94 protein-coding genes (1 of these 94 running past the window's edge) are annotated in these 115,343 nt (G+C 37.5%); 40 read left to right on the forward strand and 54 right to left on the reverse strand.

Annotated elements, in window-relative coordinates; translation table 11 throughout:
- The coding region (locus H344_RS0105030) for a transposase (protein ID WP_205667127.1) at positions 1–259 on the reverse strand (259 nt) is incomplete at its 3' end.
- 201 nt (positions 260–460) lie between these two features.
- Here H344_RS0105030 and H344_RS0105035 point away from each other — a divergent pair.
- The 8 genes from H344_RS0105035 (at position 461) to H344_RS0105070 (ending at position 11,235) form a co-directional block, all read left to right on the forward strand.
- Complete coding sequence (locus tag H344_RS0105035) at positions 461–1,264, forward strand: helix-turn-helix domain-containing protein (RefSeq protein ID WP_026809306.1); 804 nt, start codon at positions 461–463, stop codon at positions 1,262–1,264.
- A gap of 81 nt (positions 1,265–1,345) precedes the next feature.
- The gene (locus H344_RS0105040; RefSeq protein ID WP_026809307.1) at positions 1,346–1,891 is read left to right on the forward strand and encodes a cupin domain-containing protein; all 546 of its coding nucleotides are present in this window, start codon (positions 1,346–1,348) and stop codon (positions 1,889–1,891) included.
- Positions 1,892–2,150: 259 nt separating this feature from the next.
- Positions 2,151–3,650: a S10 family peptidase gene (locus H344_RS0105045; protein ID WP_026809308.1), complete on the forward strand. Its 1,500-nt coding sequence runs from the start codon at positions 2,151–2,153 to the stop codon at positions 3,648–3,650.
- Positions 3,651–3,707: 57 nt separating this feature from the next.
- Entirely contained in the window at positions 3,708–3,962 is a 255-nt protein-coding gene (locus H344_RS0105050) for a hypothetical protein (protein ID WP_026809309.1), read from the forward strand.
- A gap of 285 nt (positions 3,963–4,247) precedes the next feature.
- Positions 4,248–6,422: a TonB-dependent receptor gene (locus H344_RS19725; RefSeq protein WP_051254121.1), complete on the forward strand. Its 2,175-nt coding sequence runs from the start codon at positions 4,248–4,250 to the stop codon at positions 6,420–6,422.
- Positions 6,423–6,467: 45 nt separating this feature from the next.
- Positions 6,468–6,704: a hypothetical protein gene (locus H344_RS0105060; RefSeq protein WP_026809310.1), complete on the forward strand. Its 237-nt coding sequence runs from the start codon at positions 6,468–6,470 to the stop codon at positions 6,702–6,704.
- 49 nt (positions 6,705–6,753) lie between these two features.
- Positions 6,754–9,972: a fibronectin type III domain-containing protein gene (locus H344_RS0105065; RefSeq protein ID WP_026809311.1), complete on the forward strand. Its 3,219-nt coding sequence runs from the start codon at positions 6,754–6,756 to the stop codon at positions 9,970–9,972.
- A 45-nt stretch (positions 9,973–10,017) separates the two neighbouring features.
- The gene (locus H344_RS0105070; protein ID WP_026809312.1) at positions 10,018–11,235 is read left to right on the forward strand and encodes a hypothetical protein; all 1,218 of its coding nucleotides are present in this window, start codon (positions 10,018–10,020) and stop codon (positions 11,233–11,235) included.
- A gap of 101 nt (positions 11,236–11,336) precedes the next feature.
- Here H344_RS0105070 and H344_RS0105075 read toward each other — a convergent pair whose 3' ends face one another.
- Complete coding sequence (locus tag H344_RS0105075) at positions 11,337–12,158, reverse strand: universal stress protein (RefSeq protein WP_026809313.1); 822 nt, start codon at positions 12,156–12,158, stop codon at positions 11,337–11,339.
- A 43-nt stretch (positions 12,159–12,201) separates the two neighbouring features.
- A complete protein-coding gene (gene hemN, locus H344_RS0105080) occupies positions 12,202–13,563 on the reverse strand; it encodes an oxygen-independent coproporphyrinogen III oxidase (protein WP_026809314.1) in 1,362 nt (453 codons plus the stop codon).
- A gap of 210 nt (positions 13,564–13,773) precedes the next feature.
- Between hemN and H344_RS0105085 the strand changes: the two genes are divergently transcribed.
- The gene (locus tag H344_RS0105085) at positions 13,774–14,664 is read left to right on the forward strand and encodes a nucleotidyltransferase family protein (protein WP_034256178.1); all 891 of its coding nucleotides are present in this window, start codon (positions 13,774–13,776) and stop codon (positions 14,662–14,664) included.
- A gap of 12 nt (positions 14,665–14,676) precedes the next feature.
- Complete coding sequence (locus H344_RS0105090) at positions 14,677–15,756, forward strand: phosphotransferase enzyme family protein (RefSeq protein ID WP_026809316.1); 1,080 nt, start codon at positions 14,677–14,679, stop codon at positions 15,754–15,756.
- Between the two features lie 7 nt (positions 15,757–15,763).
- Here the strand turns inward: H344_RS0105090 and H344_RS0105095 are convergent, their stop codons facing one another.
- The 16 genes from H344_RS0105095 to H344_RS19730 all read right to left on the reverse strand — a co-directional run bounded on the left by H344_RS0105095 (position 15,764) and on the right by H344_RS19730 (position 33,972).
- The gene (locus tag H344_RS0105095) at positions 15,764–16,789 is read right to left on the reverse strand and encodes a LacI family DNA-binding transcriptional regulator (RefSeq protein WP_026809317.1); all 1,026 of its coding nucleotides are present in this window, start codon (positions 16,787–16,789) and stop codon (positions 15,764–15,766) included.
- 157 nt (positions 16,790–16,946) lie between these two features.
- Complete coding sequence (gene xylA, locus H344_RS0105100) at positions 16,947–18,272, reverse strand: xylose isomerase (protein ID WP_026809318.1); 1,326 nt, start codon at positions 18,270–18,272, stop codon at positions 16,947–16,949.
- A gap of 4 nt (positions 18,273–18,276) precedes the next feature.
- Positions 18,277–19,764, reverse strand: a complete 1,488-nt coding sequence (locus H344_RS0105105; RefSeq protein WP_026809319.1) for a xylulokinase — start codon at positions 19,762–19,764, stop codon at positions 18,277–18,279.
- Positions 19,765–20,046: 282 nt separating this feature from the next.
- Positions 20,047–20,628 carry a precorrin-2 dehydrogenase/sirohydrochlorin ferrochelatase family protein gene (locus H344_RS0105110; protein WP_026809320.1) on the reverse strand — a complete coding sequence of 194 codons (582 nt, stop codon included), beginning with the start codon at positions 20,626–20,628 and terminating at the stop codon, positions 20,047–20,049.
- Between the two features lie 92 nt (positions 20,629–20,720).
- The gene (locus H344_RS0105115) at positions 20,721–21,248 is read right to left on the reverse strand and encodes a hypothetical protein (protein WP_026809321.1); all 528 of its coding nucleotides are present in this window, start codon (positions 21,246–21,248) and stop codon (positions 20,721–20,723) included.
- Positions 21,249–21,526: 278 nt separating this feature from the next.
- On the reverse strand, positions 21,527–22,726 hold the full coding sequence (locus H344_RS0105120) for a glutamate-5-semialdehyde dehydrogenase (RefSeq protein WP_026809322.1): 1,200 nt from the start codon (positions 22,724–22,726) through the stop codon (positions 21,527–21,529).
- A 40-nt stretch (positions 22,727–22,766) separates the two neighbouring features.
- On the reverse strand, positions 22,767–23,537 hold the full coding sequence (gene proB, locus H344_RS0105125) for a glutamate 5-kinase (RefSeq protein ID WP_026809323.1): 771 nt from the start codon (positions 23,535–23,537) through the stop codon (positions 22,767–22,769).
- Between the two features lie 3 nt (positions 23,538–23,540).
- Positions 23,541–24,344, reverse strand: coding sequence for a pyrroline-5-carboxylate reductase (gene proC / locus H344_RS0105130; protein WP_026809324.1), 804 nt, complete (start codon positions 24,342–24,344; stop codon positions 23,541–23,543).
- Between the two features lie 468 nt (positions 24,345–24,812).
- Positions 24,813–26,123 carry a TRAP transporter large permease gene (locus H344_RS0105135; RefSeq protein ID WP_205667128.1) on the reverse strand — a complete coding sequence of 437 codons (1,311 nt, stop codon included), beginning with the start codon at positions 26,121–26,123 and terminating at the stop codon, positions 24,813–24,815.
- Positions 26,113–26,601: a TRAP transporter small permease gene (locus tag H344_RS0105140; RefSeq protein WP_026809326.1), complete on the reverse strand. Its 489-nt coding sequence runs from the start codon at positions 26,599–26,601 to the stop codon at positions 26,113–26,115. Before H344_RS0105140 ends, H344_RS0105135 begins: the two co-directional genes overlap by 11 nt.
- Entirely contained in the window at positions 26,601–27,596 is a 996-nt protein-coding gene (locus H344_RS0105145; protein WP_051254123.1) for a TRAP transporter substrate-binding protein, read from the reverse strand. Before H344_RS0105145 ends, H344_RS0105140 begins: the two co-directional genes overlap by 1 nt.
- A gap of 137 nt (positions 27,597–27,733) precedes the next feature.
- Positions 27,734–28,942, reverse strand: coding sequence for a mannonate dehydratase (gene uxuA, locus H344_RS0105155; RefSeq protein WP_026809328.1), 1,209 nt, complete (start codon positions 28,940–28,942; stop codon positions 27,734–27,736).
- A 3-nt stretch (positions 28,943–28,945) separates the two neighbouring features.
- Positions 28,946–29,764 (reverse strand): SDR family oxidoreductase, encoded by an 819-nt coding sequence (locus tag H344_RS0105160; protein ID WP_026809329.1) that lies wholly within the window; start codon positions 29,762–29,764, stop codon positions 28,946–28,948.
- A gap of 85 nt (positions 29,765–29,849) precedes the next feature.
- The gene (locus tag H344_RS0105165; protein WP_240484945.1) at positions 29,850–31,160 is read right to left on the reverse strand and encodes a putative oxidoreductase C-terminal domain-containing protein; all 1,311 of its coding nucleotides are present in this window, start codon (positions 31,158–31,160) and stop codon (positions 29,850–29,852) included.
- Between the two features lie 196 nt (positions 31,161–31,356).
- A complete protein-coding gene (locus H344_RS0105170) occupies positions 31,357–32,733 on the reverse strand; it encodes a Gfo/Idh/MocA family protein (RefSeq protein ID WP_026809331.1) in 1,377 nt (458 codons plus the stop codon).
- Between the two features lie 6 nt (positions 32,734–32,739).
- Complete coding sequence (locus H344_RS19730) at positions 32,740–33,972, reverse strand: DUF6807 domain-containing protein (protein ID WP_034256180.1); 1,233 nt, start codon at positions 33,970–33,972, stop codon at positions 32,740–32,742.
- 282 nt (positions 33,973–34,254) lie between these two features.
- Between H344_RS19730 and H344_RS0105180 the strand changes: the two genes are divergently transcribed.
- Together H344_RS0105180 and H344_RS0105185 are read left to right on the forward strand one after the other, a co-directional pair.
- Positions 34,255–35,274 carry a LacI family DNA-binding transcriptional regulator gene (locus H344_RS0105180; RefSeq protein ID WP_026809332.1) on the forward strand — a complete coding sequence of 340 codons (1,020 nt, stop codon included), beginning with the start codon at positions 34,255–34,257 and terminating at the stop codon, positions 35,272–35,274.
- Between the two features lie 9 nt (positions 35,275–35,283).
- A complete protein-coding gene (locus H344_RS0105185) occupies positions 35,284–36,201 on the forward strand; it encodes a ThuA domain-containing protein (protein WP_026809333.1) in 918 nt (305 codons plus the stop codon).
- A gap of 105 nt (positions 36,202–36,306) precedes the next feature.
- Here H344_RS0105185 and uxaC read toward each other — a convergent pair whose 3' ends face one another.
- The 5 genes from uxaC to H344_RS0105210 form a co-directional block, all read right to left on the reverse strand.
- On the reverse strand, positions 36,307–37,713 hold the full coding sequence (uxaC, locus tag H344_RS0105190; protein WP_026809334.1) for a glucuronate isomerase: 1,407 nt from the start codon (positions 37,711–37,713) through the stop codon (positions 36,307–36,309).
- A gap of 95 nt (positions 37,714–37,808) precedes the next feature.
- Entirely contained in the window at positions 37,809–40,064 is a 2,256-nt protein-coding gene (locus tag H344_RS0105195; protein ID WP_240484946.1) for a DUF7133 domain-containing protein, read from the reverse strand.
- 275 nt (positions 40,065–40,339) lie between these two features.
- Positions 40,340–42,217 carry a CocE/NonD family hydrolase gene (locus H344_RS0105200; protein WP_026809336.1) on the reverse strand — a complete coding sequence of 626 codons (1,878 nt, stop codon included), beginning with the start codon at positions 42,215–42,217 and terminating at the stop codon, positions 40,340–40,342.
- Positions 42,218–42,469: 252 nt separating this feature from the next.
- Positions 42,470–43,801: a RagB/SusD family nutrient uptake outer membrane protein gene (locus H344_RS0105205; RefSeq protein WP_026809337.1), complete on the reverse strand. Its 1,332-nt coding sequence runs from the start codon at positions 43,799–43,801 to the stop codon at positions 42,470–42,472.
- 10 nt (positions 43,802–43,811) lie between these two features.
- The gene (locus tag H344_RS0105210; protein ID WP_026809338.1) at positions 43,812–46,760 is read right to left on the reverse strand and encodes a SusC/RagA family TonB-linked outer membrane protein; all 2,949 of its coding nucleotides are present in this window, start codon (positions 46,758–46,760) and stop codon (positions 43,812–43,814) included.
- Positions 46,761–47,152: 392 nt separating this feature from the next.
- Between H344_RS0105210 and aspS the strand changes: the two genes are divergently transcribed.
- The 3 genes from aspS to H344_RS0105225 all read left to right on the forward strand — a co-directional run bounded on the left by aspS (position 47,153) and on the right by H344_RS0105225 (position 51,146).
- Positions 47,153–48,907: an aspartate--tRNA ligase gene (gene aspS, locus H344_RS0105215; protein ID WP_026809339.1), complete on the forward strand. Its 1,755-nt coding sequence runs from the start codon at positions 47,153–47,155 to the stop codon at positions 48,905–48,907.
- Positions 48,908–49,074: 167 nt separating this feature from the next.
- Positions 49,075–50,883: a chloride channel protein gene (locus tag H344_RS0105220; protein WP_026809340.1), complete on the forward strand. Its 1,809-nt coding sequence runs from the start codon at positions 49,075–49,077 to the stop codon at positions 50,881–50,883.
- Between the two features lie 11 nt (positions 50,884–50,894).
- Positions 50,895–51,146: a hypothetical protein gene (locus H344_RS0105225; RefSeq protein ID WP_026809341.1), complete on the forward strand. Its 252-nt coding sequence runs from the start codon at positions 50,895–50,897 to the stop codon at positions 51,144–51,146.
- A 35-nt stretch (positions 51,147–51,181) separates the two neighbouring features.
- Here the strand turns inward: H344_RS0105225 and H344_RS0105230 are convergent, their stop codons facing one another.
- Positions 51,182–51,631 carry a nucleoside deaminase gene (locus H344_RS0105230; RefSeq protein ID WP_026809342.1) on the reverse strand — a complete coding sequence of 150 codons (450 nt, stop codon included), beginning with the start codon at positions 51,629–51,631 and terminating at the stop codon, positions 51,182–51,184.
- Between the two features lie 309 nt (positions 51,632–51,940).
- Between H344_RS0105230 and H344_RS0105235 the strand changes: the two genes are divergently transcribed.
- Both H344_RS0105235 and H344_RS0105240 read left to right on the forward strand, forming a co-directional pair.
- A complete protein-coding gene (locus H344_RS0105235) occupies positions 51,941–53,719 on the forward strand; it encodes a 1-deoxy-D-xylulose-5-phosphate synthase (RefSeq protein WP_026809343.1) in 1,779 nt (592 codons plus the stop codon).
- 1 nt (position 53,720) lies between these two features.
- Entirely contained in the window at positions 53,721–54,863 is a 1,143-nt protein-coding gene (locus H344_RS0105240) for a DUF3078 domain-containing protein (protein ID WP_084148737.1), read from the forward strand.
- 13 nt (positions 54,864–54,876) lie between these two features.
- Here H344_RS0105240 and dgt read toward each other — a convergent pair whose 3' ends face one another.
- Complete coding sequence (gene dgt / locus H344_RS0105245; RefSeq protein WP_026809345.1) at positions 54,877–56,220, reverse strand: dGTP triphosphohydrolase; 1,344 nt, start codon at positions 56,218–56,220, stop codon at positions 54,877–54,879.
- Between the two features lie 305 nt (positions 56,221–56,525).
- Here dgt and H344_RS0105250 point away from each other — a divergent pair, with 305 nt between their 5' ends.
- On the forward strand, positions 56,526–57,722 hold the full coding sequence (locus tag H344_RS0105250) for a porin (RefSeq protein ID WP_026809346.1): 1,197 nt from the start codon (positions 56,526–56,528) through the stop codon (positions 57,720–57,722).
- Between the two features lie 74 nt (positions 57,723–57,796).
- Positions 57,797–60,064, forward strand: coding sequence for an inorganic phosphate transporter (locus tag H344_RS0105255; protein ID WP_026809347.1), 2,268 nt, complete (start codon positions 57,797–57,799; stop codon positions 60,062–60,064).
- Positions 60,065–60,312: 248 nt separating this feature from the next.
- Here the strand turns inward: H344_RS0105255 and nadD are convergent, their stop codons facing one another.
- The 6 genes from nadD to H344_RS0105285 all read right to left on the reverse strand — a co-directional run bounded on the left by nadD (position 60,313) and on the right by H344_RS0105285 (position 65,605).
- On the reverse strand, positions 60,313–60,900 hold the full coding sequence (nadD, locus tag H344_RS0105260; protein ID WP_026809348.1) for a nicotinate (nicotinamide) nucleotide adenylyltransferase: 588 nt from the start codon (positions 60,898–60,900) through the stop codon (positions 60,313–60,315).
- 80 nt (positions 60,901–60,980) lie between these two features.
- Positions 60,981–61,565 (reverse strand): guanylate kinase, encoded by a 585-nt coding sequence (gmk, locus tag H344_RS0105265; protein WP_026809349.1) that lies wholly within the window; start codon positions 61,563–61,565, stop codon positions 60,981–60,983.
- Positions 61,565–62,422, reverse strand: coding sequence for a YicC/YloC family endoribonuclease (locus H344_RS0105270; protein WP_026809350.1), 858 nt, complete (start codon positions 62,420–62,422; stop codon positions 61,565–61,567). The genes gmk and H344_RS0105270 overlap by 1 nt, the downstream gene beginning before the upstream one ends.
- A 489-nt stretch (positions 62,423–62,911) precedes the next feature.
- On the reverse strand, positions 62,912–63,742 hold the full coding sequence (locus tag H344_RS0105275) for a 3-keto-disaccharide hydrolase (RefSeq protein WP_026809351.1): 831 nt from the start codon (positions 63,740–63,742) through the stop codon (positions 62,912–62,914).
- Positions 63,743–63,760: 18 nt separating this feature from the next.
- On the reverse strand, positions 63,761–64,534 hold the full coding sequence (locus tag H344_RS0105280; RefSeq protein ID WP_026809352.1) for a 3-keto-disaccharide hydrolase: 774 nt from the start codon (positions 64,532–64,534) through the stop codon (positions 63,761–63,763).
- Between the two features lie 18 nt (positions 64,535–64,552).
- A complete protein-coding gene (locus H344_RS0105285) occupies positions 64,553–65,605 on the reverse strand; it encodes a sugar phosphate isomerase/epimerase family protein (RefSeq protein WP_026809353.1) in 1,053 nt (350 codons plus the stop codon).
- Between the two features lie 493 nt (positions 65,606–66,098).
- On the opposite strand from H344_RS0105285, the gene H344_RS0105290 reads away from it, so the two are divergent.
- Entirely contained in the window at positions 66,099–66,554 is a 456-nt protein-coding gene (locus H344_RS0105290; RefSeq protein WP_026809354.1) for an ASCH domain-containing protein, read from the forward strand.
- A gap of 65 nt (positions 66,555–66,619) precedes the next feature.
- On the opposite strand, the gene H344_RS0105295 is transcribed toward H344_RS0105290, so the two are convergent.
- The 3 genes from H344_RS0105295 to H344_RS0105305 form a co-directional block, all read right to left on the reverse strand.
- On the reverse strand, positions 66,620–67,756 hold the full coding sequence (locus tag H344_RS0105295; protein ID WP_026809355.1) for a Gfo/Idh/MocA family protein: 1,137 nt from the start codon (positions 67,754–67,756) through the stop codon (positions 66,620–66,622).
- Positions 67,757–67,776: 20 nt separating this feature from the next.
- On the reverse strand, positions 67,777–69,006 hold the full coding sequence (locus tag H344_RS0105300; RefSeq protein ID WP_026809356.1) for a nucleoside permease: 1,230 nt from the start codon (positions 69,004–69,006) through the stop codon (positions 67,777–67,779).
- A 396-nt stretch (positions 69,007–69,402) separates the two neighbouring features.
- Positions 69,403–70,392, reverse strand: coding sequence for a sugar phosphate isomerase/epimerase family protein (locus H344_RS0105305; RefSeq protein WP_026809357.1), 990 nt, complete (start codon positions 70,390–70,392; stop codon positions 69,403–69,405).
- Positions 70,393–70,527: 135 nt separating this feature from the next.
- Between H344_RS0105305 and H344_RS0105310 the strand changes: the two genes are divergently transcribed.
- The 3 genes from H344_RS0105310 to H344_RS0105320 are packed head-to-tail and all read left to right on the forward strand — an operon-like array spanning position 70,528 to position 73,821.
- Positions 70,528–72,240, forward strand: coding sequence for a GMC oxidoreductase (locus H344_RS0105310; RefSeq protein WP_026809358.1), 1,713 nt, complete (start codon positions 70,528–70,530; stop codon positions 72,238–72,240).
- Complete coding sequence (locus H344_RS0105315) at positions 72,240–72,887, forward strand: gluconate 2-dehydrogenase subunit 3 family protein (RefSeq protein WP_026809359.1); 648 nt, start codon at positions 72,240–72,242, stop codon at positions 72,885–72,887. The genes H344_RS0105310 and H344_RS0105315 overlap by 1 nt, the downstream gene beginning before the upstream one ends.
- Before the next feature lie 19 nt (positions 72,888–72,906).
- Positions 72,907–73,821, forward strand: a complete 915-nt coding sequence (locus H344_RS0105320; RefSeq protein WP_026809360.1) for a hydroxypyruvate isomerase family protein — start codon at positions 72,907–72,909, stop codon at positions 73,819–73,821.
- Positions 73,822–74,905: 1,084 nt separating this feature from the next.
- Here H344_RS0105320 and H344_RS21640 read toward each other — a convergent pair.
- Positions 74,906–75,082, reverse strand: a complete 177-nt coding sequence (locus tag H344_RS21640; protein ID WP_157378146.1) for a hypothetical protein — start codon at positions 75,080–75,082, stop codon at positions 74,906–74,908.
- Between the two features lie 314 nt (positions 75,083–75,396).
- Here H344_RS21640 and H344_RS0105335 point away from each other — a divergent pair, with 314 nt between their 5' ends.
- Together H344_RS0105335 and H344_RS0105340 are read left to right on the forward strand one after the other, a co-directional pair.
- Positions 75,397–76,131 carry a LytR/AlgR family response regulator transcription factor gene (locus H344_RS0105335; RefSeq protein ID WP_026809361.1) on the forward strand — a complete coding sequence of 245 codons (735 nt, stop codon included), beginning with the start codon at positions 75,397–75,399 and terminating at the stop codon, positions 76,129–76,131.
- A gap of 91 nt (positions 76,132–76,222) precedes the next feature.
- A complete protein-coding gene (locus H344_RS0105340; RefSeq protein ID WP_084148738.1) occupies positions 76,223–78,124 on the forward strand; it encodes a tetratricopeptide repeat-containing sensor histidine kinase in 1,902 nt (633 codons plus the stop codon).
- On the opposite strand, the gene H344_RS0105345 is transcribed toward H344_RS0105340, so the two are convergent.
- Complete coding sequence (locus tag H344_RS0105345) at positions 78,114–78,686, reverse strand: DUF3109 family protein (RefSeq protein WP_026809363.1); 573 nt, start codon at positions 78,684–78,686, stop codon at positions 78,114–78,116. The genes H344_RS0105340 and H344_RS0105345 overlap by 11 nt on opposite strands.
- 120 nt (positions 78,687–78,806) lie before the next feature.
- Here H344_RS0105345 and H344_RS0105350 point away from each other — a divergent pair, with 120 nt between their 5' ends.
- Entirely contained in the window at positions 78,807–79,385 is a 579-nt protein-coding gene (locus H344_RS0105350; RefSeq protein WP_026809364.1) for a MarC family protein, read from the forward strand.
- A gap of 22 nt (positions 79,386–79,407) precedes the next feature.
- Positions 79,408–79,608: a hypothetical protein gene (locus tag H344_RS0105355; RefSeq protein ID WP_026809365.1), complete on the forward strand. Its 201-nt coding sequence runs from the start codon at positions 79,408–79,410 to the stop codon at positions 79,606–79,608.
- A 99-nt stretch (positions 79,609–79,707) separates the two neighbouring features.
- Here the strand turns inward: H344_RS0105355 and H344_RS0105360 are convergent, their stop codons facing one another.
- From H344_RS0105360 to H344_RS0105370, 3 genes are all read right to left on the reverse strand, one after another.
- Complete coding sequence (locus H344_RS0105360) at positions 79,708–81,333, reverse strand: S41 family peptidase (protein WP_026809366.1); 1,626 nt, start codon at positions 81,331–81,333, stop codon at positions 79,708–79,710.
- A 16-nt stretch (positions 81,334–81,349) separates the two neighbouring features.
- A complete protein-coding gene (locus H344_RS0105365; protein WP_026809367.1) occupies positions 81,350–81,787 on the reverse strand; it encodes a deoxycytidylate deaminase in 438 nt (145 codons plus the stop codon).
- 474 nt (positions 81,788–82,261) lie between these two features.
- The gene (locus H344_RS0105370; RefSeq protein ID WP_026809368.1) at positions 82,262–82,999 is read right to left on the reverse strand and encodes a TerB family tellurite resistance protein; all 738 of its coding nucleotides are present in this window, start codon (positions 82,997–82,999) and stop codon (positions 82,262–82,264) included.
- A 136-nt stretch (positions 83,000–83,135) separates the two neighbouring features.
- Between H344_RS0105370 and H344_RS0105375 the strand changes: the two genes are divergently transcribed.
- From H344_RS0105375 to H344_RS0105390, 4 genes are all read left to right on the forward strand, one after another.
- Complete coding sequence (locus tag H344_RS0105375) at positions 83,136–83,546, forward strand: BrxA/BrxB family bacilliredoxin (protein ID WP_026809369.1); 411 nt, start codon at positions 83,136–83,138, stop codon at positions 83,544–83,546.
- An 82-nt stretch (positions 83,547–83,628) separates the two neighbouring features.
- Positions 83,629–84,357, forward strand: coding sequence for a lysophospholipid acyltransferase family protein (locus H344_RS0105380; protein WP_026809370.1), 729 nt, complete (start codon positions 83,629–83,631; stop codon positions 84,355–84,357).
- Between the two features lie 5 nt (positions 84,358–84,362).
- Positions 84,363–85,019 carry an HD domain-containing protein gene (locus H344_RS0105385; RefSeq protein ID WP_026809371.1) on the forward strand — a complete coding sequence of 219 codons (657 nt, stop codon included), beginning with the start codon at positions 84,363–84,365 and terminating at the stop codon, positions 85,017–85,019.
- Between the two features lie 89 nt (positions 85,020–85,108).
- Positions 85,109–86,533, forward strand: a complete 1,425-nt coding sequence (locus H344_RS0105390; RefSeq protein WP_026809372.1) for a Gfo/Idh/MocA family protein — start codon at positions 85,109–85,111, stop codon at positions 86,531–86,533.
- 79 nt (positions 86,534–86,612) lie between these two features.
- Here H344_RS0105390 and H344_RS0105395 read toward each other — a convergent pair whose 3' ends face one another.
- Positions 86,613–87,305, reverse strand: a complete 693-nt coding sequence (locus H344_RS0105395; RefSeq protein WP_026809373.1) for a DsbA family oxidoreductase — start codon at positions 87,303–87,305, stop codon at positions 86,613–86,615.
- 208 nt (positions 87,306–87,513) lie between these two features.
- Here H344_RS0105395 and H344_RS0105400 point away from each other — a divergent pair, with 208 nt between their 5' ends.
- The 5 genes from H344_RS0105400 to H344_RS0105420 are packed head-to-tail and all read left to right on the forward strand — an operon-like array spanning position 87,514 to position 95,160.
- A complete protein-coding gene (locus tag H344_RS0105400; protein WP_026809374.1) occupies positions 87,514–88,203 on the forward strand; it encodes a response regulator transcription factor in 690 nt (229 codons plus the stop codon).
- The gene (locus H344_RS0105405; protein ID WP_026809375.1) at positions 88,193–89,590 is read left to right on the forward strand and encodes a sensor histidine kinase; all 1,398 of its coding nucleotides are present in this window, start codon (positions 88,193–88,195) and stop codon (positions 89,588–89,590) included. Before H344_RS0105400 ends, H344_RS0105405 begins: the two co-directional genes overlap by 11 nt.
- A 43-nt stretch (positions 89,591–89,633) precedes the next feature.
- Complete coding sequence (locus H344_RS0105410; protein WP_034256184.1) at positions 89,634–90,935, forward strand: TolC family protein; 1,302 nt, start codon at positions 89,634–89,636, stop codon at positions 90,933–90,935.
- Between the two features lie 16 nt (positions 90,936–90,951).
- Positions 90,952–92,064: an efflux RND transporter periplasmic adaptor subunit gene (locus tag H344_RS0105415; RefSeq protein WP_026809377.1), complete on the forward strand. Its 1,113-nt coding sequence runs from the start codon at positions 90,952–90,954 to the stop codon at positions 92,062–92,064.
- Between the two features lie 6 nt (positions 92,065–92,070).
- A complete protein-coding gene (locus tag H344_RS0105420) occupies positions 92,071–95,160 on the forward strand; it encodes an efflux RND transporter permease subunit (protein ID WP_026809378.1) in 3,090 nt (1,029 codons plus the stop codon).
- Between the two features lie 461 nt (positions 95,161–95,621).
- On the opposite strand, the gene H344_RS0105425 is transcribed toward H344_RS0105420, so the two are convergent.
- From H344_RS0105425 to hemH, 7 genes are all read right to left on the reverse strand, one after another.
- Entirely contained in the window at positions 95,622–96,701 is a 1,080-nt protein-coding gene (locus H344_RS0105425) for a PA0069 family radical SAM protein (protein WP_026809379.1), read from the reverse strand.
- Positions 96,702–96,790: 89 nt separating this feature from the next.
- On the reverse strand, positions 96,791–98,362 hold the full coding sequence (locus tag H344_RS0105430) for a hypothetical protein (RefSeq protein WP_026809380.1): 1,572 nt from the start codon (positions 98,360–98,362) through the stop codon (positions 96,791–96,793).
- Positions 98,363–98,389: 27 nt separating this feature from the next.
- Positions 98,390–99,163 (reverse strand): enoyl-CoA hydratase/isomerase family protein, encoded by a 774-nt coding sequence (locus H344_RS0105435; RefSeq protein WP_026809381.1) that lies wholly within the window; start codon positions 99,161–99,163, stop codon positions 98,390–98,392.
- Between the two features lie 109 nt (positions 99,164–99,272).
- Entirely contained in the window at positions 99,273–100,685 is a 1,413-nt protein-coding gene (locus H344_RS0105440) for a sensor histidine kinase (protein ID WP_034256189.1), read from the reverse strand.
- A 111-nt stretch (positions 100,686–100,796) separates the two neighbouring features.
- Entirely contained in the window at positions 100,797–101,348 is a 552-nt protein-coding gene (locus tag H344_RS0105445) for a CopD family protein (RefSeq protein WP_026809383.1), read from the reverse strand.
- A 75-nt stretch (positions 101,349–101,423) separates the two neighbouring features.
- Positions 101,424–102,833: an MATE family efflux transporter gene (locus H344_RS0105450; RefSeq protein ID WP_026809384.1), complete on the reverse strand. Its 1,410-nt coding sequence runs from the start codon at positions 102,831–102,833 to the stop codon at positions 101,424–101,426.
- 1 nt (position 102,834) lies between these two features.
- Positions 102,835–103,866: a ferrochelatase gene (gene hemH, locus H344_RS0105455; protein WP_026809385.1), complete on the reverse strand. Its 1,032-nt coding sequence runs from the start codon at positions 103,864–103,866 to the stop codon at positions 102,835–102,837.
- Positions 103,867–104,372: 506 nt separating this feature from the next.
- Between hemH and H344_RS0105460 the strand changes: the two genes are divergently transcribed.
- Positions 104,373–105,266, forward strand: coding sequence for an N-acetylmuramoyl-L-alanine amidase-like domain-containing protein (locus H344_RS0105460; RefSeq protein ID WP_240484947.1), 894 nt, complete (start codon positions 104,373–104,375; stop codon positions 105,264–105,266).
- Between the two features lie 89 nt (positions 105,267–105,355).
- Here H344_RS0105460 and H344_RS0105465 read toward each other — a convergent pair whose 3' ends face one another.
- The 6 genes from H344_RS0105465 to H344_RS0105495 all read right to left on the reverse strand — a co-directional run bounded on the left by H344_RS0105465 (position 105,356) and on the right by H344_RS0105495 (position 112,542).
- A complete protein-coding gene (locus H344_RS0105465; RefSeq protein WP_034256190.1) occupies positions 105,356–107,137 on the reverse strand; it encodes an SGNH/GDSL hydrolase family protein in 1,782 nt (593 codons plus the stop codon).
- Between the two features lie 324 nt (positions 107,138–107,461).
- Positions 107,462–107,914, reverse strand: coding sequence for an FKBP-type peptidyl-prolyl cis-trans isomerase (locus H344_RS0105470; RefSeq protein ID WP_026809388.1), 453 nt, complete (start codon positions 107,912–107,914; stop codon positions 107,462–107,464).
- Positions 107,915–108,056: 142 nt separating this feature from the next.
- Positions 108,057–109,523, reverse strand: coding sequence for a Gfo/Idh/MocA family protein (locus H344_RS0105475; protein ID WP_026809389.1), 1,467 nt, complete (start codon positions 109,521–109,523; stop codon positions 108,057–108,059).
- A gap of 429 nt (positions 109,524–109,952) precedes the next feature.
- Positions 109,953–110,381: a GNAT family N-acetyltransferase gene (locus tag H344_RS0105480; RefSeq protein WP_026809390.1), complete on the reverse strand. Its 429-nt coding sequence runs from the start codon at positions 110,379–110,381 to the stop codon at positions 109,953–109,955.
- A gap of 277 nt (positions 110,382–110,658) precedes the next feature.
- On the reverse strand, positions 110,659–111,480 hold the full coding sequence (locus H344_RS19735; RefSeq protein WP_034256192.1) for a ThuA domain-containing protein: 822 nt from the start codon (positions 111,478–111,480) through the stop codon (positions 110,659–110,661).
- Positions 111,481–111,651: 171 nt separating this feature from the next.
- On the reverse strand, positions 111,652–112,542 hold the full coding sequence (locus H344_RS0105495) for a helix-turn-helix transcriptional regulator (protein WP_026809392.1): 891 nt from the start codon (positions 112,540–112,542) through the stop codon (positions 111,652–111,654).
- Between the two features lie 202 nt (positions 112,543–112,744).
- On the opposite strand from H344_RS0105495, the gene hemA reads away from it, so the two are divergent.
- The 3 genes in view from hemA to H344_RS0105510 are tightly spaced (at most 26 nt apart) and all read left to right on the forward strand, a layout consistent with a single transcriptional unit that may run on beyond the window.
- Positions 112,745–114,001: a glutamyl-tRNA reductase gene (hemA, locus tag H344_RS0105500; RefSeq protein WP_026809393.1), complete on the forward strand. Its 1,257-nt coding sequence runs from the start codon at positions 112,745–112,747 to the stop codon at positions 113,999–114,001.
- The gene (gene hemC, locus H344_RS0105505; RefSeq protein ID WP_026809394.1) at positions 113,992–114,906 is read left to right on the forward strand and encodes a hydroxymethylbilane synthase; all 915 of its coding nucleotides are present in this window, start codon (positions 113,992–113,994) and stop codon (positions 114,904–114,906) included. The genes hemA and hemC overlap by 10 nt, the downstream gene beginning before the upstream one ends.
- A gap of 26 nt (positions 114,907–114,932) precedes the next feature.
- On the forward strand, positions 114,933–115,343 hold the 5' portion of the coding sequence (locus H344_RS0105510; protein ID WP_026809395.1) for a uroporphyrinogen-III synthase. It continues 294 nt past the right edge of the window; the window shows 411 of its 705 coding nt (coding positions 1–411); its start codon is at positions 114,933–114,935; its stop codon lies off the right edge, out of view.

Consider the following 115,343-nt stretch of genomic DNA (forward strand, 5'->3'; position numbering starts at 1 on the left):
GGTGAAAAACATCATTAGCATCCTCATATCCCTGCATCAGCATAAATACGCGTTGCTTTAAAAGTTTCTCTATCGTATGGGTGACTAAGATGGGATTGCGACTATCTGGAATAAATTTACTGAAATACCTGATTAACTTGTGTTCCCGCTCTATTTTCTCCAGTAAAACCAGAGAACCATCAGAACTTATTTCTTCTGCAGAAAAATCTACGGAAATTGATTTTTTACCTCGGTAGAAAACTGTATTTTTAGTACTCAAAATTGGGTGATTTTAGTGTTAGTAAAGATGCCTGTAAGCTCTTTAAATATAACACTTTACACCCAATTTTACTATATACCCATGAATTATCCGGGTTATGCTAATCAAAAATCTTTGTCCCTGATCCTGATCGGAAGAGACCTAGCCCCCGAAGCATCGAATATTGACTCGATTAAACCTAGAACAAGTACCCCTATATAAATGAGTGCGGAGACCATAAATATAGTCCCGATTACCAAAGACATAGTTTCTAATAAACATGGAGACCTCTACTGTTTTTGCTGGATTAGAAACGGAGTTTCCTCCATAGAAATCGACAACAAAGAGTACTACAATGTATCTAACTCCATATTTTTATTGAATCCTCGGCATACTTGGAAAATAAATAAACCAAATAACGAAAACTCCTCTGGCTATCTTCTTTATTTACCCCAAGAGGCATTGGATCATCCTCTTATTAACAAACTACATATCACCGAAGTACAACTCTTTGTTTCCGAGCAAATTCCAAAGATAAACTTAGCCCCAGGTATTGAAAAAAGGATAGAAGCAATTTTGGAAATGATGGACGAACTCCTAGGCTCTCATCTCAACCACAAAGAAGATGCGCTACTATCCCTACTACACACCTTTTTTGTGTACTGTGACGGACAGTGTAACATTAAATCCATTATGGCAGAAAATAATGCCAAAAAGACGCTCGTCTACAAATTTAAAAGATTGGTCAATCATAAATTCTCTGAATATCACGAAGTAACAGATTACGCTAAATCTCTAAATGTGTCTAACAAATACCTTAATCAATGTGTAAAAGAAGTCCTTGGTGTTAATGCCAAAAAAGTGATTACGGAACAACGAATAATGAGATCTAGGCACGAGTTAAAGTTTACTGATAAATCTATCAAAGAAATATGCTTTCAATTGGGATTTTCCTCCCCAGACTATTTCAGTTATTTTTTTAAAAAACACACTGGCATTACCCCCACCACATTAAGACAGGCCTAAGTTCCTAATTTCTATAGATATGCCGTAATATTCGCAGTTTTCGAAAGTGATTATTCCCTTAACTTACAGTAAAACAATATTATGGACAGAAAGAAATTTATACAGCATTCCTCTTTAGGCTTTGCATTAGCCTTGATACCAGGAACATTACAAGCGAAAGGATTCCCAACAACTAAAAATGACCCATTAAACAACAAGCCAAAAATAGTCGCTGATGAAGAAGGTGAGGTATTAAACGTTATAGGGGACATCCAGACCCACAAACTTTCAGGGAAGGACACGGGCAACCAAATTGCAGAATGGGTAAATAATGTCCCACCCGGAGTGGGCATACCACCGCATATACACACCAAGGAAGACGAAATTTTCAGGGTGGTGAAAGGACAGGTCGAAATAATGGTAGGTGGGGAAATTACCATTTTAAATGAAGGCGATATAGCCTTTGCACCAAAAAACATTCCTCATTCCTGGAAGGTTATAGGAACAAAAAATGCTCAAATGTGTACTTCAGCATTTCCTGCCGGGATCGAGGAAATGTTTATGGAATTATCCAAACTCCCCGAAGGCCCACCAGATTTTGATAAGGTAGCCGAAATTTGCGGAAAACATGGAATAAGCTTTATATAACAAAAGATTCATTGTGAAATAACGCTAGTACACTGATTAACTCAGGAATCCCCCCTTTGTTAATTACTTGCTAGTGTTCTAGTAATAGCAAACGGCATTACCCTATTCCATTTATAATTTTAGCCAATTTGTATTTACCCTCTATAGGCATATCATTCACAAAAATTTCTATGCCCCGGTTAAGCTCCATAAAACTCTTTTGAAAGAAGTTTTCATTCCCAAGGAGATTATTATCTTTAAGGCATTAAAAGGGATAATAATGAATAGAATTTACTCGATTGTATTAGTTTTTAGCGTTTTTATTTTTTCCATAAATGCCCAACAGCTTAATACTAGTATGGATACAACGGTAACCACTTCTGGACAGGTTACCATAAAAGGGGTACCAGTAAAATATAAGGCTACAACCGGAAAACAGCCGGTGTGGAATGATAAGGGAGAAATTATTGCAGGTCTCCATTACACTTTTTACGAGCGATCTGGTATTACGGACAAGTCCAAAAGACCCCTTGTTATTTCCTTTAATGGTGGTCCTGGGTCAGCATCTGTTTGGATGCATATAGCCTATACCGGACCTAAAATCCTTTCCATTGATGATGAAGGTTACCCCCTACAGCCCTACGGCATTAAAGATAATCCCCATTCTATTTTAGATGTAGCGGATATTGTCTACGTAAACCCTGTAAACACCGGATATTCCCGTGCGGTCAACACCATGGATAAAGGAGAAATGGCAAAAAACTTCTTTGGAGTAAAACAAGATATTAAATATTTAGCCAGTTGGATAGATACCTTTGTCACCCGTGAAAACCGATGGGCTTCTCCAAAATATTTAATTGGTGAGAGTTACGGTACTCCAAGGGTATCTGGACTTTCTCTAGAGTTACAGAACGCACATTGGATGTATTTAAACGGGATTATCCTAGTATCACCAACCGGTTTAGGGATAGAACGTGGCACCGCAGTTGAAGCTGCTAATCTACTTCCCTATTATGCGGCAACAGCTTGGTATTTTAAGAAACTTCCAACGGATCTTCAAGGGAAAGATTTAACCGATATGTTACCAGAAGTGGAAGAATATACGGTAAACCAATTAATTCCGGCAATGGTCAAAGGTGGCTTTTTACCCCAAACAGAAAAGCAACAAATCGCTGCCCAAATAGCTAGATATACCGGATTGTCTAAAAAAGTAATTTTAGAACATAACTTAAGAATCCCAAAAGGGTTTTTCTGGAAAGAATTGCTTCGCGATGAGGGCTTTACCGTAGGAAGGCTAGATTCTAGATATCTTGGTATAGATAAGATGGATGCAGGTGACCGTCCAGATTATTCAGCGGAGCTTAGCAGTTGGTTACATTCTTTTACCCCAGCGATTAATTACTATATGAAAAATCACCTAAAATATGAGACGGACCTAAAGTATAATATGTTTGGCCCCGTACATCCTTGGGATAGAAGCAACAATACTACCGCAGAGGATCTACGTAAAGCCATGGCACAAAACCCCTATTTAAAAGTTCTAGTACAAGCGGGATATTACGATGGAGGAACAGATTACTTTAACTCTAAATACAACCTATGGCAAATGGATCCTAGCGGAAAATTAAAGGACCGTATGAGTTGGAAAGGATATAGAAGCGGACATATGATGTACTTGAGAAGTGAGGATTTGGCAACTTCTAATGAACATATACGGGAATTTATTAAGCAAGCTACTCCTGAGGAAGGTGCGCCTGCCCAGTATACTAGGAAGAAATAGCGCTATAAAATGACTATTAATTGGTTAGCTGAAGGCTAATTGCTATTACTAAAAACTATGAGGAAATTTAAAGGTGCTTTATTACTAATTATAGCGATCTTTCTCTCCATAATGCTTGGCATAGCAATATTGGATCCAAAACCTGCATTAATAGAAATAATTTCAGTAGAAATAACCGCCTACAATCTTGGCAGGATTGTAGGTTACTTTATACCCTGGCTGCTAAGTTTTATTTTGATTTTCCTTTCCTTTAAATTTGGGGTCACATTTTTGTTTAAAAAACAACCACAGTCAAATAACGAACTAGATTAATTTCTAAGTTTTATCGGCATTTACGGTTCCACTTCATCCTGATCTACTGACGGTAATAAGAATGAAGTCCGCCTAGCGTGAGCGCTAAGATATTATTAGGTCAACTTTTCTGAAAAATGCCGAAATCCCACAACCGTTTTCCACATTTAACATTAGAAAGATTTTCAGACTAAAAGATTACCAATGCCATTTGTTTGAAAAATTTGTAATTCTAAACGGTAGTTCAGCGAACAAATTAGGAAATTATCAATTTTTTAACTTTTTTTATGATTAAAGGCTACGATATTGTCAAAATCATTAGCACCTTTCCTACTATTCTGTTCGCTTGGTTTTTCCCAGAGCATCAATTTTGACCAGCTGGATAAGGAAAAATGGTTGCGGTATAATGGTGGAGTGGCTGCAAATACAGTCTACTATGACGGTACCGCTAACAGACAAGACCTTACCTACTACCTTACTGGCAACCTAAATTTTAATGTAGCCGGACTCTATAATATTCCATTGTCCTTTACCTATTCCAATCAAAATTTCGATTTCCCCAATCCATTTAACTTTAACAGGCTAAGCTTACATCCTTCCTACAAATGGGCCACCGCGCATATTGGCGATGTAAGCATGAGTTTCTCTCCCTATACTTTAAGTGGACATCAGTTTACTGGAGGCGGATTTGAACTGAATCCCGAAGGAAAGTTCCAAATCAGTGCTATGTATGGAAGATTTCTAAAAGCTACAGAGTTCAATGAAGAAGAGTCACGGGCAATAACCGCCTACAAACGTATGGGGTATGGAGTGAAGACCGCTTATGATTTTGAGTTCATGAAACTAGGAGTTATCCTTTTTAAAGCAGAGGACGATGAAAATTCCATTGAGAATCCTTTTCCAATGGAATTAGGGCTATCACCAAAAGAAAATGCTGTGCTTTCCTTTGAGTCCGAATTCCGGTTATTAGACAAAGCCCAAATCCGAATAGAATATGCAATTTCCGGAGTTACCGAAGATACTCGCCTCACAGATGCTCCATCTTCCAACGGTATACTTGGCTTTATACTAAAGGAGAATATCACCACCAATTATTACAATGCCCTAAATGCCTCGTTTAGCTATCCCGCCGGGAACGGCACATTGGGGGTTGGGTATGAACGTATAGACCCAGAGTACAAGACTTTAGGCGCTTACTATTTTAACAACGACCTAGAAAACATTACCGTAAACGCTAGTCAGACCTTGTTTGATAATAAGGTGAGCCTTAGTGTAAATGCGGGACTACAAAAAGATAATTTAAACAATGCCAAATCATCAGACCAACAACGTGTTGTAAGTTCAGTAAACCTAAATTATACGGCATCGGAACGATTGGGGATTAATGCCGCCTATTCCAATTTTCAATCCTACACCAATATACGTGATCAGTTCGATTATATTAATCAAGTTGGGGAGTTCGATAACGTGGACACTTTAAATTACCGACAAATATCACAAAATGCCAACCTCGGTTTTAACTATATGGTGAAAAAGTCTAAAGACCAGCAACATACTGCTAGCCTAAATATGGTCTATCAAAACTCAAATAACCAACAAGAAGGACAGACTATAGAGGGCGGAAATAATGCCTTCTATAACGGCTCTGCGGCTTATACCCTAGGATACTTAGAGCGAGCTATGACGGTAACCTTGGCAGCAAACACCTCTTACAATACCATAGGTGCAACAGACAATAGTCTAACCTTGGGCCCAACTATAGCTGTGGGAAAACAGTATTTTGACAAAAAACTACGCGCTAATCTTTCTACTTCCTATAACACCTCCTTCGCCAATGGAGAGCAACAGAACAAGGTCTATAATTTTAGATTAGGCGGCAATTATGCGCTATTAAAAAAGCATAACCTCAGCCTTAATTTTATGGCACTGTTTAGGAGAACCGACTTAAATAGCTCTCGTGATATTACCATCACCCTTGGCTACACTTATTCTTTTGACAATTTTAAGTTAGAATTTCAGCAGGGAAATCGCAATACCCAAAATCGCAACAGCAGCTCCAAGGAAAGCACCCTAAATTTTCGCTATAGAAACGTCACTTATAGTGGCACCATTCCAGAAATTAATCGACAATTAACCCTCGTTTTCCAAAGTCCACAGTTTGCTAATATCCCACAATATAAAAAGGATGAATTAGGCATGTTATTGGCATGGGTAAAAGCGCAGCGAACAGTCGGGGATTATAAAGAAAAGGCTTTAGCATTTTTACAAGCCTTGTACGATTATGGGGATTTTAAAGCCCTATTTAATACCTCCCTTTTTAAGGTGATATCTAGAATTAAACTAGATATGAGAAAAATTGATTTTAAACTAGAGAAGCTTTACGTAGAGACCAAGGTTAAACGTGATGAACACCCTTTAACCAGAAACACAGACAATCTAAAATCCACTAAAAAAGAACAAAGTGATTACATCCAATTATAAGCAGATCACAAAGAGAGGAGTCAGAAATTATTTGGACATCGATGGATGGAGAAAGAATTTGCCCAATATAATTCCATAGCGGTAGTAGAAACCCCCTATGGACATCTAAAAGGATTCATGGACCGCATTACAACAAAAGCATATCGGTTATACGAGAAAAATGGAGATTTAGAAAAGCTAGAGTACTTGTTAGAAAACGAAATAATTGATTATTACTATAAAAAATCTATTGGTACGGTTAACCCAGATGCCTATGAGTTGAGATATATAAACAAGAACTAATAGGATTTTTGAAACCGATTCTATTTAGTTCAGTAACAAACGTTGGAATATGGAAAATGATGGAATTAAATTAATTAGAAAAATACTTATCATATTAATTATTTCCTTGGGTCCTTTATTAGGAGAGCAAGGGAATGCCTATTCCCAATCATTTCCTGTACAGGTTATCCTTCAGGCCACCCCTCCTCCTCCCATTTATTTCTCCGAATATGCCGATGCAAGTACCATTAACAGCCCCTTACGAGTACAACTGACCCTGAACGATTTTCAAATCGCTAATAGGGAAGTGCGACTCCGGGTCTACTTTCAGGGAAATGGCATCAAATTCCGCAGCAACGATATGGTGGTAGGGACAGGTCCACTCTTTTTAGAAGGAGGAAGTCCATTAGTCCTTACCAATGTAGACTTGGCACCCTATTTTAAATTTGAAAATATTACAGGCATTTCACCCAACGTGTATGGTAAGGCCATTCCTGAAGGAGCCTATCAATTTTGTTTTGAAGTATTGGATGCTACCACCGGTAAACAGCTTTCACAAAAAAGCTGTGCGGTCAGCGTCATTTTTCAGAACGATCCCCCGTTCCTGGTTGCACCGAGTAACGGGAGCACTGTGACCGAGACCAATCCGCAAAACATCATTTTTCAGTGGACTCCTAGGAGTATCAATGTCACCAATGTAGAGTATGAGCTAAGCCTAGTAGAGATCTGGGATAACGTAATAGACCCACAGGCAGCGTTTTTAAGCTCACCCCCAATATTCCAAACCACTACTACGGGAACCACTTACATCTACGGGCCGGGAGATCCACTATTGTTATCTGGGAAAAGGTATGCCTGGCGTGTGAAATCCAAAGCAAAACAGGGGACCGAGGAAATTGGGCTTTTTAAAAATCAGGGGCATAGCGAGATCTTCTCTTTTACGTATGCTGGCAACTGTGAACTTCCAATGGGCCTGAACCACGAAGTAAAGGGCAGTACCAACGCCAACATTATCTGGGAGGACCTTTCCACAGATGTGCCGGAATATACCGTGCGCTACCGAAAAAAAGGGAAATCCAACGCATGGTTCATTAGTAAGACCACCACCAATCAGCTCACCCTTTGGGACCTAAAGGCAGGCACCACCTACGAATACCAATTACAGAAGAAATGTGCGGTAACCGGTAGCGATTGGAGCATGGTAAAACAGTTTACCACTTTTATTGTGAACAATCAGGCCAGCATGTACGAATGTGGTATTGTGCCCAATTTTAGCCTAACAAACAAAGAGCCCCTACCCACTATCACCTCTGGGGAGCAGTTCACTGCTGGAGATTTTCCCATTACCCTTACGAAAGTAAGTGGCGAAAATGGCCGATTCTCAGGGCAAGGCTATGTCACTATTCCTTATCTGAACAGCATTAAGGTAGCCGTGAAATTCACCAACGTACTCATCAATACAGAACACCAACTAGCAGAGGGTATGGTAATCACCAAGTACGATCGAGAAATGAAGAATATCTTGGATGTTGATGCGGCAATTGATGTGGTTACCGATGCCTATGATGCCGTGGCAGATTTAGGCGATACAGTAGATAATATTTTAAGGGATGTATTTGGAGAGGAATCAGATGATACTGAGAGTAAAGTAGAGGAGGAATTTGTTAATAACAGTGAACCCAATTCCAATTATGAGGGTGGAACTACTACTATTGACAAACAAGTAGAGGCAATAATACCAGGCCAAGACAATTCTGCTATCTCTGATATAGAAACTAACAACAATTTAGATTCAACTGCGGAAAATTTAGACACATCCCATACAACATCATATGCATCTGACAATCCAATAAAAACCGATTTAAAGCAAGCCCTAATAAGTTATAAAGTTAATAGATATAAGGACGGGGACATTATTGATGTTGCATATCGTAAAAATTTAGACAATCAAAGTTTCGAAGTTTTAAATATCCCCGAAGATGCTAAAATAGTATGGAGCACACATGCTAATATAAAGGATAGTATATCCGATAATTGGGTCGGTAATGGAACCGGAATAAATCTAGACTTATTCGAATATGAAACGATCATCTTAGAAGCCAAATACTGGTCCCCAGCGAGCACCTATCCAGACGGTGAACCCAATAATATAAGGGTTGGAATTAGAGTCATAAAAAAACAGTTTGAATTAAAGGAGCTTTATGCAAGACATAGCAAAAGAAGACTTGCTAAATCAGGGCAAAAGTTATATCTGTTAAATAAAGTTGCTAACAAGGATACATCAAAAAATAAAACCATTGCATATAGTATCACAACAGATATTAAAATACGGGAAAACAATATCGGTGATTTAAGTCTCCAATGGTACTATGGGAAATCCGATTTACATCCAAAAAACAAGGCTAAGATAAATATCGAAAGAAAAATTAATTTAAATGATGATAAAACAAACACTACCGTTAGAGCAGGTTACCCAATAGGAGAAAGTAAAAGTATCGATATAGTGTGGGTTGACCCCGATTACCAGAAATTTGGACTTACTCTGAAATCAAGCTCAAATCCAATCATAAAAAAAGCATTGGAAGCTACTGAAATGACCAAGAGAGCCTCCAAGTTCTTTGATAAAATACCTTTTATAAAAAAAGCTAAAAGTAAAGGTGCTTTTCAGGAAGGGAAAATCTCTTGGTATTTTGATATTATACCATTTGAAGTTGAGAAGATAAATAAAGAAGAATCAAATAGTCGTTTTTATTATACAGAAAAGAAGGTTCGGGGTGGCTTCAAAGCCGGACTAAAAGGAGAAACCACAATATGGACATGGGGCGTACCCTACGATAAATTACCTATCCCTAAATGGGCTATTAAAGAAATAAAGGACGTCTTAACTGCTGAAATAAATGTTGTAGCTAAAGCAGACGTAACTGGTTCGCTAATTGCAGAAACCACAGAGAAGAAAACTGTAGGTAGTGAAAAATGGCAATTTGTAAGCAAAAACATAAACCCGGCATCTCTAGCCTTAAATGCAGCCTTTGGCGTAGAAGGGGAACTCAGTGCTTTTGAGGGTAGTGATTGGCTATCATTTGAAGCAAAGGCTTCAGGCCTTGCAAAAGCAGAACTCATAAGTGTTGGTTGGCATGGAGACGACTTTAACTACCACCTTCTTAGGGAGGGGATTTGGATGGATTTTAGAGCTTCCATGTATATAGTTGTAATGTCTAAAAAACTAGAGACAAAGCCATATTATAAAAAAATTCAGCTGATGGAGCCTATTAACCATACTAATGAATAAATAGTACAGTGCTATATTTTTAACCCCTCATAAAACAAACCATATATGAAAATTAGATTCATACTCCTAGCTGTTTTAATATACACCTTCCCTGGCAATGCGCAAAAAGATAATCTTGGCGTAGTGGTAGAATACAGTATTCCAATTGATGTTGCCTTTAGCGTATATGACCCACCCTTGCGAATCAATCAGGTTAATATTCAGAGCGATATTGATTATTCAAATATACAAGGGCTTTTGCAGTCGTTTTTGTCCGCATCCAATATGGAGTGGGCTTTGAGCGATTATTTAGATGTAAACGCGACTACCTCCCGTGATGAAGCACATTTTGAAGCCGTAAAGAATACAGATGTAGAAAAAAATTATATCCAACTAGAAACTGCCTATCAATTTAGGTATGAAAATAGAATGATGGCCTATATAAAATATTCATTTATTATGGACAAAGTGCCATTTCCCCTTATCGGGATGATGTCTGCAGAATTCTCCAATAATCGATGGTATATAAGTACTCTTTTAAACCAGGAAGATGTATTCACCGTACTTACCAATTTAGAGTCATCCGTCTTAAAAGAATTATTTTCGGGCGTAAGTGACGACAATTTAGTTGAGGACATTATTACAACAACACATCGCAATGGTTATTTTGATATGTTTAAGATAGGCCAAATTTATTCTGAATTAAATGCCGATTCTCCTATCAAAGAGAAGATAATGGATAAAAGGTTGCTAATAAGAGGGTATGAATTTCTAAACGCCACTACCTCCTCCGTAGCGGAAACATCAACCCACAAAATTCTTCATCCATTTGTTCTAGATCAAGCAATATTCTCGGAATATTCAAATAAAGATAAAGGGGTAAGTAACGATGAAAGTGGTCAAAATGATTATGAAAATCAGCCTGAAGCGGTCCTATTAACAGACACCCCCATAGATCTGATACATAAATTTGAGTTTATTTCCGGAGGAAAAACTTTCTATATAATTAAATACATAGATCAAGACACCAAAGCAGTTTTAATTGATAATGACAACGGGAATTTTGTAATAAATACTTCTGATCAATTTAGCGCATGGGTTAACTTTCTAGGAAAGATTAAATCTGATGTATTTATATCTCTTTTTAACAATGCACCGCAAGACGCTACCCTTCAAGAAATCATCAACTCTTTTGGCAAAGAAGATGGTGGAATTAATCTGGATTTAGTGGTAGATTACTTTGAACAAAACAGTGCGGACCTTAACAGCTATTTTGATAATTAAGAAATACTTCGCAAGTATAAAAACAATAAAAGAAATCCCGTGAATGCTATCTTCACGGGATTTTCTATGTGTTAGCTACAGAAATATTAGCCTAAAATTTCCTATAATTTAAAAGTCATTACCGGTGTCTTGGAACGATTGGCAAGATCTTCCCCAATACTTCCCATAAAAAAATGGTTAATTCCTTTTCTACCGTGGGTGGGTAGTCCAATAATATCGGCACTTCTACTTTCTCCAAACGATAATATCCCTCTTTCTACAGAATAGTCATTAAATATCTCTACCTCTAAACTTACCTTTGCCTCGTGTAAAAACTTATTTATCTTTATAAAGGCATCTTTTGTACTTAAGAAATTGTCTCCAGGAGTATTTACATACACCATTATCAATTCTGCCGCTAGCTTATCTGTCAAAGCTTTCGCTTTATGGAATGCAGGTAGGTTCTCCTCTTCAAAGTCGCAAGCAAAAACAAATCTTCTTACCTCAAAGTCTACAATTTCATCTTTAATCACTAGTACAGGAACATTGGCATTTCTTACCATTTTTTCTGCATTAGAGCCCACAAACAACCCTTTTATTCCAGACGCTCCATGAGAACCCATAATTATTAAATCTGCATTATGCTTTTCTGCAATGGCATTCACCTCACTATATACCTTATGCCGTTTTACAATAGGGGTTAGCTTTATCCCGTTTAAGTAGGGCTTGTCTAAAAATTCTTCGAATTGCTTTTCGGCATACCTCATCAAGAAAACCGCCTGTTGCTGAACCACATCTTCATTACTGGTCATCCAAGAATCGGACATTTCTAGCATGTGAAGTACAAAAATCTCTGATCCAAATTTCTTAGCAATAGACGCCGCTGTTTTAAGGGCGACTTCCGATGTTTCAGAAAAATCGACTGGTACAATAATTTTTTTCATAATGGCATAATTTTAAAATTCACTAATTATATGATGGGTTTCCTTAAATAGTCATAGAAAACAATCTAGTCTCCGGGGCTTTTCTATGTAGTAACAAATCAAAAGCCATACTAATATTACGTATAAATGGCCTCCCTTTCTCTGTAACCTCAATTTGGTTATCTTCTATTATGACGAGTCCATCCTTCTCCATTTCAATTAATCTATCCCGAACCTGAGGCAGTTCTGGAAATACGTTATCGTTGATTTGCAGGTCTGTTTTAAACCTACACATTAAATCTAAGATATGCTTGCGAACCATCTTATCTTCCTTGGTTAGAATATGTCCCTTAAAAATAGGGATAATATTATTCTCTATAAGGTGGTCGTATTCCTCTATACTTTTTACGTTTTGAGCAAAACTATCCCAGCTATCGCTGATACTAGATACTCCCAACCCAATCATCACCTGAGTTTTAGAAGCGGTATAGCCCATAAAATTTCTATGAAGACTCCCATTCTCCATGGCTTTGTACAAGCTATCAGAAGTTAACGCAAAGTGGTCCATACCAATCTCATAATACCCCACTTGAGCCAAAAGCTCTTTTCCTTTCTCATATTGTTTCCGTTTTTCATCTGCCGTAGGTAGATCGGCATCTTGGAAACCCCTTTGTCCGTTCCCTTTTAACCAAGGCACATGGGCATAACTATAAAATGCCAAACGATCTGGCATTAATTCCTTGGTCCGCATTATAGTCTCTTCTACATGAGCCTGGGTCTGAAAAGGCAATCCAAATATAATATCATGACTTACAGAAGTGTATCCAATTTCCCTAGCCCATTCCGTAACGTTTTTCACATTCTCGAAAGGCTGAATTCTATGAATTGCAATCTGCACTTTCATATTATAATCCTGCACCCCATAACTAACTCTCCTAAACCCAACATCGTATAGAGCTTGTAAATGCTCCTTAGTGGTATTATTGGGATGCCCCTCAAAACTAAACTCATAATTTTCAGCTCTTTCCGCAGTTCTAAAAATCCCTTTAATTAATCGGGTTAAATTTTCGGGTGAGAAAAATGTTGGCGTCCCACCTCCCAAATGAAGTTCTTTTATTTTGGGTTTCTCTGGCAACAAATCACAATAAAGCTGCCATTCCTTTAAGACATTGCTTATATAAGGACTTTCAACTTCATGCCGTTTGGTAATCCGCTTATGACACCCACAAAAAGTACATAGACTTTCACAGAAAGGTAAATGGATATACAAACTGATTCCTTCTGATTCATTACTCTTTATAAAACTATTGATTAGTGTAGATTTCCACTGCTTCCCCGAAAAACTTCCTAAGTCCCAATACGGCACTGTTGGGTAACTGGTATAACGGGGTCCCGGGATATTGTATTTCTGAATTAAATTGGCCATGACTTAATAATTGTGAATGATTTATCAAAATTACTATCCTAGCCTCACTTAAAATATGATGCTTATCAGGTTTAACCATCTCCAGCAACTCCCAAGAAGCATCATAAGGTTATAAAAGCGCTTTTCTTATTGAAATTCCTTATATAAATCTTTCCACTCTTTAATTTATTTTTTAATCCATATTTTTGCAGTCTTAAAAAACAACGGATTATGACATTACTTTTAATGGCCGCAGGAAGTGGCAGCCGATACGGGAAACTTAAACAATTTGATGACTTAGGGCCAAAAGGCGAATTCTTAATGGAATTCAGTATCTATGATGCCATAAAAAATGACTTTGAGCATATTGTCGCTATAACAAAAAGAGAAAATGTAGATTATCTTAAAGAACATCTTTCTCAGAGATTACCTAAAAATATTAAGATAGATGTCCTTGCACAAGAATTAGACGATCTTCCTGAAGGAGTTACCTATTCTGGAGAGCGCGCAAAACCTTGGGGAACTGCACATGCTGTATGGACTGCCAGAAATGTAATTGATGGTCCATTTGCCATTATCAATGCTGATGATTATTACGGGCAAAATGCTTTTAAAAGTGCAGCTGATTTTATAAAATCTAATAAGAGTGATTCTACTTACGGGTTAGTAGCCTATACCCTAAAAAATACATTATCAGAACACGGATCAGTATCTAGAGGGGTTTGTAATTCTGAGAACAACAAACTAACTTCTATTCACGAGTATATTCAAATAGAGAAAAACGGAGATACTATCAAGGATTTGGATAGTGGGGCCGAATTTACTGGAGAAGAGTTAGCTAGTATGAACTTCTGGGTTTGTCAACCTTCTATATTCCCTTTTATCACAGGATATTTAACAGATTTTATAAAGAATAACGACAATATCGCAAAAGGAGAAATATACCTTCCCTTCGCTATTAAGGAAATGATAGGTCAAGACCTTATAGATGTGGATGTACTTCCATCTAAAAGTCAGTGGTTTGGTGTTACTTATGCAAGCGACAAAGATACTGCCGTTGCTGAGTTACAGAAAATGACGGACAATAATGAATATCCTTCCCCAGTATGGGATAACATCTAGAACTTATAGTTGATGATCGCAGACAAGGCTAGCATGCTCAACAACATATTGGGCAAATTTAAAATAGAGCAGAAAACCTATCAATTTCAAGAAATTACCCAAGGATATATCAATGATACCTACCTGGTGCTAGACCAGAGCGGTCCACTGTATATTCTACAAAGGGTAAACCGCAATGTCTTTAAGGATATAAAGGGACTGATGGGAAATATTGCAAACGCCTTTAATTTCCTCATTGATACGGAATATACTCCTATTTCCCTGATAAGGACCCAAGAGGACGACACCTATTTTGAGGAAGAAGAGAAGGGGTATTGGAGATTGATGACTTATATTAATAATACCACCGCCTATGATAATGCTACCAACGTTAGCATTGCCCATGAGGCTGGTAAGGTGGTTGGTAAATTTCATCAGCTTTTAGCCAAAGCACCTATAGAGAACTATGTGGATACTATTCCACAGTTTCATGATCTTTCTCTACGAGAAGAGCAGTTTAATGATTCTTTAGAAACTGCAAATCCCGAAAAATTAGAGGTTTCTAAATCTTCTATAGCTTTCGCTAAAGCCACCTTGGAGAAATTAAAAGTAATTAACAACTCCAAATTACCCTTGCGTGTCTGTCATAACGACACAAAGTTAAATAACATCCTTTTTTCCAAGGAGAGTAATAAGGCTTTGTGCTTAATTGATCTGGATACCGTGATGAAGGGATATTTTTATTATGATTTTGGCGATGCTATACGAACTGTTGCCAACCAGGCCATTGAAGATGAGCAGGATCATAGTAAAATCACTTTTAAGCGTCCCCTGTTTGAAGCATTTGTTGATGGTCTAGAGGCAAATGGCCCCTTCTTATACCAAGAAGAATTAGATACCTTGGCATGGGGTGCTGTTTTCATGCCCTTTATCCACGGACTTAGAGCGTTAACAGATTATTTAAACAACAACATATATTACAAGGTATCCTATGAAAATCAAAACCTGGATCGCTGTCTAAGTTTGTTCCATTTTACAAATATGGCCTTGCAGGAAATAGATTTTATGGAAGAAGTGATCAAGCAAAAGCTAACCCCTTTAGGCAGGTCATAATCAGACTTTAATGGTCTAGGCTTTTTTTGGTTGAATTACGCATTACCAAACTTGTTTTGATAGTTAGGGTGGAGAATTCCTTAACGGATTTATCTTCCATCCTATCTATCAATTTATTTGCTGCTGCCTCCCCAAGATAGGTTCCATGCTGACTTACTGTAGTAAGAGTAGGGGTTACATAGCGTGATAGTTTGCCGTTGGTAAAGCCTATAATAGAAATATCCTCTGGCACCTTATATCCTCTATTCTTAACTATTCTTAAAACCTCAACCGCGGTGATCTCGTCCAAAGCCATTATCGCATCTACCTTTTTATAATTTAATAAAAAGGACAGCATTAGCTCCAAGTCGTCCTTCTTTCCAAGACGAATCACCAATTTATCATCATAAGGTATTTTGGCTTCATGCAACGCCTTTTTATACCCTTCTACTCGGAGTCTACCTACACTAGAATGATCAATAGCCGTAACCACTGCCACGGTAGAACACCCTGTGCTTAAAAAATAACTGGTAGTCTTATATCCAGCTTCATAATCATCTACTACCACCTTATCACATTCAATTTCACTAGATACCCTATCGAACATTACTAAGGGAGTCCGCTCATCAATCAAATTCTGAAAATGGTCTATTTTATTTTTAAATTGCGTTTCCTCTGCCATGGAAATGATGATCCCATCAACAGTACCACCCCCTAAAAACTCCAAGGTTTTCACCTCTTTATCGTAAGACTCGTCACTGATACAACTCAACAAATTATATCCTCTTTCATTAGCAACTTTTTCTATTCCTGAAAAGACCTGCGTGAAAAAATAATTCAGGATATTGGGCACTACTACGCCAATAGTCTTTGTCTTCTTCTGCCTTAAGTTTAAAGCTAGTTTATTGGGCCTATATTTATTTTCTTTGGCGTAATGCTGAATCTTAGCTTTTAGTTCATCGCTTATTTCATGACTGTCATTTATGGCCTTGGATACTGTAGGTACAGAAACGTTAAATACTTGGGCTATCTTTTTTAAGGTTATTTTATTCATAGTCCTACAATATAGCCCTAATTAAAGTTAACACTAAACATAGATATAATATTGATTCATGGTCACGCAACAATCCCTCCGTCTTCGCTAAGGCGAAGCCACCTCCCCTTAACCAAAGAGAGGTGGCAAAGTCCATAATAATTTTAAATACTAATCTTTATATATACTGATTGATAATGTTCTCAAACAATTCTTGCTTTCCACTTACTAATGGTAATTCCCCATTCTCTTGGGCAATTTGGTACAAGTCGGTAAGGCTAAGTTTCCCATCTTCAAAATCCTTGCCTTTGCCAGCATCAAAAGAACTATAACGCTCGTTGCGCATTTTTTCATAAGCAGAGGATGATATAATTTTATCTGCCGTTATTAAGGCCCTTGCAAAAGTGTCTGCACCTCCAATATGTGCATGGAAAACATCATCTAAATCCGTGGAGTTTCTTCTTATCTTGGCATCAAAATTTACTCCACCACCTTGTAGTCCGCCTGCCTTTAAAAACACTAGCATGGCCTCTGTAGTTTCTTGAATATTATTAGGAAACTGATCTGTATCCCATCCATTTTGATAATCTCCCCTGTTAGCATCAATACTCCCTAACATCCCTGCCTTGGCAGCTACTGCCAACTCGTGCTGAAAAGTATGTTGGGCCAAGGTAGCGTGATTAACCTCAATATTAATTTTAAAATCTTTCTCTAATCCATATTCCCGCAAGAACCCTATAGCGGTAGCAGTATCAAAATCGTATTGGTGCTTAGTGGGCTCCATGGGTTTGGGCTCTATAAAGAAAGTACCTTTAAATCCTTGGGAACGAGCATAATCTCTAGCCATCCCTAAAAACTGAGCCATATGATCTAATTCTCTTCCCATATCTGTATTCAATAAGGACATATACCCTTCTCTTCCGCCCCAGAAAACATAGTTCTCACCATCTAGGGCAATAGTGGCATCCAAGGCTAATTTTATCTGTCCGCCTGCTCTTGCTACCACATTAAATTCTGGATTAGTAGCAGCCCCATTCATATACCGAGGGTTAGAGAAACAATTAGCGGTTCCCCAAAGGAGTTTAATACCCGAAGCTGCTTTCTTTTCCTTAATATAATCGGTGATGGCGCTTAGTCGTTTTTCGGACTCTGCAAAAGTGGCCCCTTCCTGAATTAGGTCAAAATCGTGAAAACAGAAGTAGTCAAATCCCATTTTACTGATAAATTCAAAAGCAGCATCCGCTTTATCCTTAGCGGCCTGTAACGGATCTGTGGCTTGATCCCACTCAAAACTCTGCGTTCCGGGTCCAAAGGGATCACCCCCTTGTCCGCAGAAGGTATGCCAATAGGCAATAGCAAATTTAAAATGTTCGCGCATGGTTTTTCCAGCAACCACCTGCTCTGGATTATAGTATTTAAAGGCTAAAGGATTATCAGACTCCTTACCTTCGTATTTAATTTCCCCAATACCTTTAAAATATTCTTTGTTTCCGATTAATGCCATTTTCTTATTTTTTGCTGTTAATAATTAACTCCAATTCTTTTTTCCACTTCTCAAACGCCATTCTGTAACTAGATTTATCCCCACTTGGTTTAAATGTGTGTACGTGGTCATTATTAGTGATATAAGTGCTGAATTTCTCAAATCCACCCTCGTATATTCCAGCAGCACGTGCCGCTCCTATTGCACCAGTAGTATTGTAAATTTCAATTTCCTGATCTATTAAACTTGCCAAGGTGTTAGAAAATATTTCTGATCGAAATAAATTATCATTCCCCGCTCGCATGGTTTGAATACTAATTCCGTCAGATTTCAATATTTCCATCCCATAGGCAAAGGAAAACGCAATCCCCTCTAAGGCAGCCCTACAAACATGTCCTTTATGGTGATTATTTAGGTTTACATTCAGTAATCGCGATCCTACATCCATGTTGTTCAACATTCTTTCTGCACCATTACCAAAGGGAATTAAACAGACCCCATCCGATCCTACTGGAATTTCATTTGCTAGGGCATTCATTTCTTCATAGGAACCCACTCCCAAATTTTTCAATAGCCATCTGTATTGTATCCCAGCTCCATTAATATTTAATAATTTGCCAATCCTAGGAGTTTCTTTGCTGTAGTTAACATGGGCAAAATTATTTACGCGAGTACTTTCCTTACCGGAAAGACTATCCGTAACCGCATACGCAACAGCAGATGTTCCTCCTGTAGCCGCCACTTCCCCTGGATTAAATACATTGAGTGATAAAGCATTATTAGGCTGGTCTCCTGCCCTGTAGAAGATTGGGGTTCCTTGGGCCAGTCCACTTTCTTTGGCTCCCTGGGCATCTACCTTAGATTGCAGACTAAAAGTATCTACTATGTTCGGAATAAAAGACTCTGGAAGACCATAATGCTCTAACACCAAGCTAGCCACTGAATCTTCTTTAAAATCCCATAGGATTCCCTCAGACAGGCCAGAAATAGTAGTATTCATTACATTGGAAAAGCAATATGCAATATAATCTCCAGGAAGCATTAGCTTGTAAGCCTTACTATATATTTCAGCTTCGTTTTCCTTTACCCATTTTAGCTTAGAAGCCGTGAAGTTTGCTGGGGAGTTTAGCAAGTGTAACTTACATTTTTCTTCCCCAATAGCGGCATACGCTTCTCTACCAATTTCCACTGCCCTACTATCGCACCAAATAATAGCGTTGCGAACAGGATTCCCCTCTTTATCCAACAATACCAAGCCATGCATTTGATAAGCAATACCAATCCCCTTAATCTGATCTTGGTGAATGTTATACTTTTCTTTTATATTCTGTATTCCCTTACATACATACCTCCACCAATCTTTTGGATTTTGCTCTGCCCATCCGTTTTTTAAGGCAATCATATCCATTTCAGACTCTGGCTCCTGCACTACTCCAACAAGTTTTCCATTTGCTATTTCAACCAAGGCTACTTTTATGGAAGAACTCCCAATATCCAATCCCAAATAATACATAACTCACTTCATTATGAGGGACAAAGTCCCAATTTGATAAGACCATAGAGGCCTCTCTCAAATATATTAAAATCTAGGGCAATGAATACTATGTATGGGAATGTGAATAAGGCACACAGAATTAAACTGCATACAAAAACTAACGAGAATTAACCGCAACATACTGTAAATCAAATATATAAAGTTGAATTCGATTAAGATTGAAAGTCTCGAAAACGGTTTCGTAGAATATTAGAACAGAGCGCCTTTACTTTAATTCAAGAGGACAAAACTGCTCTACAATTACTCTTTCTTATTGATCAGGCCTTTGGTGAATTCGTTCAGCGTTTCTACTTTTTCCTCAAAATCGCCTTTAATCGTTTTTCGGAATTCGCTAAGATTTTTCACTAAGTCATCTATATTTTCTGGGAGTACATCCTCAAAAAACTGTCGTAAGCGCTTAGCGGTTGTAGGAGATTTTCCATTAGTAGAAATAGCTACTTTCACATTTCCTTTGGTAACAATACTCCCCATATAAAAATCACAATAAGGAGGATTATCCGCAACATTCACCAAAATTTTTCGCGCTCTACAGTCATGATAAATCTGTTGATTAACCTCGGTATTATCAGTAGCTGCAATCACCATATGGCGCCCTTCCAAGTAACTACTATGGTAAGAATCCTTGGTTATTTTAACCTGGTGCTCCTTGGCAAGTGCTAAGGTATCATCCAAAAATTGGTTTGCAAGCATTTCTACCGTTGCTTTGGGGCTCGACTTCAGCAAAAAGGTCAGTTTTTCTAACCCTACATTTCCTCCACCAACTATAAGAATATTTAATTGGCTTACTTTTAAAAAAATAGGGTATAATTCGTTCCTTTCCATGGCACTGCTTTAAGTTAAAATAAAGATGTTTTATTTAAAATTATAAATGGGATGGCAATTTCACTTCCCTTGAATCGCATTAGCAGATAACTTTATAAACGCAAAGCAACTCCTATACTTAAATTGGCGACTCCAAAGCCTAACTCAGCATAGGCTCCAAAATTATCTGTAAAATACCATCTCCCTCCAATAAATGCACTTATTCCTAATTCGTTTCCATAGGTACCAGCTGCATAATACGTATTATCATAGGACAACATATTATAGGAAAGCATAGCACCTCCATAAACATCCAAATCGTCTATTTCCAAACCATTATAATGATAGGCACCCCTTACTCCTAAAATAGTATAGTTCCATTTATCATTATTATCAAATTTATATGATTTGTGACCTAGATAACCTCCCAAGCTAACCACACCAGGTCCCGGAACATCCCACATCCCATATTCGTAACTAGCACTTATAGACGGTCTTTGGCTAAGGGATTCTACCGTATTATAACTACCGCCTAATCCAAAGCCTACATTAATTACACTGGTTCCTTGCTTAAACTCTTGCCCATTAGCAAATGAAGTGATAAATAAGGCTATAACAACATAAACAAATGATTTCTTCATTATTCTCTTATAAGGTTAATATCTAGTATACACTAGAAATTTGAAGCGAAGATAATGAATAATTAGGTCGATGATATTCTATTCTCTTGTCATTTCAGCACCTAAGTTTTACTTAGAGGGTTTAAAACAAACTATAGGATACGGCCCGTTTCTTTAGTAGTTGGCAGTCCAAAATTATTCTATGTTTAAGGAGTAGCACCAAAGAAAAAACGGCAGTTTCACAAACACTTTTATTTGTGAAACTGCCGTTATAATTAGACATGAGAATTATAAGATTCTTACTCCCTTATCTGTCCATTTCCGTATACATAGTACTTATTGGTTACTAATTGCTCTAAGCCCAATGGTCCTCTATGATGTAATTTATCAGTACTAATTGCTAGCTCTGCACCTACACCCATTTGTCCACCATCGGTAAACCTTGTGGATGCGTTGTGATATACTGCAGCACTATCCACTTGATCCATAAATGAACCAGCTAAATCTTCATCTTGAGTCATGATAGTTGCCGAGTGTCCTCCAGAATATTTATTGATGCGATCAATTGCCTTGTCTAAATCTTCTACTGGAGATACAACACATTTCATTGCCAAAAATTCTTCGTACCAAGTAGACTCATCCTTAACCTGTTCATTGTCTTTAAGTACTTTAGCAGCCTCACTATCGACCAAGACAGAAACTCCTTGAGAAGAAAGCACCTCATTTAACTCCTTCATCTTATTAGGATAGTCCTCTATATTAGAATTGATTAAAATTTTATCCAATGCATTACATGCCGAAATTTTATCGGTCTTAGCATTTAGGATTACCTTTAAACTTTCTGCCCAATCTGCTGTTTTATCTACATACAAGAAATTATTCCCACGACCACTTACCAAGACTGCACATTTAGCGTGTTCTTTAACAAAGGCGATTAAACGTTCACCGCCACGGGGAACAATCAAGTCTAACTTCTCGGTAGGATTTCTTAAGAACTCTTGAGTTTCTTCTCGGTTCATATGGAGCAACTTAATCCAGTCGGTATCTAGTCCGTTTTCTTTTAACGCTTGATGCCAACATGCTTCTAAAGCTATATTACTGTTAATAGCTTCTTTACCACCTTTCAATAATATTTTATTATTGGCTTTAAACGCTAATACAGCTGCTTCTATGGTAACGTCTGGTCTAGACTCATAAATAATCATAATGGTACCAAAAGGCGCTGTTTTATTTTGGATCTTAAGTCCATTTTCTAAGTTGCGCTCCGATTTTATCTTCCCTACAGGATCCTCCTGATTAAGAATTTCCTCTATGGCCCCAATCATTCCATCTACCTTCTTTTCATCAACAATGAGTCGATCATACATCGCTCTATCAGATTTATCAAATAGATCGAGGTCTTTTTTATTTGCAGCTATAATTTCCTGTTTATTGCGGTCTAGAATCTGCATCATGGACTGCAATACCTTGTTCTTTATATCTGTATTTAATAACTTCATATTATAATTTTATCTTCTATTCTGTTTTATATCTTATTACTTATACGGTAACCTTAGTACCAACACTTTTTCCTTCTACAATATCCAGAATCACTCGTTTATTTTTCCCGTTTGCTATAAAGGTCGGAATATTTTTTGAAGCGGTCTGCTTTGCGATATTTATTTTAGATCCCATACCACCTCTACCTTCAGCTTCACCTTTAGCGATGGTCTTCACGTACTTTTCTACATTCTCATCGACGCTCACATTTTTTATAACCTCAGTTCCTTTTTCATCGGGATGACCTGTGTAAAGTCCGTCTGTATCTGTTAAGATAATCAGTTTATCGGCATTAATAAGCTCGGCTACAAGACTTGCCAACTCATCGTTATCCGAGAACATAGATTTAGTAAGCGACACCGCATCGTCCTCATTTGCAATAGGCACCACTCCTTCAGACATTAATCCTTCATAGCAATTTACCATATTATCCCTATGGTTTCCTGGATTAAAATCTCGTTTAGTTGCCAATACTTGTGCACATTTCATTCCATAATCTTGAAAAATATTATAATAATGACGCATCATTCTTGGCTGACCTATAGCGGAATAGACCTGACGCCGGGTTACCTTATCGGTTATCTGGCTATCTCCCATTACTTCCATTCCCGCTATTACGGAGCCAGAGGATACCAAAACGGTCATAATATCACGCTCGTACAATTCTGCAATCTGTTGTACCAAATGATCAAGGACAGGCTTTACTATCCTATTGTCCTTATTGGTCATCACATTGGTACCTACTTTTATAACTACTCTTTCTTTATACATATCTTATTTTTCTTTACCTAATTCAACCGCTCTATTAAAGGCTGAGTAGGCTGCTTCTTTTATAAGTTCTTTTACATTATTATCTTCCATAGAATCCAAAGCTGCCCTTGTGGTTCCTCCCTTAGAGGCTACTCTATCCATCCAAGAATTAGGAGATAGATCGGACTGGTTAAAAAGATCTACAGCTCCTTCAAAGGTTTTACTCACTAAAACCTTACTATCATTAGTGGAGAAGCCCATTTTTAAAGCTGCTTCCATCATACTCTGCATAAAGTAAAATACATATGCCGGACCGCTACCTGAAATTCCTGTAGAGGCGTCTATAAATTTTTCGGTACTTACATAAATAGATCTCCCGGTAGTATCTAATAAACTTTCAATAGTCAATAACTCTATTCTAGATACCTCCTTGGATGCGGTAAAAGACGTTACCCCCTTACCGATTTGTGCTGGCAGGTTAGGCATCGCCCTAACTACCTTATGAATCCCCAAGGCCTCTTGCATGGTACCTATGGTAACACCTGCCATAATGGAGATTATAATTTGATCTTCACTTAAAAATTCTTTTATGTTTTTAAAAAGATCTTCGCAATGATATGGTTTTACAGCAACAAAAATTAAATCTGCTTTAGGAAGCGCCTCTTCCAATTTGTCGTAAACCTCAAAATGTGAAACCTTTTTTAGGGAGGTGGTTTTTTCCGGGGAATTGTCGAAGATCATTAACTTCTTCTTTAATAGATTTGATTTCGACATAGACTCCGCATAGGTTAGTCCCATGTTACCTGCTCCAATTACTAATACTCTCATGTAAAATTTTTAGTTAATACTTAATTTACACTACCATAATGCTCAAAAACAATGCGAAACCCCGCTTTGCACTATAGAGTTTATCTGTTGCTATGGTATTATCATAGTTAAAACCTATATACACGGCGTATCGACTACTATAACTGGCATTGAGAAACTAGATTAGCAAAAAAGATTTGTCAAAAGTCCGTGATAACGGTATTTATAGCCTGACATAATGTGAAATCGAAGCACTTTATACGCACATAAATACTTTTTGGCACTTGCCAGTTGTACGGATTTCAATATGCATCAAGCAATACAATCTTAAACTTAAAATAGGTGTACTAGTGTTTGAAGCAATTGTTCAATACTTTCATCTCCACCTTGTTTTACTAAAAGGATGCTTTAATCACTCTAAAGCCTAACTATCTATATTCCTATTAACAATATATCCAATATCAAGAAAAAAATCGAGGTTAAATCCTTTTATTCAATTAACCCAAATGCTCTTGGCAACCATAAGGATAGCTCGGGAAAATAAGTGAGTAGCATTAATACACCTACCATAGCCCCCAACAAAGGCAACAGCGGTTTAATTACTTTTGTAACTGGCACTTTCGCCACACCACTCCCCACAAATAACAACGTGCCCACTGGTGGAGTACAAATCCCTATACAAAGATTTAGAACTATAATCATTCCGAATTGTACGGGATGTATCCCCAAGGCCATTACCACAGGTAAGAAAATAGGAGTGAAAATAAGTACTGCTGGAGTCATATCCATAAAAGTACCTACGACCAATAAGGTTATATTGATAAAAAGTAAAACCAATAAGGGGTTCTTAATTGATTCTAACAAAAACCCTGTAAACAGTTGTGGAATAGATTCAAATGAAAACAACCAAGACATAGCCATAGATGTGGCAATAAGAAACATTACTATAGCAGTAGTCTTTGCACTTCGCAAAATAATTGGCCTAAAATCGGAAATCTTTAATTCCTTGTTTATAAAACCAAGTAATATAGCGTATACTACGGCTATGGCCGCGGCTTCAGTGGCCGTAAAAACTCCTGCTACAATACCACCCACCACAATAACTAACAGGGTTAAACTTAATAAGGAATGTTTAAAATCTCGAAATAGCTTTTTAAAACTGACTCGTTTCTCCTTAGGCAGACCTTTTTTTAAGGCATAAACATAAACTACGCTCATGATAGCTAACCCCACCAATATACCCGGAATATAACCCGCAATGAATAAAGCCGCCACAGAAGCGGTACCACCACTAGCCAAAGCAAAAATGATTAACACATTACTAGGCGGAATCAATAGTCCGGTAGTAGAAGAGCTGATATTAATTGCTGCACTGACCTCCCTAGGATAACCATCTTTTTCCATTTTATCTGTTAAGGTACTTCCTATAGCAGAGGCAGCTGCAATGGCAGACCCTGAAATTGCCCCAAATAACATAGCAGAAATAATATTTACGTAAGCCAACCCTCCAGGCAAACTTCCGATTAAGGACTTCGCAAATTCTATTAAGCGATTTGCAATACCTCCTCTGTTCATAATTTCTCCCGCCAAAATAAAAAACGGAATAGCTAAAAGGGAAAAATTATCAATACCAATAGTCATTCTTTGACTTACTGTAGTAGTCGCAGGCAGGTAGGAAACATTAATCAATAAAGTAATAGTAGTAGAAATTCCTATGGCATAGGCCACGGGAACCCCATAGGCCAATAGGCCCAGAAAACTAACGAACAATACAAAAATGCTTATGGTTTCAATGCTCATTGTTATTCGGGTTAAAGGTTATTTTTATATGATAAATAGAAAAGAATATAATTATGAGACCACAAAGAGGTACTATAGCATAGACATAGCCTAAGGGAATTAACAAAGCAGGTGACAACTGCCCTAATTTTAGGGTGATATACACCAAATTCCCACCGCCGATAACCATAACAATCAAAGCAAAAATTGCCATTACCGCTTGAATAACCCGATGTCTTTTATACTGCTTCTTGGGAGGGAGTTTTTCTAATAGAAAATCCATGGATAGATGCCCTTCTTTCTGACCATTTATATAGGCAGCACCAAGTACCGTTAACCAAATTAGGGAAAAACGTGCAAATTCTTCCGTAAAAGAACTAGATTGCCCAACTACATATCTAGAAGTCACCTGCCACACCACATCTAATACCAACAAACTAAAGATGAGCACAAGCAATCCTTCAATAATTTTATTTAATGTATTATAAATGGTCTGCATTATTGGTCGTTAATTTGATCGATTATTTTTTTCATACTTGGGTCTTTTAACAACTCCTCCATAATGGATTTTGTTTTAGCTATAAACGGACTTTTATCTGGCCTATAAATTTGCACCTTAGCTTTTTCTAGGACCTCCATATTTTCTTTGACCGTTTCCCTCCAAAACACCTTTTGTCTTGCAACACTTTCATCGGCAGCAGATTGCAACCACTCTTTTTCAGTATCATTAAGTGTATCCCAAAACTTTGTCCCCACTACCACTACGTCTGGAGTCATGGTATGCTCGTCTAGGGTATAGAATTTACAAATCTCATAGTGATTGGAGGTCACAAATGATGGGACATTATTTTCAGCCCCGTCTACTACACGTTGCTGTAGTGCTGTATATAGTTCACCATAAGCCATGGGCGTAGCAGACCCGCCTAGGTTATTTACCATATTTAAGGCCATTTGATCGTTCATTACCCTAATCTTTTTTCCCTTTAAATCTTCTGGTGTCTTTATAAATCCATCTAAGGTGTAAAAGCTTCTTGCACCGGCATCATAGAAACATAGGCCCCGTAGCAAATAATCACTACCACCCTCTAATATTTCCTTGCCTACCTCCCCTTCTAGCACATTAAACATATGTTCACTATCCCTAAATAAATAAGGAATTCCCAACACTTTGTATTCTGGCGCAAAACTAGACATGGAGGCAGCGCTAACCTTGGTCATAGCAACACTTCCAATCTGTAAAAGCTCTAGCATCTCCCTTTCCGACCCCAATTGGCCATCAGGAAAGATTTTAATCTGAAGCTTTCCGCCAGACTTCTCGTTAAGTATCTCTTGCATGGATAGGATGCCCTTATGAACAGGATGGGTAATTGGTAGGGAATGCGCAAATAACAATGTTTTATGTGAAGTACTCTCGGAACAAGACGTAATTAGAAGGCAAACTACCGCCCATATTAATCCACAAAATTTCCGCTTTACGATATTAAATTCCCACATAACTTTATTCCATTACTTTACTAAAGATAACAACCTTAACCTTTTAACACTACAAAACCACTAAAATCCCCTTTTATTAGAACAGCTAGCTCCCCTTTATAAATTGAAAATAATTCACTCATCCTCATTTACCGTATTTAATGTTCACTCTCTGTCAACAACGCCTCTCTTATTCCCATCTCCAAACCATATAATTGAGCCATTCCAATTCCGCGACCTACCAAGGAATACCCAGGATAAAAATCTTCCATTCTTTTTTTATCATCCAACAATACATGGCCGTGATCTGGCCTAATAGGAATAGCTACTTCGCCAATTCCGCTACGATATCTTCTTTGCTGCTCTTTAATAAGCGCCCTCATTACCTTTCCCATAGGTATAGAACCATCCAAGTGGGCTGCTTCATAAAATTGACCCCCTGCTTCACGAGTGATATTTCTTAAATGTAAAAAGTGAATTTTTGAACCAAAATCCTCAATAATTTTTAACAAATCGTTAGAGTCGGTTGCCCCCAAAGAACCAGAACAAAAGGTTAGTCCGTTATTGGGCGATGAAACACAATCCAAAATAAATTTTAAATCTTCATGGGTAGAGGCAATTCTTGGGATGCCAAAAACAGAGAAGGGAGGGTCATCTGGATGTAGGGCCATTTTTACACCCAATTTTTCTGCCTCTGGGATTATAGCTTTTAAAAAATAAGCTAGATTATCCTTTAGTTCATTTTTATTTATTCCACTGACCTCTTCCAAAGTAGACTTAAATAAAGAGATTGGAATCGCTTTTTTAGAGCCAGGCATTCCTGCCAAAATAGATTTTTCTAGTAAGGACAATTCCTGAGGTTCTAAACCGTTAAAATAGACTTCAGCGGCATTACATACTTCCTCACTATACACCGCTTTAGCATTTTCCCGTTTTAAGATAAATAGATCAAAGGCCGCAATAGCAATGGGATCGTATAATAAACTTATAGCACCATTGGGAAGCTTGTAACTTAAATTAGTACGAGTCCAATCTATAAGTTGCATAAAATTATAGCATACAGTCCTAATTTCTTGAGCAGCTAAATTCTTAAGGGTATCTATATAGTTTTGGATGTAGATATCTCTTTCTGGCAGTCCGAATTTAATAGCCTTATGGATATTTACACTTTCTACCACGGACCATTCTAGCCCATAAGACTCGATTTCGGTCTTAATAGCTTTAATTGCTTCGACAGGCCAGACTTCCCCCACTGGAATATTATGGCAGGCTGTTACCACCCCTTCTGCTCCAAGTTCTCGGATATCTTGCAAAGACACCCCAAAATTAGGACCAAACCACCGCAATGTTTTTTTTAAATATTCCATAGACTACACCCCAGAAAAGGAACTAAAACCACCATCAATATCATATACGGTACCTGTAACAAAGGAAGAAGCATCACTGAGAAGATAATGAACCATTCCATTAAGCTCCGAGGCATCCCCAAAGCGACCCATAGGTGTATTGCCAATTATTTTATTACCCCTATCAGTGAAAGAACCGTCCTCATTAGTTAAGAGACGTCTATTTTGATTACCAATAAAAAATCCTGGGGCGATAGCATTTACTCGGATCTTATCACTAAACTTAGAGGCAAGTTCGTTCGCCATCCACTTGGTAAATATATCTACACCAGCTTTGGCTAATGAATATCCTAGCACCCTAGAGATTGTCTGTTTGGCAGCCATAGAAGATATGTTTATAATAGATCCATGTCCTTGGTTGGCCATAATCTTACTAAGCACAATGGTAGGCATAACCGTTCCCATAAGGTTAATATCTACTACTTTTTGTGTGTCCCCAATTTCTATATCGTAGATAGTTTGATCAGGCTTTAAAGTAGCTCCTGGTATATTACCTCCAGCAAGATTTATTAAACCATCTAACCTCCCAAACTGAGATAAGATCTTTTCGCGCAAATCGGTCAATTCCTTTTCGCTCATCACATCAACAACAAAATAATGGGCATTATCGGATCCATTACTATTCAATTCCCTACATTTTTCTTCCAATTTATCTTGAGAGCGACCTAATAATATCACTTTTGCCCCATTCTCTACTAAATAGGTAGATATGGATCCTCCTAATGTTCCCGTTCCCCCGGACAACGCATAAATTTTATCTTTTAAATCAAATAACTGACTCATATAATATTCTTTTAGTTATCATTTCCACATTTATATTAAAAGCGGATTGTATTTAATAGTTATTTCCTATTCTAAGTAGTAGACATTATTCTCCCTTTGCCATTTTATACCCTTCTATGGTGGTATAATATTTTGCTAACATATTAGGCACTTCCCATTTGGGCAGTTTACCCTCTTTTAAATAACGCAAATAATTTTGTGTCACCTGGGCAAAATGTGCCTCATGCCCAATTTTAAATTTCTCGGGAATGTTGATCTTCCAATACCCATCGCTTATTTTTTCTGATGTGGTCCCAGGATATATAGCTGCTATATCCCCCTCTAATGCCACAGTAATTGCAGCATCTACATCTGCCTTTCCTTTTTGTTTGACATACAGTGTTGGCTTAAAATTTTCTTCTTCTCCCTGCTTTATAATAAGATCACTTTTGGTGCCTCTCATTATACTATAATGGGTATCCCCAGTTCCTTCTGGAGCTTGGAAATCCCATATCACTGAAACCTTGGCGTATTTCCCTTTAATCTTATAAATCATTTCCCCATTACAATACACCTTTAACTTATCTCCCTCAATATCTTTTTTAAGGTAATCCGGAAAATAATCCAAACCTGTAACCTTACTAAACTCTTCCAACGTCAGATCGGTAGCCCATCGTTTAGCACTTATCATTTCTATATCCGACTTGTTTATTATCTGTTCAGGAAATAGTTCCCATTGTACCATATCTACCAGATGCGTAGTTACATCCACAATCCCTTCCCCTTCCTCATTTACATCAAAAAACCAGGCTGGTCTTACCAAGGGCTCTCCTGAAACATATTTAAAAAAATGATGCACACTTTCCTTACTTATAGCGGGCTCCTCGATACTCCCTTCCATTATCTCCCCAAACACATTTGGCACGGCTGATAAGAGACGTTGCATATCTGTAGTTACCTCAAAGCGTTCAGTCATGATATCATAAATCAACACTCCTTTCTCTTCTGCTATTTTAAAAGCTTCCTCCAATTTTTGGAATCCCTCTGGATTTATAACCAAGGGTTTATCCGCATATACATTTATCCCAGCTTTCACTGCTTCAAGGATATAATCTATTTTCTGGGAATTTTTTCCTGCTACTATCATTACATTGCCCGGTCTTTTGGCAATCATCTGTTCCAAATAGTCCTCTCCAAAAGAAGTTTCCACCTTCCAATGTGTAGGTGACTCAACTCTTGAATTATAGGATGCAATTTTATTTAGAAAGTCTTCTACCTCTGGCCCTTCGGGTGCAAAAACATAAATGGTAGAATCTACTTCCGGATACATGGTCTTTTGAACCAATGCCGCGTGAAAATGACCTGGATCTAAGGTCATTAAGGTTACTTGCTCATCCTCCTTCTGATTGTTTTTCATTTTTTTTGAACTTTCGGAACACGAGATACATAAAGAAAGTAAAAGTATGGTGGTTATTTTATTCATTATCATCCACTTATATAAGACTCTAATTTAACATTTTATTGATTAATTATATTCTGAAGCAATAGGCTTTATTTCTTTCCTTCTGCTTAGCCCATTTAAATCGATTCCAAAACCTAGGCTACCCCTAATTCTAAACCTTTACATAATTGGTACCGTAAGGTGCTCTTTGTTCTCTTTGCAGCAATGCATTGGCTTCATCATCATTGATAAATATTTCTTTATCATTGTCCCATTCCAGTTTTCTATCAAATTGCATGGCGATATCACTGATTAAACAGATAACACAGGCTTTATGACCTTTTTCAACAGGGGATATTGGTGCCTTTCTAGACTTGATACAATCCAGCCAATTCCCATGTTGGTCGTCTATTTTATATAAGTGAGTTTCGTTCTCTCCAATTACCGATTCTAATATTTTGGGGTCCGATGCATTTAAGGCCTTACTGCTCTTTTCTTTATCTACTGGGTCGGATGCGGAGGCCTGATACGATCCACGGGACACAAATATCCAACCGTCTTCACCAATATATTTTATCCCATTAGGATATCCACCACTGGTATATACCGTAATATCATTTTCATATTGATGTTTCACAAAAAAATCGCCATGAACATTCCACAGACCCGATTTAGGAAATTCTGCCAAGGCCTCCACAGAAATAGGACCTGTTAGCTCTGTATTCATTCCCCATGCTGCTGAATCGTAATGGTGTTGTCCCCAACCAGTAATCATCCCTGCTCCATAGCTTCTAAGTCTAAGCCATCCAGGGCGACCATATCCCTCTTGTGGGTGTACGCCTATCTCTGTATAAGGCACTTTTGGCGTTGACCCCAACCACATATCAAAATTTAAATTACTAGGAACTGGCATTGCAGCGGCTTCTGGTCCTGAAGGGTCTCCAGGGAGTCCAATTTTCACTGTATGCAATTTTCCAATCCTACCATTCCTTACCAATTCTGCAGCAATCCTAAATTGCGGCATTGCCCTTTGTTGGGTCCCCACTTGAAGAATAGCTCCTGTTTTCTGTATTACTTCTCGTAGCTGCTGTCCCTCTCTTACCGTTAGAGATGTAGGTTTTTGTAAGTAGATATCCTTTCCTGCCAAAGCGGCCTCCATTGCAGGTTGGGAATGCCAATGATCAGGAGTACTTATCACTACGGCATCAATATCCTTATTAAGAAGCATTTCACGATAATCATCATAAACCCTGGTATTAACATAGTTGTCTTTCCCTGTTTTCTCTTTGTAAAATTTATCTACCAACACTTTGGCATCGGCAGCTCTATTAGCATCTACATCACACACTGCTAAAAAACGAGTCTGATCATAACGAATAGTATCACGGATATCATGGTCCCGTGCAATCCTTCCACAACCAATCTGTCCAATGTTTATCATATTACTCGGAGCATTTTTCCCGAATACACTTGCCGGTACAATTGTTGGAAAGGCAACCGCAGCAACAGTACTCAGCGATGTTTTTTTTATAAAATTTCTTCTTTGCATCTGAATCTATAATTTAATTTTAGTTGGTTTAATTTGTGGCAGATTCGCAAAGGATTGCCAATACCCTTCTGCTTCTTCTTTAGTCAGTTTCCCTTTAAAGACCACCAATCTATACTTTAATTGATATTCTTTATTGGGTTCTATCTGCCATTCTTCATGTCGAATAGGAGAAAACTCAAAAAACATATCCCCTCTACCCCCGTTACTATCAATAGGCCAAACCCGCATTGGTTCTGGGTGAGCCTTATTTTCTGGATAGCTTAAAAATAAAATTCCATTAGTCCCTTTACCATTAGCAGACTCTCCAGTCACCATACACCACCGAGCATTAGTCCCATCCGCTGTAAGTCGGTCATTGCCCTCTGAAGTAAGTACAGAACAATTGTCTTTATGCCAACGTTCCGTAAATCGCATCCCCAATCCACCACCATAACGATAAGCTTCAAATAGAATCCCGGATTGCAGAGGAGTTTTAAAAGTTGTAGTATAATCTACCATATATCGATCAGGCCTACCTAAATCCCACACCTTAACCTGTAGATCCTCGTTCAAGGCTATGCGTTTATCTTCTTCGGCAGCTTTTAAGTTAATGTGTTCTTGATGGGCATTGAAGCCTGTGTAAACTGGCCCTGAAAAAGCATCTTTAAATTCTTTAAAATGTACGGTCCCTTGACCATCCCCTAAATTCCAAAAATCTATTTGTTCCCCCTCTATCTGTGTGCGTGTCCAGGGCCCCCAAATTCCATAATGGTGGTAATGGTCTTCAGGTTGAATTCTTGTAAGCGTATCTCCAGAAGGCGATTGCAAGGGGTGAATATATCCTGATTTCCCAAAAAGGGAATCTACTCCTTTTGGAGCATAGGTCATTCCGTATCTATAAGTGAGCATTGGCATGGATTCTTTGCCTAATTTAAGATCTCCATTACTCTGGGTCATAGTTATTCCCGAAACATCACCAATCTTAGCTTCTCCTTTTTCAAGTTTATAGTTCCCCGTATTTTCCGGCGAATGCACAAACCACATTTTTTTCTTATCTCTATCGAACTGAACAGGTATTTTCTGACCCTCATAAGACAGACTCAAATCACCATGGTTACCAAGAATAAAACCATCCAAGTCTAGCGCTATTGGTGAAGATTGATGCACGCTATCACTGTCGGATATTGCAAATAGGTATGCTTCATTAGTATTACACGATAGGGCAATAATCATAAAATAACCAAGGAAGATATATTTCATTTGTTTAGGTTTGGTTGGTAGGGTTTACATACAAATTACCGTTATTTTGATACAATCCCTTGGTTTACTCAGGGACAGCGCTAAATATGTTTACCTTAACTTCAAATCTAACTAATCACATTTAATTATGCAACCGGTTGCAATAAATAACTATGATATATTTTAATAAATAAGCGCTGAAAACGCATAAAGGCAAGATAACACTACTTACACCAAACATAAGATATAAAAATATTGCTTATTTTTACCGCAACATTTACGCAACAATGCAACAGGAATGACATGGGTAAAAAAATAACGATTTATGATTTAGCTAAAATACTCAAGGTATCCCCAGGAACAGTGAGTAGAAGCTTAAACGATCACCCATCCATAAGTCAAAAAACTAAAGCCCGAGTAGTTGCCAAGGCCAATGAACTTGGGTACAAGACTAATAAATTTGCAGCCAACCTCAGCAAACAGAAGACCAATACCATAGGAGTAATTGTCCCTAGATTAAACTCCAATTTTATGTCTACCATGTTAGCTGGAATAGAAAAAGTTGTAAATGAAGCTGGCTACAATTTAATTATAAGTCAATCCTTGGAATCTATGGAGAAGGAGAAACTAAATGCCAAAACCCTTTTTAATAATAGTGTTGACGCCTTGTTAGTATCACTAGCATACGACACTTCTAGTTATGATCATTTCACTCCTTTTATCCATCATGAAATTCCGCTCCTTTTTTTAGATAGAGTACATAACCTACCCAATAGTGCGACCCTAATTATAGATAATAAGCTAGCCGGATATGAAGCAACGGAACATTTAATTGATCAAGGCTGCAAGAACTTACTTTATGTGGGGGGTAGCCAAAGAAGAAATGTATATTCAGATCGTTTTAAAGGTTTTAAAAATGCGCTGGCCAATTACAATTTGGAGTTTGATGAAAGCAATATTTTGGAATCTGACCTTAACCCTACTTCTATTGGAGAGGCAATTAACCACATAAAAAGATCAACAAAACAAATTGATGGGATATTTGTTGCTAATGATACGTTTGCAGCTCACCTGATAAAAAACCTAATAAGGGAAGGCCATAAAATTCCAGAAGATATAAAAATCATTGGGTTTAATAACGACCCAGTTTCAGAATTAGTCACCCCTAGCCTAAGCACTATAGACTATTCTGGATATGAAATGGGAATCTTGGCTGGACAAAGTGTAATTAGTCATTTAAATGGTAATATCAATTTTAAATCTGCCAATACTATCACGCTAAGACACCAATTAATAATACGAGAATCCACCCAAAAACAATAAAGCACAATTATGAAAAAATCAATTCTAACCAGTTTAACCCTTCTTTTTATCAGCTCACTTTGGGCACAAAGCCTGGAATCATTTCCAGTAAACGATGAGTGGCTTGCTAAAATTGAGGCTACAGCCCCTTCTACTCCACGAGTAAAAGCAAACAAAAAAAAGGTACTTGTCTTTTCACAACACACCGGTTTTTACCATTGGACCACCCCACACAACAACGAAATGCTAAAAATACTAGCAAAAAAAACAGGAGCATTTGAGGTTACCATTGCATATGACATAGCTAGCTTTGACAAAAAAAATCTCAAAAAATATGATGCCGTTGTCCTAAACAATTCTAATCCTGCTGGCCCTAAGCGCGATTTGTTTTGGGATCTTTTAAAAAAGAACAGCAGTCTTTCCGAACCAGTGATAACTAAATTGGCAGCTGATTATGAGAAAAACTTAATAAATTTTGTAGCAAAAGGAGGTGGTCTTATGATATTACATGGAGCAATCACCGTTCAAAATAATTCTGAAGAGTTTAGTGCAATGACAGGAGGAAGTTTTGACTATCACCCAAAACAACAAGAGATGCACTTGAAAGAAGTAGACCCCAACCACGTATTAGTACAGGCATTTAAGGGAAAAGGATTTATCCACGAAGACGAACCTTATTTTTTCAAGAATGCCTATTTTAACTATAATTTTCGACCGCTTTTATATATAGAAGCTGATAAATTGGAAGATGTAAGACATGAGGTAAAACATAATACAGTTTATGTTTCTTGGATAAAACGACATGGAAAGGGAAGAGTATTTTATAGCTCCCCCTCTCATAACGCGCAAAGCATGGACAATCCAGAACTACTCCACTTCTTTTTGGATGGCCTGCAATATGTGGTTGGAGACCTAAAAGCCGATGACAGCCCAATAGGCAAACCTTGATATAATATTTCACACCAAATTAAAAAAATGCGCATCTTAAATTGATGCGCATTTTTAATTCTATTCTACAAAACAGGCGTCTATTAATGATACTCGTTGTTAGGTTTATTTATTAAAATCGAAATAAGACTTTGCATTATAATAAGAGATATCCGAAACAATTTTACCCAACCACTTTTCATCTGCAGGCAATTCGCCGTTTACCACATCCTTTGCAATAAGATTACACAATATCCTTCTAAAATATTCGTGTCTAGTGAAAGATAAGAAGCTACGCGAATCAGTTAACATCCCCACAAAACAGCTTAAAAGCCCCATATTAGATAAGGTATTCATTTGGTCTTCCATTCCATCTTTTTGATCCAAAAACCACCATCCAGATCCAAATTGCACCTTTCCCTTTACGGATCCATCGTTAAAATTTCCTATCATGGTTGCAATAACCGGGTTATCAGCAGGGTTAAGGTTATAAATAATAGTTTTTGACAATTGATCAGTACTATCCAAAGCATTTAAAAATCCACTTAAAGCCCTCGCTTGGGAAAAATCCCCAATAGAATCAAACCCAGTATCGGGCCCTAATTTTGTTAAGAGTCTTTTATTATTATCACGAATGGCCCCGAGATGAAACTGTTGCACCCATCCCTTTTTATGATATGCTCTTCCTAAGAATAACAATACCTGAAATTTAAAATAGTAAACTTCCTCTTGAGTAATAGTTTGTGCATTCTTAACCTTTAGAAAGATATCATTTATATTATAAGTCCCTTCTTTAAAGAAATACAATTGTTCCAAACCGTGGTCTGCCAATCTGCAGCCATGGTCATGAAAATATTGAATCCTATTATCCAAAACGTATAGCAAATCATCATAGCTATTAATCGCTATCCCAGAAGCTTCAGTCAACTGCTCCAAATACTGCAAAAAAGCTTTTCCTCCTTCTATTGCAAAAGCCTTATCTGGCCTAAAGGTTGGATAGACCTTTGGCGAAATTCCTAGCTCTTGAATGCTTTTATGGTATTCTAAGGTGGATATAGGTTCATCCGTAGTGCAAAGTGATTCCACATTTTGCTGTTGCAACAAGCCTTGTGTGAAATGGGATTTATTTTCTAATTGCTCATTAGTATTTTCATAAATAGCTTCTGCTGTATTAGGCCCCAACAACTCCTGAACACCAAAATACCGCTTCAACTCTAAATGCGTCCAATGATACAACGGATTTCTAACGGTATAGGGAACGGTTTTGGCCCAATGCATAAATTTCTCCTTATCTGAAGCACTTCCAGTAATATATTTTTCATCTACACCCATGGTACGCATAGCCCTCCACTTATAATGGTCACCAGCCAACCACGCCTCACTTATAGTCTTAAACTGATGATTCTCTGCTATTTCCTTAGGCGACAAATGGTTGTGATAATCTATGATAGGTAAGTCTTTGGCATAATTGTGATATAAGCTTTTAGCAAAATCACTCTGCAACAAAAAATCATCATCCAAAAAATTCTTCATAACATAAAGGCGTTTAATGTGTTTTAGACTATCTTATAATTACTATATCTCTTATTGCTATATTGCAGTACAGCAGCGAATCCATGACCATTTTGCTAACGTAGTGCTTCAATCAATTCTATTAACTCTGCCTCAGTATACTCCATACCACTTTTGGACTTTTGATCGCGAAGCGATTTTATGTTAGAAGTTTTCAAGGATCTAGGCCTATTAGAAAAAGCATTGGTTACGTACGAAATAATATCTGCAATATCCTGATCAGAAATATCCTGATTATTAATTAGGCCAGGCATTTGATGACCCTCATCATAGGTTTCCCCATTTATTAATAATGGTCCTTTTAGACCATGGAGAATAATTAATCCCAATTGCTCCAAATGCGTGGAAATATAGTCGGAACCTAATAAAGGGGGTGCTAATCCGGCAATACCTTCCCCACTAGGAGAATGGCAAGAGGCACAAATTTGCCTAAACAATGTTGCTCCCTTGGTTCTAGAATCCGTTTGCGGTAATTTTTTAGAATAAATAAAATTAGGCTTGTCGTTTATTTTCCGCTCCCTTGTCACAGCTATCATTGAACTCATATCCGACTCCTCATTAACACCTTTCTCCCCAAAATAAACCTCTAATGGATCTATCACAGCTTCGGCACCACTTATTATCGCTTCATGAACTATTTTATTTTCCTTGTATTTTTTTATCAATTCATCAATAATTGGAAAAAACAGCTCTTCGTTTTCCTTAGCCCAAATACCAACTGTGGAAGCCAGGTACGTGTCTAAAGCAACCTCATCCCTTTTTAAAAGTTCTTTAAATAGATCATAAGCCACAGGTAGATTTCTCTCCGCTACAAAATTCTCCATCAATACCAAACCATGTGCCGCTACCTCAGCACTAGAACTTAATACCACTTCGTGTAACATATCAAAATTAAGCACATCCAATCCTTCCAAGGTGTATAGTGCGTGTATCTGACTAAGAGGATTCTCGCTATTTCCTATCAGTTTCATAAGTTCAGGAACAATAACTAGGTTGCCCCTATGGATCAATGATTGTTGAGCACGGTCTCGGATCCATCCATTACTACTGCTCAATAAATCTACTAAATCTCCTTCAGATAATTTACTGAGGTCAATATTTTTCTTGCTTTGGGAATTAGCATTTTTAATTCTAAGAATCCTACCGTAATCCAAAATGGTATCTAACTGTTTTTCTGCTGATATTTTTTTTAGGTAGGGGGTTAAAAAAGCATAGTGTTGTATTACTCCCCTATGCATATCTACCACATACATATTTCCATCGGGGCCATTAGAGAGGTTTACGGGACGAAACCCTTCATCAACTGAAGCTAGAAACTCCTTTCCCTCCCATGCCTGCTTAGCCTCTACCATACCATCTTTAAACGTAATAATATTTCTTTTGATTGCATTTATTTCTGGGACACACACAAACACGTTTTGGTCATAACCATCGGGAAACATCCCCCCTCTATACACTAAAGGACCACAAGCCGCTGTTACATGCACCAACAAACTATCTTGGTTTAGCACTCCTTCTTGATACCCCCTATTTACCGAGGCCGCATGTATTGGATATACACGTTGATCTTTAGTAAGCACTTGATTTATACCATGTCTTGGCACCATATACTTATTACGCACCAACCTATTTGGCAGAATATGATCTCCCATTAATTGGGTAGAATTATTATTGTAATAGAGTCGGCCAAAATTATCATGAGTAATCCCCCACTGCCCCCTTTGGGTAGTAGGTTCTTTTATCCATACTCCGTTTTTTCGTTGATATCTGAAGTTAGATTTAGCATTATATATCCAATTATCCACGTTCATCATTAACCCATTGGGTTGATGCTCTGGGTTCCCTACGGTTGCATACAATGAATCTACCAATACCCTGTTAGTAGGTTTATCATCCTCAATTTCCACGAACCATAAGTTGGGCGACTCTACATACAATAATCCCCCATAAACCAATGCCAATGCCCGAGGCATAACTAGACTATCTAAAAAGGGCTTAGCATGATCCATAATCCCGTCTTTATCCAAATCCTCTAATATTTTAATAGACCCTGAAGGCATCTCTTCTCCTGTACCATCTAGATTTTGCATAAAACCAGGCATCTCTGCAACCCAAATTCGACCTTCATCATCAAAATCCATGGCTACAGGTGCCACTAGCAGTGGCTCTGAAGCAACAACCTCCAAGGAAAAACCATCTTCTATGATATAATCTTCAAGAGAAATGACAGGCTCATTAAATGAAGGTTTACAGGAAATTATAACAAGGAACAATAAAAAAAATCGAGCTAAACCCATGAATTGTGATGACATTGTAATTTGAATATTTGTACCGCTTGAGCAATGAACCTTTTAGAAATAGTAAATTATCGTCGATAAAAACTCCTGACCAATCGCTATTAATTTTAAAATCATTAAAAATAGCACAGTACCTCTTAAATTACTAACCTAATAAAACATTTTTAAGTATACATAACAACGAAGTAAGGAATAAAAGTATAACTCAGCCCCTAGCTATAATTCATATAGGCTAAATAGCTCACATCTTTCCAAACCATGACTATAAATAAAACTTTTAGTAGAAAATATTACCGAATAGGCAACCGTATTTGTGAAGGATATTTTCTAGAGTGATGCACTTTATTAGTAGCTATGACACCTTTGGACTCATCATAATTATTTCCACCGGTATTTAGATTGCGTGCAAAACGCGGAAAATTACTACTTGAAACCTCTATTCTAATACGATGACCTTTTTTAAAATAATTACTTGTGGACATTGGTGTTAAATCTACCTTATAAACTTCTCCTTCCTCCATGAATACTTCTTTATCATATCCTTCCCTGTATCTTACACGCTGGATGGTTTCGTCAAGATTGTACGCCGTGCCGTCGGGGTATACATCTATCAGTTTAATAGTAAAATCCGTATCCTTAGCATCCGAAGAAACGTAAAGGGTAGATTCAATAAATCCGGTCACTTCCACCCCCTCTTTTAGCACATCTGTGGTATAAACAAGTATATTGGACTGCTCTTCCATCTTTTGCTGATCAAATGCACCTCCTTTAACAGCATTCCCTGTGCAGCAAACATTGCCGCCTAAGGAGTTAACAGGGTTCATAGGATCATAAATAAAAGTGTCTGGGTTGTCCTTGGAAGCCCTTCTTCTTGTTAGCTTACCACTGCCGTGAAGGGTGTTGGCATCTCCGTCACTATCTAGATAATATGTAACCAATTTAGAATCTGCGGGCGGCCATTCCTCTGCCGACTTCCATTCATTACTACCCATAGTGTAATACTGTACTCTAGGTGTTTTCTCTTTAAAATCGTTTTCCTCTCCTTTTAGCCAAAGGTCCCACCACCCATAGATCTGTTCCTCATAATTTAAACGGGCATCTCCAACGCTGCGCTCCCCTACTATAGTGTTTTCAGTTGCACGAGTAAAAGCACAATGTAGTGTAGGTGCTATTACTAAATATTGATTTTCACGGATCTCAGCGTCTTTTGAATTATTACGTACATGGTTAAAAAGCGTCAAATTTGGGGTAATAGAAACATCATACCAAGAGGCAAACCAAAAACTTGGTGCTCCTATTTCCATGGTATCATGATAAAGCCCCCCTTCATACCATGCTGGATCGTTTGGTTTGCGAACTACCATTTTATCAAAAATTTCACGCTTCCCATTCATGTTTTTTACAATATCTTGAAGAGGTAAATGCGTTAACGCCTCTACCATATCCACTGGTGGATTATTAGGTGCTAGATCATAAAATCTTGATATTCGGATTAAGTCTTCTTGCGTAGCTCCTTCGGGTATTCTAGGTTTAAACTTATCATGCTCTACACCGTACAACCAAGAAAAAAATAAAAGCTGTTCTACTCCCCCACGATACCAGTTTCCTTGTTCTTGTATGTCTCCAACCGTGCCAATTCCTGCTCCAAATCCCTGTGGCACCATGGCCGCATGGGACGGATGATCTAACGCAGACACCGCCATTTGCCATTCTGCAGTTGAAGAACAACCATATGTCCCTATTTTTCCGTTAGACCAAGATTGGTCTGCCATCCAAGAAAAAGCATCATACCCGTCTGTTAGCGGCAGTCCTAAAATATCCCATTCTCCTTCGGAAAAATACCTTCCACGCTCATTTTGAACCACATAGGCATAACCACGTTTAACCGCTTCATATGCCTGCTCCGCTGTTCGGGTTCGGCGTTCACCATCTACCCAAGAATTGAAATTATACGGGGTACGTGAAAAAATAATGGGCACTTTTTCATCAGTTTTAGGTCTATAAATATCAGTTGCTAGACGAATACCGTCCCGCATTGGCATCATTACCTTTTGTTCAATAATAGCGATTTCATCTAGTCTTTTGAAAATATCGGATGCCTCTTGTCCATAAAAAATTTGCAAAGAAAATAAGAGGAAAAGCACGAAAGGAATACGGTAATGTTTCATTAGTTATAGGTTTATTTATGATTTCACCTTTTTCCTCTCTTCTAGTGGAATAGGGTATAATTAAAATCTCTTGAGCTAAAATATTATGGCAGTACAAGTGAAACACCTCATACTATATACAGACTAATTTAAAGAAATAAATTATATCCTTAGCGCATATACTACTGAAAGACAATAAAAAAGCCCGACAAAAATGCATCGGGCTTTAATTAGGGCCTGTTAACCCCTCATTTATATAAAATTAAGCAAACTTTAATTATTTTCAGGCAAAGGTATTGGCATAATATTAAACACCTGGTCTCCGGCCCTATCAATAGGCAAAGTATTTGATAAACCATAACGTCTTAAATCGAACATTCTATGGTTCTCTGCCCATAGGGAATACCTACGTTGTTTTAAAAGTTCCGTAGTTAATGCCTCTACTGTTTGCGCACCTGTATAATCTGGAAGACTTGCTGAGTTGCGAATAACGTTTAGTGCATCCTCTGCATCCTGAAGATTATTGGCAAGAATATTTGCTTCGGCATACACCAATATTAATTCTTCGTTCCTAAGGAAATCTATAGGGCTAGTATCTGATTCATATAATAATGCTTCATGAGTACCACTAAGATCATCTTGGGTGGTTGGGTTTGGCCTTAAAGCTGTTTTCTCGGCTACCCTTGTGTCTCCATTCTCCGCATCCGCTAACCAAGTATTATGAACTATTATCTGGTCTCCATTATTAGGTTTATCAACGGTAGAAGGAACTCTAAATACAGGGTTGCTTTGATCTCCACCGCCCAAACCAAAAATATGCTTAGGCCCAATTTCTAAATCTCCAGTTAAATCGAAATAAGAATTAGATAACGCAGTCAATGCAGCCTCACCCTCACCAGCATATACAGCTGCTACACCTGCTAATGCTCTATTAAACTCAGAGAAAGTAGCAGGAGTGTCAAAGCCATCAAAACCGGTACTCAAATTAAAAACAAAACTATTTCCAGCGTTAGAGAGGTGCTGTTGACCTTCATCTAATAGAGAGCGGACTCTAGCCATTCCTTCATCAAACTCTACTATAGGTCCCAAATTATCTGGATCGGATACATCTAAACGCGCTTTTCCATACGATTTAAGTATTTGTATTAATTCTTCAGCCATCATGGTCTTGGCAAATCCGAGATAACCATTCATTTCCGCTTCGGTAACTGCATCAGTATTAGTGACAGCTTCTAATAATAAGCTTACGTTCTTGATACATCTATAATTCCCGTTCCATGATCCCGTGCTATAGAAAGAGTTATTATCTAAGGTAAGACCGTCCTTACCCAGCATATCTCCGGTATACCTAGGTTCCGCATTAAACAGATAAAGTTCTCTTGCCATTGTGCCATTGGCCAGCGCCTCTGTACCCATTCCATTACGTGAAGTAGATTCAATGCCCACCACAAGTTCGTTCAATTGACCTTTGGAGGCATTTTTTAAAACACCATCTACACTAGGCCCGTTTGGATCTATCACTTCATCAAAAGTACAAGAAGCCATAAATGAGACTAATGGAATCATGAAAGCCATGATCACTAAAGTTTTTATATTATTTTTCATGTTTTATTATTTAAAAATTAACATTTAGGCTAAAGAAAAATTGCCGTGCACTTGGAAAAGGACCTACCTCAATACCTGTAGATAGTCCAGAACCACCATTAACGGACACCTCTGGATCGTAGCTACTGTAATCGGTAATAGTGAAAAGATTTTTTCCTGACAATCCAAATTTAACACCCTCTACGGTACTTCCAAATAGGTTCTCTACCGTGTTCTGTGACAAGGAATAGTGAATTGCAGCCTCGCGTAATCTTAGGTAACCCGCAGGTTCCACAAAACGAACGGCATTAGCAGTAGACGCAAGTCGAGCTTGGCCTTCTGGAGTATCTAAGTCAGGAGTAACTTGTCCTAAATCACTAAGGTATGTAGATAAGTTTAGGTTTTCCCCTCCATTTTTCCATTGAAAAAGGAAAGAAAAATCTAATTGTCTAAAAAATGTAAAGTTATTGCTCCAAGCCATTTGAAAGTCGGGTTCCACATCGCCTACCTTCGTAGGTTTTGTTCCAGTACCATCTAAGTTTAGGTTACCTACCAATTGAGTGGCCGATTGTCCTTCTTGGATAAAGAAAGTTCCAAGTCCTAAACCAAATCCTGCACCTGGCTGTGGAAATGCTGGCACCTCTAAGCGGGTTACTTCAGATCGGTTTCTATACCATTGCACCGCAGAATTCCATTTAAAATTTTCATTATCAAACACAAAAGCTTTTAAAGCCAATTCTACCCCAGAATTTTTAAGGTCTCCAAGATTAGTAGTTTCCTGTGTAAAACCAGAAGAAGAGGGTAGCGCCCTTGTTAAGATAAGATCTTTCACTTTCTTGTCATAATAAGTAGCTTCCAAAGAAAGTTTATTATTAAAAATTCCTACATCAAAACCAAATTCCAGCTCACTAGCCGTTTCTGGCTTTACTAAAGCATCTCCTTTACTTCCCACTACACTTTGGCCAATATTACCACCTATATTATTAGCCCCTAAACTTGTAAAAGTAGATCCATAATTAGCTGGACTTCCAGTCTCCCCATATGCGGCCCTTAATTTCAGTTGCGATACAGATTCCATAGTCCAGAAATCAAAATTAGCCATGTTAAGCGCTAAGGAAGCCTTGGGAAAACCATAAAACTTATTGGGATCACCATTTCTAGTAGATTTATCTACTCTATAGCCAACAGTAGCAATGATCTGATCTTTATAATTTCCCTCTACCTGTCCAAAATACCCAAAATCTTTTTCTTCTGAACGGAATTGATCGATAACTTGATTCACGGATTGATCCACACTAGTCTGGCCGGCTGCCAAAAGAGAACCTCTACTATTCACCAGATTAGATTTTTGATAAAGGTAGGCAGTACCAACTTGTGTGGTAAGGTCTAAATCACCCTCCATAGCCTCGCGGTTCCAAACTCCTATCAACTGAGTATTTAATTGAGTAAAGTTGTTCTTCCCAACTGATATAAAACCTCCAGGCCCTGGTTGCACTTGGGCTTGATGCGTCTCGGGAACATATACATAAGTTTGATTTGCCAAATAGTCTAAACCACCACTAGTTACAATTTTAATTCTATCCTTATCCGTATTTAATATATTAGTATTTAAAGTGATTCCCTGAACAAGTCGGTCGTTAGAGTCATCATTTAAAGCTTTATCCCTTACAAAGATTGGATTTCCAGAATAATTGGGATTTACTGGGTAATTGCCATTGGCATCAGGAAATAGATTTACCCATGGCCGAGTAAATGCTAAGGTATATCCATAGCTCAATCCCCCATCGTTTTCATTTCCAGTAAAACTTCTACTGGCATTACTCCTACTATAACTAGTGGTAGAAGTAAAGTCAAAAACATCAGAAATACGATGATCAATATTGGTACGTAATGAGAATCGGTCAAAACCAGTATTTTTTATGATTCCTCCTTCATCTCTGTAAGAACCTCCCAAATAAAATTTTGTTTTATCATTACCTCCAGTAGCACTTAATCGAGTTTCTGTTATAAATCCTGTATCACCATAAATAATATCTTCAAAATCATAAAGCTCACCATTTTCTGCTATTGTTGCCTCAAATTTGGCTCTTTCGGCAGCATTGAAAACAGTTTCCACCTTATCTGCAGTCCATGGTCGTATTCCTAAACGATTTGCAATTTTGTTCATTCCTACATCCTGACTAAAACTAATTTTAGTTTTACCTGTTTTACCGCGTTTGGTAGTAATTATTACCACCCCGGCATTACCTCTTTGTCCGTAAATTGCAGCCGCAGAAGACCCTTTTAACACTTCTATGTTTTGAATATCATTCGGATCTAGATCCGCTAAACGGTTTCCAGAATTCTCTTCATTTCCACGGTTTGCACCCGAAGCAAAACGAAGTCCACTTGGTATTTCAACATTATTATAATATACTCCATCTACAATAATCAGTGGCTGGTTGTTCCCGTTAATCGATGATATTCCACGCAATCTTAAAGCAAATCCACCTCCCGGTGCACCTGAGGTAGAGGTAATATTTACTCCAGGAATTTTACCATATAGCGCCCCATCAACTGTAGATTGACTTGTGGTACCCACCAATTCATCCGCAGAAACTGTAGCAACTGCATTTGCAAGATTTTCCCGCTTCACGGAGCTAGCCAACCCTGTGACTACCACCTCTTCTAGTCCGGTTGCCGATTCTTCCATACTAACATTAAGGTTAGTTACTCCGGTTACCCTTACTTCCGTATTAGCATATCCAAGAGAAGAAAAGACTAAAGTTGCAGGAAAGGAGCCAACGTTGATATCAAAGTTTCCATCAAAATCTGTTGTTGTTCCTGTCATTGTTCCTTTTACAACTACGTTTACGCCTGGTAGGGGCAGTCCCTCCGATGCTTCAGTTACGTTTCCCGTTACGCCTCCTTGCGCCGCTAGTAAAAACGGAATAGCAGAAAACGTAATGAAAAACACACTTTTCAAAAAAGATTGTTTCATTTTCATAAGGTTTGTGTTAATTATTTCAACGTCAAGTTAATGAAGATTTTAAGCTAATAAAATTTTATTTTAATTTTTAGATATAAATAATTGCCAATATCATAATTCCTCGAATATTTATTGCGCATATCAACAATTTAACACCAATTAAACTACAGAATACCCAAATAACTGCCCATCTTATAATTGTAGAAAAGGGGCTAAAAGGAATCATCAATTAGGTCTATATATTATGGTCTGCGGTGCCATTACGATCCTAAATGTTAAGATGTTAGTCAAAAATGTTATCCAACTACTATAATTGACTCCCCTTTTATAAAATTCACCCTAATTATTTTTAGCCGTTAATCTCATATCTTCTTACATTTGCGTTTTCATAGATCAAGTATAAAATGTATAGAAGTCATAATTGCGGTGAATTAAGGGAAACCCACCAGAATTCAGAGGTTACCCTAGCAGGTTGGGTACAAACTGTAAGAGATAAGGGATTTGTAATTTGGGCCGACCTAAGGGATCGGTACGGAATTACTCAATTAATCTTTGATGAAGAGCGCTCTTCCAAAGAGATTATGGAAATTGCCAAATCTCTTGGACGCGAATTTGTAGTGCAAGTAAAGGGTACTGTATTAGAGCGCAGCTCCAAAAACCCCAACATTCCAACCGGAAATGTAGAGGTCTTGGTCTCCGAAATAAAAATCCTTAATAAATCTATTGTTCCTCCATTTACTATTGAAGATCAAACTGATGGTGGGGAAGATATTAGGATGAAATACCGTTATTTGGATATTCGTAGAAATCCTGTAAAGAACAACCTTATTTTTAGACATAAGGTTGCTATGGAAGTACGGAAATACCTATCCGATCAAGATTTTATTGAAGTGGAAACCCCGTATCTAATAAAATCTACTCCTGAAGGCGCAAGAGATTTTGTAGTTCCTAGCAGAATGAACCAAGGTCAGTTTTACGCCCTACCCCAATCGCCACAAACCTTTAAGCAGTTATTAATGGTGGGTGGTATGGATAAATATTTCCAAATAGTTAAGTGCTTTAGAGACGAAGATCTCCGAGCAGATAGACAGCCAGAATTTACTCAAATAGACTGCGAGATGGCCTTTGTAGAACAAGAAGATATCTTAAATATCTTTGAGGGCCTTACCAGACACCTATTACAAGAAATTAAAGGAGTAACCGTAGAGGAATTCCCGAGGATGACTTATGACGAGGCCATGAGAAAATATGGTAACGACAAACCGGACATCCGTTTTGGAATGGAATTTGGCGAGTTAAACGCCGTTGCTCAACACAAAGATTTCGGAATATTTAACGATGCCGAATTAGTAGTTGGTATTGCGGTGCCGGGAGCAGCTTCTTACACCAGAAAAGAAATTGATGCCCTTGTAAATTGGGTTCGTCGTCCACAGGTTGGTGCCAAAGGAATGGTTTATGTAAAATATAACGAAGACGGCTCCTTTAAATCCTCTGTAGATAAATTCTTTAATCAAGAGGACCTTGCCCAATGGGCTGAAATTACAGAGGCAAAACCAGGGGATCTTATTTGTGTGCTTTCTGGTGATGCTAACGCAACTAGAACACAGTTAAGTGCACTGAGAATGGAAATGGCAGAGCGATTGGGCCTTAGAAACAAGGAAGAATTTGCTCCACTATGGGTAATAGACTTCCCTTTACTGGAATTGGATGAGGAAACAGGTCGTTACCATGCCATGCATCACCCTTTTACCTCTCCCAAACCGGGGCAAATGGCACTATTAGATACCGATCCGGGTGCGGTAAAAGCCAACGCCTACGACCTTGTGCTTAATGGAAATGAGATTGGCGGAGGATCTATACGTATACACGACAAACAAATGCAATCTACCATGTTTAAGCACCTTGGCTTTACCCCTGAAGAAGCTAAAGCTCAGTTTGGCTTCTTAATGGATGCTTTTCAGTATGGAGCGCCTCCACACGGTGGCTTGGCATTTGGATTAGATAGATTGGTTGCTATTTTAGGAGGACAAGAAACCATTAGAGATTTTATAGCTTTCCCAAAAAACAACAGTGGTAGGGATGTTATGATAGATGCTCCTGCAGCAATAGATTCTGAACAGTTAAAAGAATTGAATTTAAAGTTAGATTTAAAATCATGAATCTAGGAGACCATAAAATACTTAGGTCTCTATCTTTACTATAGGATTATATAAAAAGGTTGGATGCATGTATTTTGCTACCAACCTTTTTACTATCTTACCCAAGAGGTTGTTATTGCGATGTTAGCGTTCTTTACTAATAGTCAAAAAAAGCGTTGTTAACGATTATGGTATCCCATAAAAATACTTTATTCCGAAAATTCTTAAAGTGGAGGTATAGAAATATATCCGAAAAGAATTTTATAATTATTTTGGGTGTTATTGTCGGGTTGCTAGCCGGTTTAGCTTCTGTAACTATAAAAAACCTGACTTTTAGTGTAGCGTCTCTATTAGAAGAAGGGATTAATTTTTCTGATAACCAGCTTTATTTCATCTTGCCTTTTATAGGCCTTCTTTTTGTTTTTATAGCCAAGAAATTACTTTTTAGGAATGGGTTTCGCCCCCCTATACCCTCCTTTCTAAAACGGGCAATTCCCACATTATTATACGCCTTGCTAAGACAGAATGGGATGCTTTCTTACAAACTTATTTACCACCCCTTAATTATGGCTCCTTTAACGGTAGGTTTTGGGGGATCTGTAGGATTATTAGGTCCGGCCATCACCTCGGGGTCGGCCATAAGCTCCAATCTAGGGCGCTTATTACATATAGATAGCAAGACTCGCACCCTACTTATTGCCTGTGCTACCTCTGGAGCAGTGGCTTCTATGTTTAAAACTCCTATAGCTGCCGTGGTACTAGCCATAGAGCTTTTTAGTTTAGACCTAACATTTGCGTCTTTACTACCCCTTTTAATGGCATCGATCTCCTCGGTGCTTACCTCCTATTTTTTCCTAGGCGATGAAACGCTTTTCAGCTTCAATGTAGTAGATAAATTTACCATAAACGATACCGCTCCTTACATCCTCCTTGGTTTAGGCACCAGTATTGGATCTATCTACTTTACAAAAATTTATTTTGCGGTCTACTCCTTTTTCGACCAATTTAAAACCCCATTCCTTAAAGTATTGGTGGGCGGACTTACCATTGGGGTGATGTTATACTTTATTCCGCCTTTATACGGGGAGGGATTAAGTTTTACTAAAGATTTATTTGAAGGCGACCACCTTCAAGCTTTAGGAGCTACTCCTTTTGATGATTTTATAGACAATATTTGGGTTGTTATTGCTCTCTTAGTAGGGTTTACCATATTTAAAACTTTCGCCATGACCATTACTTTTGCTGCAGGCGGTGTTGGTGGGGTTATCATTCCTACTATGGTAATGGGTAGTGCTTTGGGAAATGTGGTTGCTAAAGTCTTAAACAATTTGGGTTTAGGCTTACAGGTTTCTGAAGCTAATTTTACTTTGGTGGGTATGGCCGGACTAATAGCGGGGGTAATCCACGCGCCCTTAACCGCTATATTCCTAATTGCGGAAATCACCGGGGGTTATGAGCTTTTTATACCTCTTATGATTACCGTTGCCATTTCTTTCCTTATCACAAAACAGTCTATGGAACACACCATATACACTAAGGAATTAGCAGAAAGAGGTGACTTGCTTACTCATGATAGGGATCAGAATGTCCTTACCCTAATGACCTTGGAAAGTGTGATTGAGAAGAATTTTAAACCGATTCACCCCGAAATGACCCTAGGCACCATGCTACATGAAGGGGTTTCTAAATCTGCCAGAAATCTCTTCCCAGTAATTGACGACAACCGCATTTTAGTGGGAATTGTGCTTTTGGACGATATACGAGAATTTATGTTTGACACCTCCCTATACGAAACAATGAAGGTTCAAAATTTTATGCACAATCCGCCAGAACATATCATTTATGAAAAGGATGACATGAAAACGGTGATGCAAAAATTTCAGAATAGCGAGGCTTGGAACCTACCGGTGATAAAAGACGGAAAATATCTTGGTTTTGTTTCAAAATCGAAGCTCTTAACCGCTTATCGTAGAAAATTAATTAATTTTACAAGATAGTTACCCAAATCATGAAGTATTTAATTTCTATCATCTTAATAGCATCTATTGCATCTATAATTTACGGCTTCACCATTCAAGAGACTGATGTATTCTTTGCCAATAAATGTATTGGTTTTGGCACTGTAGGTATTTTTTTAATTGCCATGCCTCTATTCCTTATTACAGTCAGTAAAGGGAAAAATATGAAAGATTATATGCTAAACGAGGAAAACATCAGAAGGATGCAAGGAAGGGAAAAGAAAACCGAGGAAAAAGAATAACTAATCCCTTTACTTCAACTTCCTGATTTGCAATGCTAATTAAGGTTTCTTCTTTGGATGAAGAACCTTTTTAATATTTCCGAAGCTTCTTCTGCTAAAACGCCTCCAACTACTTCTGTCTTAGGATGTAATTTAGTATTCATACTAATAAAGCCCCTTTCCTTATCCCTAGCGCCATATACAATTTTAGAAATCTGACTCCAATATAAAGCTCCCGCACACATCTGACAAGGCTCTAAGGTTACATATAGGGTGCAGTTATGCAAGTATTTTCCACCTAGGAAGTTAGAGGCCGAGGTAATTGCTTGCATCTCCGCATGGGCCGTAACATCTACCAACTGTTCTGTTAGGTTATGCCCTCTAGCAATTATCCTATTCTCCACAACCACTATTGCTCCAACAGGAATTTCTCCCACCTCATAGGCAATCTCCGCCTCTTGCAAGGCTTTCTTCATAAAATAAGCATCATCAAATGGCTCAATCATAGTCCTGATTTTATGATACAATAGTAATCAATAATTAAGTTTAAAGTACAGTCCAAACCAAATTTTTCAAATGAACCATCCCATCATTCAAGTTAAATTCTCGTGAAAAAACCACACCTTACTTAAGCCTAAAATGATTTATTCATATTTCTCTGACCTGAACGTTAATACTTAGTTTTAATGGGAACCTAAATCAAGATAAAAATCCTAATTCAGTTTCAACAACAACCGCAAAAAATTGCAATCAAAACTAATGTAATGCTCCATTAAACCACTAAATACCTTAGCTTTGTAGTTTTTCCATAATACATGTCGCAAGGTATTCTACAACATATTGACTCTCCTTCAGATATTCGCCAGTTAACTCAGGCAGAACTAGCCCAATTGACTAAAGAATTACGTAATTTCATAATTGATATTGTAGCTACCAAAGAAGGACATTTGGGCGCAAGTTTAGGTGTTGTAGAATTAACTATCGCCCTACACTATGTATTTAACACTCCTTATGACAATCTTATTTGGGACGTAGGCCACCAAGCTTATGGGCATAAGATTCTAACCGGACGTAAGGATGTTTTCCATACCAACAGACAACTAGATGGCATTAGCGGGTTCCCCAATCGTAAAGAAAGCAAATACGATGCTTTTGGAACCGGACATAGCTCTACTTCCATCTCTGCTATACTGGGAATGGCCATGGCCTCTCATCTAAAAGGCGAAACAGACAAACAACATATTGCAGTTATTGGAGATGCCTCCATAGCGAGCGGAATGGCATTTGAGGGACTAAATCACGCAGGGGATACCAATCCTAATATCCTAGTTGTTTTAAATGACAATGCCATTGGAATAGACCCTAGTGTAGGTGCCTTAAAGAAATATTTAACCAATGTAAAGAAGGGAACAGCAAAGGATGAAAATATTTTTGAATGCCTAAATTTTAATTATACAGGACCTATAGACGGACATGATCTCCCCTTACTTATAAAAGAACTAAACAGGCTTAAGTCTATTACCGGCCCTAAACTTTTACATCTAATTACCACAAAGGGCAAGGGCTTAAAAAAGGCCGAAGAAAATCAGGTGGTTTACCATGCTCCAGGAAAATTTAATAGTATAACAGGAGATCTATTGCCCAAACCGAATAAAATTGAGCCACCAAAATATCAGGATGTATTTGGACATACTATTTTGGAATTGGCATTACTTAATCCCCGAATAGTAGGGATTACTCCGGCGATGCCTACGGGCAGTTCCTTAAAATACATGATGAACCGCCTTCCTGAAAGAGCATTTGATGTGGGAATTGCCGAGCAACATGCGGTAACCTTAGCAGCAGGGATGGCAGCAGAAGGCATGGTGGCCTTCTGTAATATTTATTCTACCTTTCTACAACGCGCCTATGATCAGGTAATTCACGATGTAGCCTTACAGAATCTTCCGGTTATATTATGCTTAGATCGCGCAGGATTAGTAGGCCAGGATGGCGCTACCCATCACGGACTATTTGATATTGCCCAGTTAAGGTGTATCCCTAATCTTATTATTTTTGCGCCAATGAATGAAATCGAATTGAGAGATATCATGTACACCGCTCAATTAGGTTTAGACTATCCGATTGCAATTAGATACCCCAGAGGAAGAGGCGTTACCTTAGATTGGAAACAAAAATTCACCAAAATATCGCTAGGAGAAGCCCAAGAATTACAAAAAGGTACGGAAATTGCTGTACTTTCGATTGGTCATATTGGCAATATGGTATCGGAGTTATTACAGGAGTTAAATAACAAGCATCAAATTGGTCATTACAATATGCGATTTGTAAAACCATTGGATAGAAAGATGTTACAAAGTATATTTAACAAATATTCCAATATCATCACTATTGAAGATGGATGTAGCACGGGTGGTTTTGGGAGCGCAATAGTGGAATTCGCAAATGAAATAAATGCTAAGATTCCAATAAAAATTATTGGCGTCCCAGATGCATTTATTGAGCATGGAACAGTGGAGGAGTTACAACATATCGCCAAAATAGACAAAACGGAGCTTAGAAAGCAGATAAATAATATATTGAATAAAGATTAATATGAGCAGTAAAATTTTCTTCATTGCCCTTTTATTTCTATGCATTTTCCCAATAAACGCACAGACTATACCCACTCATAAAACAGAATCTGATACACTTAGAGTAGCAGCCATCACAGTAGACTCTATGCGTTTAGACACAACGCGTGTAGACACCATAGTTATCCGGACGCTACAGAATAAAATTAAAAATTTTTCTAGAGGCGCTAATTTATCAGGACCAACCATCAACTTCAACAAAACGAAGGCCCTAGATGAAGAGTATCGTCCCTTTAGAATTCCTTCTTTTTGGAATAAAGAGAATAACCTAAGTATAAAATTAAACGAAGTCGCTTTTGTCAATTGGAATGCAGGGGGTAACAATTCTATATCAGCACTAGCCAATATAAAGTTTCTTCGTAATTATAAATTTAGATACGTGCAATGGGAAAATTTATTGGAACTCCGTTACGGGCTAAATTCCCAAGAAAATCAAAAATTACGAAAGGCAGATGATGCAATTCGTATCAGCTCTACATTTGCTTATAGACGAGATACCATCAGCAATTGGTACTATAGTGTTAGAGCAAATTTCAATACTCAATTCTCCAACGGATACAAATATCCAAATAGAAAAGATCCGGTTTCTAGGTTTATGGCCCCCGGATATGGCTTTATTGGTGCAGGTACCTCTTACATTCCGGAAGGGAAAAAATTTAATCTCTATTTGTCCCCCTTTACACAAAAGGTAACCTTTGTTTTAGATCAAGATCTTGCAGATAAAGGAGCATTTGGGGTAGAAAAAGCTAAATATGATGCAGATAAGAATAAAATAAAGGACGGCGAGAATACCGCTATGGAATTTGGGATATTGATCAATAATACATGGCAGGGTGAAATTTTTGAAAACGTTGGGGTAAGACATCGCTTAAGCCTGTATTCTGATTATCTAGAAAGCTTTGGAAATATTGATGTGGATTGGGAACTTAGTTTTTCACTAAAAGTTAACAAGTATATTAGCACCAACTTTGGGACACATATACTCTATGATGATGATATTAAGTTTGACCCAATTAAAGCTGATGATGGATCTATTATAAGTGATGGTACCCCAAAAATTCAGTTTAAACAGCTCTTTGGGGTAGGTATTAACTACAATTTCTAATAAGCGTAGGCATTTATAGGGATTTACCCATTATTTTGTTGTGAATATGCACAGCGCCACTATCCGATAAACTTGCTACATAGCAACAAGCGTTTAATAATATAGAGTAAATAGACCCATTAGTATCCCTATAGAATTCAGGCAGGGTAGAAATAATTAATTCATCATAATTAGACCCTTTATTCTCTTTTTGTCTGATTAAGGCCGTGGTATATACTTCCAAAATATCAGAAATAACTTTATATCCAGCAATTTCCTTTTCTATAACTTCTTGTGATTGATATACTTTCTTCGCACTAATCGATAAAATATCTTGGATCTGAGCTTTAAACTTACTTCTTTCCATCAAGGAAACATTAAACTCTCCTTTTAAAATAGCTTCTTCATTCGCTATAAAAGTTTCTATAGCATCAGATATAAGGGTGTTAATGGCTAGGGCCCGTAAATAACTCATTCGGTCTTCCATATACACCAACTCGTTATATTTTTTAATATTGATGCTGTCCTTCACCAATTTTATTAAGTATTCTAAGGCAAAATCCTCGGAAATAAGCCCCAAATTTATACCATCTTCAAAGTCAATTATAGTATAACAAATATCATCTGCGGCTTCTACTAAAAATGTTAAGGGATGTCTACTATAGCCAATATCTGCCCCACTAGCTGTTGGGACTAATCCTAATTCCTCTGCAACTTCCTTAAACGAATCCACATCGGATTGAAAAACACCAAATTTTTTATCTGCTATATGTTTAGTAGGTCGCTTAGGCAAAGATTCTTTCGGGTATTTCATAAACGCACCCAAAGTAGCATAACTAAGTCGCAAGCCACCCGCTACCCCTTTCCTAGATTCGGTCAGTAACTTATATCCATTGGCATTCCCTTCAAAATCAATAATATCCTGGTATTCTTTATTCGTCAACTGGCTTTTAAAGCGCTGTCCGTTCCCATTTTTAAAATATTCCCCAATTGCTTTTTCACCACTATGTCCAAACGGAGGATTACCTATATCATGCGCCAATGCTGCTGCTGCCACAATAGCTCCAAAATCATTAAACTTATACCCGTATATATCACTTAAGTAGGGGTGCTTCTCTAATATCTGCTTTCCTGCTATTCGCCCCAAACTTCTTCCTACCACAGACACCTCCAAACTATGGGTTAAGCGCGTATGGACAAAATCTGTCTTAGATAAGGGAATCACCTGCGTTTTGTCCTGAAGGCTTCTAAAAGCAGCGGAAAAAATAATCCGATCATAATCTACTTCAAAACCCAAACGCGTTTCATCTTGTTCTTTTCGCAATCTTTCTTTAACATCTCCAAACCGCCTTAAGGAGAGTAATCGTTCCCATTCCATAATAACTATTTAAGCTCGCAAGATACATTATTCACGCAATGGCATTTATAAAATTCAATTCAAAATCATCACTCCTTGCAATATTTTAACGATAACTTAATCCCAATTTTACATCCTATCTACTATCATATATTAATTTAGCCACTGTTTCATAGTTTTTATTAGTTTTTGTCGACTATTTACATGAAACTCAGCTACCTTCTTGAAGGTAGCTTTTTTTATTTAAAGTAAATTTGTTTGTTTCTTTACATTAAGTTAACATTCATTACGGTAATTTGCAACCGACAAAAACTAATACTGTATCTATGAAACAAATAGCGCTATTGCTATTCCTTTTTTCCTGTACACTATCATTTTCGCAGACTCCTGCACCAGAATTTGGAAAAGGATTATTCAATCTTATTGGAAAGGATAGCACATGGACGATGAAAATTGCAACGCGAATGCAATTTTTAACCACCACCACATGGGATCAAAATAGTAATGACAAGTGGGTGGACCCACACAGTACAGCCCTAGTCCGTAGAGCGAGATTAAAGTTTGACGGATTTGCCTATTCTCCAAAATTAAAGTATAAGATAGAATTAGGATTGTCTAACCGCGACATGTCTGGAGCTTCTGAATACACAAGTAATGCCCCTAGGTATATTTTAGATGCGGTGGTAATGTGGAATTTTTATGAAAATTTCGAATTATGGATCGGACAGGCTAAACTCCCTGGTAATATGGAGCGCGTTATCTCATCTGGAAACCTACAGCAGGTAGACCGATCAATGCTAAATAGCAGGTTTACCATAGACCGTGAGACAGGACTTCAGCTTAGACACTATTTTTATCTTACCAACAATTTTTTAATCCGTGAAAAGTTTGCTTTATCACAGGGAGAAGGTAGAAATGTTACCAACGGAAATATTGGTGGGGCACAGTTTACTGGTAGAATAGAACTACTCCCTTTTGGTGAATTTACCGGTGGAGGCGAATATAAAGGTGGAGACTTAGCCCGTGAAGAACATCCAAAATTAATGATTGCTGCTACTTATAACCATAACAGTGATGCCGTTAAAACCAGAGGCAATCAAGGCACCTATATGGTAAATGATATAGGCTTTCATAAGACCGATATAAATACCTTATTTTTAGATGCCATGTTTAAATATAAAGGGTTTTCCTTTATGGGAGAATATGCAAATAGGGATGCTAAAGATCCTATTGCAAGAAACGCTGACGGTAGCACTACAGGAGACATAGTACAGATAGGCGATGCCTTAAATTTACAATCGGGCTACCTTTTTAAAAATAATTGGGAAGTTTCTGGAAGATATACCAATATCTCTTGGGACAAAACCATTACTGGCAATCTACCCGAAAACCAATATACTTTAGGCCTTTCAAAATTTATAGTAGGTCACAAATTAAAAATCCAGACGGATCTCAGTTATTTATCCGTTAATGAAGGAATTAACGAATTAATGTATAGATTACAGTTCGATATACACTTTTAATCAAAAAGATAACCTTTACATAACATTAGCAAGCAAAACACTTTAGATATTTGCAAACATTTTTTTTAGCTACTATGGATAATATATACTTTTTAATGATCATTGCCTTAGTCTTTTTGGCAGTAGCCGATTTGATAGTGGGGGTTAGTAATGATGCAGTCAATTTTTTAAATTCTGCGATTGGCTCTAAGGCTATTTCTTTTAGGACCATAATGGTGGTAGCAAGCCTTGGTATTGCTATTGGGGCTATTTTTTCTAGTGGGATGATGGAGGTAGCCCGAAAAGGGATATTTAATCCCAATGAGTTTATGTTCAATGAGATCATGATTATTTTTATGGCGGTAATGATTACCGACATTTTGCTCTTGGACTTCTTTAATACAATAGGCATGCCAACGTCTACTACTGTATCCATAGTTTTTGAACTTTTGGGGGCATCGGTTGCAATGGCATTTTTAAAAGTAGGAGCAGAATCTGGGAATTATCTAGATGTCTTCAACTATATAAACACCTCTAAGGCGACCGAAATTATCTCGGGTATTCTCCTCTCTGTAGTAATCGCATTCTCTGTTGGAGCTATAGTCCAATACATATCCCGAATACTACTTACTTTCGATTTTAGAAAAAAAGCTAAATGGATTGGAGCGCTTTTTTGTGGAATAGCACTTACAGCAATCACTTATTTTATCTTGATTAAAGGTATAAAAGGAGCTTCTTTTGTTAGCGACAATTTTCTAGACATTATCCAGAACAACACTGTAGCAATTGTTATAGGAAGTCTTTTCCTTTGGTTCCTGATTTCCTATGTTATATCTACTGTATTAAACTACGACGTTTATAAAATTATTATCGTTGCAGGTACTTTCGCATTGGCCCTTGCATTTGCAGGGAACGATTTGGTAAACTTTATAGGTGTACCCATTGCCGCTTACGAGTCTTTTATAGCTTGGAGTAACTCTGGTTTGGCAGCTAACGAGTTTAATATGGGTATACTTTCTAAAAAAGTAGCCACAAATCCAACTATCTTATTTGGAGCTGGAATGATTATGGTGCTCACTTTATGGTTTTCCAAAAAGGCGCGCTACGTAGCAGAGACCGAAATCAACCTATCTAGGGAAGGAGAGTCCAAAGAACGCTTTCAGCCTAACTTTTTATCGAGAACAATAGTAAGGGCAGCTATGCTAATTTCTACTGGTGCTAATACGATAACCCCTAAACCTTTACAGAAAAAAATAGACGCTAAATTTGAGAAGCCAGTCATTTCTTTATCCAAGGACAAAACTTTTGAAATGCCCGCATTTGATATTATTAGAGCTGCGGTAAACCTAATGGTAGCTGGGGTATTAATATCTATAGCAACCTCGTATAAATTACCGTTATCTACCACCTATGTAACTTTTATGGTAGCTATGGGAACCTCACTAGCAGATAGGGCATGGGGCGCAGAAAGTGCTGTTTACCGAGTTGCTGGTGTTTTAAATGTTATTGGAGGATGGTTTTTTACCGCATTTATGGCATTTACTTCCGCAGCGGTAATCGCATACCTTATAAACATACATGTACCTTCCATGTTTGCTATTCTATTATTAATCGCGGTATTCTTATTAGTACGTAATTATATATCTCATAACAAAAAATCGAAAGAAATTAGCGCTGAAGATAGCTTAAGAAAAGCAGAGAGCAGCTCTATACAAGGTGTTATTGAGGAAAGTGCTAACAACATTTCTAACGTAGCAAAAAGAAGTAACAAGATTTACACCAATACCATAAACGGCTTGGCAAAACAAGATTTGGACATGCTTAAGAAAAACAAAAAGCAAGTGACAAAACTTTCTGCCGAGGTAGATGATTTAAGAGATCACATCTTCTACTTTATTAAGAACTTAGACGAAACCAGCGTTGGGGCTAGTAACTTCTATATTAATATTTTAGGATACTTGCAGGATATGGCTCAATCACTTGAATACCTATCTAAGATTAGCCACAAACACATTAACAATAATCATAAGAAATTAAAATACAATCAGATAAAGGAGATCAAGGAAATAGATCAAAAACTAGATCTATTACTTAGTGAGACTAAGGAAGCGTTTGAAACCCGTAATTTCACAAAAATTGGAAGTATTTTAGGTAGCAAACAGACCCTTCTAGATATGGTTTCTCAGAAAATAGAAAAACAAATTGAGCGTACTCGTACAGAAGAGTCAAGTCCAAAAAACACTACGCTGTACTTTACTATTCTATTGGAAACAAAAGATTTTATAAATGCAACTATGAATCTTTTGGAGCTCTACTATCAGGAACATGACAGTACAGTTCAACCTGCCAAAGTAGAAGCTTAGGACTAAATTATATAAATGTTAAAAGGCAAGCTGCAGCTAATTATAGCACAGTTTGCCTTTTTTATTATATAGCCTAAAAGAATTGTTGTAATCTCGTTGAAGTAAAAATTACCTTTACACGCTTAGCAGTATTAGCATTAAGACTTTCTTAAAGGAACCCTAGCAATAGATACATTACCAATTAAAGGCTTTTGACGCTAATTAAAGTTATAGTCAGCTTGCATCTACCTTAAAGCAATTAACTTCTGTTAGCCATAAAAGTTCATGTGATCTATATAATCCCAAACAGCCTCTGTAAGTAAGGGGCGTATGTTCTTCTTTAATTTAATCTGAGAACGTATAAAAGTGGAGGATATTTCCATTATGGGCGCATCAACACGATGAATTCTTTGATGACCTTCGAACCTACTTTCTATTTTTCCATCAGAAATCCTAGGGTACACATAGATATCGTGGTTTTCTAAAATAACCTCATAATTTTTCCATTTATGGAAACCTTTTAAATTATCCTCACCCATGATTAATGAAAAATCGTATTTACCCTTGTATTTTTCATTGATATGGACCAACGTATGTACTGTATAATTAGGTTGTGGCAAATTAAACTCTATATCACTTGGTCTTAATTTTGGATAATGCTTAACTGCTTCATATACCAATTGATATCTGTGATGGTTGTCCAATAAAGTTTTTTTAGCTTTAAAAGGACTTTGTGGGGTTATTACAAACCACACCTCATCTAGGTCCGAGAATTCTACCATATGATTGGCAATTACCAAATGGCCAATATGTATTGGGTTGAACGTCCCAAAAAAAAGTCCTATTTTTTTCTTCATACCTTAACTAAGTCCTTTACCAACACAAAAAACTATTCATTCAGCAGCTTTAAAAAGCCATCAACATCCTAAAAGATCAATTACGCTTCAGTCTTAGCTCCAACAAAATCTGCCACCAACTTATGTGCTTCTTCCAACGCCTTATCTAGATCATAATTCTTTATAATCTTATCAAATTGTGGTGCCGTTGCCAATTCTACAGAAGCCTTAGCTATTCGCATGTTTATTTTATCATCAGATTCTGTACTTCGCTTTTTTAGCCTAATTTTTAGTTCATCTACACTAGGCGGCTTCACAAAAACGGCTAGAGTCTTATCTGGAAACTTTTTCTTTATCCGTAAACCACCAGCTACGTCTATATCGAAAATTACATTTTTCCCTTCTGACCATAGACGCTCTACCTCACTTTTTAAGGTACCGTAGAAATTATCCCTATAGACTTCTTCCCATTCCAAGAAGTCATCATCTTTAATATGTTGTTTAAACTCGGACAATCGCATGAAATAATAGTGCTCCCCGTGTTTTTCTTTGCCTCGTCTTGGCCTAGATGTGGCAGATATGGAAAACGCCAAATTAAGCTCCGGCTGTTCCAAAAGATGCCTCACTATAGTTGTTTTACCACTTCCCGAAGGTGCTGAAAATATTATTAATTTACCGCCTTTCATTATAGTACATTAAGCATTTGTTCTTTAATCTTTTCCAACTCGTCTTTCATCTGCACTACCAATTGCTGCATGGGTGCAAAATTTGCTTTAGAACCAATGGTATTAATCTCCCTACCTATTTCTTGTCCAATAAAAGCAAGTTTCTTTCCATTAGATTCATCAGAGTCTAAGGTAGCCGTGAAATAATCTAAATGGTTTTGCAACCTTACTTTTTCCTCTGTAATATCATATTTCTCCAGGTAATAGATTAACTCCTGCTCAAAGCGATTCTCGTCTAGATCTACTTTTAAATCGGACACCGCCTTTTCTAAACGCTCTCTAACAGCATTCAGCCTATCCTTATCCATTACAACCACATCGCCTAAAAGTGCTTTTAAAGAAGCAATCCTAGCCTTAAAATCATCCTCTAAAACTTTTCCTTCTTCTGTTCTAAATTGATTAATTTCCTTTAATGCTTCGGTAAGTGTATCTTTTATAACCTTAAATTCCGCTTCATCTATATCCTCCCTTTCTGTTTTCATGGTATCTGGCATACGCATTGCTATTTCTAATAGCGCCATATCATTTCCGGGTACTATCTTTCCTAATTGCTCCATATACTGTCTTACAACGGTCTCATTCACCATTGAAGAGGTCTCTTCACCAGTATTTTCAATGTATAATCCAAAATCTACCTTCCCTCTTACAAGAGAACTAGCAATGGTTTTGCGCAATTCCAATTCCTTTTCCCTATACGCAGATGGTATCCTAGCATTGAGATCTAGACTTTTGCTGTTAAGGGACTTTATCTCTATGGTGATTTTTTTCGATGGAAGCTGTATTACATGCTTCCCAAAACCCGTCATGGATTGAATCATAAAATAATTTTAAGTTTTGACAAATGTAATCAAATTAGGTTTTTATAGCTTAAATCTATGCTACATTCAAGAAATAATACCCCATTTAGAAATGATTATGCAGTAGCAGCAGAAAATAAAACTACAACTCTGATTTTAAGGGTATTTCATTTTTATCGAAGTGAACAATTAATTAGTGTACGCACCACTAAAGTCCAATAATGAATCCCTCTACAAGTGAAATTGCGAAAACAATAACCGTCCAAGAAGGTGACATAGCATATGTGACAACACCTTTAGCCATGGTGTAAACACCTAAGTAAAAAAGCATTTTTGCGTCAATTATATCAGCAAAATCTCATGTTTCCTTGATCTTCATACTCAATGGAGTACGGTAACCATATAAGTTATTGATAATTTTAGGAGGGAATTTTTTATAAAACCAGACAATCGGTAGTGATACACCACTTGGAGTCAAGGCTATTATAAAAAACTCCCATTCCTTCTATATTATAATTCCCTTACCCAAATATTCCTAAAACTCACCCTACTATTATCTCCATGATCTTGGAGCCTTAAAGGGCCTTTGCCATGTGCTGGATTCTTGGGCCAACCTACATAGGGAGTGGTCCCCTTTATCTCCACATTGTCCTGAATTAAAACACCATTATGGACTACCGTCATGGTTCCTGATTTAGTTTTATCCCCGTTTTCATTAAACTCCGGGGCATGATAAATTATATCATAACTATTCCATTCCCCGCTGGGCACAGAAGCCATAGCAAGCGGAGTGTGCTGCTTGTAGATAGAGCCTACTTGACCGTTTACATAGGTGTCATTATTGTTATTATCCAAGATCTGAATCTCATAAATCCCTTGTAAAAAAACACCACTATTACCCCTACTCTGTCCCTCTCCTTCAATATCGGCGGGAGATTTCCACTCCAAGTGCAATTGCACGCTACCAAACTTTTGTACGGTTTGTATATCACCGGTCTTATTAGCAACAGTCATACTACCATCCGGATTTACATGCCACTTAGCTTTAGAATTATCCTTAATATGGACCCAATTATCTAAATTATCACCTCCAAATAACACAATGGCGTCACTTGGCGGAGCTGTAAAAACACCATTAGATTTTACCACAGGAGGCACAGGTTTGTATGCTTCCGTTTCCTCGGGTTTTGTAGGCTCGGTTCCCGTATACTCATCGTGTACTACAATAGTATTCGATTCTAAGGCAGTCTCATTCGGCTGCATGGAAGCCATTGTTCCTTTCTCCTTACACCCTACTGCTAGCAACAATGCAAGAGAGAGATAACTATATTTTAATCTCATAACCTTGTAGTCCTTAAATTAATCCAATGATTTTATTTTGATATTTCTATAGGCTACAATATCCCCATGATCCTGAAGACCAATTTTTCCTGTAGGATATTTCCCAAAATGCTCCGATCCCTTAAATTTAGATTTGTCTACCATTGCCTCCCAATCTGGTCCGTTAACAGGGAAACTAGCAATTTCTGTCCCGTTTAATACCACACTACCTTCATTGGTTTTATGGTTTACTGTTAGCACACAGGTATTCCATTCCCCAGCAGGCTTGGTAACGTCCTCACTAGGACCAACCATATCGTATAATGCTCCTGCCTGACGAACGGGACCATTTTTAGCATCAGGGTGCTTCTTATTGTCCAACACCTGAATCTCTGGTCCTGAAAGGTAAGCTTCGTGTAAACTTTCTATTTCTTTTACTCCCCAAAAGATACCGCTATTACCCCCTTCAGATATTTTCCATTCTAAGGAAAGCACAAAGTTAGTAAAGCTGTCTTTGGTCACTAAATTATACTTCTCCCCTTTTTTACGTTCTTTAGGCGGGTAGAATACCATAGCGCCTTCCTCAATTTTCCAGGCATCACCTACTCCGTCTTCCAAATACCGTTTCCAAGCGTCAAAGTTAGTACCATCAAAAAGCACCTGCCATTCGCCCGACTTAGCTGCCGCCGATGGTGCAACCTTTTCCGAATTTGTTATGGGATCAGAATCTACCATATTGTTATCCTTATTCGTCTTATCCTTGCAGCCAGTTAATGCAACAGCTATCAAGGCAGTGTATAGTAATTTTTTCATCAATTTGTATTTATTTGTTTAAAGTCCTAATATTTCTTTCAGCATCTTTTCATCAGTTTTGGCTCCTGCAAAATCATCAAAAGTTTTTTCGGTAGCCTCTATGATATGATCCTGAATAAACTTGGCACCTTCCCTAGCTCCTTGCTCTGGACTTTTTATACAGCATTCCCATTCCATTACTGCCCAAACGTCACAGTTGTATTGAGTTAATTTTGAGAATATGGTTTTAAAATCGATTTGACCATCGCCGAGTGAGCGATATCTCCCTGCACGGTTACCCCAATCATTATAGCCACCAAACATTCCTTTTTTTCCAGTAGGATTAAATTCAGAATCTTTTACGTGAAACGATTTAATAAACTCGTGATAGTGATCTATATAGGAGATATAATCTAATTGTTGAAGTACGAAATGACTTGGATCGTATAAAATATTCACCCTTTTATGATTTCCAGTAGCTTCCAAAAAGCGTTCAAAAGTATCTCCATCATGAAGATCTTCTCCTGGGTGTATCTCGTAACAAACATCTACTCCTTCTTTATCGTAATGATTTAGGATTGGCAACCACCTCTTTGCCAGTTCCTCGAAGCCCATCTCCACTAATCCAGCAGGACGCTGCGGCCATGGGTGCATGGTATGCCATAAAAGAGAACCAGAGAAAGTGGCGTGGGCTTTTAATCCCAACCTACGGCTAGCGGTAGCTGCCTTTTTCACTCTATCTATAGCCCACTCTGTACGTGCCTTGGGATTATTCCTCATGTTCTCTGGCGCAAAACTATCGAACATCTTATCATAGGCAGGGTGTACCGCTACCAACTGCCCTTGCAAATGAGTAGAAAGCTCTGTGATTTCTAAACCATAGGAATTAACTTTCCCTTTAAGTTCATCACAATAGGTCTGACTCTCCGCAGCCTTATCTAGGTCTATTAAAAAATCTACCCACGTAGGAATCTGAATCCCTTTATATCCTAGATCGGATGCCCATTTACATATTCCATCCAAAGTATTGAACGGCGCTTTTTCGTCTATAAACTGTGCCAAAAATACAGCTGGCCCCTTAATTGTTTTCATATGTAGATATTTATTGTTTTTTAACGGTCATATGCAATCTGCATATCTTCATTCGTGTTCACGACCAGATTTCGGTCGTGCTTATTTTATCTATGCATCTAATAATTTATTATTCTAAAAATTTAAATAAAGGTATTACTCATTAAAAGTCAAAGAAATAAAAAGCGGCCAATTATTAATTACCCCTTTCAATCTAACATTAAACTGAACTACTATTTAAATACCTTAATCGTTTAAAAAAATTAATAATTTAGTTCTATATTTAAAGAATGGTAGACATTTTACCATTCTAAAAAGCGAAGTCATAAATATAAGGAAACCAAAAGAATTATCAGAATAATATACCATGCATTAAAAGATAGCTTTATGGAATGTAAGGGAATAAAAATCCTTGCCCATTCTAGGTCTTCCTATTAATCTGATCAACAAGACTTTTTAAAGATAGAGACAGAAGCAATTGATGATTATGCAAAAATAATTTTAGATAAAATTAATGGAAAACAGATCAGCTAAACATATGTGGGCCGACTTCTTAGATGCTCATCCCGAATTCGCCAGGGCGAACGCCCCGGAAACCATCCAATTTTTCACGAATGAAAATGATGCCGATCGGCATGCACAATTAGTACTTAACAAAAGTAAAACAGCCACTTCATTCTCTTTGTTGGGCATACAGAATAGAAAAGAATCTCTACCAAAAATTGGGTCTTTTTTAATTGTTGTGGATGGTAGAGGCAATGCACAATGTATAGTTCGCATAACATCTTCTACCTTAAAACCGTGGTTTAACATTACCGAAGATTATAGTAGGCGCGATGGCTTTGACAGCCTTACTCAATGGAAAGAAACTTATTGGAGCTATTTCTCATCAGAATTATCTCCTTTTAGACGCAGCCCCCAGGAAAGCATGATTGTAGTTTGTGTTTCCTTTGAAAAAGTATACGGTTAAATAACCTGTACTAAATAAAAAAGGCGGCCCAAAATAGACCGCCTCTTAGTTATTAGTCGTTGGGCTTAATCTAGCTCCACCCAAACGTTTCCTTTCTTATTAGATTCTACCGTACTTTCAATAAAATCCATTCCACGAACAGCGTCTAACATCGTTGGAAACTCTCCATCGTTATATTCTTGTCCGCGGATAGCTCTAGCTACTCCTTTATAGATATTAGCCATAGCATCAAAAATTCCTTCAGGATGCCCTGGAGGCAATTTTGTACCATCCAATGACAGGTCTGAATTGTACGCATGTCCTGGTTTAAATATCTGCAAGGGCTCTGTATCACTCTGTACCTTCAGGTAATTTGGATTCTCCTGCTCCCATCTGAGTCCGCCTTTGTCCCCATATATAGCAATAGCAAGACCATTTTCCTCTCCCGTAGCTACCTGACTAGCACGTACAACTCCCTTTACATGCTTATCCATACGAATAAGGATAGTACCATCTACATCCATTTGATTATCATCATACAGATAATTAAAGTCGGCCAAAATAGACTTTATCCTCAATCCTGTAGTAAACTCTACCATATTAGAGGCATGCACACCAATATCTGCAATACAGGAACTGATACCCGCTTTTTTAGGATCTAAACGCCATACGGTAGATCGTTTATCTTTATCATGAATAATAGAATTCATCCAACCCTGATAATAACGCACATCTACCTTATGTATTTTTCCAATAGCACCTGCCTTAATCATCTCTCGCATCTGACGCACCATAGGGTAGCCAGTATAGGTATGCGTGATAGCCAATATTGCATTGGTCTTTGCCTGTGCCTCCTGTAATATTTTAGCTTCCTCGTAAGTGGTTGTAAATGGTTTTTCACAGATTACGTGAAATCCGTTATCCAACAGTTTCTTAGCCATTGGAAAATGCAAGAAATTTGGAGTAAGAATAGAGCACACTTGAATTCGCTCTTCCTTTGGTAATTTCATTTCCTCCTCTACCAAGGCATCAAAATCTTTGTAAATCCTATTAGTAGGAATATCTATTTCCTTGGCAAAAGCAATACTTTCATCATAGTTAGGATTAAATACTGCTCCTACAATCTCATAATTATCATTTATTTGGGAGGCTACTCGGTGTAATATTCCGATAAGGGAATCACCCCCTCCACCTAAAATTCCTAGTCTAATTTTCTTAGCCATATACTTATTTTTTTACTTAATTAATCTTTGTACTCTACTTCTTCGTTCTTAAAAAATATAGTGAACAGAATCATAACCCCAAAAGCAAAAATAGCAGGGAAAGTCCAGATATCTACCCAACTATGTACTCCATCGCTCACAATATAACTATCTGTAATTACTCCTGCAACCCAGAATCCGATTAACATACCTACACCATAGGTAGCCAAGGTAATTAATCCTTGAGCAGCACTCTTATATCTTTCCCCTGCTTTGGAATCCGTATAAATTTGCCCAGAAACAAAGAAAAAGTCGTAACAAATACCATGTAGTGCTATCCCAATAAGGAGCATGTAAGCCTGGTCTCCAGCATCGCCAAAAGCAAATAGAAAGTACCTTATGGTCCACGCGAGCATACCCGCAATTAAAGTTATTTTAAATCCAAACTTCCTAAAGAAGTACGGAAGCAACAACATAAAAAACACTTCCGACCCTTGACCAATTGTCATTTTCCCTGTAGGGTTCTCCATTCCAATTTCAGACAAAAAGGGGTTTGCATTCTGATAATAAAACGCTAGCGGAATACAAATTAGAATGGAAGAAATAAAGAATATTAAAAAGTTTCTATCCTTTAAAAGTTTTAGAGCGTCTAGCCCCAAGATTTCCGAAATAGATGGCTTCTCACTATTACTCACTTTTGGCGGAGTTTTTGGAAGTGTAAAACTAAACAGTCCCAAAACAGCAGAAGCAATAGCCACCATTAGGAAAGTGTTCCTTAACAATCCATCTGCCCTAGCAGCTTCTGAGTCCCATACAAATACAAAACTGATTACTAATCCTGCAACAATCCACCCTATGGTACCAAAAACACGAACAAAGGAAAATTCCTTAGCCGGATTTTTCATCTGATTAAAAGAAATGGAGTTTACCAACGCAAGCGTAGGCATGTAAACAATCATATACCCCAAAACATAAGGATAAAAAGCAGCAAAATCTACTGCTGTGTACATCTGATACATCAACACCGCACCTAATAAATGCAGGATGCCCAAAATACGTTCCGCGTTAAAGTATCGGTCTGCAATTAAACCAATAATAAACGGAGCTATTATAGCGCCCCAACTCTGGGTAGAAAAGGCCATTGCCGTTTCTGCACCTGTTGCATTGAGATTACTACCCAAAAAGGTACCTAAGGTAACAAACCAGCCTCCCCAGATAAAAAACTCGAGGAACATCATAAAAGAAAGCTGTGTCTTTATTTTTAAATTCATAATACTAATTGTAGTTAATGTAGTCTATCGGTGTTAAATAGTAGACCTTAAGAACAATACTTTTCTGGAAGAATCCTAACCATCGACCGAATTACATGTTATGCTTTGGCAAAATGGTCTATACTATAAAAAGTATCTCCGAATAGATATCCTCTTAAGCTTGCTTAATAACGAACAACCTCTCTAATGACACTAGGTACTTAACGGCTGCAATACCATACCTACCATTATGCCAATAACACCAAACACCCCTTTCTAAAAGTGATGACATTTACTTAATAATTAAAGAGCGCAATAGCAGGCTGTAAATTATTCCAAGCTATTGCACTCTTCGCATCTCTTATTATTATCAATATAATTGTAGTAAAAAAGTCTACCTACAATTATAAGTGAGGATTAGTTTAATTTACTTCCTTCTTTAATTAGCAGGTCTCTTGTGGCGATAATTCCTTCTTCTTCACTTAATTCTCCACCTTCATACTCTACACCAATATACCCTGTATAACCAGCATCCTTAACTATCTTAAGAATTCTAGCGTAATCTAGGTTTCTTTCATTCCCCTCTGCATCAAAAACATTAGACTTAGCACTTACTGCTAAAGCGTGTGGCATTAGCTCGCTAAGCCCTTGGTAAGGATCGTAGCTTTCATCACACCCATTTGGAGTCCGCTTAATACAGAAGTTACCAAAATCTGGTAATGTACCACAGTTCTCCATATCCACCTTGGTCATCACCTCAGCCAATAGGGCTCCATTAGAAGATAAGCCTCCATGATTTTCTACCAATACGTTTATACCTTTATCTTTTGCATAAGTAGATAGTTGAGTTAGGCCATCTACAGAACTAGCAACCCACTCTTCTGGGTTATTACTTCCAGAAAGGTTTACTCTAATAGCATGGCAACCCATTGCTGCAGCTGCATCTACCCATTTGTAGTGGTTTTCAACTGCTGCTTTTCTTTTCGCAGCATCAGGAGTAGCCAAGTCTCCTTGACCATCAATCATTATTAATAAGTTCTTTAATCCGTATTTTTCACTTTCAGCATTGTTCTTAGCTACGAAAGCATCCATAGCTTCTTTAGAAAAATTTGAAGCTCCTAATTCGTCATAATACAACCCGCTAACATATTCTAATCCAGAAAAGCCCCATTCTGATGCTTTCTGCGCAAAGGAATAAGGATCTACTCCTTCATTTCTAATCATTCTATGCATAGACCATTGCGCTAGGGAAAGTTTAAAAAATGGCTCTTCGGAAGCTACGGTTGCCGCTACACTATCCTCATTGTTTGCCTGTTTTTTGGGTGCATCTTTACAAGACAACATTCCTACGAACAATAATGCCATTACGAACTTAAACCCGTTGATCTTCAAATTTTTACGTTTCATCTTCTATTAAAATATTAAATTTAAGGATTACCGACTACTATAACGTTATAGTATCGCTGTTTTCACAAATACAAGGTTTAAATGTAGAAAATAAATTCTATATTTAATAAATATATCAAACAAACAATTTACCAGATGAGCAAATTTTATTATAACGATGAACAGGAGTCTTACGATGCTATCGTAGTAGGCACGGGTATTAGCGGAGGTTGGGCCGCTAAGGAATTATGCGAAAACGGACTTAAAACACTGGTCCTGGAAAGAGGTAGAATGGTTAATCATATTGAAGATTATACCACCGCAAATAAGGATGATTGGGATTTCCCAAACAATGGTGAACTATCCCCCGAAGAAAAATCCAAACAATTAAAACAGGCCAGAACTGGATATACAGTAAAGAAACCTCATAACCATTGGTTTGTTAACGACTTAGAACACCCCTATAATGAAACAAAACGTTTCGACTGGATGCGAGGGTATCACGTAGGAGGACGCTCCCTAACATGGGGAAGACATAGTTATCGTTGGTCTGACATTGATTTTGAAGCTAATAAAAAAGACGGCATCGCAGTAGATTGGCCTGTAAGATATAAAGATATTGCCCCTTGGTATGACAAAGTAGAATCCTATATAGGAGTATGTGGTGAAAATCTAGGATTACCCCAATTACCAGACGGACAGTTTTTGCCTATGATGGAATTAAACTGTGTAGAGCAGCACTTTAGAGAAAAAGTAGCCGAGAATTTTGATGGACGAGTAGTTACCGCAGGTAGGGTAGCACATATTACTGGAGATAAAGAATTTGAAGGCAGAACCAAATGCCAGTTTAGAAATAGATGTATCAGAGGTTGTCCTTTTGGTGCTTATTTCAGTAGCAATTCATCTACACTTCCAGCAGCAGAACGCACGGGTAACCTTACTTTGAGGCCAGACTCTATTGTTACCGAAGTTATTTATGACCCAGACACCAAAAAAGCTAGCGGAGTAAAAGTTATAGACCGACTCACCAAAGAGACCTTTGAGTTTAAGGCAAAAGTAATTTTCTTATGTGCATCTGCCATAGCCTCTACTTCTATTTTAATGCAGTCCAAATCGGATCGCTTCCCTAATGGCTTGGGTAATGATTCTGACCAATTAGGAAGAAATATCATGGACCACCATTTAGGCGTGGGAGCAAGCGGAAAGTTTGATGGATTTGAAGACAAATACTATAAGGGAAGAAAACCGAATGGGATTTATATCCCAAGGTTTAAAAACCTAGGAGGCACCACCAATTCTAAAGACTATATCCGCGGATTTGGTTACCAAGGTGGTGCTAGTAGGGGTAACTGGGAAGAAACTATAGCCGAGCTCTCTCATGGAAAAGATCTAAAAGAAGCAATTTTAAAACCAGGAGGTTGGACCTTTGGAATGATGGGATTTGGAGAAGTATTGCCTTATGAGGACAATCGCATGACTCTAGACTATGACAAATTAGATGGATGGGGCTTACCTACTGTTACTTTTGATGCCGAATTCAAAGAAAACGAATGGAAAATGCGTGAAGATATGCGAGAGCAAGCAGTAGAAATGCTTACTAAAGCAGGCCTACGTGATGTACAATCTTATGACAACCCAGGAGCTTTAGGCCTAGGAATACATGAAATGGGAACCGCTCGTATGGGAAGAGACCCAAAAACCTCTGTATTAAACGGAAACAACCAGGTGCACGCAGTACCTAATGTGTATGTTACTGATGGATCATTTATGACATCGGCAAGTTGCGTTAATCCGTCTTTGACCTATATGGCATTTACTGCTAGAGCTGCCAACCATGCCGCACAAGAACTTAAAAAAGGAAATATATAATGGATAGAAGAAAAGCACTACGAAATATGGGACTGTCACTAGGATATGTGGTGGCCACCCCTACATTACTGAGCTTAATGCAAAGCTGCAAACAAGATGCAGCTTTAGTATGGACCCCAGATTTCCTTAGCAAAGAAGAAGGAACTGTACTGACTACCTTGGTAGATATTATCCTTCCTAAGACAGATACTCCTTCCGCTTCCGAAGTGCAAGTGCATCTTTTTATAGATCGCTTTGCAAACGAAATAATGGAAAAGGAACAAAAAGACCTCTTTAAAATGGGGATGGGCAAGTTTATGGAAAAAGCATTGGCCGATTCTGAGAAAAAGAACATCGACAATTTAACGGCTGAAGACCTAGAACCCATTTTAGCCAAGGCTCTTAAAACCCCTAAAGAAGACCAAGCGAAACATTTTAAATTGATTTCTGAATATACCGAAGCCATTCGCGAAAATAAAACAGCAACATTAAGCGATGAAGTCTCTAGATTTTCCTTTGCCAATACGCTACGCGGACTTACAATTTGGAGCTATAAAACCTCTGAATATGTAGGAGAAAATGTACTCGCCTATCTGCCCGTTCCGGGAGAATATATTGGCTGTGGCGATCTACAAGAATTAACTGCCGGCAAGGCTTGGTCTATTTAAAACACAACTTATATTAATAATGAGAAGAAGAGATTTTATACAAAAAACCGCCCTCACTAGTGGGGCGGTTGGCTTAGGAGGTGCAATGGCTTACAGCGCTCCTTTAAATATGGGTGTTAAACATACGTTTAATCTAAATTATGCCCCTCACTTTGGAATGTTCAGAAATCTATCTGGAAATGACCTAATAGACCAATTGAATTTTATGGCAGATCAGGGTTTTACCGCCTTTGAAGACAATGGGATGATGGGAAGGGACGTTGCCATGCAAACAAAAATTGGCGAAACTCTAGCTAAACACAATATGACCATGGGCGTTTTTGTAGTGGACAAAGGCGGCAACATGGCCAATACACTTGCAGCAGGAAAAAAAGAAAATGTAGATATCTTTTTAGAAGGTTGCAGAAAGGCAGTGGATGTTGCTAAACGCACAAATGCCAAGTGGATGACTGTTGTACCGGGTGCATACGATAGGAGTCTTCCCATAGGAATCCAAAATGCTAATGTGATAGAAGCGCTTAGAAGAGGTGCAGAAATATTTGAACCTCATGGTTTAGTGATGGTATTGGAACCTCTTTCCGATTCCCCCGACCTTCATTTGCAAACCTCAGAGCAGACCTATTTAATCTGCAAGGGAGTAAATAGCCCATCGTGTAAAATTTTGTACGATATATATCATATGCAAAAGAACGAAGGTCACCTCATCCACAATATGAATCTTACTTGGGATGAAATTGCTTATATCCAAGTTGGGGACAATCCCGGGAGAAAAGAACCCACTACCGGTGAAATTAACTACAAAAATGTTTTTAAGTATTTACACGAAAAAGGATTTAATGGAATAGTAGGTATGGAACACGGCAATTCTAGACCCAATAAGGAGGGTGAACTTGCCGTAATAAACGCCTATAAAGAAGTAGACAACTTCCTATAATTTAAGCTATATAAACTTTTTAACTTTCTATTTAGTAAGGTTCCATTCCATTTCCCCGTCCAAAGGATAATGATGGAACCTTATCTATATCTTATCGGAGCTTACACTATGCTATGCCTTATCGCGAGGTTAGTATACCTTCATTATTTAAAAAAATAACCTACGTCTTCTTTCCCAAGTCAAGCTAATTAGACTTAAAAAGGACATTACGCACATCAATTATCTCCAACCATCATTCAGAGTATTCAAATCGCAATAAGCGAGTAAATCCCAAAATGATTTTATAATTAAAGTCACTCGGGTTTTAATAAAGCATCAGTATAAAAATGCAAGGGTGCTAATTTCATTCAGATTCACTACATCACACTTTTCATATTATAGCAATTGTATTACCCCAAGACTTCATAGCCTATTTTAAATGGATAATGCTATAAGGATCATAATTATAGATAGAGAGAGCATTGCAATAAAGATTAGTTTAATGCCGATTGTATATTTAAATGCCATAACATAAGGTTTTTGAGTTGTTGTTTTAGTTTGATATTAAAGTAAACTGGATTCAGAATCAGGGTGATTTGCCTCCAGAAAATCGAATCCCAGAACATAAAGATATATTTACTTTACTCCGTAAGATCTTAGATATGTAACAGATAATAACACGTATGTAACATCACAACACCTACTGATAAAACGTTATAATTCGGAAGGAATAAAGGAAGAGGCAATACAATAAAAAAGGGAGATAAAATAGATTAAACCTATTTCATCTCCCTTTTTAAGTTGGAATTAAAATCTCCCAACTTATTTAAATAGTACCGCCAACTGGTACGACCCACTTAACACAAAGTAATTGTGAATTACTAGAATGGTCTTTACATGTTTTAGGTAGTTCCCCCGAAACCCAAAAACAATATAAATTCCAAAAACCAATAAATTGATCCAGCTTCTCAATCTCACTTCGCATCTCCGATATTGCACTTAACAATAGCAAGTTCAAATAAATGAACGAGGTGGAAATGGATCGCACCTTGTTTGACAGTATTTCAATATTCAATTCTACTTAATAAGCTCTTTACAACAACTGTTATCGCTTCCATTCCTTTAGGTCTGGCGCTGTTCTATTTTCTGCTAAATTCTTATTAACCTCTACATCGCTATTAACAAAATTGTCCTCTACCGCATCTGTCCTATTATCATCCATAATTATGGAAACAAGAAGCGTAAACACCAATCCAATAAAAAAAAGTATACATTTTTTCATCATATAAATTTTATAGGATAGGTTAAATTCTATGATTTTTTTTGAAAACTTGAGGAGTATCAAATTTAGAAGAAAACTAGGGCGATAAAACAACAACTTGTATAAATGGTAAGCAATTCTGTATAGATGGCAAACGTCTAAAATACGGTTATTAATACTACAGAAGTTAATTTTACTTTACTCCGAATGAGGTTTACTAAAAAACGCCCAATCTTAAACCTTTTACAGCAATTTATACTTGAATTAATTCCATTAATACAAAATGTGATTTCGGAGTAGACAATAGATTTAAATTTGATTATCTTTCCTTTATTATGTTAGAAGCCGTATTAGTAGATGACGAAATTAAAGCTCTCCAAAGTCTTTCATGGGAGCTAACCAACTTTAGTGACGAAATAACCGTGGTTGCTTCATTTACAGATCCTTTTGAAGCATTAGAATATCTGCAAGTGAATACTCCAGACTGCTTATTCTTGGATATTGAAATGCCCACAATGGACGGTTTTCAGTTTATTCAAAAATTACAAAACAAAGACTTCCCCGTGGTTATTACAACCGCCTACAACCAATACGCCATTAAAGCCCTTAAACACGAGGCTATAGATTACTTACTAAAACCCATAGATACAGATGACTTAAACTTAACTATTGCTAAAATAAGGAAGTTTAATAGTAAGAATAATACCTATGAAAAGTTAGAAAATATTCTACTAAAATTTAATTCTGACTCTAAACACAAGAAAATCACCATCAATACAGATGGTAAACTATTATTTTTAGAAAGTGATGAAATTCTATATGCAGAATCAGACGGAAATTACAGCACCTTGTACCTCACCGATGGTCAAAAGATATTACTGACAAAAAAACTCAAGGAGGTTAATGAATTATTACCGAAAGATACTTTCTTTAGAATTCACAACTCTTTTATCATTAACATGCAAAAGATAAAAGAATTCATAAAAACCGATGGTTATGTTATTTTAGAATCCAACCACAAAATTCCAGTTTCAAGACAGAAAAAGTCGGACTTCCTGGATTTAATTTAGTCTAATCCCTTATTAAACATAGAATTACTTGAAGTTCGCCATTTACCATAGTTACACACAAGTAAAAAATAAGCAAAACCTAATATTGGTTATGTGCTTATGTTTATTCTACACGCTTTCCCATTCCCAAGATGTACCAGAATCTTTTAAAAGAATAAGCGATAGTCTTATCCAAGCTAAGCCAACAACCTATCAGCAAATAGATTCGGTTCTGAGGTTTAAAAGATCGGACACCTTATATATGCACTACTTCAACCGAGCGTCGGCTAATAGTGAATATTATGATGGGCAAGCATACGCCCTTAACCAATTGGGAAGAAAATATAGAAACATATCTCAATTCCAAAAGGCTATTGCCTTTCATAAACTAGCCTTACAAGCGGCTGAAGCTGCGAACAATCTAGAGTTTAGGATTTACAGTTTAAATATGCTAGGGGTCATCTATCGAAAAAGCGATGCTATCAAAATTGCATTAGATTATCATCAAGAAGCATTAGACCTAGCCAATACAGAAAAAAACCCCTCAAACGGCATTAAAAGAAGTATAAATGTATCCCTTAATAGTATTGGAAACCTATACCAAACTTTAAGACAATATGATATTGCCATTGCGCAGTATGAAAAATCCATGACGCTAGAAAAAGAATTAGGGAATAAGTTAGGGTTGGCCATAAACTATCAAAACATTGGAGAATGCTTAGAACACAAAGGGCAACTAGAAGAAGCCCTTGAATATTATAGAATCTCCTTGGACTACAACAATGAAATTAACAGTCATAAAGGGTTAATTATTTGCAAAAACAGTATTGCTCAGGTCTATATTAAGCAAAATAAAGTAAAGGAGGCTTTAGAGATTTTGGAACCTAACTTACTTGCTGCTGAGGAGATTGGAGACATGTACATTGTTACCTCTATTAACCTAAACATAGGTTGGGCACTCATAGAACTTGAACAGTATCAAGACGCAGAGAAATACCTAACCCAAGGATTAAAATTAGCAAATACACATCATTTACCTAGTTTTATTTCTGAGGCATATTCGTTGTTATCACAATTAGCCACCCATAAAGAAAACTATAAAAATGCGCTGCTATACTATCAAAAAGCAGAAAGCCTTAACGTAGCCATAAATAGTGAAGTTAACCGTAAATATATTTACGACCTCATCATTAAATATGAAACGGAGAAACAAAATAACAAAATAGCAAGCTTGGCCAATGAGTACAACATGGTAAACACCAAGCTAAAAAGAAACAAAAACATGCTGTTTATTGGTGCATTGGGGATGGCACTGTTGACCTTTTTATTATATATACTTTATCGGCAGAAGGAATTAAAGAACGAAAAAAAGATATTGACTTTGGAGCAAAGCATGCTTCGCAGCCAAATGAATCCCCATTTCTTGTTTAATTCCTTAAATTCTATTAAGCTTTATATCATAAATAACGATAAAAAAAACGCAGTTCACTACCTCAATAAATTTTCCAAATTGGTGCGAAAAATATTAGAAGCTTCTTCTGTAAAGGAAATTTCTCTTTTTGATGAGTTAGAAACCATTGAGCTGTATATGAACATAGAAAACATCCGGTTTTCTAATGAAATTAATTTTACCATCATTATAGATGATCCTATTGACCCACACAATGTTAAAATTCCGTCTTTAATTCTACAGCCATTTTTAGAAAATGCACTATGGCATGGCCTCTCTACAAAAGAAGGTGAAAAAAACATAGAGTTAAGGGTAAGCAGGGAGAATGGCAATTACATCCAAATAGCCATTACAGATAATGGCGTAGGAAGAACTGCCTCTGAGCGAATAAAGAAAAATAAAGTCTTAAAAAGAAAATCTGTGGGTATAGATATTACCAAGGAACGATTGGCAAACTTCTCCAAAGACTTTGAGCATTCTTTTCAGGTGGAGATAAAAGACCTTTACTCCCCAGAAAAGGAACCCTTAGGCACCCAAGTAATTCTTCACATTCCTACTTCTTAGTATGTTGTTCAGCTATCTCTTCTAATTCTGTAAACCACTTTTTACCAAATTTCCTAATCAACCCATCTTTTACAAACTTATAAATGGGCACTTGAAGTTCACTTCCTAAGGAACAAGCAGGGTCACAGATTTCCCATCTATGGTAATTAACAGCAGTAAGCTCTGTGTATTCCCTTACTCGAACAGGATATAAATGACAAGAAACCGGTTTTTTAAATTTGGTTGCACCTTCCTCATAGGCTTTTTCGATACCACATTTAGCGGTACCGTTTTCCGTAAAAATGGCATAAGCACACTCACTACCATTTACTAAAGGAGTCTCCCACTCGCCATCTTCACCTTTTATAAAAGCTCCTTGCTTTTCAATTTCCACAATTCCTTCTGGTCTTAAAAAAGGTTTTACGTCCTTATAGATATCAACCAATATTTCTGTCTCCTTATCCTCTAAAGGCGCTCCCGCCTCGCCATCTACACAGCAAGTCCCTTTACAAGCAGTAAGGTTGCAAACAAAATCATTCTCAATGATCTCTTCCGATACAATTGTTTTTCCTAGTTGGAACATACTTAAAAATTAAGCCACAAATATACCCCTTTACATGGATAATTTCGACTGAATTAAACGTAGATTTGCACCGGAAAAATACCTATGCGTTTTTGCGAACTAAATAGTATTCAAAATTTTATGGATTTAAATTTTAACATAAGAGAAATTATAACGGCTAGTATGGTTCTTTTTGCAGTTATAGATATTGTAGGAAGCATCCCTATCATCATCAATCTGCGCAATAAAGTGGGGCATATACAATCTGGTAAGGCCTCCTTAGTTTCTGCCCTGATTATGATTGCCTTTCTATTTGTAGGTGAAGAAATTTTAAAATTAATTGGAATTGACGTTAACTCTTTTGCGGTTGCCGGTGCCTTTGTAATTTTCTTTTTAGCAATAGAAATGGTTTTAGGAATTACCCTATATAGAGATGACCATCCAGAGAGCGCTTCTATAGTACCCATAGCATTCCCTTTAATCGCGGGAGCAGGAACAGTTACCACCCTACTATCTCTTAGAGCTGAATATAGAGTAGAAAACATAATAGTCGCCATTGTAATAAATGTTATTTTTGTTTACTTTGTATTGAAGTCCTCTGAAAGAATAGGGAATATTTTAGGTAAGAACGGACTTAATGTTATCCGAAAAATATTTGGTGTGATTTTATTGGCCATAGCCGTTAAACTCTTCACCACAAATATTAATGAATTATTTTAGGGAACGCTAGAAAATAAATCTGATGAACAAAATATTACTAATAGTACTTATCGTTTTGGGATTGGCTCTCACAGTATACAACATCACCGTGGTGGATTTTGAAACACCTTTTGAGGGAAATAGCATTATAGCATTAATAGGGATCGCAGCCTCCCTATGTGCTATTATATTGCTGCTTATATATGCTACTTCTAAAAAAATAGAGGAGAAAATGAAGGAATAATTAAACTTCTTATAAATTTCAAAGTGATTCACCTAGAAACTAGATCTTCCTTCTTTATAAAGTCTTTACTACTTAAGAAGTATATTAAAATATAAACTCCTAGTCTAGCACCTTAATTTTTGATTTAACCAGTTGACTACGGGCGATTTTTTCTTGGTCTAGCTCCAGTACTTTTTGAATCATATCATCAGCACCACTTTTTATTTGTGCATGGGCATTGGCATCAAATAGCTGTTCTGCAAGAGCCGCTTTTAAGTAACGTTTTAACTTATCCTCAAAAGCGTAAAAATCTAGTCTAATTCTATTAGAAGCGTATTTTATAAAACTTTCAAAAAGGATATCGTCTACTTTATAATTCTCTATAAAGTCATCCCTATCAAACTGCTCATAATATGCCCTATGATCATCTAAATAAGTAAATACAAAGCGTGGTATATACCCTAGGGACATAGCCTCAATTGCCTCGGACTCATTGGAGCCTATGGGTACAAATACGTCTGGAATAATTCCCCCGCCGCCATAAACCACTTTTCCTTTTGGTGTCTTAAATTTTAAAGAATCGGCCACCTTAATACTATCTACAGAAAGCAACTCCCCATTATGGTAACGGTCCATAAATTTCTGATAGTAATCCCTGTTTCCGTTTTCATATGATTTTTGAATAGACCTACCTGTAGGAGTGTAATATCTGGATACGGTTAACCTTACAGCAGATCCATCACCTAAATCCATCTCTCTTTGTACTAACCCCTTTCCAAAGGATCTACGTCCTACAATAGTTCCAATATCATTATCCTGTAAAGAGCCAGCTATAATCTCACTAGCCGAAGCAGATTTCTCATTGATTAAAACGTATACTGGTTTATTTTCAAAATGTCCTTTATTGGTAGCAAAAACCTTATCTATCCTCCCTCTTTTATTTTTGGTGTACAAAATCATTTTACCGTCGGATAAGAATTCGTCTGCCATTTGTTCTGCTATTCCTAAGTAGCCACCAGGATTATCCCTTAAATCTAAGGTTAATTTTTTGGCTCCCTTGGCCTCTAGCTTTCGCAAGGCATTTTTAAATTCTTTATAAGTAGATTCCGCAAAGCGGTTTACTTTAATATAACCCATATCATCTGTAAGCATACAGTAGGCTTCCACACTCTTTATAGGTACCACATCTCTATTTACAGTAACATTGAATAATTTATTCCCATTCTTCCTATACACTTGTAAGTCTACTGGACTTCCTTTCTCTCCTTTCAATTTTTTAATTACCAAGTCATTTGGAATACCAGACCCAAACAAGGTATCTCCATCGGCCATTAAAATCCGATCTCCTTGCTTTAGTCCTTTCCGATAACTTGGTCCATTTTCTATGGTTCTAATTATTGAAATAGTATCCCTATACATATAAAAATTCACTCCAATCCCTACAAAGTCGCCTTTCATACTTTCAGCAACCTTTTCCATTTCACTTTTGGGGATATAGACAGAATGTGGGTCTAATTTCTCTAGAATATTATTTACGGTAACATCTACTATGCTATCCGTATTAATCTCATCTACATACTCATAGTCTATATAATCTATAAGCCTATTGAGCTTTTCCTTCTTGGAATTTTTGGAAAAAAGCTTATTCTGCGAATCTTTAAAGTGCAGTTTTCCACCAATAAAAATACCAATGGCCAAAGCCAAGCCAATTACTGTAGGCCATATGTAGGTGTAGCTGCGCTTCATTGTTTAAGTATAATCCTTACTCTATATTTATGATATTTGGCATTTGGATAAGCTCTACCCCTGCCTTTTTTAAAAATTGCAAGCCGGAATCATCTTTGTAGTCATTCTGATATACTACACGTTTTATACCAGATTGATGAATTAATTTACTGCATTCCTTACAAGGGGATAAGGTAATATATAAGGTAGCTCCTTCACAAGATTGCGTAGAGGAAGCTACTTTAGAAATAGCATTTGCTTCTGCATGCAATACATACCATTTGGTATACCCTTCTTCATCCTCACATGTATTTTCAAATCCCGTGGGAGTTCCATTATATCCATCGGAAATTATCATTCTATCCTTAACAATTATAGCTCCCACTTGTTTTCGTTTGCAATAGGAGAGTTTCCCCCATTCGCTCGCCATACGCAAATACGCTCTATCGTATTTTTCTTGCTTGCGTTCCTTCATCTGTATTTTATCGACTTAAATTATAATCCTTAAAAATAGGTAAATAGAAATAATCCTATTTCTCTTTGTAATTACAATGAAAAATTAAGGGAAGCGCCTGACTTACTGCGCGTAATATTCCTTACCCTACTCAAAATTAATACAATTTATGGATTCAATATTTTAATTACCGTTAACTTTTACACAAATACTATCAAGAAAACGAAGTGGTAGGTAATAGTATTGCAATACATAGCATAAGATTGCACTAAACTAGGACAAACCGACCTTAATTTATTAAGTTTCCTAGAGAATTATCAAATATAAGTCTATTTGGGAGCGGACGGAAACTTCCTCCAAAATTGCAGCAAAAGCACCAGAGCTTTCTTATCTCACGAAATAAGAAAACAAATGCTGCCATAGCATAGCAGCATTTTTTAATTTTAGGTAGACATAATGAAGATCGGAAATCCCCTTTTACCAGGCTAAAAATTATTATAAGCCTCTTTCCTGTTGCACCGCCTCATAGGCCTTCTGAACTTCCTTAAATTTTTCTTCGGCTCCTTTTTTAATAGCCTCATTCTCTGTATTTACTCTATCGGGGTGATATTTCTTGGCCATGGCCCTATACGCCTTTTTTACCTCATCGTCAGTGGCCGTTTTATCTATCTCAAGAATCTTATAGGCATTATCTGCAGATTTTATAAACATGGCCATAATGCTTTCAAAATCGATACCACTCACCCTAAAATATCCGGCTATTTCCCTTATTTTCTCAATTTCGGCCTGACTTACTGATCCATCAGCTTGGGCAATTCCAAAAAGGAAATGTAATAATTGTAACCGTACCTCATATCGGGTACGTTGGTTTAAATAGGCACATATTTTTTGAGCAGAAACTTCTCTTTTTTTAACTACCTCATTGAAGGTTCTAAATATGGCATTGGCTTTCTCTTTACCATAAGTACCCACAAAATACTGCTGAACATACTGCATTTCCCGTGGACTAACAACACCATCAGCTTTAATCACAATGGAACAGAGCGATAATAAATTAAGTTCAAAATCTGCAGGTGATACAGATTGGTTAGTCATATCTCTAAAGACAGAACCAGCACCTGAACCGCCCCTACTTTTAGCGCCATCTATAAAACTTCCAATAAAAAATCCTAGTATGGCTCCGGGAAACCTAAATAAATAATACCCCAATATAGCGGCAAACCATTTTATCATCTTCTAATAAATTTGAGCAAAGATATAATTTTAACATAGAAAATAAGGTCTAATGAAAAGTTAAGGTGTTCTATTGGAATGCACTAAATTGGTTATCTTTGAAAAACTTATTAATAATTGAATAAAAATAATATATATGTACCCAGCAGAATTAGTAAAACCAATGAGACAAGACTTGGCAAGTGCCGGTTTTGAAGAACTATATACAGCTGAAGCAGTAGAAAAAGCGATAAAACAAGAGGGCACTATCTTAGTAGTGGTTAACTCTGTTTGTGGATGTGCAGCAGCAAACGCTAGACCAGCAGCAAAAATGAGCCTTCAAAATGCAAAAAAACCTAGCCATTTGGCAACGGTATTTGCTGGTGTAGATACAGAAGCAGTAAATGCTGCTAGAGATCTAATGATCCCTTTCCCTCCTTCTTCGCCTAGTATGGCTTTGTTTAAAGATGGGGAATTAGTGCATATGATAGAGCGCCATCATATCGAAGGTCGCCCTGCTGAAGTAATAGCAGAAAACTTAATGGAAGCTTATAACGAATTTTGCTAATTCAATAAGTCTTTATTGAGCACTAAAAAAGATTTTTGATTTAAAACCGCTTTGTACAAGGGCGGTTTTTTATTTTTGTCAGATGCAAAAAATAATCGCATACCCACTATCTATTCTCTACTTAATCCTATTTGGAGTTACACTACTAGTGTTTCACCCAATTCAATGGATATGTTTTAATTGGTTTGGTTATGAGGCTCATAGAAAAAGCGTGGCCATCTTAAACTTGTGTCTTTTAAGATGTACCCACATCTTAGGCACTACCTATTCTTTTAAAAACACGCAAACCATTGATACCAATAGACCAACTATTTTCGTGCTGAATCATCAGAGCATGCACGATATTCCGCCAATCATTTGGTTTATGCGGAAACACCACCCTAAATTTGTTAGTAAAATGGAATTGGGCAAGGGAATCCCCAGTGTTTCCTATAATTTAAGACACGGTGGTTCAGTATTGATCAATAGAAAAGATAGCCGACAGTCTATCATGGAAATAGCCAAGTTGGGTAGCTATATAGAAGATACCAAACGTGCTGCGGTAATTTTCCCTGAAGGTACTAGAAGTAAAACAGGCGTGCCCAAAAAATTTCTTACTACAGGCTTAAAAATGCTCATGAAAAAAGCACCCTCAGCTTTAATTGTACCGATAAGTATTAACAATTCCTGGAAGATGCTCAAATATGGGAAATTCCCTTATGGAATTGGGAATCATATTACTTTGGAAGTTCACAAACCACGTGAAATTGAAGGAAATATAGATGATCTCCTTACAGAAGTAGAACAAACCATTACACAAAATATTACTTAACAAAAATGACCAATACCGAAATTATTGAGGAGACTATAGTCTTTGTAAAAGAGACATTACAAGGCGCAGAGGGAGGTCATGATTGGTTTCATATTCAGCGGGTCTTTAGAAACTCACTCTTAATAGCAAAGGATGAGGAAGTAGATAGTTTAGTAGTTAGCTTAGCTGCATTATTGCACGATATTGCAGATGCCAAGTTTTATGATGGCGACGAGTCCATTGGGCCAAAAATGGCAGCGGAATTTCTAAAATCCCTATCGGTAGAGGAAAAGGTTATTAACCATGTAGTAAAGATTATTCTAAATATCTCCTTCTCTTCTAGCTTAGATCCAGAAAAATCATTTTCGTCCAAAGAATTACAGGTGGTACAGGATGCCGATAGGTTAGACGCCATAGGTGCAATTGGCATTGCCCGTGCTTTTAATTATGGCGGATTTAAAAACAGGGGAATGTACGATCCAGATATTACTCCCAACCTAAATATGAGTAAAGAGGAGTATAAAAAATCTAATGCTCCTACCATCAATCACTTTTACGAAAAACTGTTACTTTTAAAAGATAAAATGAATACTGCTAGCGGTAAGCGTATAGCAGAAGAAAGACACCAGTTTATGCTGCAATATTTAGAGCAGTTTTATATGGAATGGAACGGCAACGCCTAATTCATTAAATTAGTTAACTTCATTATCGTTAGGGTTTTAGGGTCATTTTTTTTGTACCTTATACTTCAACTCCCTAAAACCAACGAAAGATGCAAAGAAGAAAATTTATTAAAAACGTTGCGGCTACCTCAGCTGTATTTTCCATTGTTCCTAGTTTTGTTTTGGGAAAAACTCATATTCCACCTAGTGACACCCTTTATTTAGGAGCTTTTGGTGTTGGAGGAAGAGGTTTTGATGTTATCAACGGTTTAGCCAATACCAATAAAGTAAAATTTGTAACCTTCTGTGATGTAGATGATAGAAGTGCTGCCAAGACGTATAAAAAGTACCCCAAAGCAAAGCGCTTTACAGATTTCCGAAAGGTATATGATGAGCATTTAAACCAAATTGATGCCATTATGATAGCCACGCCAGATCATATGCATGCTAGTATTGCATTGCCTTTTATGAGGGCAAAAAAACACGCCTATATAGAAAAGCCACTAACACACAATATAAAGGAAGCCCGACTTCTAACTCAAGTAGCTAAAGAAAATGGCTTAGTCACCCAAATGGGAAATCAAGGTGCATCTAGCGATGGCAGTAGAGAGGCTAGGGAATGGGTAGATGCCGGAATTATCGGGAAAGTTTATAAGGTAGATTGTTGGACAAATCGTCCTGTATGGCCACAAGGAATCCCCGTCCCCACAGCGAAAGATAAAATCCCAAAAGGGCTAGATTGGGACCTTTGGTTAGGTGTTGCTGCCATGCGAGACTACAATCATTCCTATTTACCGTTTAAATGGCGTGGATGGTGGGATTTTGGCACAGGAGCTCTAGGAGATATGGGATGCCATATTATGGAAACTCCTTTTAGCGTACTAGACTTAGGGTACCCTACAGAAGCAGAGGCGAGTTGTACTACTAATTGGGTGGATGATTTTGTGGAAGCCAACTATAATCAGTCCTGCCCCTCATCTTCTATAGTGCGACTCAAATTTAATACCCAAGAACATGGAGAGATAGCGCTAAATTGGTATGATGGCGGACTCCTCCCCGATTTACCAGATGCGTTAAAAGATGAAGAGCGTATTGGGGATTCTGGAGGAGGGTCTATCTTTTATGGCACCCGTGGCATTTTAATTTGCGACACCTATTCTAGGAATCCGAGATTGGTTCCTTCCTCAACCATGGAATTATTAAATGCACCTAAACCTTATTTAAAACGAATAGAAGGTGATGTAGACGGACACCAACGTAATTTTGTAGAAGCCTGTCTAAATGGCACCGAAACTTCCTCCGATTTTAACCGTGCAGGACCACTGACTGAAGCGGTGCTTATGGGCAACCTGGCTATCAGGGCTTTTCAGTATAAAAATTATAAACCTGGTAAAAAAGCTGGGGATTGGGATCCGTTTGAATATCCAGGACGAAGAAAAATACAATGGGATGGAGAAAACATGAGGGTAACCAATTTTGAAAAAGCAAACGACTGGGTAAAGGGGACGTATAGACAAGGTTGGGAATTAGCATAGAAATAAAACAAGAACAATAAAAAATCCCCTTACTAAACTTTTAATAAGGGGATTAACAACTTCAAAATAGGTTCAATTTTTAGCAGTTACCATCAATATCACAAGAACCACCAGCTTCCACTTGTTCTCCTTCCTCTAAATGATTCTCCCATGCCTTTTCTAAGGAATCTAAAAATACTTCCGTAGGTTGGGCTCCAGATACCCCGTACTTATTGTTCAATACAAAAAAGGGCACCCCGCTAACTCCTAGGTTTCTTGCTTCCATTTGGTCTTGTCTTACTTCATAAGTAAAATCTTCAGATTGCAACATGGTACACACCTCTTCTCCATCTAGTCCATTAGCACCAGCTAGCTCAACTAGAAAATCAATATCGTCTATATTCTTTCCTGCTACCAAATGAGCATTAAACAAAGCTTCCTTAATATCGCCACTTTTACCTTTAGATTGTGCATAATGCATTAACCTATGTGCTTTTAAAGAATTTGCAGGTACCGATTGGTCCAACTTATAATCAATTCCTACTTCTTTAGCCATTTGTGATGCTCCATTAAACATTTGCTTTGCTTGCTCAGGTTCAATTCCTTTGGACTCACAAAAATGTTCAATAGCATTAATATCGGTACGGGTCTGTAGATTAGGATCTAGTTCAAAACTCTTCCATACCACCTTTACCTTATCCGCATGCTCAAATTTATTTAAGGCTGCTTCAAATTTTCGCTTTCCAATATAACAAAACGGACATCTTATGTCCGACCAAATACTAATCTCCATATGATCTTCTTTATAAATTATACCGACAAGTACACTTGTTGGTTTTTAATAGTCTTACAACCCCATAAGTCGACCTCGGTATATAAACCTTACAAGGTGTAAGTCTAAATTTCTTTATTGCATCTTATATAATCGTTTACAAGAAGAATTATTTAAAGGGGGAATCAATATTTCAGTCCAAATCATTGTAATGTGTAACTTTACTGACATGAAAATTTTAATCGTAGAGGACGACCATATCCTAAGTCAAAATATTTGTGATGCCCTTAAAGCGGAATCTATGTTCCCAGAAGTAGTGTATGATGGTCAATTGGCAGAGCGGATGCTAAAGAAGGAATCTTTTGATTGTGTAATTATGGATATAAACCTACCAGGAAGGAACGGTTTTGATTTATGCCGTAGGTTTCGGAAATTTAATACCCAAACACCTGTTATTATGCTAACTGCCTTTAGCGAATTGGAAGATAAAGTACAAGGTTTTGACTGTGGTGCCGATGATTACCTTACTAAGCCATTTTTTATGAGAGAGCTCATTCTTAGGGTTCATTCTTTAATAAATAGAATAGGAAAAAGAAGCGCACAAAAAGATAACTCCGTGTTAATGGCAGATGACATAACGCTAAATACGGCACAAAAAAAGGTGACTAGGCAGGGTACAGAAATTTCCTTAACCCCTAGAGAATATCAAATACTTTATAGTTTAATGGAAAAAGTGGGCGAGGTGGTTTCCAAATCCGATTTAATTGAAAAAATATGGGGAGGGTCTTTTGACGCCAATACGAATACCATAGAAGTTTACATGAATTTTTTAAGAAACAAGCTAGATAAGCCTTTTGAAAAAAACACCATCAAAACAAAAATTGGGTATGGTTATTATTTAGATGTAAATGAAAATTAAGAAGCAACTTCACATTTATATTTCTACTACTGTAATAGCACTTACAGTCCTTTTTTCTATTATTATTTATGTGCTATTTGCAGAGCACAGAGAGGAGGAGTTTCAGCAGCGACAGAAAGAAAAAATCCTATACACCTTAGGCCTTATTGCAGAATACAAGGAGCTCAGTGAAAATTTAAGCACTATTATGGATCGTCATAACATTCATGATTTCTATGATGAAAAGATGCTGATCTATGACCGTAACAAACAACTAATTTTTAAAAGCATAGATGATCTCCCCATACACAATTCCCAACAGGTTCTAAATTCCCTTTCCCCGGCTAATCAATGGATAGAAACTAAAGAAGACGATTATGACCTAATAGGAGTATATGTAGAACGCGAGGAAGCTCCTTTTTATGCTATCAGTAAAGCTTATGATGCGTTTGGATACACCAAGTTAAACTTTCTTCAAAACATCTTAATCATCATATCCTTAGCCATTACAGTCATCGTATTACTCATCAGTCATTATTTATCGGCAAAGATTTCCAAACCTATTACCAGTTTAGCCGAAAAATTGAGTGATATTGATTTCAGTGATCAAAAATTTAAAGAGATAATGGTGGATACCACTTCTTATGAAATTAACTACCTCACCGAAAAATTTAATGAGTTAATCAACAGGACCAAAGATGTGTTTGCTTTTCAAAAACATGCGGTACAGCATATTTCCCATGAGTTAAAAACCCCCATAGCCATATTAGTATCAGAACTGGAAAGAGCAAAATCTCAATCTAACGTTTCCCTAAAAGATAAGGTAATAGAAAGTCAAATCGTAAATGCCAAATCCTTAGCCGACATCATTACGGTACTTTTGGAGGTTTCTAAAATTGAATCGGGGCGAAAGTTATCGGTCTCCACCTTACGAGTAGATGAAATTATATTTACCGCGATAGAAGAATTAGCCATCCTCTACCCCAAATTTCGTTTCGAAATTGAATTCGAGCCAGATAGTTTTAAAGAGTCACAGCTAGAACTAAAGGCTAATGAGTTGTTGGTAAAGCAAGCCTTCTTAAATATAATGAACAATTGCATAGCCTACAGTACTCTTCCCCAAGCTAAAATACTTTTCAATTTTAACGATCCTAGCCTAGTCAAAATATCCTTTATCAACCAAGGTACACCTATTAAAAAGGAGGAGGAAAAATATTTGTTCCATCATTTTTTTAAGGGGACAAATAGCGAAGACCCTACCGGATTTGGCCTTGGCTTGGTATTAACACAGAAAATTGTACAATTACACCACGGGGACATCCGATATTCTAACCCTAGTAAGAACATCAATATTTTTGAACTCCGCTTTCCCTTAAGCAAAAATTTATCCATTTTAAGCCCTTCTTAAGGTCATTATAGCAAGTTTTGTATCTAATTCTAGTTGCAAAATTATGTCTAATAGTAATCGTTTAGTTATTACTGCCTTCTTTATATTTTTCATAAAAATTACACAGGCACAGGAAGTACTCTCTTTAAATCGAGAAGAGGCAGAAACTCTATTCTTAAAACAAAACCTATCTCTCTTAGCAGAAAGATTGGAAATCCCCAAAGCGAAAGCCCTAGTAACTCAAGCCAAATTATGGCCAAACCCCACAATTTCTATAGACGAAGTAAACTTATGGGCTACCCAAAGCCAAAAGGAACCTCACGGAGAAGAACTGCCACCTTTAGTTGGCGACTGGGGGAAATACCAACAGTTTAGCGTGGGAATAGAGCAATTAATTTTAACAGCTGGAAAACGAAAAAAACTAGTGGCACTAGAGCAGGTTACTGCGGAAAAGGCACACCAATATTTTGAAGACCTGCTGCGCAATCTAAAAATTGAATTTCGAAACCAATTAACCCAGATGCAATATTTGCAGTTAGAACAAAATGTATATCAAAACCAAATTAAGGCACTTCAACACTTAGTAAACTCATACCAAAAACAAGTAACAGAAGGACATATCCCCAAAGGAGAATATGTTCGTTTAAAGGCTTTGGAACTAGAGTTTATAAAAGAAAGTAATGACATTAAACTAGAACTCAACGAAGTGGAAAAAGAGCTAAAACTCCTAATGAGATTACCAGTTTACACCCATTTGGTAATAACAAATGCTGAGTTTAACGATATTCTAGACTCTAATTTCCTTATTCCATTACCTACCCTTTTGGCTTCGGCAGAAAACAACCGATCAGATTTAAAGCTTGCCGCTTTGGAACAAAAGCAATACGACAATTTATTTGCTTATGAAAGGGCAAAACGGATTCCAGATGTCACCTTAAAAGCGGGTTATGATCGTGGGGGTAGTATCTTATACAATTTTATTGGATTTGGTCTTGAAGTAGACCTTCCATTTTTTGATAGAAACCAGGGCAATATAAAGGCCGCAGCACTTGGCAAAGAGCAATCAAAGCTGTTTTACGATCAAAAATTCTTGTCCGTACAGAACGAAGTTGCTCTGGCATACCAAAACCTTGCAGATGCCCTTACTTTTTATCACGCTATTGATCCCGACTACGAATCTACATTGGAGCAATTACTGGAAAGCTACACTAAAAATTTCGCCAACAGAAATTTAAGCTTCCTAGAGTATATCGACTTCATGGATGCTTATCTAGAAAACAAGAAAATTATTCTCGAAGCGGTAAAGGAAGTTCATTTAAAAAAAGAGGAACTCAACCATGCTATTGGGCAAGACATCATTAAATAATCTGAAAAGACACAATATGAAGAATACATCTTTAATTCCATCGACCATACTATCTTCAATTCTAGGACTTTTGCTCAGCAGCTGTGCCGATACGGTTCCACCTCCAAAACACAGTGAAATAGATCCTTACTGTTTAAATGATAATTTTAAATCTAAAATAGCCATTACCGCTCCCACCCTTAAAATGGTTGCGGAAGACATTCACCTTACTGGAGCCGTGGAGCCTAATCCGGATAAGATTGTGAATTTTATGAGTTTGGTAGATGGTATCATTTCCAAAACCTATTTCTCTTTAGGTGATGAGGTAAAAAAAGGACAGGTATTGGCAGAAATGAGAAGTGCAGATCTTGCTGATCTCTACTCTCAATCCCAATCCATTAATGCACAGATACGGGTAGCCGAAGAAACCTTAAAAGCCACCCAGTCTATGTATGACGATGGGATCTCTTCTAAGAAAAATCTATTATCGGTACAGAGTGAGCTGGCAATTTTAAAAGCAGAAAAAGAAAAAATAAATGCCAATTTACGCCTATTCAGTGCCAGTCCAGAAAAAGGAGTATTTAAAATAAAAGCGCCACATTCTGGAATAATAACTAGCAAAGCAATAGCGACAGGAAGCTCCATTTCAGCAGGTGGTGAAACATTATTTACCATATCTGACTTAAGTGATGTGTGGGTAAACGTAAATATTTATGCTAGTAATGTCCAAGATATTTCTACAGGAATGCCCGTTAGTATAAAAACCCTTTCCTATCCTGATGAAACATTTGAAGGCACCATAGCTGCTATTTCTCAGGTGTTGGATGAAGAGGCCAAAGTACTAAAGGCACGTATGGTGTTGCCTAATCCAGATTTAAAACTAAAACCTGGAATGTTGGTAGATGTTTTCGCTCTTAAAGAAAGAAATGAAGAAGCTTTAAGCATTCCCACGGACACTATGGTCTTTGATAACAATCAAAACTACGTAATAGTCTACAATGACGATTGTGATATAGAGATAAGGAAAGTAGCCATCCTCACAAAAGGGAACGGAACCACTTTTATTGCTGATGGCTTGGAGGAGTCGGATAAAATCATATCAAAAAATCAGCTTCTTATCCATGAACAAATCAAGAATTTCCAGAACTAACTCAAGATGAAAAAATTTATTCAAGGGATAGTAGGCTTTTCCTTAAAGAATTCCATTATAGTTTTCTTCCTTACTGCCTTACTATTCATTGCCGGAATTTATAGTTATTTACACACCCCTATTGAAGCCTTCCCTGACGTTACCAACACTAGGGCAAGAATTATTACTCAATGGCCAGGAAGAAGTGCAGAGGAAGTAGAAAAATTTGTAACTCTTCCTATTAGTACAGCGGTAAATACGATTCCTAAAAAAGCACAAGTACGTTCTATATCGCTCTTTGGCCTATCCGTTGTTACCGTAATCTTTGATGATGATGTAGATGATTTTTATGCTCAACAATACGCTGCTAATCGTTTACAGGATGCCGATCTTCCTAATGGTGCAGATGCAAGGATTGAACCTCCTTATGGTGCAACGGGCGAAATTTTCAGGTATGTACTAAAAAGTGACCTCCCCATAAAAGAGCTCACTGCTATTCATGATTGGGTGGTAGAAAGGGAACTGGTATCCGTACCTGGGGTGGCCGATGTAGTGAGTTTTGGAGGGGAAGAGAAAATCTATGAAATAAAAATTAACCCCACAGAACTAGCCAATTACAATCTTTCTCCCTTAGAGGTATTTGAAGCCGTTAGCAAAACTAATATTAATGTTGGCGGTGATATTATAGAGCGGGGAAACCAGGCATATGTGGTAAGAGGTATAGGGCTGCTAGAAGGCATAGAAGATATAGAGAATATTCTGATAGAGGTAAGAGGCACCACCCCTATTTTGGTAAAACACGTGGCAGAAGTAGAAGTCACCGCTAAACCCAGATTGGGGGCTGTTGGCTTGCAAGACGAGGAGGATCTAGTACAAGGTATAGTCGTGATGTTGAGGGGTCAAAATCCGGATGAGGTTATTGCCAATGTTAAAGAAAAAATTGCCGAACTTAATGAGCGTATCCTACCAAATGATGTTCTGATTGAACCATTTATAGATCGGACAGATTTGGTAGATGCTACAGTGAATACCGTAAGTAAGAACCTAATAGAAGGTATTCTGCTAGTCTCTATCATTGTTTTTGTTTTTCTATTTAACTGGCGTACCACAGTAATTGTAGCTTCTGTTATTCCACTATCCTTTCTTTTTGCACTGGTAATGTTACGGATACAAGGGTTACCTGCCAACCTCATCTCTATGGGTGCCATTGATTTTGGATTGTTATTGGAGGGCACCCTAGTTATAGTGGAAACCGTTTTTGTGGCTATGAACAAGAAGGCTAGGCAAATGGGAATGGAAAAGTTTAATAAGATGAGTAAGCTGGGGCTTATAAAGAAAAGTGCGGGTAGCGTAGCTACTTACATTGTTTTTGCACAAATTATCTTAATAGTAGCTTTACTACCTATTTTTTCATTCCAAAAAGTAGAGGGTAAAATGTTTAAACCCTTGGCCTTTACCCTTGGGTACGCTTTATTGGGGTCCCTAATACTTAGTATTACCTATGTCCCCGCTATGATTAAGCTTCTATTAAAGAAGAACATAGTAGAGAAGGAAAATAGGATCTCTAGATTTTTCCAAAATAACCTTTACAATTTATTTCTATGGAGTAATAAAAGGAGAAAAGCTACCATGTATGGATTTGGAGCACTCTTATTAACCTGTGGCGTGAGTTTCCTTTTCTACGGTTCGGAGTTTATTCCTAATTTAAATGAAGGGGCACTTTATGTCCGTGCAACCCTACCAAACAGTGTTAACCTTGAAGAATCAACAAGAATTGCAAAGGAGTTAAAGCAAGAATTACGACAGTTTGAGGAAGTGAAATTTGTTCTCAACCAAGTGGGGCGCCCAAATGATGGCACCGATCCCACCGGTTTTTTCAATATAGAATTTCATATCGAGTTACATCCTGAAAAAGAATGGAAACGCAAGATAAAAAAGCATGTTTTGGTGGAAGAAATGCGAGACCTTCTGCAAAGTTACCCAGGGATTGTTTTTGGTTTTAGTCAGCCTATACAAGATAACGTAGAAGAGTATGTAGCAGGAGTAAAAAGCTCGCTTGTCGTAAAAATTTTCGGAGATGATTTATTTGAGCTCGAAAAATACGCGGATCAGGTCGCTAATACCATTCAAGATGTAGAGGGGATTGAAGATCTTAACGTATACCGCAATATTGGCCTTCCAGAATTGCGCATACAAATTCACGATAGTAAGCTGGCCCGTTATGCAGTTGATATGGCTGATGCGCAAGCTGTGGTAGAAATGGCCATTGGAGGGCGAGCTGCTACTACATTCTATGAAAATGAACGGATGTTTGATGTTCGCGTTCGATTTGCAGAGGAATATAGGGATACTGATGAAAAAATTGGTGAGATACTGATTCCTACTATGGATGGAAAAAAGATACCCCTCAGTGAAATAGCTACGATTAGCTATATTACCGGCCCCACATTTATCTATCGAGAAGGAAGTAGTAGGTATATTGCAGTAGGGTTTAGTGTAGAAGGAAGAGATCTTGGAAGTACTATTGCAGAGGCAAAGCAAAAGGTAGCAGAAAACGTCATCTTACCTAAGGCTAACAAAATGGAATGGGCAGGAGAATTTGAGAGTAAAGAGCGCGCTAGTAAGCAATTGGCAGTTATAGTTCCTGCGGTATTATTACTTATATTATTTTTACTATACTTTAATTTTGGTACAGTAAAAGACACATTGATTGCTGCAGCTACCATACCCTTTGCATTTATAGGCGGTTTTATTTCCCTTTGGGTTACAGGTACAATTTTTGGAATTTCTGCTGGAATAGGTTTTATTATTTTATTTGGAGTTAACACCATAAACGCTATTATTTTAATAGCCGTGATGAAAGAAAACTTGCGGAAAAAGAGCCTAAACAAAGCCATATCTAATGGAGTTCACAGTAGAATTCGTCCTATTGTAATGATTGCTCTAATGGGCTCTATGGGACTCCTTCCTGCGGCAATGTCTACAGGTATGGGGTCTGAGATACAAAAACCTCTAGCTATTATGATCGTTGGAGGATTGTTAATCTGTTTAATTCTTTCCTTAACCGTGCTGCCACAGATGTTTTATTGGGCGTACAGAAAATCAAATCAAGAATAAACTAGTTGTTATATAAATTAAAATTGAACGAAATAAAGATCCCCGTGAAAACTCGCGGGGATTCTTTTATCACTCTATTAAGATTAAAAACATATTAACAATGCCTATTATTAATTTGCTATTTTCACTTAAGTCTAAAGAAGCGCGACTATTACTGAATAAATAGAGAGGTACCGACTGCGCCTGCCTACCGTAAGGAAGGCTCCACCGGACAATTAATACTTTGGAGTGATTGTACATCTCAATTGTATTGTATGAAATGTCTGCACTAGTCAGTACAAAATGAGGTGCCTTTTCGCCCCGATTAAGAAGTCGCACATCAAGCTAAACAAGCCTGAACCTATACGCAAAAGGGCGATAGGGCGTCTAAAGATACGCTCTAAGTTCTCACTTATTTTAGGCCTTTTCGATTCCGAATAAAATATACTTTTCAGTATCTAGTTCTTAAGGCAAGTGTTCCGCTATACATCAAACAATCGTAATTGACCATCTTTATATTGGTGATGAAGAGAGGTGTTAAGCTTAGGCAACGACTTATCTTTAAAATACTTCCTCTTTGCCAAATGCACCATCTCATGAATTTGCTGTGCAATTTTACCATCACCCCGATTTCGAACTCCAAACCTACTATCATTTAAGGAGCCGCCATGGCAGTCCTTAATCTGATTAAGCACTTTGTCTGCTTTATCTGGCAGAGTCTTCCGAATCCAATCTTCAAAGATACCCCCAATGGCCCCATTCAGTCGGACTACCGTAAATCCAAAAGAAAGGGCTCCATTATTGGCAACGGCCTTTGCAAGAGGTAGCACTTCATGACTATTTATTCCTGGGATAATGGGGGCAAGCATCGCATTCACGGGAATCTGGTGTTCAGATAGAATCCTAATGGTCTCTAAACGCTTTTTTATGGAAGCCGTCCTCGGTTCCAAAATTCTTCTAGTGGTTTCAGAAAGAGAGGTAACAGATACATTTACCCTTATTAAATTATCTTTTGCTAACTGAGTAAGGATATCTAAATCCCTTAGCACCAAAGCGTTTTTTGTAATAATCCCAACGGGGTGCCGATACTTTAAGAAGACTTCTAAGCAAGCCCTAGTGATTTCAAATTTCCTTTCTGCAGGTTGATAGCAATCTGTATTACCAGAAAGCACAATAGTGGCCGCTTTCCATTTCTTACTCTTCAATTTTGCTTCCAATAATTTTGGAGCATCTTTTTTAATCAAAATCTTTCTTTCAAAATCCAGTCCTGCACTATAGCCCCAATATTCATGAGAATTACGGGCATAACAATAGATACAACCATGCTCACAACCTTGATAGGGATTTAGGGAATAGCTCATTCCCACATCTGGACTATCTACTTTATTTACAATAGATTTCGGGAATATGGGAAGATATTGCGTTTTATTAGAATGGGCCTCCTCCCCCTCTAGACGACAGAATTCGAGAAAATCATCCCGTAGTTCACTAGAGAATTCAGAAAAGCGATTATTGGTATCTTGTTGGGCTCCACGCCCTTTAATAATGTCCTTGGGATTCACTTATATGGATTTATTCCAAAATTATGGAATATAACCTACTTCTGTATCAGAAAAATGTTAAACTTATTTTCCGTTATAAGGTGAACAAGTTAAGGTAGGGACGCAATTCCAACTTGCACCTTTACCAATTGCTTTCTAGATCCGTTCTTAGCGTAGTATAACATGCTCTTATCCTTATGATTAATAAGCGGCACAGCTACCATTAAAGGGAGTCGGGCTTCATGTCCATCTATCACCTTCTCGTAACTAATCTTTCCATGCTTATCTAGCATAATCATAAAAACGTTCCTATTCCGACTAAACCCCTGTTTAAAAAAAAGTCGTTCTCCACTTAACATTAGTGGTCTTTCTGCGGCCGTACTAATTAAATAGTAGGTATCACCCCCTTTGGTAATGGAACTATAGGAGGCATAGGCCCCATCTCCTTGGGTTACTTCGGTCTTTTTAATATTTCTTGCCCAAACCATATCTCCTGTAGTGCTAAGTTTAGCACTTACAATATCATTATAATGATACCGATTAGTCTTTATTCTTGTTCCAGAAGGATCTGCTCGAACTCCAGAAGTCACAAAATACTCCTCCGCATTAAAGAGAATAGCATTGTCTGGAGCAAGGCTTAAGTCTTTAAATACTAGATTTTTTATTTCACTATTATCTCTGTTCCCAAACTTATCCTTCATAAACTGTTCTGAAAAAGGATTATACTTTTTAACATTGATATTCAAAGTAATTGGGTCTAGATCAAAATACGCCAAGCCATTATACCTATTATCCTTACTGTTAGCATAAAAGCCGACACAGATTAATTTATCTTGAACGATAATAGGTTTTAAGGATTCTGAAAACCTATTGTTATCATCAAAGACTTGAAGCAATGCTGCCTCCTTAGACAGTTTTAAAAGTTCATACTGAAACTTACGATCGGTTACTGCAAAACGTTTCTTTTTAAAGTACGCTTTCCCTACCAAATAGACCTCTTCTAAATTTTTAGAAGTTACAATATTTTCAAAAGCATAATTTTTCTTCTCTAGATCCCTTGAGAAATCGTATTCCAATAATTTATTAAAAGTAGCATTAAACATGTACAACATATGCTTATCCTCTTTTCCTTTTTTAAAATGCGTACTTATTACAAAAGCAGATTTATCCTGGTTAAAAAAGGAGGCAGTGGTAAAGCCTTTGGAAAAATTTCTATTATAATAATTATGATCTAAAGGATTGGGAACACTTTTAGAGGGGATGGAGAGAATGGTTTGGGAAGAAAAGTTAAAGTTTTCAATAGGACTCTGGTGTACCACATAGTCGTAGGTTCCATTGGACAGATTATAATCTAACAGCAACAAATTTAACTGTCCATCTTTCACAAAAGAATTTATGAAATCGAGGCCCCTTAATTTATAATTATACTCTGCAATTAACTCAAGATTTTTGTTATAATGCTCAATATAATATCCTTTTGGTTTAAGTATAATTCCTGAGTAATAAGAGCGAACCAGTATGGATCCACCCATTCCGTCCTCAGCGATATCTAGAAGATTAGAATACTTATACCGATCATGATATTTCTCACCAAAGTTATATTCAATTGGTAGTTTTTGTGCTTCCGAAAGAAAGAAGAAAGAGCATAAAACTACTGAAAGGCAATACTTTAGTGGAGCCATATTATTTGGGGTTGGTTAATACATATCTCAGAAATTAGGCTTTCTTTTTTCCAAAAATGCGGTAGTACCTTCCTTAAAATCTGAAGTACCAAAGCATTTTCCAAAAGCTTCTATCTCGGCTTCATATCCATTTTCATTATGATTAAAACCAGCATTTATCGCTTTTATTGCATAAGCAATGGCTTTTGGTGAATTTTGACAAATCTCAGTTGCTATTTTTACGGTGAGATTCATCAGGTGCTCTTGTTCTACCACATGGTTTACTAGCCCAAATTCTAGCGCTTTAGCAGCATCAATCATACCGCCACCAAGAATCATTTCCATTGCGCGTCCTTTACCTATTAACTGTGGTAATCGTTGAGTACCCCCATATCCAGGAATAACGCCTAGAGAAACCTCTGGAAGCCCCATTCGGGAATTATGACTGGCCACTCTAAAGTGACATGCCATAGCAAGCTCTAATCCACCTCCCAATGCATAACCGTTAACTGCTGCAATTACCGGAGTCTTCATTTTTTCTATAAAGGAAAACAATTGCTTGTGCCCACTAGACGACAATTTTACTCCTTCTTTTGCCGAGTAATTTGCAAATTCGGCAATATCAGCCCCAGCAACAAAGGCTTTTTTACCACTACCTGTAAGAATAATGACTCTAATACTTTCTTCATCATCTAGGTCCTTTAACGCATTGTGTAGCTCCTTTATAGTAGCCTTATTCAATGCGTTCAATTTAGAAGGTCTGTTAATGGTCACCGTTGCTATGGCCGACTTTTTACTGATTAAAATGTTCTCGAAATTCATCCCTTACGTATTTTAAAAGCATTTAATTTTTAATTAAAATAAGTGATATAAACCAACTGCCAAAATATTCTGGATGATCTACAACACACAACTGTCACAAAAAAAAGTATTATTTAGATGCTATAGGAAATTTAACAGTGAAAACGGTACCCTTGTCCGGATGAGATTCAAACTCTATACTCCCCTTATAAGTCTCCACGATATTTCTCACCATTCCCAGGCCTAATCCCATTCCACTATTCTTAGTGGTAAATTTAGGTTCAAAAATCCGCTCTCTCACTGTTTCGCGGATACCTATACCATTGTCAGCTATCCTAATACAAACCCAGTTACTTTCTTTAGAGACGGTAACTAGAACACGAGGGTTCTCTCGTCCGCTTACTGCCTGAATAGCATTTTTAACTAAATTGGTAACCACTCTTATCAGCTGAGTCCGATCTAAAACAGCAATAATCTCCTTTTCTTCGGAAGAGAATTCAATATCATTTTCATTAAAAATATCCACCGCCAACTTTACAATTTTCACCACGTTTAAGGTTTCATTCTGCTGGGCAGGCATTTGAGCAAAACTAGAGAATGCTGAAGCTATATTACTCAAAGTATCTATTTGCTGAATAAGCGTCTTAGAATACTCTGCTACTTTATTCTTAATATCGGGATCATTAGGATCAAATTTTCTTTCAAAACTTTGAACCCCAAGTCTCATAGGAGTCAACGGATTCTTAATTTCATGGGCTACCTGCTTCGCCATCTCACGCCATGCCTGTTCCCTTTCTCCCTTAGCCAATTTTGCTGCACTAATCTCTAGCTCGTCAATCATCGCATTGTATGAAGCGATTAATTTCCCCATCTCCTCACTTGGATTTTTTAGGATAATCTTTTCGTTTCTTTTAGCAATATTCGTTTGGTTTAGTCTATCCGAAATAGTCTGCAGGGGTCTAGTAATATAGATAGAAATAAAATAAGCAAGAACAATAGCTAACAATAACACTAGTAAATAAGCACCCGTAAGTCGAATTAAAATCTCCCTTAACTCCTTGTCGTTAAATGAACTATCTTCAAAATAAGGCAGATTCAATATACCGATAGGTTTAAATTTATTATCAGTAATGTATGTATATGATGCTTGATATTTAAACCCTGCCACCGTCTTTTGCTCCACAACCCTTTTAGTAGTGCTAGTTTCTAGACGATTAAGAATATCTGAATCCATAAACTTGGAGATAGAGTCTACCTCAAACCTAGGTCGAGAACTTTTAAGAAGCTGCCCCTTTAAATCATAAATATTAAAATTAATATTTTGCACTAGGGCAATTTCATAGATATCATCCTTAAAAATATTTGGTAAGTTTTCCGTGGTAACGGGATAAGTAGTTTTCTGAAGGGTAAGGTCTATACTTTGTTTTATCTGATCCTCCTTCCGCTCCATTCGCTCGGCATGATAATCTCTATTTTGTTCGCTATACTGATAAATGGTAACCGCGGCAATTAAGATAAAGGCAATGACCACCAAAAATATCATGGAGATGATAATACGGCTTCGCAAGGAAATGGCTCTAAGCAAGGGAATGTATTTTAGTCTTTAAATATAGCAATTATCATACAAAATGCAGTTGCTTTTGAGTAATAGGAACTAAGCGTTCGGGTTTTTTTCACGTATTCTCTTGTACAGTCGGATACCTAACATAAGGAGTATCCCAAGCACAATTATACCAACTACCCCAAAAATCCAATTAAATGCACTCTTTAGAATGACCAAAAAGACTATAGCAAAGAGAATTAATGTAGCTCCTTCATTCCATATGCGCATAAATTTAGAGGTGTATACAACCTCATCTCGCTGTAACTGCTTAAACATCTGATGATTTTTTAGATGGTAGGCGATAAGCAGTAGTACAAAGCCCAATTTAACATGCATCCAAGGTTGCTGTAGCCAGGTTGGAAACAAAATAAGCAACCAAACGGCAAAAAGAGTAGCCAAAATTGCCGATGGCCAAGTAATGATATACCATAGGCGCTTGGTCATTAGTTTAAGTTGTTCCGTTAAAATCTCCCTTTCTGGTGATAACTTTTCATTGGCCTCTATATGATAAATGAACAACCGTGGAATATAAAACAAGCCAGCAAACCAGGTAATAACAAATATTAGGTGAAGCGCTTTAATGTAATTGTAATAATCGGTCATAGGTATACATTTGCTTAGTAAAGATAAGAGTACATGATTTTAAAAACTAATCTTATTGACTTACTGAGGAGTAATTTACTTTTGAGCCCCCTTCTCTAGATGTGTTGCCACCGACAATGTTTTTCTTACCTCTTTCCTCAAAAAATAACCTGTAACTAGGGTTGCCAATGCATCAGCGATAGGGAAAGAAATCCACACTCCTAATTCCCCCATATAATTAGGCAATATTAAAATAAGCGGTATAAAAAAGAATCCCTGTCTACTCAAAGTAAGCAACAAAGCGGGCACAGCCTTACCAATTGCCTGGAAATAAGCAGCTCCAATCAATTGCAGCGCAATAATTGGAGTAGCGGCAAATACCAATCTCATTGCCATAGGGGTATGTTCTAGAACGAAGGTATTCATTGCTAATTCCTTTGCAGAAATATCGGGACTAGAACTTAAAAAGAGACCTGCAATTTCTGCAGGAAATATCATAAGCCCAATAAACACAATAGTAGCCAAAATTGCAGCGTATTTAATTGCGGTGCTGATGGATTCCTTCACCCTATCAAATTTTTTCGCGCCGTAATTAAACCCCGCAATGGGTAAAAACCCTTGAGTAACCCCAAAAACAGGGAAGAGCGCAAACATCAACATCCTCCCTATTATGGCATAGACTGCTACCATAGCCTCCCCGCCCAAATTGAACAATATATTGTTCATTAGTAGGTAGATTACACTTACTACCGCTTGCCTAGACAAGGTTACAAAACCTAAGGCTCCTATTTCTTTTAAAATATCCCCGTTAAAACCTAAATGTCCCCAATTGAGTTTTAATTCTGAGTTTTGGGAAAGGAAAAAGTATAGCACATACACAAAACACAATACATAACCAATGGTGGTTGCCCAGGCAGCACCCTCCATTCCCCAGTCAAAAACATAGATAAAGATGTAATCCATCAGTAGATTTCCTACCGATGGGATAATCATGGCATTCATGGCAAACTTAGGTTTCCCTTCGGCTCGGATAACGGTATTTCCCATCATACAAAGCGCCAAGAATGGCACTCCGTACAGCACTATAGTATAGTATATTTTTGCTGGTTCAAAAATATCGCCTTTCCCTCCAAAAGCAGGAATAAGACTATCGGTATAATATAGCCCAAGCAATACCATAGCTACCGTTACCAACAAGGTAAGTGCTATTTGGTTTCCAAAAGTTTTTAATGCTTTCTTATGATCATTGGCTCCTAAGGCACGAGAGATAATACTAGACCCTCCAATCCCTATAGCCATTCCCAAAGCTCCAATAAAGAAAGATACGGGCAGAACAACATTTATAGCGGCAATAGCAATAGAGCCTATCCAATTTCCAACAAAAATTGAATCAACAAGGACATTAAGCGACATTACCAAGATCCCGATTGAGGCTGGTACCGCCTGTTTAATAAGGAGCTTTCCTATAGGCTCATTCCCTAGTTGTTCTGCCGAAACCTTTGACATATTATGCGGGAAGCGTTTCTTTAAGTTGCCAGTTACTAATCCAGTTCACCATTAATTCTACCCACTCCGGGCTATCATTAAGACATGGAATATATTTGTAGTCTTCCCCACCAGCCGATTTAAATTGTTCTTCACCCTCCATGGCTATTTCTTCTAAGGTTTCTAAACAATCTGCAACAAAAGCAGGTGTAATCACTGCTAAACGCTTAACACCTTCTTTTCCTAATCGTTCAAATTCGAAATCTGTATAGGGTTTTAACCAAGGGTCATTTAGTAATCTAGATTGAAAGGAAACACTCACCTTATCATCAGACAGGCCTAATTTTTGTTTAATTTTTTCAGTCATTGCATAACATTGATGCCTGTAGCAAGTAGTGTGAGCTACCGAATTGGTAGTACAACATTGGTCATCTAATTTACAATGAAATTGGGTTGGATCTTTTTTAATAATCTGTCTTTCCGGTATCCCGTGATAAGAAAACAAAAGATGATCATAATTAAAATCCTTCAACTCTTTGGAAATACTTTCGCTCAGTAAATTTATATAATCTGGATTCCCATAAAAGGCGGGTAGAGTTGTAATTTTCATTTCAGGAAAATACTGATCCTTATCTTCCATTGCCTTTACTACAACAGTTTCATAAGAAGACATGGCATAATGAGGATATAATGGCACTAATAAAACATCGGTTACCCCTTGTTCCTTTAGTTCTTGAAGCCCATTTTTAATACTCATACTCCCATATCGCATCCCTAAAGCCACTGGAATTTTAGATAATTCCTTTACCTTCTCGGTAAATCGCTCCGAAATCACTACTAATGGAGATCCTTCTTCCCACCATATTTTCTGATAGGCTTCTGCAGATTTCTTAGGTCTAGTTCTTAATATAATTCCTCGCACTAGTATTGTCCGCCACCATAATGGCACATCGATAACCCGTTCATCCATTAAAAACTCATCCAAATACGGCTTCACATCTTTTGGGGTGGGACTATCGGGAGATCCCAGGTTCACCAACAAAACTCCTTTCATTATAAAAACTGCTAATAATTTATAGTTCTACAAAAGTAACCTTTGTAAAGGAATTAGAATTTAAAACACCGTAATTCTTCTCAATTAGACTATAGAGGAAGTCGATTCTTTAGCGTAACAACCCTCTTCCTCAACAGCTTCCCCATTAATTACTCTCCTACAAATAAAGGTTAACCCCTATTTCTATCATCAGTAAAAGATATTATTATTTACCTATGATGGTTTAGTTCCTAGATATACACAAACTCTAGTTAAACAAAGGTCTAGATCTAGTACCAACCCGAGGAAGTGACCCATTACTAAATCTTAACCTCTACTACTTTATCACCCCCAATTAACATCTGAACCAATTGATTTTGTACTTTTGATATACTCCTATCCTGCGACAAAGATTATGTAGGAATTAGAAAGATGTTATTTGCACTAATAAGAAAGGTTCGCCAGAACGGAGCGGACTTGCAAGTGATGGAGTATGGAAGCCTCAATTAGCAAGTATTAAACTAATTATGCAAACGCAAATGTTATTTTTAAATATTAAAAAGCTATTCAATAATAAAGAGTTTTTATTGTTCGCAGTCCTAACCCTCCTATCACAAGTAGGTTTTGCGCAGGACATTATATGCTCTTTACAGGATCGTAAGGCATTTGAATCTAAAATAACCAATATATCCAACCTTAAGTCCAATGACATTGGAGAAACCGTAGTAGCGGTAGGAAAATCCTTTATGGGGATACCTTATGTAGCGAAAACACTAGAAATAGGGGAGAAAGAATCTCTTGTTATAAACCTACAAGGATTGGATTGCACCACCTTTGTAGAAAACGTATTGGCATTTAGCCGCATGTTAGAATTGGGTCAGTCCGACTTTAACGCTTACGCTGAACATTTAGAAACCATTCGGTATAGAGATGGAGTTTTAGACGGTTATGCCTCTAGGCTCCACTATTATTCGGAATGGTTCGCCAACAATGAAGCAAAGGGAATAATAAAGGACATTACTGCTGAAATTGGCGGAATAGAAAGCAGTAAAGTAATTAATTTCATGAGTAAGAATCGGCACTTATACCCATTTTTAAAGGATGATGGAAACTATAATAAAATAAAAGAATCTGAACAATTTTTAAAAGACCAATCCATTTGCATCCTCTCTCAAGATAAAATTGCCGACAACGAACATTTAATCAAAACCGGAGATATCATTGCCATGACCACATCCATAGAAGGACTAGATATTACCCATACAGGTATAGCTACTAGGGAAGCAGATGGAAGGATACATTTATTGCACGCCTCTACTGGGTCTATGGAAGTAGAAGTTACCACAGTTCCCTTGGCAGAATACTTAAAAGAAGTAAAGAACAATACCGGAATTATGGTCGCCAGAGTACTACCTCTATAACCAACAAATAACACTAGAAAAGCTCACTTATACCATTCGGAATTTAAACAATCCTTCGAAGAAAATAAGCAGGTATTCTATTTAACCCCTTAGTGCAACCTAAGATACTTACGGATTTCTTTTCCGAGTTGTGCATACCCTTTACTGTTTGGATGCAAGCCATCTAAAAAAAGAGAAGGATTTATCTTCTCATCTTTTTGCAACAACACTCTTCCAACATCTGCATAGGTTAAAGAATAGGATTTTGCTAACTTGGCCATTTCTACATTTAATGTCTTAACTCGTAATTCGTTATTGGCTCTAGGAAGCAGTCCAACCATTAGTAATTTTGCTTTTGGCTGTCTTTGTTGAATTGCCTGTACCAAAATTTTTAGTCCCTCTAGAATCTCCTCATCCGAATTAATGTGCAGGTTATTTGTACCGATCATTAGCACAATTTGCTCGGCTTCAAATCCATCTAGTTCACCCTGATATACCCGCCACAATAGGTTCTCTATTCTATCCCATCCAAATCCAAAATTTTGAGACATTAAATCTCCGAAGTTGTCTTCCCAAGATTGTGAACCATTACTTCTTGGAGCTTCAGGTTGCCCTCCCCAGTAGTGAACAATACTATTCCCAAGAAAACATACTTTTGGCGGATTCTCTTTATTCAGTCGCATTATTGTTTGGTGCCGCTCTTCCCATGGATACATTCCCGGCTCTCTTGCTTGCGTTACAGGCTTAGTAGTAGAATAAATACCGATTGGTTCATGGAGTATTTTACGCAATTTCTTCTCATAAGCCAGGGCATACTCCATCATCCCCAAATCCGTAGGGTGGGTTCCATCTACAAAACTTTCCATAGATAAATTAATCTCATCCTTACTCAACAAATGCAAATTGGAAAACCCTTTTTCTTGCAATTGACTAAAGGCTTTTTGGGCCATCTTATTTAAATCCGTGTAAGCAACCTTTCGACCCGCATCAACAAGTCCGTCCGAATATCCAGCATGCTCCACTAGAAGAATGGGAACATGAGGTCTTTTCTCTCTAATTTGTTTTGCGGCGTCTTTCATCAACTTTAATACGTCCTCCAAACTTCGATCTTTTGTTGCCACTAAATTGGGAAGACAGTCTAGCACCACCACTTTAGCATCAATCTCCGTTATCATATCAATAATTTCAGGCTCTAGCCTTCCATTGCCAGAAAAGCCCAAATTAATCAAGGGTCTATCCATTTTACGTTCTAAAATAGATGTCCATGCCATACCCGGCCTGGAAGCACATCCTCCTTGTGCTATAGACGTCCCATAAACTACAATGGGTTGCTCTTGCCGTAATGGCAATGGTCTTAAATAGGCCTCGGAAGGCACACCAATTTCTAACCATGACACTTCATTATATAAAGGCAAGTATAATTGATACTCCCTACCCTTATCATGATATTTTTCTTTGGAATCTATTCCAGAGAAACGATACTGAATGGTATCTCCAAAAGAGTACCGGCCTCTATACCACTGCCTCTCTCCTTCGCTGTCTTTTGCATAAAGATCTACACCGCTTACCCCAGTAGCAGGCATATGGGACATAGCAAGACTTCCCTTAACCCCGTACCGCACTACAATAAATTTAGCATCGCTCCAAAACCGTATGGAGAGTCCGGCTGCATTTTTTGACAGATTCCAAACCGCAGGCCTTACCACTCCTTCTGCTTTATTTGGTAAGCGATTATAAGCACCCATCTCCTTATTGCTCCATGCCTGACCTTGTACTACTGGAGAATCTGAATTAGCAGGGTTCCACCATACCATAGCATCCACCTCCTGTGAATAAACATTTCCAAACCCCAAAAAAAGAATTACACTAAAAATGGTTCTAACTACATCCATAACTATTTTCTAAACAATTGGTATAAATTATACTATCACTCTAATTTTTAGATTGAGTAATCCTAAGAGGTATGTTGCGATTAAAATATTCTACTTCACCCCCCAGAATATATACAAGGCCTATTGTTTTTCATCCTTAAATGAATCAAAAATAACAATAGGTATTACGTATCCACATCATCTAATGCTTACAAGTAATTAAATATACATTAAAGCATATAAATCATCATAGTAACTGCCTAAAAACAAAAAAACCAGCCTTTAAAGCTGGTTCTTGTAAATTATAAGATACCTATATTTGGTTCTAAGATTAAATTTTTAGTATTACTTATCGATGGAGATAAGATGAACATCAAAAATAAGCACAGATCCACCTGGGATACGATTATAGTCACCGCTGCCATAACCCAAATGCGAGGGTACTAATAACATACCACTTCCACCTTCTTTAAAGTACTGAATACCTTCTGTCCAGCCGCTAATAACTTTCTGTAGGGGAAAGGTAGCTCCCTCTGCATTACTTTGATCAAATACTTTTCCGTTGGTATAGTAGCCTTTATAAGCAACAGTAACCGTAGACGAGGCTACAGGGCGGTTTCCACTGCCTTCCTCATCAATTACATAATAGAGTCCGCTTTGGCTTTTTTCTGCTTGTAAATTGTTTTTTTCAATGTACGCAACAATTTCTGCCTCGTTCTCGGCAACATAGTCGGTTTTCTCATCCTTGCCACAGGAAATAAAAAGAATAAGTCCCAAAGCAATTAATACATGTTTCATAGTGTCAATTTTTTGGAATCAAATATAGTATAATATCAGGTTTATTAGATAGCATTTCTCTGTCTGAACCTGACAAACAAAAACACCTTCCCTGCAATTTAAATTGCAGGGAAGGTGTTTTTAAATAATTATCTATTAGTAACTATACCACAAAACCTTCTCTATAGGTTCTTGTAACAAACTGATTAGCTTCTTCCTGATTGGTAATTCGCATGTTTTCCCCATCCCATAACAGTTTTTTACGGGCGTAGAACTCCATTTTCCCTTTTTCATTTTCCCTGCGCAAGAGATAGCTTCTTATAGCCAAATTCCCCATTAAAACCGTCTCCGTCATAGGACCGGCATAATCAAAAGAAGAGGTAAGCCCTAAGTGCTCTGGACTTCCAAAACCAGCTTTACAGGCATCTACCCATTTGCGGTGATGACCGTATTCTGGCTCATCACTAGTCTCTACTTCCGGACCAAAATCTGTTGTACCATCATTTAAATAAAGTTTTGGCATTAGTGGTGAGCTGTCGTTAATATTGGTAGAGATAATTCCATTTTCACCAATTATCAAGACGCCATTCCTACTCCCATCGCCACCAATCTCGTGATCGGCAGGGATAATCTCGGGATGCGATGGTCTAATACCTCCATCACTCCATGTCATTTCTATTGGAGAACCACTTTTTTCGGTAGCGGCAAAATGTAAGGTTATAAAAGAGGAAGCTGGACATCCTTCTGGGTGGTAGTCTGGATTCCACATATCTGTATACACTGCACCAACACTACATTCTGCATCAGTTGGATATTTAAGTCCGAGGGTACGGAACGGAATATCAATTAAATGGCAACCCACATCACCTAGAGCGCCAGTACCATAATCCCACCATCCACGCCATCCAAAGGGATGCATATTTGGAGTATAAGGCTTTAACGCTGCCGGCCCTAGCCATAGATCCCAATTAAGCGCATTGGGCTTAGAGCTTGGGTCTGGCTGGGGCATAGCACCCCCTTGAGGCCAAACTGGACGATTAGTCCATACCTGCACTTTAGATATTTTACCCAATACTCCAGAATCTATCCATTTTTGAACCATTCCCAAAAGTGGATTAGAGCCACCTTGATTTCCCATTTGGGTAACAATCTTTTTTTCCCTAGCCATTTCGGTAAGCATCCTGGCTTCCCGTATATTATGAGTCATAGGCTTTTGTACATAAACATGTATACCACGTTGCATAGCGTACACAGCTGCAGGACCATGAACATGGTCTGGAGTAGAAATGGTTACGGCATCAATTCCCTTTTCTTTATCTAACATTTCCCTATAATCCGCGTATAATTTAGCTTTAGGAAAAAGCTCCACTGACCTAGTAGCCGATCCTGAGAAATCTACATCGCAAAGAGCAACTACCTTTTCCCTTCCTCCTACTGAAGCATTGCGAATATCACTAGACCCTTTTCCGCCAGAACCAATGGCAGCTATATTTAAGCGGTCGCTAGGAGCTGTATACCCCACTCCTCCTAAAACAAATCTAGGGACTATAAAAATTGAGGAAGCCATAGCCCCTTTTTTAATGAATGAACGACGTGAAGCATCGGCTTTGGTCGGTTTTTTGTTTTCCATAATTACATAATTTTAATGTCGAAATCTTAAACGCCCTGAGTACTAGACTTCGGGTTAGGTAAACTGTTACCCTACATGGTTGGCGGTACTGGTAATTGGAGTTGCAAAAAGCAATGCAGACCTCCTTAAATTACCATTTTGAACAATGACAATTTATCATCACAACAACTAACAGCAATATAATCAGGATAAAAGAAAATAACCAACGGAATTTTATCGAATTCCGATCAAAATTTGTCTTGCTTACACAAAACTATCTTCAGAAGTATAAGGAAATATAACTAGTCTTATTAGAAGGTAAACGCCCTGAGACTACTTCCTTTGTATGATGTATGGAAAGAATAAATTGAAGAGTAGAAACACAAAAGCCATCACTTACAAAATAAGTAGCGATGGCTTTAATTACTTAATTAATTTATAAAGCTATTTCTAGCTTGTTTTTAACACGTAAATACGACTTTCCTTTTGTTTAAAACCAAGGCTTTTATAGAGCGTAATGGCCTCAACTCTCTTATCGTTACTAAACAGCAATATTTCTGATAGGCCTTTTTTCTTGCCTTCATCTACGAGCTTCTCCATTAATTTACGTCCTAACCCTTGTCCGCGATAAGTTTTATCTACTACCACATCTTCTACCCAACCCTTATAACCAGACACTACAGTATAGGCGCACATGAGCGCCATACCTACCAACTTATCCTTGTCCATACAGTACGCAAAGGTGATTTCATTCTCTGGCTTAAACATTTCCGCAAGATTTACTTGCTCTATAGAGGCATTTAATTGAGAAAATAAGTCTTTGGCTTGTTGTGCAATGCTATCATTTACATCCGATGGCTGCAAAATGGCTATTTTCATACGGGTATCTTTAATTTTTAACTTTCTTACTTCAAGAAAAGAGAATAGAGATATCAAATATCACTATTATACAGAAAGCATCGTTCATTTAAATTTTCAATTTGCTAAGATAAGAAAGGTTTTTGGGATTGTAGCCAAAGCTCTAAGGCCTACAAAAAAATCCCGCCCCAAAAAGACTAAAATCTATTTAGCATTCCTTAGGGGACGGGACTATATAATGTAGTTTGGTGGTTATTTAAGGATAGAAAGCTAAAACCCTAGCAATAATTTTCAATAATTAATAAGGCGCATTTGATCTGCCTAGGCAGTATTCAATACCACCCACAAGGTGTTGCCTAAAATTCTGATCGTCATACGCTTCATCTGTATGGCCTAGACCAGTATAAAAAGCTCTACCTCCATCATATTCATGGTACCAAGCGATAGGGTGATTATCCCCATTTTTACCGCCAGTATAACTACTTTCATCCAACTTCATCAGTACATTTACGTCAGGATTAATATCCTTAAAATTGTACCATTCATCAAAATGTGTCCATGTTGAGGCTAAATGTGCCGTTGCCGGATGATTCTGATCTACAACTTCTATTACTGCATCTTGCTGCTTGGGATGACTAATAAAATAAGCTCCCACTAACTTGCCGTACCACGGCCACTCATACTCTGTATCCGCAGCAGCATGTACCCCCATAAAACTTCCTCCACTACGTATATACTCTTCAAAGGCAGCTTCCTCCGCATCGCCAAGAACATCCATAGTAGTATTTAAAAATATTACCAATTGGTATTTTTTAAGGTTATCGGTATTAAATTGAAGAGAATCCTCTGTCTGAGTTACTTGAAAATTATTGGCCACACCTAGCTTTACCAAGGTAGCTACTCCTTTTTCAATTGAACCGTGCCTAAAACCATTAGTCTTTGTAAAAACCAAGATTTGATCTTTATGTATTTGTTTAGCAGGTACCAAACGCTTGGCCTTGATTTCAGAATCAGCATGTAAATGTGGGTTTAATATTACCTCTTCCTGAATCTTAGAACTACCGCATCCAATAACAAATGCCAAGGCAATAAATGCCAGAACGGGTTTAAATAGTTTCATATAGTTGTGTGTTTTTCTTTATGAATGCTAAATATCGATAAATAAATTGAACTTAAGGCAGCTTTTTAAACGGAATTCAATAAGATAAATGCCTATAAAAATCTAAAACTCAAGATAAAATAAGAAAACCGCCTATTAATTCGTCTGAACATACTTACTTAAGTAGCATCGCTATCCATTAGACATAGACATCAGATATTTTTTTGGAGTTGTACCGTACTTTTTCTTAAAAGCAGATATAAAATGACTCGCCGTACTATACCCCACTTTTAATCCCACTTCATTCACATTGTACTTCCCTGTTTCCAACATTTTTCGGGCGTATTCCATCTTATAATCGAATAGAAAGCTAAAAACTGTATCTCCATAAATTTGCTTAAAACCATCTTTTAACCTTTTTAGACTCAATCCTATTTCTTCTGAAAGCTCTACTAAAGTTGGAGGTTCGGCCATACGAGAAATAATGATTTCCTTGGCTTTTCTAATACGCCTAACATTATCCTCATCTACCAAAAACGGACATTGCTCCATATCCGTATCACCGGTTTTATTAAAGTACAGTGAAATAAGCTCGTATACCTTACCTTTAATATACAGCTCTTTTATAGACCGGTGTAGGTTATAATTCATAACCTGACTCAATACTACTGCAATGGCTGGCGATACAGGGTCTTGAGAATAATACTTCTTATCTTTATTCTCCGCACTTAAAAAAGGAATATAATCGGCTTCTTTAGAAAAAAGAGAGTGAAACTTACGAATCGTCATCACCACAGAAACCATCCAAGAATGGGGACTCAATTCCATATTAAGAGGCAGATCTACCTGAGTATTATAAAGTAACAAAGAATTGTCTTCAGCAACTTCCAAAGCGTACCTCCCTTCATTAAAGATAAACTTAGCACCTCCTTTTAAACAAAAGTGAAATTGAATATGAGTACTGTCTATCTCCCTAGTAATAACTTGATTCTCAACACTATCGTTCTGTATTTTTAAAACATAAAAGCCATCCTCAACAAAAATCTCTTCAAATGAACCTCCAGCGATGTTTTTCTCTTCCATAATCTAATTTTATATACAAATCTATTTAGATGCATTCTAAATAGAGGGAGGCTAAAAAACCTCCATTACCGCTAAAATATAGCATTAGCGGCGTTTATATACTAAAATAAGGTTAAAATACCACAATCGATACTTATTGTTCCCCTAGCGTTATTTTAATAACTTTGTTGCCTTTAAATTTGTGGCGCTCTGAAGAGATCTTATGAAAGATTATAATATTTCCAAACACAGTTCTTTTTATGCGATAGGCCTTAACTACAAAAAGGCAGACGCTGTTATTCGTGGTAAATTCAGTTTGGACGAGAATGCGATTAGTCGCCTTCTTGAACAGGCAAAGTTGATTGACCTAGATGATTTATTGGTCACCTCTACCTGTAACCGAACCGAACTATATGGGTTTGCCCAACACCCCTTCCAATTGATAAAGTTGTTATGCGACAATACGCAAGGGTCATTGGAAGAGTTCCAAGAAGTAGCCTATGTCTACAAAAACAATGAGGCCATTAACCATATTTATAGAATGGGAACCGGTTTAGACAGTCAGATTTTAGGTGATTTCGAAATAATTAGTCAATTGCGCCAAAGCTTTAACAGGTCTAAAAAGCTTAAAATGGCACAACCCTTTATGGAACGATTGTGTAATTCTGTAATTCAGGCAAGCAGACGTATAAAGAATGAAACTGAAATTTCATCGGGAGCAACATCGGTAGCCTTCGCATCGGTTCATTACATTATTAATACAATTCCCGAGGTTTCTGAAAAAAACATTCTCCTTTTTGGAACAGGAAAAATTGGAAGAAACACTTGTGAAAACCTTATAAAACATACAAAAAACTCACATATTACCCTCATAAACCGCACCAAGGTTAAGGCGGAAAAAATTGCTGGTAAATTCAATTTAATTGTAAAGGACTATGGGGACTTACAAACGGAGATTCGTAACACCGATGTCCTTATTGTTGCTACAGGTGCCCAAACCCCTACTATTTCCAAGGAGTTAATTCATACTAAAAAACCATTATTAATTTTAGACCTATCTATCCCTAAAAACGTAGCTGAAAATGTTACCGAATTGGATAACGTAACGGTGGTACATCTAGATCATTTATCACAAATGACTGATGAAACCTTGGAAAACAGGAAGAAATATGTACCCCAGGCAGAAGCAATTATAGAGGAGGTAAAGGACGATTTTATCAAATGGTTGGAAACTAGAAAATTTGCACCGGTAATTAAAGCTTTAAAGAAGAAGCTAAAAACAATGAAGGACGAGGAGTTGGATTTTCAGCGAAAGAAACTCGAAAATTTCAACTCTAAGCAGGCAGATATTGTAACCGAACGTGTAATTCAGAAAATTACCACGCAATTTGCCAATCATTTAAAGGACAAAGAAATTGATTCCGATACCAGTTTAGAACTTATTCAACGAGTTTTTCAACTAGAAGTGGAATCAAAATGAAAACAATAAGAATTGGCACTCGCGATAGTCAACTTGCACTATGGCAAGCCCATACCGTACAAGCAGAATTAGAGGCACTCGGCTATAAGACCGAGATTGTATCTGTAAAATCTACTGGTGATCTATTACTTAACAAACCCCTTTATGAATTGGGGATTGTAGGCGTTTTTACTAAAACGTTAGACATTGCCATGATTAATGGACAGGTAGATATTGCAGTACATTCCATGAAAGATGTGCCTACACGCCTACCTAAGGGAATAGTACAATCTGCTGTAATGCCCAGAGCAAGTACACAAGATATTTTAGTACACAAGGGATTAGATTTCCTTAACGGTGAAGGGATTATAGCCACTGGAAGTTTAAGAAGACAAGCACAATGGCTAAATAGGTACCCTAAACATGGTGTTACCGATATACGCGGAAATGTAAATACCCGCCTACAAAAACTACAAGATAACCCATGGAATGCGGCTATATTTGCTAAGGCAGGTTTAGAACGCATCAAAGTATTACCAGAAAACCATATAGATCTGGATTGGATGATACCTGCTCCAGCTCAAGGTGCTATGGTGGTAGTTACCATGGAAAACGATGCCTTTTCTACCGAGGCCATAAAGAAACTTAATCACCAACCTACAGAAATTTGCACTCATGTAGAGCGCGAATTTCTTCAGGTGTTAGAAGGGGGTTGCTCTGCACCAATTGGCGCATTAGCCACCCTAGAAGATAACAACTTACATTTTAAAGGTGTACTACTCTCTTTAGATGGCAAAGAAAAGATAACTATCGACAAAACCATTCTTAGCAAAGATTATAAAGGTTTGGGAAAGGCATGTGCTTTAGAGGTTTTAGAAAATGGCGGCAAGGAGATGATGGTAGAAATTAAAAAAGAACTAGCATAAACATGCTCGGAAAAAAATAGACATCCATGAGCATAAGCCTACTATCTACCAAAATTCTCAGTACGTCCCAAAAGGCCATACTCTCCAATCCTAAATTTCAATTGGCGGAGTATGATTCGTTAAAAATAGACCTCCTACATCAGGAGATAGACACGTCTTATAAACACATCATCTTTACCAGTCAGAATACGGTAAAAGCCTTTCTAAAAAACATTCAGCAAAAGGATAACCTCAACGGAGAGGAAAATATTAGTACAATTACTTCCCAAATTACTGCCTATTGTGTAGGGGAAAAGACTAAGGCTCTTTTGGAAGAAAATGATATTAAAGTGATAGCTGTTACTCATTATGGAGCAGAATTAGCTAAGATATTGGTAGAGCAGTACGCAAATACGTCATTTTTATTCCTTTGTGGAAATAAAAGACGTTATGAAATT

The sequence above is a fragment of the Arenibacter latericius DSM 15913 genome (genome assembly GCF_000424985.1).
In the GTDB taxonomy this organism is placed as follows: Bacteria; Bacteroidota; Bacteroidia; order Flavobacteriales; family Flavobacteriaceae; genus Arenibacter; species Arenibacter latericius.

What these genes read in the sequence shown, in the direction of transcription:
- H344_RS0105035 (WP_026809306.1), top strand. Translation starts at nt 461, where the DNA reads ATGAGTGCGGAGACCATAAATATAGTCCCGATTACCAAAGACATAGTT.
- H344_RS0105040 (WP_026809307.1), top strand. Translation starts at nt 1,346, where the DNA reads ATGGACAGAAAGAAATTTATACAGCATTCCTCTTTAGGCTTTGCATTA.
- H344_RS0105045 (WP_026809308.1), top strand. Translation starts at nt 2,151, where the DNA reads ATGAATAGAATTTACTCGATTGTATTAGTTTTTAGCGTTTTTATTTTT.
- H344_RS0105050 (WP_026809309.1), top strand. Translation starts at nt 3,708, where the DNA reads ATGAGGAAATTTAAAGGTGCTTTATTACTAATTATAGCGATCTTTCTC.
- H344_RS0105060 (WP_026809310.1), top strand. Translation starts at nt 6,468, where the DNA reads ATGGAGAAAGAATTTGCCCAATATAATTCCATAGCGGTAGTAGAAACC.
- H344_RS0105065 (WP_026809311.1), top strand. Translation starts at nt 6,754, where the DNA reads ATGGAAAATGATGGAATTAAATTAATTAGAAAAATACTTATCATATTA.
- H344_RS0105070 (WP_026809312.1), top strand. Translation starts at nt 10,018, where the DNA reads ATGAAAATTAGATTCATACTCCTAGCTGTTTTAATATACACCTTCCCT.
- H344_RS0105075 (WP_026809313.1), bottom strand. Translation starts at nt 12,158, where the DNA reads ATGAAAAAAATTATTGTACCAGTCGATTTTTCTGAAACATCGGAAGTC.
- hemN (WP_026809314.1), bottom strand. Translation starts at nt 13,563, where the DNA reads ATGGCCAATTTAATTCAGAAATACAATATCCCGGGACCCCGTTATACC.
- H344_RS0105085 (WP_034256178.1), top strand. Translation starts at nt 13,774, where the DNA reads ATGACATTACTTTTAATGGCCGCAGGAAGTGGCAGCCGATACGGGAAA.
- H344_RS0105090 (WP_026809316.1), top strand. Translation starts at nt 14,677, where the DNA reads ATGATCGCAGACAAGGCTAGCATGCTCAACAACATATTGGGCAAATTT.
- H344_RS0105095 (WP_026809317.1), bottom strand. Translation starts at nt 16,789, where the DNA reads ATGAATAAAATAACCTTAAAAAAGATAGCCCAAGTATTTAACGTTTCT.
- xylA (WP_026809318.1), bottom strand. Translation starts at nt 18,272, where the DNA reads ATGGCATTAATCGGAAACAAAGAATATTTTAAAGGTATTGGGGAAATT.
- H344_RS0105105 (WP_026809319.1), bottom strand. Translation starts at nt 19,764, where the DNA reads ATGTATTATTTGGGATTGGATATTGGGAGTTCTTCCATAAAAGTAGCC.
- H344_RS0105110 (WP_026809320.1), bottom strand. Translation starts at nt 20,628, where the DNA reads ATGGAAAGGAACGAATTATACCCTATTTTTTTAAAAGTAAGCCAATTA.
- H344_RS0105115 (WP_026809321.1), bottom strand. Translation starts at nt 21,248, where the DNA reads ATGAAGAAATCATTTGTTTATGTTGTTATAGCCTTATTTATCACTTCA.
- H344_RS0105120 (WP_026809322.1), bottom strand. Translation starts at nt 22,726, where the DNA reads ATGAAGTTATTAAATACAGATATAAAGAACAAGGTATTGCAGTCCATG.
- proB (WP_026809323.1), bottom strand. Translation starts at nt 23,537, where the DNA reads ATGTATAAAGAAAGAGTAGTTATAAAAGTAGGTACCAATGTGATGACC.
- proC (WP_026809324.1), bottom strand. Translation starts at nt 24,344, where the DNA reads ATGAGAGTATTAGTAATTGGAGCAGGTAACATGGGACTAACCTATGCG.
- H344_RS0105135 (WP_205667128.1), bottom strand. Translation starts at nt 26,123, where the DNA reads ATGAGCATTGAAACCATAAGCATTTTTGTATTGTTCGTTAGTTTTCTG.
- H344_RS0105140 (WP_026809326.1), bottom strand. Translation starts at nt 26,601, where the DNA reads ATGCAGACCATTTATAATACATTAAATAAAATTATTGAAGGATTGCTT.
- H344_RS0105145 (WP_051254123.1), bottom strand. Translation starts at nt 27,596, where the DNA reads ATGTGGGAATTTAATATCGTAAAGCGGAAATTTTGTGGATTAATATGG.
- uxuA (WP_026809328.1), bottom strand. Translation starts at nt 28,942, where the DNA reads ATGGAATATTTAAAAAAAACATTGCGGTGGTTTGGTCCTAATTTTGGG.
- H344_RS0105160 (WP_026809329.1), bottom strand. Translation starts at nt 29,764, where the DNA reads ATGAGTCAGTTATTTGATTTAAAAGATAAAATTTATGCGTTGTCCGGG.
- H344_RS0105165 (WP_240484945.1), bottom strand. Translation starts at nt 31,160, where the DNA reads ATGAAAAACAATCAGAAGGAGGATGAGCAAGTAACCTTAATGACCTTA.
- H344_RS0105170 (WP_026809331.1), bottom strand. Translation starts at nt 32,733, where the DNA reads ATGCAAAGAAGAAATTTTATAAAAAAAACATCGCTGAGTACTGTTGCT.
- H344_RS19730 (WP_034256180.1), bottom strand. Translation starts at nt 33,972, where the DNA reads ATGAAATATATCTTCCTTGGTTATTTTATGATTATTGCCCTATCGTGT.
- H344_RS0105180 (WP_026809332.1), top strand. Translation starts at nt 34,255, where the DNA reads ATGGGTAAAAAAATAACGATTTATGATTTAGCTAAAATACTCAAGGTA.
- H344_RS0105185 (WP_026809333.1), top strand. Translation starts at nt 35,284, where the DNA reads ATGAAAAAATCAATTCTAACCAGTTTAACCCTTCTTTTTATCAGCTCA.
- uxaC (WP_026809334.1), bottom strand. Translation starts at nt 37,713, where the DNA reads ATGAAGAATTTTTTGGATGATGATTTTTTGTTGCAGAGTGATTTTGCT.
- H344_RS0105195 (WP_240484946.1), bottom strand. Translation starts at nt 40,064, where the DNA reads ATGTCATCACAATTCATGGGTTTAGCTCGATTTTTTTTATTGTTCCTT.
- H344_RS0105200 (WP_026809336.1), bottom strand. Translation starts at nt 42,217, where the DNA reads ATGAAACATTACCGTATTCCTTTCGTGCTTTTCCTCTTATTTTCTTTG.
- H344_RS0105205 (WP_026809337.1), bottom strand. Translation starts at nt 43,801, where the DNA reads ATGAAAAATAATATAAAAACTTTAGTGATCATGGCTTTCATGATTCCA.
- H344_RS0105210 (WP_026809338.1), bottom strand. Translation starts at nt 46,760, where the DNA reads ATGAAACAATCTTTTTTGAAAAGTGTGTTTTTCATTACGTTTTCTGCT.
- aspS (WP_026809339.1), top strand. Translation starts at nt 47,153, where the DNA reads ATGTATAGAAGTCATAATTGCGGTGAATTAAGGGAAACCCACCAGAAT.
- H344_RS0105220 (WP_026809340.1), top strand. Translation starts at nt 49,075, where the DNA reads ATGGTATCCCATAAAAATACTTTATTCCGAAAATTCTTAAAGTGGAGG.
- H344_RS0105225 (WP_026809341.1), top strand. Translation starts at nt 50,895, where the DNA reads ATGAAGTATTTAATTTCTATCATCTTAATAGCATCTATTGCATCTATA.
- H344_RS0105230 (WP_026809342.1), bottom strand. Translation starts at nt 51,631, where the DNA reads ATGATTGAGCCATTTGATGATGCTTATTTTATGAAGAAAGCCTTGCAA.
- H344_RS0105235 (WP_026809343.1), top strand. Translation starts at nt 51,941, where the DNA reads ATGTCGCAAGGTATTCTACAACATATTGACTCTCCTTCAGATATTCGC.
- H344_RS0105240 (WP_084148737.1), top strand. Translation starts at nt 53,721, where the DNA reads ATGAGCAGTAAAATTTTCTTCATTGCCCTTTTATTTCTATGCATTTTC.
- dgt (WP_026809345.1), bottom strand. Translation starts at nt 56,220, where the DNA reads ATGGAATGGGAACGATTACTCTCCTTAAGGCGGTTTGGAGATGTTAAA.
- H344_RS0105250 (WP_026809346.1), top strand. Translation starts at nt 56,526, where the DNA reads ATGAAACAAATAGCGCTATTGCTATTCCTTTTTTCCTGTACACTATCA.
- H344_RS0105255 (WP_026809347.1), top strand. Translation starts at nt 57,797, where the DNA reads ATGGATAATATATACTTTTTAATGATCATTGCCTTAGTCTTTTTGGCA.
- nadD (WP_026809348.1), bottom strand. Translation starts at nt 60,900, where the DNA reads ATGAAGAAAAAAATAGGACTTTTTTTTGGGACGTTCAACCCAATACAT.
- gmk (WP_026809349.1), bottom strand. Translation starts at nt 61,565, where the DNA reads ATGAAAGGCGGTAAATTAATAATATTTTCAGCACCTTCGGGAAGTGGT.
- H344_RS0105270 (WP_026809350.1), bottom strand. Translation starts at nt 62,422, where the DNA reads ATGATTCAATCCATGACGGGTTTTGGGAAGCATGTAATACAGCTTCCA.
- H344_RS0105275 (WP_026809351.1), bottom strand. Translation starts at nt 63,742, where the DNA reads ATGAGATTAAAATATAGTTATCTCTCTCTTGCATTGTTGCTAGCAGTA.
- H344_RS0105280 (WP_026809352.1), bottom strand. Translation starts at nt 64,534, where the DNA reads ATGAAAAAATTACTATACACTGCCTTGATAGCTGTTGCATTAACTGGC.
- H344_RS0105285 (WP_026809353.1), bottom strand. Translation starts at nt 65,605, where the DNA reads ATGAAAACAATTAAGGGGCCAGCTGTATTTTTGGCACAGTTTATAGAC.
- H344_RS0105290 (WP_026809354.1), top strand. Translation starts at nt 66,099, where the DNA reads ATGGAAAACAGATCAGCTAAACATATGTGGGCCGACTTCTTAGATGCT.
- H344_RS0105295 (WP_026809355.1), bottom strand. Translation starts at nt 67,756, where the DNA reads ATGGCTAAGAAAATTAGACTAGGAATTTTAGGTGGAGGGGGTGATTCC.
- H344_RS0105300 (WP_026809356.1), bottom strand. Translation starts at nt 69,006, where the DNA reads ATGAATTTAAAAATAAAGACACAGCTTTCTTTTATGATGTTCCTCGAG.
- H344_RS0105305 (WP_026809357.1), bottom strand. Translation starts at nt 70,392, where the DNA reads ATGAAACGTAAAAATTTGAAGATCAACGGGTTTAAGTTCGTAATGGCA.
- H344_RS0105310 (WP_026809358.1), top strand. Translation starts at nt 70,528, where the DNA reads ATGAGCAAATTTTATTATAACGATGAACAGGAGTCTTACGATGCTATC.
- H344_RS0105315 (WP_026809359.1), top strand. Translation starts at nt 72,240, where the DNA reads ATGGATAGAAGAAAAGCACTACGAAATATGGGACTGTCACTAGGATAT.
- H344_RS0105320 (WP_026809360.1), top strand. Translation starts at nt 72,907, where the DNA reads ATGAGAAGAAGAGATTTTATACAAAAAACCGCCCTCACTAGTGGGGCG.
- H344_RS21640 (WP_157378146.1), bottom strand. Translation starts at nt 75,082, where the DNA reads ATGAAAAAATGTATACTTTTTTTTATTGGATTGGTGTTTACGCTTCTT.
- H344_RS0105335 (WP_026809361.1), top strand. Translation starts at nt 75,397, where the DNA reads ATGTTAGAAGCCGTATTAGTAGATGACGAAATTAAAGCTCTCCAAAGT.
- H344_RS0105340 (WP_084148738.1), top strand. Translation starts at nt 76,223, where the DNA reads ATGTGCTTATGTTTATTCTACACGCTTTCCCATTCCCAAGATGTACCA.
- H344_RS0105345 (WP_026809363.1), bottom strand. Translation starts at nt 78,686, where the DNA reads ATGTTCCAACTAGGAAAAACAATTGTATCGGAAGAGATCATTGAGAAT.
- H344_RS0105350 (WP_026809364.1), top strand. Translation starts at nt 78,807, where the DNA reads ATGGATTTAAATTTTAACATAAGAGAAATTATAACGGCTAGTATGGTT.
- H344_RS0105355 (WP_026809365.1), top strand. Translation starts at nt 79,408, where the DNA reads ATGAACAAAATATTACTAATAGTACTTATCGTTTTGGGATTGGCTCTC.
- H344_RS0105360 (WP_026809366.1), bottom strand. Translation starts at nt 81,333, where the DNA reads ATGAAGCGCAGCTACACCTACATATGGCCTACAGTAATTGGCTTGGCT.
- H344_RS0105365 (WP_026809367.1), bottom strand. Translation starts at nt 81,787, where the DNA reads ATGAAGGAACGCAAGCAAGAAAAATACGATAGAGCGTATTTGCGTATG.
- H344_RS0105370 (WP_026809368.1), bottom strand. Translation starts at nt 82,999, where the DNA reads ATGATAAAATGGTTTGCCGCTATATTGGGGTATTATTTATTTAGGTTT.
- H344_RS0105375 (WP_026809369.1), top strand. Translation starts at nt 83,136, where the DNA reads ATGTACCCAGCAGAATTAGTAAAACCAATGAGACAAGACTTGGCAAGT.
- H344_RS0105380 (WP_026809370.1), top strand. Translation starts at nt 83,629, where the DNA reads ATGCAAAAAATAATCGCATACCCACTATCTATTCTCTACTTAATCCTA.
- H344_RS0105385 (WP_026809371.1), top strand. Translation starts at nt 84,363, where the DNA reads ATGACCAATACCGAAATTATTGAGGAGACTATAGTCTTTGTAAAAGAG.
- H344_RS0105390 (WP_026809372.1), top strand. Translation starts at nt 85,109, where the DNA reads ATGCAAAGAAGAAAATTTATTAAAAACGTTGCGGCTACCTCAGCTGTA.
- H344_RS0105395 (WP_026809373.1), bottom strand. Translation starts at nt 87,305, where the DNA reads ATGGAGATTAGTATTTGGTCGGACATAAGATGTCCGTTTTGTTATATT.
- H344_RS0105400 (WP_026809374.1), top strand. Translation starts at nt 87,514, where the DNA reads ATGAAAATTTTAATCGTAGAGGACGACCATATCCTAAGTCAAAATATT.
- H344_RS0105405 (WP_026809375.1), top strand. Translation starts at nt 88,193, where the DNA reads ATGAAAATTAAGAAGCAACTTCACATTTATATTTCTACTACTGTAATA.
- H344_RS0105410 (WP_034256184.1), top strand. Translation starts at nt 89,634, where the DNA reads ATGTCTAATAGTAATCGTTTAGTTATTACTGCCTTCTTTATATTTTTC.
- H344_RS0105415 (WP_026809377.1), top strand. Translation starts at nt 90,952, where the DNA reads ATGAAGAATACATCTTTAATTCCATCGACCATACTATCTTCAATTCTA.
- H344_RS0105420 (WP_026809378.1), top strand. Translation starts at nt 92,071, where the DNA reads ATGAAAAAATTTATTCAAGGGATAGTAGGCTTTTCCTTAAAGAATTCC.
- H344_RS0105430 (WP_026809380.1), bottom strand. Translation starts at nt 98,362, where the DNA reads ATGGCTCCACTAAAGTATTGCCTTTCAGTAGTTTTATGCTCTTTCTTC.
- H344_RS0105435 (WP_026809381.1), bottom strand. Translation starts at nt 99,163, where the DNA reads ATGAATTTCGAGAACATTTTAATCAGTAAAAAGTCGGCCATAGCAACG.
- H344_RS0105440 (WP_034256189.1), bottom strand. Translation starts at nt 100,685, where the DNA reads ATGATATTTTTGGTGGTCATTGCCTTTATCTTAATTGCCGCGGTTACC.
- H344_RS0105445 (WP_026809383.1), bottom strand. Translation starts at nt 101,348, where the DNA reads ATGACCGATTATTACAATTACATTAAAGCGCTTCACCTAATATTTGTT.
- H344_RS0105450 (WP_026809384.1), bottom strand. Translation starts at nt 102,833, where the DNA reads ATGTCAAAGGTTTCGGCAGAACAACTAGGGAATGAGCCTATAGGAAAG.
- hemH (WP_026809385.1), bottom strand. Translation starts at nt 103,866, where the DNA reads ATGAAAGGAGTTTTGTTGGTGAACCTGGGATCTCCCGATAGTCCCACC.
- H344_RS0105460 (WP_240484947.1), top strand. Translation starts at nt 104,373, where the DNA reads ATGCAAACGCAAATGTTATTTTTAAATATTAAAAAGCTATTCAATAAT.
- H344_RS0105465 (WP_034256190.1), bottom strand. Translation starts at nt 107,137, where the DNA reads ATGGATGTAGTTAGAACCATTTTTAGTGTAATTCTTTTTTTGGGGTTT.
- H344_RS0105470 (WP_026809388.1), bottom strand. Translation starts at nt 107,914, where the DNA reads ATGAAACATGTATTAATTGCTTTGGGACTTATTCTTTTTATTTCCTGT.
- H344_RS0105475 (WP_026809389.1), bottom strand. Translation starts at nt 109,523, where the DNA reads ATGGAAAACAAAAAACCGACCAAAGCCGATGCTTCACGTCGTTCATTC.
- H344_RS0105480 (WP_026809390.1), bottom strand. Translation starts at nt 110,381, where the DNA reads ATGAAAATAGCCATTTTGCAGCCATCGGATGTAAATGATAGCATTGCA.
- H344_RS19735 (WP_034256192.1), bottom strand. Translation starts at nt 111,480, where the DNA reads ATGAAACTATTTAAACCCGTTCTGGCATTTATTGCCTTGGCATTTGTT.
- H344_RS0105495 (WP_026809392.1), bottom strand. Translation starts at nt 112,542, where the DNA reads ATGGAAGAGAAAAACATCGCTGGAGGTTCATTTGAAGAGATTTTTGTT.
- hemA (WP_026809393.1), top strand. Translation starts at nt 112,745, where the DNA reads ATGAAAGATTATAATATTTCCAAACACAGTTCTTTTTATGCGATAGGC.